At 52.3% G+C, this 115,343-nt stretch carries 105 protein-coding genes, 3 tRNA genes, 3 pseudogenes and 1 riboswitch (2 of these 112 running past the window's edge); of the genes and pseudogenes, 24 read left to right on the top strand and 87 right to left on the bottom strand.

Features of this window, described 5'->3' with window-relative positions; all coding sequences use genetic code 11:
• The 8 genes in view from CIP100161_RS05525 to CIP100161_RS05490 are tightly spaced (at most 54 nt apart) and all read right to left on the bottom strand, a layout consistent with a single transcriptional unit that may run on beyond the window.
• Positions 1 to 211: the start of a sulfite exporter TauE/SafE family protein gene (locus tag CIP100161_RS05525; RefSeq protein ID WP_155872618.1), read on the bottom strand. 533 nt of this gene lie to the left of the window's left edge; the window shows 211 of its 744 coding nt (coding positions 1–211); its start codon is at positions 209 to 211; its stop codon lies off the left edge, out of view.
• 2 nt (positions 212 to 213) lie between these two features.
• Positions 214 to 693: a pantetheine-phosphate adenylyltransferase gene (coaD, locus tag CIP100161_RS05520; protein ID WP_155872616.1), complete on the bottom strand. Its 480-nt coding sequence runs from the start codon at positions 691 to 693 to the stop codon at positions 214 to 216.
• A gap of 7 nt (positions 694 to 700) precedes the next feature.
• The gene (rsmD, locus tag CIP100161_RS05515) at positions 701 to 1,279 is read right to left on the bottom strand and encodes a 16S rRNA (guanine(966)-N(2))-methyltransferase RsmD (RefSeq protein ID WP_155872614.1); all 579 of its coding nucleotides are present in this window, start codon (positions 1,277 to 1,279) and stop codon (positions 701 to 703) included.
• The gene (locus CIP100161_RS05510; protein WP_155872612.1) at positions 1,276 to 1,497 is read right to left on the bottom strand and encodes an acetyl-CoA carboxylase biotin carboxyl carrier protein subunit; all 222 of its coding nucleotides are present in this window, start codon (positions 1,495 to 1,497) and stop codon (positions 1,276 to 1,278) included. The genes rsmD and CIP100161_RS05510 overlap by 4 nt, the downstream gene beginning before the upstream one ends.
• Positions 1,498 to 1,523: 26 nt before the next feature.
• Complete coding sequence (locus CIP100161_RS05505) at positions 1,524 to 3,638, bottom strand: ATP-dependent DNA helicase RecG (protein ID WP_155872610.1); 2,115 nt, start codon at positions 3,636 to 3,638, stop codon at positions 1,524 to 1,526.
• Positions 3,639 to 3,642: 4 nt separating this feature from the next.
• Positions 3,643 to 5,259 carry a DAK2 domain-containing protein gene (locus tag CIP100161_RS05500; protein WP_155872608.1) on the bottom strand — a complete coding sequence of 539 codons (1,617 nt, stop codon included), beginning with the start codon at positions 5,257 to 5,259 and terminating at the stop codon, positions 3,643 to 3,645.
• 54 nt (positions 5,260 to 5,313) lie between these two features.
• The gene (locus CIP100161_RS05495) at positions 5,314 to 5,982 is read right to left on the bottom strand and encodes a uracil-DNA glycosylase (RefSeq protein WP_070794720.1); all 669 of its coding nucleotides are present in this window, start codon (positions 5,980 to 5,982) and stop codon (positions 5,314 to 5,316) included.
• 1 nt (position 5,983) lies between these two features.
• On the bottom strand, positions 5,984 to 6,973 hold the full coding sequence (locus tag CIP100161_RS05490) for a thiamine-phosphate kinase (RefSeq protein ID WP_155872606.1): 990 nt from the start codon (positions 6,971 to 6,973) through the stop codon (positions 5,984 to 5,986).
• 91 nt (positions 6,974 to 7,064) lie between these two features.
• Between CIP100161_RS05490 and CIP100161_RS05485 the strand changes: the two genes are divergently transcribed.
• Complete coding sequence (locus tag CIP100161_RS05485; RefSeq protein ID WP_155872604.1) at positions 7,065 to 8,003, top strand: DUF3515 domain-containing protein; 939 nt, start codon at positions 7,065 to 7,067, stop codon at positions 8,001 to 8,003.
• Positions 8,004 to 8,009: 6 nt separating this feature from the next.
• On the opposite strand, the gene CIP100161_RS05480 is transcribed toward CIP100161_RS05485, so the two are convergent.
• Positions 8,010 to 9,107: a D-alanine--D-alanine ligase family protein gene (locus tag CIP100161_RS05480; protein ID WP_155872602.1), complete on the bottom strand. Its 1,098-nt coding sequence runs from the start codon at positions 9,105 to 9,107 to the stop codon at positions 8,010 to 8,012.
• Between the two features lie 22 nt (positions 9,108 to 9,129).
• On the bottom strand, positions 9,130 to 10,125 hold the full coding sequence (locus CIP100161_RS05475; protein ID WP_155872600.1) for an NAD(P)H-dependent glycerol-3-phosphate dehydrogenase: 996 nt from the start codon (positions 10,123 to 10,125) through the stop codon (positions 9,130 to 9,132).
• Between the two features lie 194 nt (positions 10,126 to 10,319).
• Between CIP100161_RS05475 and CIP100161_RS05470 the strand changes: the two genes are divergently transcribed.
• Positions 10,320 to 11,330, top strand: a complete 1,011-nt coding sequence (locus CIP100161_RS05470; RefSeq protein WP_155872598.1) for an NUDIX hydrolase — start codon at positions 10,320 to 10,322, stop codon at positions 11,328 to 11,330.
• Positions 11,331 to 11,408: 78 nt separating this feature from the next.
• Here CIP100161_RS05470 and leuD read toward each other — a convergent pair whose 3' ends face one another.
• Both leuD and leuC read right to left on the bottom strand, forming a co-directional pair.
• Positions 11,409 to 11,999 (bottom strand): 3-isopropylmalate dehydratase small subunit, encoded by a 591-nt coding sequence (gene leuD, locus CIP100161_RS05465; RefSeq protein WP_155872596.1) that lies wholly within the window; start codon positions 11,997 to 11,999, stop codon positions 11,409 to 11,411.
• 12 nt (positions 12,000 to 12,011) lie between these two features.
• Entirely contained in the window at positions 12,012 to 13,454 is a 1,443-nt protein-coding gene (gene leuC, locus CIP100161_RS05460) for a 3-isopropylmalate dehydratase large subunit (protein WP_155872594.1), read from the bottom strand.
• A gap of 89 nt (positions 13,455 to 13,543) precedes the next feature.
• Between leuC and CIP100161_RS05455 the strand changes: the two genes are divergently transcribed.
• On the top strand, positions 13,544 to 14,269 hold the full coding sequence (locus tag CIP100161_RS05455; RefSeq protein ID WP_155872591.1) for an IclR family transcriptional regulator: 726 nt from the start codon (positions 13,544 to 13,546) through the stop codon (positions 14,267 to 14,269).
• 10 nt (positions 14,270 to 14,279) lie between these two features.
• Here the strand turns inward: CIP100161_RS05455 and CIP100161_RS05450 are convergent, their stop codons facing one another.
• Positions 14,280 to 14,837 (bottom strand): HD domain-containing protein, encoded by a 558-nt coding sequence (locus CIP100161_RS05450; RefSeq protein ID WP_155872589.1) that lies wholly within the window; start codon positions 14,835 to 14,837, stop codon positions 14,280 to 14,282.
• Positions 14,838 to 14,917: 80 nt separating this feature from the next.
• Between CIP100161_RS05450 and bioB the strand changes: the two genes are divergently transcribed.
• Together bioB and CIP100161_RS05440 are read left to right on the top strand one after the other, a co-directional pair.
• Positions 14,918 to 15,946 carry a biotin synthase BioB gene (gene bioB, locus CIP100161_RS05445; RefSeq protein WP_155872587.1) on the top strand — a complete coding sequence of 343 codons (1,029 nt, stop codon included), beginning with the start codon at positions 14,918 to 14,920 and terminating at the stop codon, positions 15,944 to 15,946.
• Positions 15,913 to 16,098: pseudogene (locus CIP100161_RS05440) on the top strand (PhnA domain-containing protein); the annotation flags it as partial. The gene bioB and the pseudogene CIP100161_RS05440, both read left to right, overlap by 34 nt.
• Positions 16,099 to 16,107: 9 nt before the next feature.
• On the opposite strand, the gene ppc reads toward CIP100161_RS05440, so the two are convergent.
• The 11 genes and pseudogenes from ppc to CIP100161_RS05390 form a co-directional block, all read right to left on the bottom strand.
• On the bottom strand, positions 16,108 to 18,861 hold the full coding sequence (gene ppc, locus CIP100161_RS05435; RefSeq protein ID WP_155872585.1) for a phosphoenolpyruvate carboxylase: 2,754 nt from the start codon (positions 18,859 to 18,861) through the stop codon (positions 16,108 to 16,110).
• A 299-nt stretch (positions 18,862 to 19,160) separates the two neighbouring features.
• Positions 19,161 to 19,880 carry an AAA family ATPase gene (locus tag CIP100161_RS05430; RefSeq protein ID WP_269472955.1) on the bottom strand — a complete coding sequence of 240 codons (720 nt, stop codon included), beginning with the start codon at positions 19,878 to 19,880 and terminating at the stop codon, positions 19,161 to 19,163.
• A 193-nt stretch (positions 19,881 to 20,073) separates the two neighbouring features.
• A pseudogene (locus CIP100161_RS05425) lies at positions 20,074 to 23,015 on the bottom strand (restriction endonuclease).
• Between the two features lie 8 nt (positions 23,016 to 23,023).
• A complete protein-coding gene (locus CIP100161_RS05420) occupies positions 23,024 to 24,940 on the bottom strand; it encodes a site-specific DNA-methyltransferase (RefSeq protein ID WP_232053103.1) in 1,917 nt (638 codons plus the stop codon).
• A gap of 23 nt (positions 24,941 to 24,963) precedes the next feature.
• Positions 24,964 to 25,734 (bottom strand): hypothetical protein, encoded by a 771-nt coding sequence (locus CIP100161_RS12450; RefSeq protein WP_332068166.1) that lies wholly within the window; start codon positions 25,732 to 25,734, stop codon positions 24,964 to 24,966.
• Positions 25,735 to 25,911: 177 nt separating this feature from the next.
• On the bottom strand, positions 25,912 to 27,036 hold the full coding sequence (locus tag CIP100161_RS12445; RefSeq protein WP_332068165.1) for a helicase-related protein: 1,125 nt from the start codon (positions 27,034 to 27,036) through the stop codon (positions 25,912 to 25,914).
• Positions 26,954 to 27,682 (bottom strand): annotated as a pseudogene (locus CIP100161_RS12440) (DEAD/DEAH box helicase). Before CIP100161_RS12440 ends, CIP100161_RS12445 begins: the two are co-directional and overlap by 83 nt.
• 187 nt (positions 27,683 to 27,869) lie before the next feature.
• Positions 27,870 to 27,945: transfer RNA gene (locus CIP100161_RS05410), tRNA-Glu, on the bottom strand.
• A gap of 323 nt (positions 27,946 to 28,268) precedes the next feature.
• Positions 28,269 to 28,433, bottom strand: coding sequence for a hypothetical protein (locus CIP100161_RS05400; protein WP_166443123.1), 165 nt, complete (start codon positions 28,431 to 28,433; stop codon positions 28,269 to 28,271).
• Between the two features lie 202 nt (positions 28,434 to 28,635).
• Positions 28,636 to 30,096, bottom strand: a complete 1,461-nt coding sequence (locus tag CIP100161_RS05395) for a cutinase family protein (RefSeq protein ID WP_155872579.1) — start codon at positions 30,094 to 30,096, stop codon at positions 28,636 to 28,638.
• Between the two features lie 118 nt (positions 30,097 to 30,214).
• On the bottom strand, positions 30,215 to 30,406 hold the full coding sequence (locus CIP100161_RS05390; RefSeq protein ID WP_232053102.1) for an MMPL family transporter: 192 nt from the start codon (positions 30,404 to 30,406) through the stop codon (positions 30,215 to 30,217).
• Between the two features lie 202 nt (positions 30,407 to 30,608).
• On the opposite strand from CIP100161_RS05390, the gene CIP100161_RS12360 reads away from it, so the two are divergent.
• The gene (locus CIP100161_RS12360; RefSeq protein ID WP_269472944.1) at positions 30,609 to 30,737 is read left to right on the top strand and encodes a hypothetical protein; all 129 of its coding nucleotides are present in this window, start codon (positions 30,609 to 30,611) and stop codon (positions 30,735 to 30,737) included.
• Positions 30,738 to 30,777: 40 nt separating this feature from the next.
• Here the strand turns inward: CIP100161_RS12360 and CIP100161_RS05380 are convergent.
• The 4 genes from CIP100161_RS05380 to gltX form a co-directional block, all read right to left on the bottom strand.
• Positions 30,778 to 30,850: transfer RNA gene (locus CIP100161_RS05380), tRNA-Glu, on the bottom strand.
• A gap of 33 nt (positions 30,851 to 30,883) precedes the next feature.
• A tRNA-Gln gene (locus tag CIP100161_RS05375) sits at positions 30,884 to 30,955 on the bottom strand.
• 102 nt (positions 30,956 to 31,057) lie between these two features.
• Complete coding sequence (locus tag CIP100161_RS05370; protein WP_155874537.1) at positions 31,058 to 32,095, bottom strand: alpha/beta hydrolase family esterase; 1,038 nt, start codon at positions 32,093 to 32,095, stop codon at positions 31,058 to 31,060.
• Between the two features lie 158 nt (positions 32,096 to 32,253).
• Positions 32,254 to 33,747, bottom strand: coding sequence for a glutamate--tRNA ligase (gene gltX / locus CIP100161_RS05365; RefSeq protein ID WP_155872576.1), 1,494 nt, complete (start codon positions 33,745 to 33,747; stop codon positions 32,254 to 32,256).
• Positions 33,748 to 33,776: 29 nt separating this feature from the next.
• Between gltX and CIP100161_RS05360 the strand changes: the two genes are divergently transcribed.
• Positions 33,777 to 34,910, top strand: coding sequence for an isochorismate synthase (locus CIP100161_RS05360; RefSeq protein ID WP_155872573.1), 1,134 nt, complete (start codon positions 33,777 to 33,779; stop codon positions 34,908 to 34,910).
• Here the strand turns inward: CIP100161_RS05360 and CIP100161_RS05355 are convergent.
• The 14 genes from CIP100161_RS05355 to CIP100161_RS05295 form a co-directional block, all read right to left on the bottom strand.
• Positions 34,891 to 35,535, bottom strand: coding sequence for a class I SAM-dependent methyltransferase (locus CIP100161_RS05355; protein WP_155872570.1), 645 nt, complete (start codon positions 35,533 to 35,535; stop codon positions 34,891 to 34,893). The two genes, CIP100161_RS05360 and CIP100161_RS05355, sit on opposite strands and share 20 nt — an antisense overlap.
• 22 nt (positions 35,536 to 35,557) lie before the next feature.
• The gene (locus CIP100161_RS05350; protein WP_155872567.1) at positions 35,558 to 36,355 is read right to left on the bottom strand and encodes a fumarylacetoacetate hydrolase family protein; all 798 of its coding nucleotides are present in this window, start codon (positions 36,353 to 36,355) and stop codon (positions 35,558 to 35,560) included.
• A 73-nt stretch (positions 36,356 to 36,428) separates the two neighbouring features.
• On the bottom strand, positions 36,429 to 36,761 hold the full coding sequence (locus CIP100161_RS05345; protein ID WP_155872565.1) for a hypothetical protein: 333 nt from the start codon (positions 36,759 to 36,761) through the stop codon (positions 36,429 to 36,431).
• Positions 36,754 to 37,275, bottom strand: a complete 522-nt coding sequence (locus CIP100161_RS05340) for a 3'-5' exonuclease (RefSeq protein WP_232053101.1) — start codon at positions 37,273 to 37,275, stop codon at positions 36,754 to 36,756. The genes CIP100161_RS05345 and CIP100161_RS05340 overlap by 8 nt, the downstream gene beginning before the upstream one ends.
• 77 nt (positions 37,276 to 37,352) lie before the next feature.
• Positions 37,353 to 37,730, bottom strand: coding sequence for a putative nucleotidyltransferase substrate binding domain-containing protein (locus CIP100161_RS12130; protein ID WP_232053100.1), 378 nt, complete (start codon positions 37,728 to 37,730; stop codon positions 37,353 to 37,355).
• On the bottom strand, positions 37,637 to 39,229 hold the full coding sequence (locus CIP100161_RS05335) for a DUF294 nucleotidyltransferase-like domain-containing protein (protein WP_232053099.1): 1,593 nt from the start codon (positions 39,227 to 39,229) through the stop codon (positions 37,637 to 37,639). Before CIP100161_RS05335 ends, CIP100161_RS12130 begins: the two co-directional genes overlap by 94 nt.
• Positions 39,230 to 39,256: 27 nt before the next feature.
• The gene (locus tag CIP100161_RS05330) at positions 39,257 to 40,288 is read right to left on the bottom strand and encodes a 3-isopropylmalate dehydrogenase (RefSeq protein ID WP_155872562.1); all 1,032 of its coding nucleotides are present in this window, start codon (positions 40,286 to 40,288) and stop codon (positions 39,257 to 39,259) included.
• A gap of 138 nt (positions 40,289 to 40,426) precedes the next feature.
• Positions 40,427 to 42,022, bottom strand: a complete 1,596-nt coding sequence (serA, locus tag CIP100161_RS05325; RefSeq protein ID WP_155872560.1) for a phosphoglycerate dehydrogenase — start codon at positions 42,020 to 42,022, stop codon at positions 40,427 to 40,429.
• Between the two features lie 162 nt (positions 42,023 to 42,184).
• Positions 42,185 to 43,615 (bottom strand): hypothetical protein, encoded by a 1,431-nt coding sequence (locus CIP100161_RS05320; protein WP_155874535.1) that lies wholly within the window; start codon positions 43,613 to 43,615, stop codon positions 42,185 to 42,187.
• A 106-nt stretch (positions 43,616 to 43,721) separates the two neighbouring features.
• A complete protein-coding gene (locus tag CIP100161_RS05315) occupies positions 43,722 to 45,530 on the bottom strand; it encodes a GmrSD restriction endonuclease domain-containing protein (RefSeq protein WP_155872557.1) in 1,809 nt (602 codons plus the stop codon).
• A gap of 52 nt (positions 45,531 to 45,582) precedes the next feature.
• Complete coding sequence (locus CIP100161_RS05310) at positions 45,583 to 46,524, bottom strand: cation diffusion facilitator family transporter (protein ID WP_155872555.1); 942 nt, start codon at positions 46,522 to 46,524, stop codon at positions 45,583 to 45,585.
• A gap of 120 nt (positions 46,525 to 46,644) precedes the next feature.
• Positions 46,645 to 47,658, bottom strand: coding sequence for a ketol-acid reductoisomerase (gene ilvC, locus CIP100161_RS05305; protein ID WP_155872552.1), 1,014 nt, complete (start codon positions 47,656 to 47,658; stop codon positions 46,645 to 46,647).
• Between the two features lie 120 nt (positions 47,659 to 47,778).
• Positions 47,779 to 48,303: an acetolactate synthase small subunit gene (gene ilvN / locus CIP100161_RS05300; RefSeq protein WP_003851182.1), complete on the bottom strand. Its 525-nt coding sequence runs from the start codon at positions 48,301 to 48,303 to the stop codon at positions 47,779 to 47,781.
• 15 nt (positions 48,304 to 48,318) lie between these two features.
• The gene (locus tag CIP100161_RS05295) at positions 48,319 to 50,277 is read right to left on the bottom strand and encodes an acetolactate synthase large subunit (RefSeq protein ID WP_155872549.1); all 1,959 of its coding nucleotides are present in this window, start codon (positions 50,275 to 50,277) and stop codon (positions 48,319 to 48,321) included.
• Positions 50,278 to 50,663: 386 nt separating this feature from the next.
• Here CIP100161_RS05295 and CIP100161_RS05290 point away from each other — a divergent pair, with 386 nt between their 5' ends.
• On the top strand, positions 50,664 to 51,149 hold the full coding sequence (locus CIP100161_RS05290) for a PH domain-containing protein (protein ID WP_155872546.1): 486 nt from the start codon (positions 50,664 to 50,666) through the stop codon (positions 51,147 to 51,149).
• A 286-nt stretch (positions 51,150 to 51,435) separates the two neighbouring features.
• Complete coding sequence (gene ilvD / locus CIP100161_RS05285) at positions 51,436 to 53,277, top strand: dihydroxy-acid dehydratase (RefSeq protein ID WP_155872543.1); 1,842 nt, start codon at positions 51,436 to 51,438, stop codon at positions 53,275 to 53,277.
• A 74-nt stretch (positions 53,278 to 53,351) separates the two neighbouring features.
• Here the strand turns inward: ilvD and CIP100161_RS05280 are convergent, their stop codons facing one another.
• Both CIP100161_RS05280 and CIP100161_RS05275 read right to left on the bottom strand, forming a co-directional pair.
• A complete protein-coding gene (locus tag CIP100161_RS05280) occupies positions 53,352 to 54,479 on the bottom strand; it encodes a DoxX family protein (RefSeq protein WP_155872540.1) in 1,128 nt (375 codons plus the stop codon).
• Between the two features lie 79 nt (positions 54,480 to 54,558).
• Positions 54,559 to 55,245: an HNH endonuclease family protein gene (locus CIP100161_RS05275; RefSeq protein ID WP_155872538.1), complete on the bottom strand. Its 687-nt coding sequence runs from the start codon at positions 55,243 to 55,245 to the stop codon at positions 54,559 to 54,561.
• Between the two features lie 138 nt (positions 55,246 to 55,383).
• On the opposite strand from CIP100161_RS05275, the gene CIP100161_RS05270 reads away from it, so the two are divergent.
• Positions 55,384 to 56,466, top strand: coding sequence for a glutathione S-transferase family protein (locus CIP100161_RS05270; RefSeq protein WP_174775787.1), 1,083 nt, complete (start codon positions 55,384 to 55,386; stop codon positions 56,464 to 56,466).
• A gap of 10 nt (positions 56,467 to 56,476) precedes the next feature.
• Here CIP100161_RS05270 and CIP100161_RS05265 read toward each other — a convergent pair whose 3' ends face one another.
• Positions 56,477 to 57,358: a LysR family transcriptional regulator ArgP gene (locus CIP100161_RS05265; RefSeq protein WP_155872534.1), complete on the bottom strand. Its 882-nt coding sequence runs from the start codon at positions 57,356 to 57,358 to the stop codon at positions 56,477 to 56,479.
• Between the two features lie 70 nt (positions 57,359 to 57,428).
• Here CIP100161_RS05265 and CIP100161_RS05260 point away from each other — a divergent pair, with 70 nt between their 5' ends.
• Positions 57,429 to 58,115, top strand: a complete 687-nt coding sequence (locus CIP100161_RS05260; protein WP_155872532.1) for a LysE/ArgO family amino acid transporter — start codon at positions 57,429 to 57,431, stop codon at positions 58,113 to 58,115.
• Positions 58,116 to 58,144: 29 nt separating this feature from the next.
• On the opposite strand, the gene mgrA is transcribed toward CIP100161_RS05260, so the two are convergent.
• The 7 genes from mgrA to CIP100161_RS05225 all read right to left on the bottom strand — a co-directional run bounded on the left by mgrA (position 58,145) and on the right by CIP100161_RS05225 (position 65,938).
• Positions 58,145 to 59,242, bottom strand: a complete 1,098-nt coding sequence (mgrA, locus tag CIP100161_RS05255) for an L-glyceraldehyde 3-phosphate reductase (protein WP_155872530.1) — start codon at positions 59,240 to 59,242, stop codon at positions 58,145 to 58,147.
• Between the two features lie 100 nt (positions 59,243 to 59,342).
• Complete coding sequence (gene gatB / locus CIP100161_RS05250) at positions 59,343 to 60,848, bottom strand: Asp-tRNA(Asn)/Glu-tRNA(Gln) amidotransferase subunit GatB (protein WP_155872528.1); 1,506 nt, start codon at positions 60,846 to 60,848, stop codon at positions 59,343 to 59,345.
• Between the two features lie 107 nt (positions 60,849 to 60,955).
• On the bottom strand, positions 60,956 to 61,984 hold the full coding sequence (locus CIP100161_RS05245) for a 6-phosphofructokinase (RefSeq protein ID WP_014316664.1): 1,029 nt from the start codon (positions 61,982 to 61,984) through the stop codon (positions 60,956 to 60,958).
• Positions 61,985 to 62,183: 199 nt separating this feature from the next.
• Complete coding sequence (locus tag CIP100161_RS05240) at positions 62,184 to 62,915, bottom strand: hypothetical protein (RefSeq protein ID WP_155872526.1); 732 nt, start codon at positions 62,913 to 62,915, stop codon at positions 62,184 to 62,186.
• Between the two features lie 106 nt (positions 62,916 to 63,021).
• On the bottom strand, positions 63,022 to 64,089 hold the full coding sequence (locus CIP100161_RS05235) for an ABC transporter substrate-binding protein (RefSeq protein WP_155872524.1): 1,068 nt from the start codon (positions 64,087 to 64,089) through the stop codon (positions 63,022 to 63,024).
• A gap of 11 nt (positions 64,090 to 64,100) precedes the next feature.
• Complete coding sequence (locus tag CIP100161_RS05230) at positions 64,101 to 64,898, bottom strand: ABC transporter ATP-binding protein (RefSeq protein WP_155874534.1); 798 nt, start codon at positions 64,896 to 64,898, stop codon at positions 64,101 to 64,103.
• Complete coding sequence (locus CIP100161_RS05225; RefSeq protein WP_155872522.1) at positions 64,898 to 65,938, bottom strand: FecCD family ABC transporter permease; 1,041 nt, start codon at positions 65,936 to 65,938, stop codon at positions 64,898 to 64,900. Before CIP100161_RS05225 ends, CIP100161_RS05230 begins: the two co-directional genes overlap by 1 nt.
• Before the next feature lie 53 nt (positions 65,939 to 65,991).
• Positions 65,992 to 66,190, bottom strand: a riboswitch (cobalamin riboswitch).
• A 148-nt stretch (positions 66,191 to 66,338) separates the two neighbouring features.
• Between CIP100161_RS05225 and CIP100161_RS05220 the strand changes: the two genes are divergently transcribed.
• Positions 66,339 to 66,674 (top strand): hypothetical protein, encoded by a 336-nt coding sequence (locus CIP100161_RS05220; protein ID WP_155872519.1) that lies wholly within the window; start codon positions 66,339 to 66,341, stop codon positions 66,672 to 66,674.
• Positions 66,675 to 66,732: 58 nt separating this feature from the next.
• Here CIP100161_RS05220 and CIP100161_RS05215 read toward each other — a convergent pair whose 3' ends face one another.
• On the bottom strand, positions 66,733 to 68,106 hold the full coding sequence (locus tag CIP100161_RS05215) for a DHA2 family efflux MFS transporter permease subunit (protein WP_155874533.1): 1,374 nt from the start codon (positions 68,104 to 68,106) through the stop codon (positions 66,733 to 66,735).
• Positions 68,107 to 68,211: 105 nt separating this feature from the next.
• On the opposite strand from CIP100161_RS05215, the gene CIP100161_RS05210 reads away from it, so the two are divergent.
• On the top strand, positions 68,212 to 68,703 hold the full coding sequence (locus CIP100161_RS05210; RefSeq protein ID WP_155872516.1) for a GNAT family N-acetyltransferase: 492 nt from the start codon (positions 68,212 to 68,214) through the stop codon (positions 68,701 to 68,703).
• Between the two features lie 88 nt (positions 68,704 to 68,791).
• Here the strand turns inward: CIP100161_RS05210 and gatA are convergent, their stop codons facing one another.
• Positions 68,792 to 70,276: an Asp-tRNA(Asn)/Glu-tRNA(Gln) amidotransferase subunit GatA gene (gene gatA / locus CIP100161_RS05205; protein WP_155872513.1), complete on the bottom strand. Its 1,485-nt coding sequence runs from the start codon at positions 70,274 to 70,276 to the stop codon at positions 68,792 to 68,794.
• The gene (gene gatC / locus CIP100161_RS05200) at positions 70,276 to 70,575 is read right to left on the bottom strand and encodes an Asp-tRNA(Asn)/Glu-tRNA(Gln) amidotransferase subunit GatC (RefSeq protein ID WP_003851146.1); all 300 of its coding nucleotides are present in this window, start codon (positions 70,573 to 70,575) and stop codon (positions 70,276 to 70,278) included. Before gatC ends, gatA begins: the two co-directional genes overlap by 1 nt.
• 246 nt (positions 70,576 to 70,821) lie before the next feature.
• On the opposite strand from gatC, the gene CIP100161_RS05195 reads away from it, so the two are divergent.
• Positions 70,822 to 71,484, top strand: a complete 663-nt coding sequence (locus CIP100161_RS05195) for an ACT domain-containing protein (RefSeq protein ID WP_155872510.1) — start codon at positions 70,822 to 70,824, stop codon at positions 71,482 to 71,484.
• A gap of 62 nt (positions 71,485 to 71,546) precedes the next feature.
• Here the strand turns inward: CIP100161_RS05195 and ligA are convergent, their stop codons facing one another.
• Positions 71,547 to 73,613 carry an NAD-dependent DNA ligase LigA gene (gene ligA / locus CIP100161_RS05190; RefSeq protein WP_408609464.1) on the bottom strand — a complete coding sequence of 689 codons (2,067 nt, stop codon included), beginning with the start codon at positions 73,611 to 73,613 and terminating at the stop codon, positions 71,547 to 71,549.
• Between the two features lie 63 nt (positions 73,614 to 73,676).
• Between ligA and CIP100161_RS05185 the strand changes: the two genes are divergently transcribed.
• Positions 73,677 to 74,381 carry a 3'-5' exonuclease gene (locus CIP100161_RS05185; RefSeq protein WP_155872505.1) on the top strand — a complete coding sequence of 235 codons (705 nt, stop codon included), beginning with the start codon at positions 73,677 to 73,679 and terminating at the stop codon, positions 74,379 to 74,381.
• A gap of 43 nt (positions 74,382 to 74,424) precedes the next feature.
• Here CIP100161_RS05185 and CIP100161_RS05180 read toward each other — a convergent pair whose 3' ends face one another.
• Both CIP100161_RS05180 and mnmA read right to left on the bottom strand, forming a co-directional pair.
• Positions 74,425 to 75,492 (bottom strand): uroporphyrinogen decarboxylase/cobalamine-independent methonine synthase family protein, encoded by a 1,068-nt coding sequence (locus CIP100161_RS05180; protein WP_155872502.1) that lies wholly within the window; start codon positions 75,490 to 75,492, stop codon positions 74,425 to 74,427.
• Between the two features lie 50 nt (positions 75,493 to 75,542).
• On the bottom strand, positions 75,543 to 76,643 hold the full coding sequence (gene mnmA, locus CIP100161_RS05175) for a tRNA 2-thiouridine(34) synthase MnmA (RefSeq protein ID WP_155872499.1): 1,101 nt from the start codon (positions 76,641 to 76,643) through the stop codon (positions 75,543 to 75,545).
• Positions 76,644 to 76,798: 155 nt separating this feature from the next.
• On the opposite strand from mnmA, the gene CIP100161_RS05170 reads away from it, so the two are divergent.
• Positions 76,799 to 77,647 (top strand): spermidine synthase, encoded by an 849-nt coding sequence (locus CIP100161_RS05170; RefSeq protein ID WP_155872496.1) that lies wholly within the window; start codon positions 76,799 to 76,801, stop codon positions 77,645 to 77,647.
• Here CIP100161_RS05170 and CIP100161_RS05165 read toward each other — a convergent pair.
• From CIP100161_RS05165 to CIP100161_RS05140, 6 genes are all read right to left on the bottom strand, one after another.
• Positions 77,644 to 78,780: a cysteine desulfurase family protein gene (locus CIP100161_RS05165; protein WP_155872492.1), complete on the bottom strand. Its 1,137-nt coding sequence runs from the start codon at positions 78,778 to 78,780 to the stop codon at positions 77,644 to 77,646. The genes CIP100161_RS05170 and CIP100161_RS05165 overlap by 4 nt on opposite strands.
• A gap of 84 nt (positions 78,781 to 78,864) precedes the next feature.
• Positions 78,865 to 79,818 (bottom strand): electron transfer flavoprotein subunit alpha/FixB family protein, encoded by a 954-nt coding sequence (locus CIP100161_RS05160; protein ID WP_155872489.1) that lies wholly within the window; start codon positions 79,816 to 79,818, stop codon positions 78,865 to 78,867.
• Between the two features lie 17 nt (positions 79,819 to 79,835).
• The gene (locus CIP100161_RS05155; protein WP_166443187.1) at positions 79,836 to 80,630 is read right to left on the bottom strand and encodes an electron transfer flavoprotein subunit beta/FixA family protein; all 795 of its coding nucleotides are present in this window, start codon (positions 80,628 to 80,630) and stop codon (positions 79,836 to 79,838) included.
• Positions 80,631 to 80,805: 175 nt separating this feature from the next.
• Positions 80,806 to 81,990 carry a THUMP-like domain-containing protein gene (locus CIP100161_RS05150; protein WP_155872486.1) on the bottom strand — a complete coding sequence of 395 codons (1,185 nt, stop codon included), beginning with the start codon at positions 81,988 to 81,990 and terminating at the stop codon, positions 80,806 to 80,808.
• 27 nt (positions 81,991 to 82,017) lie between these two features.
• Positions 82,018 to 82,827 (bottom strand): NUDIX hydrolase, encoded by an 810-nt coding sequence (locus CIP100161_RS05145; RefSeq protein WP_155872483.1) that lies wholly within the window; start codon positions 82,825 to 82,827, stop codon positions 82,018 to 82,020.
• A gap of 78 nt (positions 82,828 to 82,905) precedes the next feature.
• On the bottom strand, positions 82,906 to 83,754 hold the full coding sequence (locus CIP100161_RS05140) for an ABC transporter ATP-binding protein (protein ID WP_155872451.1): 849 nt from the start codon (positions 83,752 to 83,754) through the stop codon (positions 82,906 to 82,908).
• 115 nt (positions 83,755 to 83,869) lie between these two features.
• Here CIP100161_RS05140 and CIP100161_RS05135 point away from each other — a divergent pair, with 115 nt between their 5' ends.
• Both CIP100161_RS05135 and glgB read left to right on the top strand, forming a co-directional pair.
• Positions 83,870 to 85,906, top strand: a complete 2,037-nt coding sequence (locus CIP100161_RS05135) for an alpha-1,4-glucan--maltose-1-phosphate maltosyltransferase (protein ID WP_155872449.1) — start codon at positions 83,870 to 83,872, stop codon at positions 85,904 to 85,906.
• A 54-nt stretch (positions 85,907 to 85,960) separates the two neighbouring features.
• Positions 85,961 to 88,159, top strand: coding sequence for a 1,4-alpha-glucan branching protein GlgB (gene glgB, locus CIP100161_RS05130; RefSeq protein WP_155872447.1), 2,199 nt, complete (start codon positions 85,961 to 85,963; stop codon positions 88,157 to 88,159).
• 147 nt (positions 88,160 to 88,306) lie between these two features.
• On the opposite strand, the gene CIP100161_RS05125 is transcribed toward glgB, so the two are convergent.
• Positions 88,307 to 89,203 carry a tetratricopeptide repeat protein gene (locus CIP100161_RS05125; protein WP_155872444.1) on the bottom strand — a complete coding sequence of 299 codons (897 nt, stop codon included), beginning with the start codon at positions 89,201 to 89,203 and terminating at the stop codon, positions 88,307 to 88,309.
• Between the two features lie 151 nt (positions 89,204 to 89,354).
• On the opposite strand from CIP100161_RS05125, the gene CIP100161_RS05120 reads away from it, so the two are divergent.
• Positions 89,355 to 89,738: a TIGR02611 family protein gene (locus CIP100161_RS05120; protein WP_155872442.1), complete on the top strand. Its 384-nt coding sequence runs from the start codon at positions 89,355 to 89,357 to the stop codon at positions 89,736 to 89,738.
• 95 nt (positions 89,739 to 89,833) lie between these two features.
• Here CIP100161_RS05120 and CIP100161_RS05115 read toward each other — a convergent pair whose 3' ends face one another.
• Positions 89,834 to 90,877 carry an ABC transporter substrate-binding protein gene (locus CIP100161_RS05115; RefSeq protein ID WP_155872440.1) on the bottom strand — a complete coding sequence of 348 codons (1,044 nt, stop codon included), beginning with the start codon at positions 90,875 to 90,877 and terminating at the stop codon, positions 89,834 to 89,836.
• Positions 90,878 to 90,924: 47 nt separating this feature from the next.
• Here CIP100161_RS05115 and CIP100161_RS05110 point away from each other — a divergent pair, with 47 nt between their 5' ends.
• The 3 genes from CIP100161_RS05110 to CIP100161_RS05100 are packed head-to-tail and all read left to right on the top strand — an operon-like array spanning position 90,925 to position 93,711.
• Positions 90,925 to 91,932, top strand: a complete 1,008-nt coding sequence (locus CIP100161_RS05110; RefSeq protein WP_155872438.1) for a FecCD family ABC transporter permease — start codon at positions 90,925 to 90,927, stop codon at positions 91,930 to 91,932.
• A gap of 1 nt (position 91,933) precedes the next feature.
• Positions 91,934 to 92,893: a FecCD family ABC transporter permease gene (locus tag CIP100161_RS05105; protein ID WP_155872436.1), complete on the top strand. Its 960-nt coding sequence runs from the start codon at positions 91,934 to 91,936 to the stop codon at positions 92,891 to 92,893.
• A complete protein-coding gene (locus CIP100161_RS05100; RefSeq protein ID WP_155872434.1) occupies positions 92,890 to 93,711 on the top strand; it encodes an ABC transporter ATP-binding protein in 822 nt (273 codons plus the stop codon). Before CIP100161_RS05105 ends, CIP100161_RS05100 begins: the two co-directional genes overlap by 4 nt.
• A gap of 2 nt (positions 93,712 to 93,713) precedes the next feature.
• Here the strand turns inward: CIP100161_RS05100 and CIP100161_RS05095 are convergent, their stop codons facing one another.
• Complete coding sequence (locus tag CIP100161_RS05095) at positions 93,714 to 94,028, bottom strand: thiamine-binding protein (protein WP_179951829.1); 315 nt, start codon at positions 94,026 to 94,028, stop codon at positions 93,714 to 93,716.
• A gap of 88 nt (positions 94,029 to 94,116) precedes the next feature.
• Here CIP100161_RS05095 and mce point away from each other — a divergent pair, with 88 nt between their 5' ends.
• The gene (gene mce, locus CIP100161_RS05090) at positions 94,117 to 94,575 is read left to right on the top strand and encodes a methylmalonyl-CoA epimerase (RefSeq protein WP_155872430.1); all 459 of its coding nucleotides are present in this window, start codon (positions 94,117 to 94,119) and stop codon (positions 94,573 to 94,575) included.
• A gap of 77 nt (positions 94,576 to 94,652) precedes the next feature.
• Here the strand turns inward: mce and CIP100161_RS05085 are convergent, their stop codons facing one another.
• The 17 genes from CIP100161_RS05085 to rho form a co-directional block, all read right to left on the bottom strand.
• Complete coding sequence (locus CIP100161_RS05085) at positions 94,653 to 94,937, bottom strand: hypothetical protein (RefSeq protein WP_014301750.1); 285 nt, start codon at positions 94,935 to 94,937, stop codon at positions 94,653 to 94,655.
• Between the two features lie 28 nt (positions 94,938 to 94,965).
• Positions 94,966 to 95,655 carry an endonuclease NucS gene (gene nucS / locus CIP100161_RS05080; RefSeq protein ID WP_155872428.1) on the bottom strand — a complete coding sequence of 230 codons (690 nt, stop codon included), beginning with the start codon at positions 95,653 to 95,655 and terminating at the stop codon, positions 94,966 to 94,968.
• Between the two features lie 24 nt (positions 95,656 to 95,679).
• Complete coding sequence (locus CIP100161_RS05075) at positions 95,680 to 96,147, bottom strand: DUF2550 domain-containing protein (protein WP_155872426.1); 468 nt, start codon at positions 96,145 to 96,147, stop codon at positions 95,680 to 95,682.
• 228 nt (positions 96,148 to 96,375) lie between these two features.
• A complete protein-coding gene (locus tag CIP100161_RS05070) occupies positions 96,376 to 96,747 on the bottom strand; it encodes a F0F1 ATP synthase subunit epsilon (protein ID WP_003851106.1) in 372 nt (123 codons plus the stop codon).
• Positions 96,748 to 96,761: 14 nt separating this feature from the next.
• Positions 96,762 to 98,207, bottom strand: coding sequence for a F0F1 ATP synthase subunit beta (atpD, locus tag CIP100161_RS05065; RefSeq protein ID WP_003851105.1), 1,446 nt, complete (start codon positions 98,205 to 98,207; stop codon positions 96,762 to 96,764).
• 3 nt (positions 98,208 to 98,210) lie between these two features.
• Positions 98,211 to 99,188 carry a F0F1 ATP synthase subunit gamma gene (locus CIP100161_RS05060; protein WP_155872424.1) on the bottom strand — a complete coding sequence of 326 codons (978 nt, stop codon included), beginning with the start codon at positions 99,186 to 99,188 and terminating at the stop codon, positions 98,211 to 98,213.
• Positions 99,189 to 99,241: 53 nt separating this feature from the next.
• Positions 99,242 to 100,870 carry a F0F1 ATP synthase subunit alpha gene (atpA, locus tag CIP100161_RS05055; protein ID WP_155874531.1) on the bottom strand — a complete coding sequence of 543 codons (1,629 nt, stop codon included), beginning with the start codon at positions 100,868 to 100,870 and terminating at the stop codon, positions 99,242 to 99,244.
• Between the two features lie 60 nt (positions 100,871 to 100,930).
• Complete coding sequence (locus tag CIP100161_RS05050; RefSeq protein ID WP_155872422.1) at positions 100,931 to 101,752, bottom strand: F0F1 ATP synthase subunit delta; 822 nt, start codon at positions 101,750 to 101,752, stop codon at positions 100,931 to 100,933.
• Positions 101,753 to 101,757: 5 nt separating this feature from the next.
• Positions 101,758 to 102,324: a F0F1 ATP synthase subunit B gene (locus CIP100161_RS05045; RefSeq protein ID WP_003851094.1), complete on the bottom strand. Its 567-nt coding sequence runs from the start codon at positions 102,322 to 102,324 to the stop codon at positions 101,758 to 101,760.
• A 27-nt stretch (positions 102,325 to 102,351) separates the two neighbouring features.
• Positions 102,352 to 102,591, bottom strand: a complete 240-nt coding sequence (locus CIP100161_RS05040) for an ATP synthase F0 subunit C (protein WP_003851091.1) — start codon at positions 102,589 to 102,591, stop codon at positions 102,352 to 102,354.
• Between the two features lie 85 nt (positions 102,592 to 102,676).
• Positions 102,677 to 103,462, bottom strand: a complete 786-nt coding sequence (gene atpB / locus CIP100161_RS05035; protein WP_155872420.1) for a F0F1 ATP synthase subunit A — start codon at positions 103,460 to 103,462, stop codon at positions 102,677 to 102,679.
• A gap of 488 nt (positions 103,463 to 103,950) precedes the next feature.
• Positions 103,951 to 104,394: a hypothetical protein gene (locus tag CIP100161_RS05030; protein WP_155872418.1), complete on the bottom strand. Its 444-nt coding sequence runs from the start codon at positions 104,392 to 104,394 to the stop codon at positions 103,951 to 103,953.
• 17 nt (positions 104,395 to 104,411) lie between these two features.
• Positions 104,412 to 105,581: an MraY family glycosyltransferase gene (locus CIP100161_RS05025; protein WP_155872416.1), complete on the bottom strand. Its 1,170-nt coding sequence runs from the start codon at positions 105,579 to 105,581 to the stop codon at positions 104,412 to 104,414.
• Positions 105,582 to 106,232 (bottom strand): L-threonylcarbamoyladenylate synthase, encoded by a 651-nt coding sequence (locus tag CIP100161_RS05020; protein ID WP_155872414.1) that lies wholly within the window; start codon positions 106,230 to 106,232, stop codon positions 105,582 to 105,584.
• Between the two features lie 107 nt (positions 106,233 to 106,339).
• A complete protein-coding gene (gene prmC, locus CIP100161_RS05015; RefSeq protein WP_155872412.1) occupies positions 106,340 to 107,158 on the bottom strand; it encodes a peptide chain release factor N(5)-glutamine methyltransferase in 819 nt (272 codons plus the stop codon).
• A gap of 4 nt (positions 107,159 to 107,162) precedes the next feature.
• On the bottom strand, positions 107,163 to 108,233 hold the full coding sequence (gene prfA, locus CIP100161_RS05010) for a peptide chain release factor 1 (protein WP_155872410.1): 1,071 nt from the start codon (positions 108,231 to 108,233) through the stop codon (positions 107,163 to 107,165).
• Positions 108,233 to 110,275, bottom strand: a complete 2,043-nt coding sequence (rho, locus tag CIP100161_RS05005) for a transcription termination factor Rho (RefSeq protein ID WP_155872408.1) — start codon at positions 110,273 to 110,275, stop codon at positions 108,233 to 108,235. Before rho ends, prfA begins: the two co-directional genes overlap by 1 nt.
• A gap of 361 nt (positions 110,276 to 110,636) precedes the next feature.
• Between rho and CIP100161_RS05000 the strand changes: the two genes are divergently transcribed.
• Entirely contained in the window at positions 110,637 to 112,376 is a 1,740-nt protein-coding gene (locus CIP100161_RS05000; RefSeq protein ID WP_155872406.1) for a long-chain fatty-acid--CoA ligase, read from the top strand.
• A gap of 60 nt (positions 112,377 to 112,436) precedes the next feature.
• Here the strand turns inward: CIP100161_RS05000 and thrB are convergent, their stop codons facing one another.
• The 3 genes from thrB to lysA form a co-directional block, all read right to left on the bottom strand.
• Positions 112,437 to 113,363, bottom strand: coding sequence for a homoserine kinase (thrB, locus tag CIP100161_RS04995; RefSeq protein ID WP_155872404.1), 927 nt, complete (start codon positions 113,361 to 113,363; stop codon positions 112,437 to 112,439).
• Positions 113,364 to 113,367: 4 nt separating this feature from the next.
• Positions 113,368 to 114,714 (bottom strand): homoserine dehydrogenase, encoded by a 1,347-nt coding sequence (locus CIP100161_RS04990; protein WP_155872402.1) that lies wholly within the window; start codon positions 114,712 to 114,714, stop codon positions 113,368 to 113,370.
• A 205-nt stretch (positions 114,715 to 114,919) separates the two neighbouring features.
• Positions 114,920 to 115,343: the 3' end of a diaminopimelate decarboxylase gene (gene lysA, locus CIP100161_RS04985; protein WP_155872400.1), read on the bottom strand. The gene runs 905 nt beyond the window's last position; only the last 424 of its 1,329 coding nucleotides appear in the window; its start codon lies beyond the right edge, outside the window; it ends in the stop codon at positions 114,920 to 114,922.

Here is a 115,343-nt window from a genome sequence, read left to right as displayed (position 1 = left end):
CGCACTTTTTCCATTCGACATGTTTACGAACATTGATGGTGATGAAAACCGCGTTGATGGCCGCCAATATATTGAGTACGAGAATTCCCTCGACGGGGCCAAGGAGTAATGTAAGAATGGGGCCGGCGACAAGCCCAAGCCCCATTCCAGACACTCGTTGAAGTAATGAACCGATAATTACGATTATTAAGACAACAAGTGCAAATCCCATAGTTAACTTTTTACTTTCTCCACAATCGCTGCGGCTACAGCTGATGGCAACATATCAGAGACATCTCCACCATATTTAGTTACTTCCTTACAAAGTGTAGAAGAAATGTAACCATATTGTGGATCTGTCATCAAAAACAGGGTGTCTACACCAGATAGTTTTCGATTCATCTGAGCCATGGGTAGCTCATACTCGTAATCCAGTGCCGATCGAAGCCCTTTGACGATCGCATCGATACCGTGAGCGGTAGTGTAATCCACGAGAAGGCCTGCCCAGTTATCCACTTTGACGTTCACAAAATGTGCAGTGGATTCTTTAATAAGAGCAAGGCGTTCATCGACAGTGAACATACCTGAAGGCTTATTAGGATTAGCAGTCACTAGGACAGTGACTTCGTCGTATTGCTGAGCGGCCCTTCCGATGATATCGAGATGCCCCATAGTCACAGGGTCAAAAGACCCTGGGCACACTGCTTTACGCATGATGTGTTTACTCCTCTACCAGCTCAGCGTGGAAAACGGCCATGTCCATCCGCGCAATACCGAATGTGCGTTTTTTTAGTTTCTGAGTGGTAGGCACGAAGCATGATGGCCATGCCGTTTCGGCAGAATCACGGTGCCGTTCAACCACTACTGCTGCCCCGTCTACCAATGCCGGAATGAGCGCATGGAGCATTTCGACGACTGCCTGATCATCAAGATCATAGGGAGGGTCTGCTAACACCATATCGAAATGATTTTGCGGCGCTGAAGCGACATAGGTAGATGCTTTCATCTCTACGACGTCAATGTGGGGGTGTCCAACAACGGCAATATTATGACGGATGATAGCGACAGCCTTCGGATTGTTTTCTACCAAAACAACCGAGTCGGCACCACGGCTAGCAGCTTCTAACCCCAATGCACCAGATCCAGCGAATAAATCAAGGACACGTGCACCGGCAAAACCAAAACGTACTTGCAGTGAGGAGAATAGGCCTTCGCGCGCTCTATCTGATGTGGGCCTCGTCCCATGCTCTGGAACTTTAATGGTTCGTCCACGGGCTTCCCCTGAAATGATACGGGTCATGGCTTCTCCTGACTCACGACTCGGAGGAGTATGTCTCCCCCAACAACATCGTCAAAATCGTTACTCGTTATCTCAGCGACGATACCTGGCCCTGGCGCGATGATGGGTGCTTCGAGTTTGGTTGCTTCGACGGAGGCGAGTTCTTGTCCGGTGGTGACTGCGTCTCCTTGGGAGACTTTGTAACGGACTATTCCGGCGAATGGGGCGCAGATTTTCATGGTTTTACTCTATCGCATGGGGGCGGTTATGACTTATCGATGTAGGTCTGGGTGGTGTCGTCAATGTCGGCGACGAGGTGGCGTGCTAGTTGGGGGTTGTGTGTGACGATGTGGGTTGCGTCTGTGTTGGCGCGTTCGATGAGGTCTTTGTCGTGGATGAAGCTGATGATTTTGTTGGTGTGGCCGGATTGTTGTGTGCCGAGGATGTTGCCTTCGTGTCGGTATGTGAGGTCGATTTCGGCGAGTTCGAATCCGTCTGTGGTTGCGGCAACGGCTGTGACTCGGTTGTGGGCGGGAGTTGTTGGTTGTGCTGTTGTGTGGAAGAAGCAGATGGATTCGTTGCCTCCTCGTCCGACTCGGCCGCGGAGTTGGTGGAGTTGTGATACGCCGAAGTTTTCGGATTCGCGGATGAGCATGACGGTGGCGTTGGGGACGTCGATTCCGACTTCGATGACGGTGGTGGCTACGAGGACGTCGATAGTTCCAGCGGCAAAGGCTTTCATGGTGGTGTCTTTGTCTTCGGGGTGCATGGCGCCGTGGAGCATGGCGATGCGGTAGTTGGCGAGTATGCCGTTGGTGAGTTGGTGGGTGGTCTCTTCTACTCCGCCGGAGTCTTTGATTTTGGGGCAGACTATGTAGATTTGGTGGCCTTTGTCTATTTCTTCGCGTATGCGTTCCCACATGCGTGTGGTCCATGTGATGTGTTGGTGGTCGATGACGTAGCTGTGTATGGGGCGTCGTCCGCCGGGGAGTTGTTTGAGGGTTGAGACGCTGAGGTCGCCGAAGACTGTCATGGCGATGGATCGTGGGATGGGAGTTGCTGTCATGACGAGGACGTGTGGGGTGTTGGTGTCGCGTCCTTGGTTGCGGAGGTGGTCGCGTTGTTCGACTCCAAATCGGTGTTGTTCGTCGACGACGCAGAGGGCTAGGTCGAAGAATTCGATTCCTTCTTGGATGAGGGCGTGGGTTCCGATAATGAGGTTTGCGTCGCCGGAGATGATGTCGAGGAGGGCTTTTTTGCGTTGTTCGGTGGGCAGTGATCCGGTGAGGAGGGTGACGTTGATGTTGATGCCGGCGTTGGTGAGTTGTTGGGTGATGGATGTCGCGTGTTGTGCTGCGAGTACTTCTGTGGGTGCGAGTAGTACGCATTGTTTTCCGTCGTCAATGACTTGGAGCATGGCGAGGAGTGAGACGATGGTTTTTCCGGAGCCTACTTCGCCTTGTAGGAGGCGGGACATGGGGGTGGGCTGTGCGAGGTCTGCGCTGATTTCGGTGAGGACGTTGTGTTGGCCTTTGGTGAGCTCGAATGGGAGGTGGCTGAGCATGTGTGCACGTAGGCCGTCGTTGGTTGGGGGCATGGGGTATGCGTGTCGACGTTGTGTGTCGGCGCGTCGTAGTGCCATGACGAGGGCGAGTGTGAGTGCTTCGTCGTATTTGATACGGGTGATGTAGGGTTGGGGGCCCTGCTCGTCTGGTTCGTGGATGCCGCGTAGTGCTTGGTCGAAGCTGGGAAGGTCTTGGGGTGCGAATTCGTGGAGTGGGTCTGCGATGTGTGGGGTGTGTGTAAGAATGTTGTGGACTGCACCGAGGATGCGCCAGGTGGGGATTGCTTTTTTGGCTGGGTAGACCGGTAGGTAGCTCATGGAGACGAGGATGTCGGTGATGTCGTCGAGTTCGCCGGTTGTTGATAGTGCTTGCATTCCGCCGGTTCCGGTTGCTTTTTTGCCTTTTTCTGGGAAGAGAAAGAAGTCGGGGTGCTGGAGTTGTGGGGCGTTTCGGAAGAATTTGAGTTTTCCGGTGAAGATTCCTTGTGCTCCGCGGGTGAGGACTTTTTTGATCCATGTGGCACGGAAAAATGTGGCGGTGCTGCGGGTAAAGCCGTCGGAGATTACAACGGAGTAGATGCTGTATCCGTTGCGATCGGGGTGCTCGTGGGTGTCGACAATGGTTCCCACGCAGGTGATGATGTCACCTTCTTCTGCGGCTTCGGCTGCGAGTCCAGTGCCGTGGGCTGCATATCCGCGGGGAAAGTGTTGGAGTAGGTCTTCGACGGTGGTGAAGCTGAAGTGTCGAGCGAACGCTTTTGCTTCTTTGGCTGGCAATAGTTGTGCCAGTGGTCGTTGGTCGTGCCAGCCGAGCATGGTGTTATTCCACTCCGATTTCGATGAGAGCTCCGAGACGATCTACATCGTACTGGTTGATTTCTACATCGGTGTGTGGACTGGTCAGTGAGTGGTTATCGGGGGTAAGGGCTAGTTCTTTGCGTGCGAGGATGAGTATTTGCTCGCCGCCGATGTCGAGGAGGCGGCGGCAGGCAATTCGAAGTGCTTCGTCGGGTTGTTCTGCTACGGCGATGGGTTCGGTGCCAAGGTGGACGAGGAGGTCGCCTTTGGCGCAGGCGCCGGCAGGGGTGAGTGCTGCATGCTCTGCGCGTTCGATGACTGCGGTGCGCATTCCGCTCATGGCTTCGGTCATGGCATAGGTTGCTACGGCAAGGCTTTGTTGTGGGTCGTGGACGGATAGTGCCGCGAGGCCGCGTACGAGGCTTCCAGTGGGCAGCATTGTGATGGATTGTTTGAAGGCTTGGCTGGAGCGTTCGACGGCTGCCATTTCTTGGGTGGTCAGTAATCCGTTGGGTAGGAGTATGACTTCTTGTGCTCCGCTTTGGTGGGATCGTGTGACGAGTTCGTTAACAATCTCGATGCCGTCGGCAAGTGGGGTTTCGGCTTGGCCTAAGTTGGTGCTTCGGGCAATGGCAAAGTGGTGCCCGTCACGAACGACGACAAGGGCTCCTGCGTCGGTATAGAGCCGGGCAAGGTCGCCTGGTGGGGTAAGTGCGAGAACGATGCGTTTGGGGTGAACAACCTTGGGGGTTTCGGGGAGGACTTCGATGTGGAGGTCCGTGATCGTTCCTGTTGCGTATAGCGCTGAAATCACGGTAGCTGCGTCGGCGGAGTGGATATGTACGGTTGCCGAGGTATCATTGATCGGCCCGATAACAAGGCAGTCTCCAAGGGGTGCTAGCAGGTCATGAAGGTGGGATACTTCTACCCCCTCGATGAAACACATAACTTCTAGGTAGCCACTGGTGCCGTGAGATTGCTGTTGTTCTGTTGTTTCGATTATGTGGGGGTCGTAACTTGTTGCGGTACCGGTCACGACGTGTTCGAGACAGTCAAGGAGAATGACAAGGCCTTGGCCACCGGCATCGACGACTTTTGCGTCACGGAGGACTTGTAGTTGTGATGGTGTTTCTGCCAAAGCGATGCGCGCAGCATGGGCAGCTACGCTTACCACTGCTGCGAGACTTCGATCTTCGGAGTTCGTTGCAGCGATAGCAGCTGTGCGTAGCACGGTGATGACAGTTCCTTCAACGGGATCTGAGATCGCTGCGGCTACGAAGTCTAGGGAGGATTGCAGAGCTTCCTGAATCGCGTGGGCGTCGATACGCCCGCTGTCCGCGTGGTGTGCGATGCCGCGAAGGACTTGGCTGAGCACGACGCCAGAATTTCCCCGCGCGCCTTTCACCGCTCCGGTGGCCAATGCCATGGCGACTGCTGCTAGGTCGTCTGGGTTGTCAACGCCTTGGGCTTGTTGCACAGCGGCTGTCATCGTGTGTGCCATGTTGGATCCGGTGTCGGAATCTGGCACGGGAAATACGTTAAGGGCGTTGATCTCGTCCCGGCGCGCAACGAGTTCTGCGGTGGCGGTGGTAGCCCATGTGAGAAGGTCGTGTGCACCGATGAACGTGATGTTTGGCATGGAAAAATAGTGTAGTGGTTGAAGGTGGGTGGGGGTTGGTTTGGCACAGGGTTTTTATAGTTCCCAGTTGATGGGGGTGGTGCCTAGTTGTTCGAGGATGGTGTTGGCTCGGCTAAAGGGGCGGGATCCGAAGAAACCACGGGATGCTGATAGGGGTGAGGGGTGTGGTGAGGTGATGACGGGGGTGTTGCCGAGGAATGCTTGGGTTGTTTGGGCGTCTTTGCCCCACAGGATTGCGACGAGTGGTGTGTTGCGTTGTGCGAGTGCTCGGATGGCGGTTTCTGTGATGGTTTCCCATCCTTTTTTGCGGTGAGAGCCGGCGTTTCCAGGTTGGACGCTAAGGACTCTGTTGAACAGTGCCACTCCTTGGCGCGACCATGCGGTGAGGTCGCCGTCTGTGGGAGCTGGGATGCCGAGGTCGGTGGACAGTTCTTTGAAAATATTGGCGAGGCTGCGTGGCAGTGGGCGTACGCCGGGTTGTGTGGAAAAGGATAGGCCCATGGCGTGTCCTGGTGTTGGGTAGGGATCTTGGCCAACGATGAGCACTTTGATGTCGTCGAATGGGTATTGGAATGCGCGGAGGATGTCTGATCCTGCGGGCAAGTAGCCACGGCCTTGGGCGATTTCATTGCGGAGGAAGTCTCCCATGGCGTGGATGTTGTCAGTCACGGGCGCTAGTGGTTCTATCCATGAGGGATGAACTGGCAGTGGTGTGTTGTTCATGTTAGAAGCTCACCCATCCGTCGTCGTATGCTGGTGCTTCGCCGCCGACGAGGACTTCGCCGGCAGCGTGAGTTGGTTGGTTGCTGCGTTTGATTACTGTGCCGATTTTTCGGAATCCGGTAGGTACTGCGTGCGATGTTGTTCCCATGAGCGTGTGGTCTTCCCCACCGCCTAGGACCCAGTGCCATGGGTCTTCTTCGAGGATTTCGGCTGCTTCATACATCAGTGTGCTGGGTTGGATGGCACTCGGGTCCAAGTCCATGACTACGCCGGATTTTCGAGCCATGGTGCGCAAATCCACGATGAGGCCATCGGAGTTGTCGGTAAGGGAGGATACACCTGCGGCACGTGCGACAAAGCCTCGTCCTTCGGGGACGTAGGTTGCGCAGTGTGCTGATACTAGTGGCATGAATCGTTCGGGGACGCCGTCCCTACCAAATCTGTTGAGCAAGGCTAGTCCTGCGGCTGATTCGCCGATCACTCCACTGGCGATGACAGTGTGACCAGAGCGGGCACGGTCGAGGGCAAGTTCGGGTAGTGATCCGCCGAGTTGGCCTACGGCTGTTACGGATAACACGATGGCGTCGCCGTCGGTGATGTCGCCGCCGACGAGTTCTGCTGAGTAGTCGCTGACGCGTTCTGCGATTCCGCGTGCTAAGTCGGAGACGAACTGCAATCGTGTATATGCGGGTGCGGATATGGCTAGCAGGGCTGCGACGGGGCGCGCTCCCATAGCTTCGATGTCGGCGAAGTTTTGGGTGATGGCTTTGCGGCCGATTTCTGCTGGGGTGGACCAGTCGAGGCGGAAGTGTCGGTTTTCTACGAGCATGTCAGTGGTTACGACTGCTCTGGAGTTGGCGCCTGCGTGACTTAGGACTGCTGCGTCATCACCATTGCGGGAGCTTGGTGCGTGTGCGGTGATGACATTGATGGCGGCTTGTTCGCCGACTTCTTTGAGGGTGGGGTTGTTTCGGATGTGTTCTTCAGTCACGGTGGTGGGTACTCCTCGGTGGTGGGGTCCGGTGTGGTTTCGATAGTAGGCCACTTCTTGGCAGGTTCTCTATCTGATCTACTATGTGCTTATGCACTCTGATGATTCTTTTCGCTGCGGCCCGATTGTTGTCGCTTTGGTGTTATCCATTGTGTTGGTTGTCGGTGTTTTGGTGGGCGCAAAACTTGTGTATGACAAGGCGGCACACCAGCCGGTGGCGATGTCGGATGTGGGTTCTCCGTTGGGTGATTCTGCACAATGCCAGGAATTTTTGGAGGCTCTCCCCGAGCATGTTTTAGGTCATAAGCGTGCCCAGATTGCTGATCCTGCGCCTGCAGGGGCTGCCGCGTGGCAGTCCGATTCTACGAGGCGCGTCACGATCCGTTGTGGGGTAGATGCACCGTTGCAATACACCGCATTATCTGAGCGTATCGACGCCGCCAACGCCGCATGGATGGAGGTAGGCGATGCTACGCCGGGTTCCACATTGCGGACGTGGTATTCGGTTAACCGCTTCCCTATTGTTGCTGTTACAGCGGATGCTGAAGCACTAGGTGATCATGCGAGTCCTCTAGAAGAGTTGGGGGGTGTTGTGTCTACTTTGGAGAGTAAAGAAACTAAGCCTCATCCTATTCCGCTGACGGATCTTCAGGTTCATGCTGGCGAGGATCGCTCTGCGACGTGCCGTGCACTACTAAAGTCGGTTCCAGATAGCTTTGGTAGCGACATCACCTACCGCAAGACCACCGATGTTTCGCTTCCTGATGGCAGCGTTGTGTGGACTGCGGCTGGTTTTGAGCCCGTAGTGCTGCGTTGTGGAGTTGAGTTCCCGAAATCGTATAAAGCTGGTGAACGTCTCAACCAGATCAATTCGGTTCCGTGGTTTGAAGACACCACATTGCGTAATGGTACGACCGCATCGACGCACTACGCGTTAGACCAAAAAGCTACGGTCGCGGTGAACCTGCCACATGAGGCTGGTAACGCCGCGCTCGTAGCAATTACTGAGGCGTTGGAGTCGATCCGCTAACGCGAATTATTTGTGCAAGGCTTGCTTGATCAAGTTATCGAGCAGCTGTGCATAACCGATTCCGGTCGCTTCGAATACCTGGGGGTACATCGAGATCGGGGTAAAACCTGGCATCGTATTGATCTCGTTGAGTACGGGTCCGTGATCAGTGATAAAAAAGTCCACGCGTGCCAAGCCACGGCAGCTTAAAGCTGTGAAAGCCTTCAGTGACAGCTCTTGAATCAACTCAGTAGTTTCCGCATCGAAGGGCGCTGGAATGTGAGCGGTCACCACATCATCAAGGTATTTGGTATCGAAACCATAGAAACCTTCGTCGCCCTCATCAGTATCTTGCAGCTGGGCGGGAACAGACGCCACCAAGGAGCCGTCGATACGCTCAAGCACACCGCATTCGACCTCTACACCCACAATTTCAGCTTCGACGATCACCTTAGAATCGTGCTCGCGTGCGAGGCTTAACGCCGCGTCCCATTCGTTCCAATCAGCTACCCGAGAAATACCAATGGATGATCCACCGCGTGCGGGTTTAACAAACACTGGCAGACCGAGTTCGCGCTTATGTTCTTCAGTCAACGTTTCCGAGCCGCGAAGGATAACTTCCTTGCCAACTGGCAAACCTTCAGCCGCCATGAGTTTCTTAGTAAATTCCTTATCCATTCCGCAGGCGGAGCTCAATACACCAGTTCCAACGTAGGGCACACCAGAGAGCTCAAATAGACCTTGGATCGTGCCGTCTTCACCAAAGCGACCATGCAAGACTGGGAAGACTACATCGACTTTGGCATAAAGCGATCCATCCTCGAAACGTAGCTCGCCAGCGGCGGTTGGATTGACCGACAACGATACTTCCCTTGTGAACTGTACCTCGGGCATCACGCGGTCGACAGTCTTAAGACGACTCGGATCCGATTCCCCCACGGTCCACTCACCGTCGTGCGTGATACCTACTGGGAACACCTCGTAGCGCTGCGGATCCAGGTGCGCCATAATAGCGCCAGCAGATACACACGACACGGAATGTTCTGAGCTGCGGCCACCGTAGATGATGGCAACTTTAATACGAGGAGTTTCTGAAGAGTTCTGTGCTGAAAGATTTTGGCTCACAGACGCAAACTTTACCCTGTAGCTACTCAGATTTCTTGGTACGCCCCATCAATGCAGCCACCATGTCGGCAACATTTTGATCACGATGACATACTCCGAATACCGCACGGGTAATGGGCATATCGACCCCCAAGGAATCTGCTAGCCGCGCAATAGATTGCGAGGATATAACTCCTTCGGCTACTTGCCCGTTTGTCGCTGCACGGGCTTCGTCTAAAGTCTTGCCTTCACCCAAACGGGCACCAAAGGTGCGGTTACGCGACAACGGCGATGAACATGTAGCTACCAAGTCTCCCAACCCAGCTAAGCCTGATAGGGTTCGCGGATCTGCACCTATGGCTACACCCAAACGTGAGATCTCCGCTAGACCACGCGTCATCAACGTTGCCAGAGTGTTCTCTCCTAGCCCCCTACCAGATGCCATACCGCAGGCAAGGGCGATCACATTTTTGCAAGCCCCGCCGATCTCACAACCGATAACATCTGTGTTGGTATACGGACGGAAATAAGGAGCCGCCAAAGCATGCTGGATACGCTGGGCATTTTTCTCATTTGTGCAGGCAATAACGGTGGCCGCTGGTTGTTCCTCTGCAATCTCACGAGCCAGATTCGGACCTGACAAGACAGCCACTTTGTCAGGTTGCACACCCGTAACCTCCGCGATTACTTCACTCATGCGCAAAAATGTCTCTTTTTCGATACCTTTTGCCAAGCTCAGCAACAAAGCATCCTGTGGAATATCTCCACGCCATTCGGCAAGATTTCCGCGCAGAGTTTGGCTGGGAACAGCGAGGACAACAACATCGGCATCGCACAGTGCCTGCGTTGGCTGCGTTGTGGCCGTAAGGGTGTGCGGCAACGCAATACCTCGAAGATAGGCGGAATTTGTGTGCTCGGTGTTGATTTCTCGGGCGACTTCTTCACGACGTGCCCACAAGGTGACATCACAGCCTGCGTCGGAAAAGACTTTAGCCAAGGTAGTTCCCCAAGAACCGGCACCCATCACGCCGATCTTCATAACTTGCCTCCTAGTTCGCACGGATAAACTCCATAACACTTGTTGCATTCGACTATATCTGTTCCCAGCATCTCCCTATACATAAGACTATTGCTATGCGATGGTATTGGGGTGATGGCAATGCCACCGACGGCGTAATCAAGGCTTAAGATTGTTGAAAACCGCATGCACTGCGAGAAAGGTCACGCATTTCCATGACGTCTTCTAACAAGCTCCACGAAGTAGACAAAGACCAACAGTCAGCTTTCGACATCACAGGCCGCTACCAAACAATTTCAGCTCATCCCACAAAAGAATTTTCCAAACCAACTCTGGCAGCGGGTGCTGTTCTATGGCGCCACAACTCTACAATCACTGAAAACCCAGCAGTGGAATTCGCTGTAATCCACCGCCCGCATTACGACGATTGGTCCCTTGCCAAAGGCAAAGTTGATCCAGGCGAATCGCTACCAGTTACCGCTGAACGCGAGATCCGTGAAGAGACTGGCTACCACGTTCACTTGGGAAAGCTTCTCGGGAAAGTGTCCTACCCCGTTGGGGAGCGCACCAAAGTGGTGTACTACTGGACCGCCCAAGTTCACGATGAGGCCTTCGAAGAAAATAACGAAGTAGACGAACTACGCTGGCTCCCCTACACCGAGGCTCGAGAAATTCTCAGCTACGACGTTGACCGCCTGGTGCTAGACAAGGCCTATAAACGTCTTACGTTGCCCACCACTACTCGAGTGATTTTGGTGCGTCATGCTAAAGCACATCAACGTCACAATTGGGCAGGCAATGACAGCATCCGACCACTGGAGAAAAAGGGCCAGCGCCAAGCAGACCTACTTGCTCCCATGCTGGCAGCTTATGGCCCAACAAGTATTCACTCCGCCACCCCGGCGCGGTGCCAGCAAACCGCTGCACCGCTATCTGAGCTTACGGGGTTGGAGGTCATAGTTGATGATCGTTTTGATGATGAGGCGTGGCTATCGCGTATGACCGTTGCCCAGAAGGCTTGTGAGGAGCTGATTGCAACTCCTGGTACTCATGTGGTGGTCAGTCAAGGTCTTTTTATTCCTGATGCTATTGCATGGTTGTCCGCTCAGGGACGGTTGCCGTTAGAGACCATTGAGGCGAAGAAGGCTAGTGCTTGGGTGCTGTCTTTCCACGAGGGTGAACTAACAGGTGCGGATTATTTGGTGAGCCCCTTGGGCGTGAAGTAATCACTTTCCTGACACAGCTATGGGGCCTCCTAGAGTTGTTCGCTCTAGGAGGCCCCACTTTTCTTTGCGGCTGAGGTGTTATTGTGTTACGGGTTTGAAGGATGGCCGGCGTGCTTCAAAGGCTGCAATCTCGGCTTCTTTGCGCAGGGTGAGTCCTACGTCGTCAAGTCCTTCCATGAGACGCCACCGCGTATAGTCGTCGACGAAGAATGGGTACACGTTTCCTTCGCAGGTGACGGTGCGTTCTTCGAGGCTTACGGTGACCTGCGCGCCGGGTGTTTGTTCGAGTTGTTTCCACAGCAGCTCGATGTCGGTTTGTTCCATTTGAGCTGCCAGTAATCCGGCTTTTCCGGCGTTTCCGCGGAAGATGTCGGCGAATCGCGAAGAAAGGACGACGGCGAATCCGTAATCCATAAGTGCCCATACTGCGTGTTCGCGTGATGATCCGGTGCCGAAGTCTGGTCCGGCGACGAGGACGGATCCGTTGCGGTAGGCGTCGTTGTTGAGGACGAAGTTGGGGTCGTTGGTGCGCCAGTTGTTAAAGAGTCCGTCTTCGAATCCGGTGCGGGTGACGCGTTTGAGGTAGACGGCTGGGATGATCTGGTCGGTGTCGACGTTGGAGCGGGTCAGCGGTACACCGATACCGGTGTGGGTGGTGAATTTTTCCATTGTTTTTCTTCCTTAGTCCAGATCGGCGGGGGTTGCCAGGGTTCCTTTGATTGCGGTTGCGGCGGCAACTGCTGGTGATACGAGGTGGGTGCGTCCACCTGGGCCTTGGCGGCCTTCGAAGTTGCGGTTCGAGGTGGATGCGCAGCGCTCGCCTGGGGTGAGTTGGTCAGGGTTCATTCCTAGGCACATGGAGCATCCCGCGGTGCGCCATTGTGCGCCGGCTTCGATGAAGATCTTGTCTAGGCCTTCTGCCTCTGCTTGCTCTTTGATCATGGTTGAGGATGGGACGACCATCATGCGCACGGAGTCGGCGATGGTTCGGCCGCGCAGGATGTCGGCTGCAATGCGGAGGTCATCCATGCGGGCGTTGGTACAGGATCCGAGGAAGACTGTGTCGATTGTGATGTCGCGTAGTGGGGTTCCTGGGGTTAGCCCCATGTAGGCGAGTGCTTTTTCGGCTGCAGCTTTTTCGTTGTCTCCTGGGAAGTCTTCTAGTGAGGGCACCACGCTTGACAGCGGTAGGCCTTGGCCTGGGTTTGTTCCCCATGTGATAAATGGTGTGATCGCGGAGCCGTCGATGGTGATTTCGGTATCGAATTCGGCTCCTTCGTCGGTAGGCAGGGTCTTCCAATAGGCGACAGCGTCGTCCCAGTCTTGGCCGGTGGGTGCCATTTCACGGCCTTTGATGTAGTCGAATGTGGTCTCGTCGGGGGCGATCATGCCGGCGCGAGCGCCTGCTTCGATGGACATGTTGCAAACTGTCATGCGCGCTTCCATCGACAGTTTTTCGATTGCTTCGCCGCGGTATTCGATCACGTGGCCTTGTCCGCCGCCGGTGCCGATGGTTGCGATGATAGCCAAAATGAGGTCTTTGGCGGTGACCCCTGGTTGCAGCTCGCCGGTGACGTTAATGGCCATGGTTTTAAATGGTTTCAGTGACAGTGTTTGGGTTGCCATCACGTGTTCTACTTCGGAGGTTCCGATGCCAAAGGCCATTGCACCGAAGGCTCCGTGTGTAGAAGTGTGTGAGTCGCCGCACACGATGGTCATGCCTGGCTGGGTGGCACCTAATTGTGGGCCTACCTGGTGCACGATGCCTTGTTTTTTATCGCCCATGGCGTGGAGGCGCACTCCAAATTCTTCGCAGTTTTTCCGCAGGGTTTCTACCTGGGTGCGTGAGACAAGATCGTTGATTTCCAAGAGGGAACCGTTGTGGATCCCTTCGGTGGGAACGTTGTGGTCTTCGGTCGCTAGGTGCAGTTCTGGGTGTCGCAGTGTGCGTCCGGCCATGCGTAGGCCGTCGAAAGCCTGAGGTGAGGTGACTTCATGCAGTAATTGGAGGTCAATGAAGATAAGATCTGGTTGGTCGCCTTCTCCTTGAGAAACAACGTGGTCACGCCAGACTTTTTCAGCGAGCGTGAGTTTTGAACCCTTCGATGTCATGGGGCTGGTCATGAATCGAATCACCTCTTCTACATAAATTTTCCACTACATCAAACGACCCACAGGTGAATCCCGCGCAATGGAATGCTAATATTCATCTCATGGGAAAGATTAACACAGATCCTGCTGCAACAAGCGGCATTAAGGTTCTCGACCGCGCTGTCTCCATCATGCTCGCAGTCGCGGAACGTCCACTATCACTGACCGAACTGTGCGACGTGACCAATCTCCCCCGAGCCACAGCACACAGACTGGCCACAGCGCTAGAAACCCATAACATCTTGACACGCACCTCCGATGGCAAATGGACCATCGGCGCAGTCTTGAGCTCGCTCGGGGCCGGCAGCTCCACCAAGCTTATCGACGTAGCCACCCCGATCATGGCTAGCCTCATGAACGAAACTGGCGAATCCGTCCAGCTGTACCAACTAGCAGGCGCAACCCGCGTATGCATTGCAGCCCAAGAGCCCACCATTGGGCTACAAAACACTGTCCCTGTTGGTACGCGCCTACCACTTACCGCTGGATCCGCGGCAAAGGTCTTTCTTGCCTACTCCTCCCCTACATTGCGCGATGCCATGCTGGCATCAGGAGCGCAGTTTACCCCCGAAGACCTTGAAGAAGCCCGCGATCGTGGCTGGTCAGAATCGATTAGCGAACGCGAAGTTGGCCTCGCAAGTATTTCTGCCCCCGTCTTCGACAGCGAAGGTCTTTTCATCGCCGTCCTGTCTGTTTCCGGCCCCACCGAGCGCCTGCGCCCATCACCTTCCGCACTATGGTCACAGCAACTAACCGAAGCTGCGGCACATCTATCACAGTCGCTCTAGGTATTACCCATTATGCCTTAGCAAATGTGCTTAGCAGGCGGGCATAGTCCGCCACCCCTGGAAAATCTTTGCCAAGCCTGCGCTCCAGCACATCCCACACGCTGGAATACCACCATAATTGGCGGTCTTTTCCGGCATTAAACCGCGCCCACAAAGCATCACCCACAGCCTCATAATCCGCCACCATGGACATGAGGTTGTGGGTTTTATCGGCTAAACACACAATTAGCGCCTCATGGCTAGCGGTTTCGAGGTGCGTTAAGTAGGAATCCGCACGCTCTTGCCACATAGGCAAGCTCGAGTCTTTAGTCACCTCCTTCACGATAGACACCACTCGGGGACCAAAATCGTTGAGCATGTCGTGCTCGGAATACTCCTCCGCCGCGTCTTCAAGGACGTCGTGAAGCAACGCTGCGATGAACACGTCCTCATCGCGCGTACAGCTTTGGGCTATCACCATCACCGAGTACGGGTGACAGATATAAGGGATGCTGGTGGCTTTGCGTATCTGATTGCGATGGGCATAGGCAGCAATGGAGATTGCGTGGGCAAGTCGCGGGCTAATCATGAGCCCATCCTAAGCTAACGCGTCGAACACCACAGTCGTTACAGCAGATCTTCACGATTGAAAGGTGTTCAATAGAGACTATGACTGCCACATTGAACATAGTTCAGGATCTCGAAGCGTCGGTACTCGCTGGTACTGCCATCACACGCGAGGAAGCACTCGCGCTTATCGACGCACCCCTTGACGAACTCAGCGCAGCAGCCGACCGCATCCGCGCACAGATGTGTGGTGACGGATTCGACATGTGCAGCATTATCAACGCCAAATCCGGTCGCTGCCCAGAAAACTGCACCTTCTGCGCGCAAAGCATCAGGTACCCCACCATCAGCGTGGACTCTTACCCGCTGATCACCGCAGACGAACTCGTACGACAAGCACAAGAAAACAAAGACAAAGGCGTAATCCGATTTTCCATCGTCACCTCCGGCCGCAAGCTACGCCGAGACGAAGTTCGCCATATTTGCGAGGGCGTACGCCGAATCAAACAAGAAGTCGGCATCGAAGTATGTATCTCCGCAGGTTTACTAAGCGCCGAAGACTTCCAAGCTCTCCACGATGCCGGTATTTCTCGCGTGCACTGCAACCTAGAAACCTCCCGCGCATACTTCCCGAGCATCTGCACCTCACACACCTTTGACGATAAAATCGCAACCCTACAAGCAGCACGCGACGAAGGCATGAGCCTGTGCTCCGGCGGAATTCTAGGGCTTGGCGAGTCCATGGAAGACCGCATCGACATGGCACTCTCCGCCCGTGAGCTCGGGGTCAACTCATTCCCCGTCAATGTACTCGTGGCCATCGAAGGCACCCCGCTGGCTGGAACCGAACAACTCAGCCCCGAAGAGGTACAACGCTGCGTAGCCATCTTCCGTTTTATCCTCCCCCAAGCGGCAATTAGGCTCGCCGGCGGCCGCGAACTACTTGGCGACGACGGCAAGGCCTGCTTCCAATCCGGCGCAAACTCCGCCATCAGCGGCGACATGCTCACCACCACCGGCACCACCATCGCCAGTGACATGGCACTAGTCAAAGATCTCGGATACACCGTCACCTTGGACGAATACACCTACGAGATGCCGCAGCCGACGCAGAAGAAACCTCCACGGTGATTGTCGATTCCGTAGGAAACGTTCTAAGCGACGGCGACGCCGTCTTCAAGCCGGAAGTAGGCACCGGACCTGAGGATCACAACATCGAATGCAAAATCGACGGCTTTGGCCAGATGATCCTCAAACCAGCAGTGGTGAAAAAGATCGTATAGATCCCCCTCCTACCCCGCATTACGCAACGCAGTGGCCAAACCATTCATGGTGACCTGAATAGTCTTAGACACCAAGAATTGATCATCGCCACCACGATAACGCCGCAGCAACTCCAGCTGAATGGCATTAAGCGGCAGCAAATACGGGTACCGCCGCTTAAGTGAACGGGCTTGGCGCTGGTTTTCCGACACCAGCGCCTCATTACCAGTAATAGCCAAGTACGCACGACGCGTAAGCTCAAACTCCTCCGCAATCAACGCATAAATCCGGTCAGCAACCTCGGGATCATCCACCAAATCGGCATACAACCTCGCCAGCGAGATCTCTGCCTTGGCCATAACCTGCGCCATATTCGACATCACCGAGCGGAAAAATGGCCACGTTGCATACAAATCACGCAACTCCTGCCACCGTGACTCCCGCTCCTTCTCCGGCACCGCCGACACAAAACGACTCACCGCACTACCAACACCAAACCAACCAGGAATATTGGTCCGCGACTGCGACCACGACAACACCCACGGAATAGCACGAAGATCTGAAATAGCCGTCGTTTGTTTACGCGCAGCAGGACGCGACCCCAGATTAAGCTCGCCAATCTCATGCAACGGAGTCGACTGCGTGAAGTACTCAATAAACCCAGGATCTGCCACCAACTCCTGATACCTCTGACCGCTAAAGCCAGCAAGCTCACGCATAATCGCATACGCACGATCCGGATCCGCAATCGGCTCAGTATCTAAAAGCGACGCCTCCAACGCCCCCGAAACAAACGCCTCCAAGTGACGACGCGCCGTCTCAGGCGCACCATACTTCGCAGAAATCACCTCGCCCTGCTCCGTGATACGCACAGACCCCGACACCGCCCCCTTCGGCTGCGCCAAAATCGCATCGTAAGTAGGCCCACCACCACGGCCCACAGCGCCACCACGACCATGAGCCAAACGCAACTCAATATTGTGCTCACGACACAACTCCACCAAGTCCAGCTCAGCGTCATACAACGCCCAGTTAGCTTGCAAATACCCGCCGTCCTTGTTGGAATCGGAATACCCCAACATCACCTCTTGGATATCCCCACGGGCACGAAGATGCTCACGATAAAACGGATGCGACCACAGCTCGCGCAAAATAGCAGCACCGCAGCGAAGATCGTCGATAGTCTCAAAAAGCGGAACCACATCAACATCACGCAATCCGACTTCCTTCAACAGCACCATAGGCTCCAAAATGTCGGACACCGTAGCCGTCATCGAAATAATGCAATGCGCAATTGACCGCGATCCAAAATCCCGCACCGCCTGCGCGGCAGCTAAGAAAATCCCCAGTTCCTTAGTGGTATCAGCGCTAAACGCGCCCTCGATCTCAAGCGCGCCGGGGAACAACAGCGGACGCGGAGTTTGCAGCTCCTGGATAAGCAGCTCGACCTTTTCTGCCTCAGCAAGCTCCGAATAACGCTTACCGCCGGGTACACGACGCGCTGCCGCGAATACCTCCTCGATCACAGCCTCAAAAGACTCAGAATTCTGACGGATATCGAGAGTATACAAATGGAACCCAAAAGTGGTTACAGCCGAGCGGATACGCGCTAACCGATCATCAGCGATCACATCATCGTTGTGTGCACGCAATGATCGATCAATTGCATCAAGATCGCGCAGAAACTCCTCAGGGGTTGCATAAGGCGTGCGTTTCGACGCCTTCTTCCCCGCTGTTTTCTCCGGACGCTCCAAAGCGTCCACATTGGACTTCATACGAGCACGCATCCCATAGACTGCACGACGATACGGCTCATCAACACGCGATTCCCAGTTGTTGCCCGAAGCCTCGGCCAACGCAAGCAGCTCCTTGGAACAAGAAGAATAACGATCAGACAGCGACAGCTCACGTTCCAATTCACCCAACTGCTCTACGTAATAACGCGCCACTGTCTTGGCGGCCTGACGCGTCGCATACGTCAACGTACGAGCATTAACATACGGATTACCATCGTGATCGCCACCAATCCACGAGGCAGGCCGCATCACTGCAATATCTGGCAACTGCAAACCAAACGTCTCCCTCATGGAATGACGAATCGAACGATTCAACGCCGGAACCTGCTCCAGCAGCGACTTCTTGTAATAGCGCAACCCCACATCGATCTCATCCTCCAGTGTTGGGCGCGCAATACGAATCAGCGCGGTTTGCCACAAGAGCGTCATCCGCAGATACATTTCCTGCTCAATGGCCTGCATATCCCCACCATGATGGGCGTCTTTGAGCAACTGCTTGATCCGAGTCTGAGTGTCAAACACCGTACGACGACGCGTCTCCGTAGGATGCGCCGTAAGCACCGGTGCAACCTCAGCACTACGAATCACACTCGCAGCATCAGCTGCGGATACCCCCTCTTGCTTAAGCTTGGCAAAAGTTTTACGCAATGAAACATCCGCCTCTACGGATTCATCATCAAGATCCTCAGCCAAATTAGCCAACAGCGCAAAATAACTAAAAGCACGAGCAACAAGGTTGGTTTTAGTGATATCAAGATCCCTAAAGATCACCATTAAATCTTCAGGATCAGCATCACCATGAGAAACATCAAACGCCATGCGCCTAGTAGCTTCTACCAGCTCATAGACCTCTTCACCCTCTTGCTGCGCAATAACTCGTCCTAGTACGCGTCCCAGCAATCGGATATCTTCACGGACACGATCAGAAGTGGCAGCAGTCACGAGCTCAGCCTTCCTACAAAAGTGATGGATACAAAGTGTGCCCATCAATGTAGCGCAGATCACCAAGTATGCTCGGCATATTGATTGATATATCCCCCATGTAGGTTAGGTTCGGGGCAGAAAGAGGATGCCGAGACAAAAAGAAAAGCAGCCAACCTTCGTTGGCTGCTTTGTTTGTTCTCCATGTAGCATTCAACATATGTAGCGACTTGTCAAGCATTACTAAGGCAATCCAATATAGCAGAACAGAATATTAAGTTAGAGGGATAAGCCTCTTAAAATGCTACGAAAATTGGCTCAATTGAGCTTGATAGATATCTAAAAGAATAGATCACGCACCAAAGCTAAGAGGTCAATAGCGTTGCCTTGTCCAGACCAAGAACATCACAGAGGCCGTCCATATGTTCGCTATCAAGTGCATTCATAAACTCAAATACTGCGGCTAGCGCTGCACGCGTTTCATCAGGTTGGATTACCGCACCCGATTCAGGTGTGTCATCATGCGAAAGTGCGTGCAAAAAGCGCGTAGTACGCAGACGAAGCGCGTTAGCGCCCTGATATCCCTGTCGCTCCAGTAGATTTCCCGCCTCGCGCATGGAGCCGTCAAAATTTCCGACCATGCTAGGGATCTTGAAAGCCAAGAACGTTTCCAGAACTCGACGAGCGACATTGGGGAACAATAACTGAGCATCCAATCTAGTCTCCATGTTATCCTTCTGATCCAATGATCGTTTTGCTTCTTCTAGGAGCATAAAACCATGATGATAATTCGACCTCATCTTTTTTCGAACTGCACGGTTCGGAGGCCAATTCTTGATTACAGGTTCACGAATAATCTCACCCTTAACGGGACGATGACGCGATAGAATCTCATATGTACAGCCTTTTACATACTTCTTCGCACCTTGCAATTGAATATCCCACTGACGAAACAGCTCAAAATTGTGGGTCATTAAGAACAGCTGACAGATATGGCCCGCAGTAAGAACTTGATCCCATAGGTATGTCGATACGCCCATGAATACTTCACTATCAAGACTCGAGACGGGATCGTCAACAATGATGATGTGGTCCCTTTGGAATTACCCACCGTTTTCGATGCCGCCAAATGGTGGGTAGCAAAATCACCGTGCTAACCGATGAGGTCTTATTTTGGGCTCATTCTCAGCTTCATCCCCTATTTTATGTGCAGCAACTCCGAGAGGTGGGCACCGGCCCGCAGAGCTGAGTGCCAAGCCGATGTCTGATTTTGCACGTCTAGTCAATATTCCACTTCCCTGGCGCCGCCTTGGCATAGCTCACTCCAATGGTCTTGAAATGCTCTGTAGCAGCGTCAATTTTGGCTTGTTCAGTCGCACGCAGGAGATTCTCGTTCATCGTGCTCTTCGTTTCTCGAATCATGTAGAGCGTGTCCTCGCCATCCTCGTGCTTCACAATCGCCCAGTCTGGGTTGTAGGGGCCAACCGGGGTGCCAATCTTGAACTTCGGCGGCAGTTTCAAAAAGAGCTTGATGTCTTCACGACTATCAAGAAGTTCGGCGAACTGTCGCTCCGTCTCAGAGTCGTAAACAATGAAGTCGTAGTCGGTTTTCTCCTGGTTCTTCACCTTATATAGGTTGTCCAGGAAGTATTGCTTCTCCTCTACCCCGTCTTCCTGGAGTTCTGTCAGAGAATAAATGCTTCCGCCAATTTTCTCGTATTGCACGCCCTCGGTCACGATGGCAGCCAATTCAGCTTCGATAATTCCTCTAACCATTTTTATGTAGTCGTTCGGGTTGGAAATGAACTCCTCAAGACGACCACTTTGGATGAGGATATCGATGATCGTCTTACGCGTCAGCGACGTCGCCTCCTGCAGCTCCGTCACAATATCGGGCAGTTTGTGTCCCCCCCCCGGAGATCGGTAGTCCGGCTACTTGTCTCAGCGCCCTTCGTTCCACCACGCGCAATTGTCAGCTTGGCCTTCTTCACCTCAATACGCAGAGGATCAATCTGCTCGGCCCGCTTGATCTTTTGGACCGCATTCTTGATCAGAACATCGCGATCCACCGTCACGCTGTACGTCGTGCGCCGACTAATCTTCTCCCAGAATTCTTCAAACTCACGCGACGTGAAGTACAACTGCTTATTCAGCTTGCGCGTTTTCCGGGCACGCTTCGACTTAACATAATGGGAGATGTTCGCACGACGGAGAATCTCCACAATCGCCGTTTCAACCGGGCTATATTCATCGTCCAGATCTAGGGCGAAACCGTCCTCCTCTGGGGTGAACTTGTCCGTGACATAGCCATCCTTATCTAGATAACCTCGGGCCTTGAGATCCTCCCAGATTTCCATGGACGCGGTATATCCCAGGTTTTCGTCGCCATTAGACTCCGGCTTCGGCAGCTTGGCAAAGTCTCCTTTACGGATATATCCAATTGCCACGCCAGCCTTCTTATACTCATTCTGCAAATTGTTGGCGAACTGCTGGTAAGACTCATTTGCAATAACCGTCAACTGAGCTATAGATCGGTCGGAAACGCGCTCGCCATCCTGGTTCACTGGCAAACGTAGACCGCGTCCGATAGTCTGGCGACGCTCCGTCTCTGACCCCATTTCTCGCAGCGTACAGATCTGGAAAACATTCGGATTATCCCAACCTTCACGCAAGGCCGAGTGAGAGAAGATAAAACGCACTGGCTCGTCCTCGCTAAGCAGACGAGCCTTGTCTTTCATGATCAGATCATAAGAGTCGTCGTCTTTAGCAGTCGCGCCGGAGGTATCACCAAAGACGCCCTTCTTGATCTGCGAGAAGTACGCTCGACGAAGCTCGACCGGATCCTGCGGCAGCAGTTCCTTGTATTGAGGGAATCTCTCCCGTTCTTCAATGAACAACTCATCAAACCACTGGGCAAACTTGCCGTCGGCGGTGGCATTATCAGTGCCATCACCCAAATAACTGGCAACTTTGTCAACGAAAAACAAACTCAGCACTTTGATCCCGTACTTGCGCATCAACGACTCTTTACGGAAATGCTCCCGGATGGTTTCCCGGATCATCTCCTTGTAAACAGCTTCATCGTTGTTGCCAATCGCCTCACCGACATGAAGGATCCCGTGGTTGGTCAGCTCGATAAAACCAGGACCCTCAAGATTGATTTCATTGATCCTCCAGTTGTTGTCGTAGACCGGATTGTTGGTCACTTTCTCTAGGTCTTGGCCTTGCTTGACCTTCTTGACCTGACGATCAAAAGATCCATCCTTCTTCCGACACACCAACTCTAAGGTAGCCTGCCAAGGATTACTCTTAACCTCTAGCAACTTGATATACGGCTTGGCATCCCCACCGTGCTCTGTCGCTTCAGCCACCACAATCTGCTTAACCAACCCAAGCTCATGCGCATCGACCGGATCCAAGCGGTAGGTCACGTTACGGGTCTTGCGGTGAGTTGCACTGTAACGCAGGACAAAGGCTGGGTCCATCCCCACCAGAGCTGACTTAGACAGATCCGACTCCATATTCTGCGGCTCATCCATAATCAGGACCGGACGGGTCGCTTTGAGGAAGTCGATTGGCCTCAGACCATTGAGTTTGTCTCGGTTCTGGTTCATGATCAGGTGATTGCCCCGGCCACGAACCGAACCAATCGTCATGATCATGATCTGGATGCTGGTCGAGGTCGCAAAAGACTGCACCTCTTCGGCATTCTTACCGCTATAGACCATATGGTCAAACGGCAGATCCGGATAGAGCTGTCGGAAATGATCATGCATCAAATCGATGCTGGTCTTCACGCCCTCCCGGATAGCCACACTCGGAACTAAGATAACGAACTTGGTGAAGTTGTACTTCTGGGCTAGTTCGAAGATAGTACGCAGGTAGACATATGTCTTACCGGTGCCGGTCTCCATCTCAATATCAAACTGCAGTCCATCCTTGAGCGCCTGAGCAGGCTCTAGCCCTCGAGCATTCTGAACCACCTTCAGGTTCTCAAGCACCGTCTCCTCATCGAGAAGGAAGTTATTACCGACCGCACCAACTTCTTGACTCAAATCAAAATCCAGCGCCTGCGTACCATCAACTTCCGGTAGCGCGCGCGTCGACCGGAACGTCGTAAGGAAATCACCAGCATCATTCGGCTGACCATCAAAAAGGTCTACAACCGAATCAATCGCGGCAAGCTGGTACTCCTGTTTCGCATCAAACTTAAACTTCATGGACATCCCTATGCCGTCCAAAGTTCAACGTCGTTAGTTTTACAAATCTGCACCAAGTTAGTCTTCAGCTGATCATCACCCTGGAAGGCATCTTCCAAAAAGATGAACTGCACCGGCTTGGTATTTATAGCGGCTCGAAGCTGCGCCAAAGTTGGCTTGGTGTGCTCATCGAGGTAAGCCAACACCAGTGTGTCCTCGTCTCCGTCTTCATCAACACGGACCACCGCCTTGTATGACAGATCGTCAATCTCAACCTCACGAATCTGTTCGACCAATGAATAGCCCTGCTTGATGAGAATTTCGGTCAAGAGCCCGTCAGCCGAAGCATTATCGTCAGCACTGCCACGGAGGTCCAAGAGATGCTGTTCTAACTTAGTTACATCCGTATTTGATTCCGTACACCACTTAACAAAATTAGTATCTGAAAGCTTGAAAGCTCGAAAGCCAACGTCAAGCGGTTTTTCGCGCTCGCCGATCTCCGCAGCGAAGTCTTGCCGAATTTTTTCTCCCGCTCTTCGGGTACGCTCCATCGAGATCTCAAAGATGGTCGACAGCACTTGTTCTCCGATCGTTTGAGTGGGCTTAAGAGGCTCGGGCAATTGCACTTGAATAAAGCGACGATTGCCACCGTCCTCGACATTTTGCAGCATAACAGCGTGACCGGTGGTCCCCGAGCCAGCAAAGAAGTCCAGAACGATAGAATCCTCTTTTGGTAAAGTTGCTACTTGGAGAATACGACAAATGAGCGACGTTGGTTTTGGTGTATCGAAAACGGCGGTTGTACCGAACAAAGTTCGTATCTCTTTGCGCGCAGCATCCGTGTGGCCTGCAAATTCATGCCCCCACCAAGTTGTCGGCACCGTTCCCTGTTGGACCTCGGAAAGATATCGTTTCAGTTGAGGCGCGCCTTCTCCCGTCTTTCCCCAAAAAATTCGATTTTCACGAAGCAATACTTCCATATTTGCTTTAGAAAAGGCCCAACACCGGCCAGCGGGAGGCCTAAAGTCCTGACCAGTATTCGGATTACTGATACTAAAATCATTTGCCGCAGAATACGTTCGAACCGAGAGGTCGCCGGTACGATACCGACCTCTTCCATCGCCGTCGTCATGGACATATGGCTTATTGTTTTCTTCGGTTCTCGGAAATAAATTCCTTTTGAATTTTCCTGATCTTGAGATGAGAACGACATAGTCATGCATATCAGAAAACTTCTTTGCATCATTTGCTGGGGAATACTTTTTCTGCCAAACAATTTGAGCGTAAAAGTTCCCCTCACCAAAAATCTCTTCCAAAATCATGCGTAATCGCGGAATCTCATCGTCATCAATGCTGACCGCCATTACCCCATCCGCTGTAAGTAGATTACGCGCCAACTTCAACCTGGGATACATCATGTTCAACCAGTTCGAGTGAAAGCGACCTTCAGACTCAGAGTTGGACGAAAGCTTCTTCCCCTCTTCGTTGACCTGCTTTGACCACTCAAGGTAAGTATCAAGACCTTCTTTGTAATTATCTGGGTAAACAAAATCTTTGCCGGTGTTATACGGCGGATCGATGTAGATCATTTTGATCTTGCCGTGGTAGTGCTTCTGCAGAATCTTGAGTACTTCGAGGTTATCGCCCTCAATAAAGACGTTCTTAGTGGTATCCCAATCCTTAGAGTTCTCCTTGTCCGGGACGAGCGTTGCAGTGGTTGGGGTCTGCGCGGCACGCATCGCCCGCTTCTTACCAGGCCAGAACAGACCAAAGCGCTCGCTGGTGTCAGAGGCGTCGCCCTCGAGAAGCTCCTTAAGCTTTTCTACATCGATCTTGCCATCAGCAATTGCTTCTGGCGCAAGCTCAGCCAATTGCTCCGCTAGCTCAGTACGAAAATCTGGACTGCTGCCCGAAACTTCATTGATCTCGTTCAGTTCGTGGTCCACTTTGTTCTCCTTGTACATCATTTTTAAGCTTTGACCTGCCACCTGATAGTAAACAGTTCTTTTTCCTGTCGTTTACCCTGTAGCGACTGCCTAATTAGAATAAGCAATTCGTCGACATTGTCGCGCAATTCTCGCTTTTCTTTTCGGTATTTGGCCTCTACCTCGTCGATTTGGTCAGCGAACGCACGAGCTTTCTTTTTTAGCCTCAGCTGGTCCATTGGATCATCTGCTTGGCTTGCTTGCTTGCGTAAATCTTTACGTTTATATTCCAGTTCTCGAACTTCTTTTCGGCGTTCTGTATCGAGATCGAGAATCTGACTTTCGAGAAGTTCTTCCTGCTGGTTGTAGTAACTTGAGTTTCGGTGTTGTACCTCTTTTTCAAGCGAGGCTTTTTGCTGATCAATAGCTCTAGCAAAGCCTGCTGGGTCAATCTTCGCTACTGCTTCATTTTGCGCAGAAACGCTTAGATCCATCATTTCTGCAACGTCTTCTTGATTAAGAGTCTCACCGTTATCAGAAACACCCGCAGCTAAAAGATAACTTTCTGAAACATCGCTGTCGTTGGCCTTCATCGTGAAAGTCAGACCTTTGACCGTCAAGGTGCCAGACTGCCCAACTAATTGTTTCATGCGAGAACTTACTCGGTGAGATTGACCGATGCTGAACACTAACTCCCGTGTAGGAGTGTCGCAGTCTAATGCGCCATCGATCACATATTGAGCGAGTTTGCTGTGGTATCGATATTGCTTAGAGTTCTCACTCGGCAAGGATTTAAAGTGGTAGTGCCCGGTCACAATGTCTTCTTGTGGGGATTGCCTAAGCGTGAAATTACGCCCGTCACCATCAAAATCTGCATATTTTGAAGACGATTGATCGTTAGCATGAGTAAAAGTTGTTCAAACTTATTCAGAACTTCACCGGATTGCTCATCATAAGACTTCAAACGATCTCGAACTGAAGGATCTAGGTTGTCAAACACCTGCGCGCGCTTCTGCCATGTCTTGGCTCACGGTATCGGCATATTTTTCTTCTAGTTCTTCAAATGCCTTATTGATTTCTTCAGCAGTACGGTAGTTGTCATAAATCGCAGCGATTTCTTGAGCGAAATCAAAGCCGCTTTCGATGCGGCCCAGCACCTCATCACTGACTCCGAAGACACTGTCAAACAAATGGAACTTATTCTGAAGCAGCTCTAAGATACGTGCCTCGGCTGCGTTGCCCTCGTTAAAAAAGTTAACGATAACTACGTCGTATTTCTGCCCAAAACGATGAATACGACCGATACGCTGCTCAACGCGTTGGGGATTCCAGGGCAGATCGTAGTTAATGAGCATCGAACAGAATTGAAGGTTGATGCCTTCGGAAGCCGCTTCGGTTGCAATCATGATTGAGCCTTCATCCCAGAAATAATCTACCAAGGCTTTGCGGCGATCAGCTGAAACGTTACCGGTAATAACATCACTACCATTATTTTTCTCAAGCCACGCGCGGTAAATCTGTGTGGCCTCGGGAGAATTGTTTTGACCGTTAAATAAAACGAGGCCATCACCGTACCCAGTTTTACGAAGCGTTTCTGCTAAAAATTCTTGGGTATCTGTGTATTCAGTGAAAATAATTGCTTTTTCTGGGGCACCAATATCACGCAAGCGCGCAAATCCCTGCTCAATGGCTTCTCCAAGTTTGAGCGACTTTTGGTTTTGATGAATAGACTCCGCTAGCAAAGCGTACTTATTTAACTCATCGATTTCTTGCTGAACTTTCTGTCGAATCTTTGGGGTTGTCCAGTTATCCTCTGGTTCTGAAAAACTACCAAAAGATTCTATAGCGGCTTGGTCCTCATCAAGAAGGTCATCCTCGAGATCAAAGAAGAATTTCTGCCCAGATTTACGTCCACCCATCGCTAGTTCTTCTGCCAAACGCTGAGCTGTCTTGCGAAGAGTAATTCCGACTGCGTAGGTGGATGAACCGAGGCGTTTACGCATCACCTGTGAAGACAACGCTCGTTGCGATTTACTAAAAGCGTAAAGCGAATGTACTTTTCGCTTTAACATATCGGTCTCGGAAAACATCCAGAGAGCGGAAATAGTCTGGCTCAAACAAAGAAATAAGTCCGTAGATTTCTTCGAGTTTGTTCTGTAGTGACGTAGCTGTTAACAGCACAACCTTCTTCGCACCATCCATTATGTCGCCGCCGGAAGATGCAACTTTGGCCTGATTACGCCCCTTATAAAAGTTACGTCATCGATGTGCCTCATCAGCCACGATGAGATCCCACACCCGAAGTAAATCAGCCTTGTTTTGCTGAACAAATTCATATGACGTGATGAGGACTTGGCATCGACCTTGGCCGCTAAGCAGGTCAGACTTTGTCTTTGAGTCTAAAAGCTCGGACGGAATCATGAACTTTTCGTATAGTTCCTGTTTCCACTGTTGCCGAAGGCTCGCTGGTGCAATGATCAGGATATTACGTTTACGCTCAGCCCAATGCTGGGTAATCACGATGCCCGCTTCGATCGTTTTACCCAAACCCACCTCATCAGCTAGGATCACGCCGCGTGTAGCGTTACCTTTAAGCGCAAATAGCGCTGCCTCGATCTGGTGTGGTTTAGGCTCTACTTGGGCATCAAATAACAGTCCCGCTAGTTTGCCTACGTGGTCATTGGCATAGCTACGCTCAAGTTCGTGCGCAAAGTATTTTGCTTGATAGTCAGAGAGTTGAGTTGCAAAATTCCTCTCCGTCATTCCATAGGTTTCAACGGCGGTTTCTCTTTGAAAATAAGTATTCAAAATACGTCCCTGCTACGGCTAACGCCACTTAATAACAATGCAATAAATTGTAATGTAAACAGGTATTTTGACGAATGATTTTCATTCCGTGCTTTTGGAATAAACAAAAAGAAAAGCAGCCAACTTTCGTTGGCTGCTTTGTTGGTACCCCGTACGGGATTTGAACCCGTGTTACCGGCGTGAGAGGCCGACGTCCTAGGCCGCTAGACGAACGGGGCGTGTTCGACGTTTCACATGATGTAAACACATCGTGCGAAGCGGTGTAAGAAGATAGTAGATTGAGTTTCTATAAATCACCAAATCCACAGGTCAGATAAGAATTTGGCCCCACGTTTATCGTGGGGCACATTATTTACCCTGTTATTTCTCCGTGTCCGATAAAGGTCTCCTCTCTATCGCGTACATCAACGTTGTGTGCGGCAAGGAATGCGTCTCTATGACTGAGTATGAGTTCGCGTCTCTGAGCGGAAGTCTCGTAAGCCAGCATCTCGCTGCTTCATCCGCTTCATACCTGTGGGTACGCGGGTGACGGGCTCACTTTTTAGTTCAGCATTCCTGCGCAATTGTGAGAAGTTACCGAGAAGATATTGTTCTTTAGCTTCGGGTTCGCACATCCCTGGCGCTTGGAATCCCGAATCATGGCAGTGCCGGCGGAAGACTCACCTACACGGTAACCGTGATGTTCTGGTTGTTCGATTCCTGCCACACAACCTCCTTTTCGCTTGATCGACAAAACGCTGACAAGCGTCACAGTGCCGGTTAGCTCGGATGAAAATGAGTGTTCCCGTTAGATAGCGGGGATTGTTCGAGCGATCCGATCACCCTGACAAGACCTAATTGTAGGAGGGTTATACCTGTTAAAACAGTATTTTTGTTGAGACATAACTCTCCTTGACATTGCGCGCAAGCTAGAGTCCGAAGAACTCCCATACCCCGCGGGCAGCATGATTGCGTTGCCCCAAAATTGAGCTCACAACCCACCAAATTGGCCAACCCATTTTTTGAACGAACGTATGGCGTTCGCCAAGCGTGACGTAGGGTGCACGCACTGAAGGGGTGTTCAAGTATTCGCTAAGCAACTGTGTCATGTCACTATCGATCCAGTCATCGGCGCGCTGCGCACCCACTGTGCTGACCTCACGGCTATCCCCTGTGTAGCTCAGGTGAACGATCATCAACCCAACAGCGAGCTGAAGTTCCACAAGCCCAGTTTGCTTCTGCACAATTTTTTCCAAGGCCATAAGCCGATCGCGTGGTCCACCGCTGCTGAGCCCAGTATCACTAGATCCAACCGCTAGCTGATCGCGCTCTTGTTTAAGGTGCCCCATAAGTCCAGCGATTTCTGCGCCAACCAGATGCAGTGTGTTGCGTTCAGGTTGTGTGAGGCGCGGGTGCATGGAAGCCTCGTCAAAGTGTTGTTTGAGCGCAACCGGATCCGAATCGTACATTGCCCCCAAGATCTTGCTTATCTGGGGTGCAAGCGACATAAAGAATGAGCCGTTGAGCATCATCGTGCGCACTGATTCCACAGGTACATGCTCAAAATCGTTTTGATCGTTTGCCCACTTGCCCACGGATGCCAGCAGGCCTTTGGGATGGACCGCGCAGGCGGGATCACCGCTACTGCAGATTGAGCGGACTTTTCCAGGAAGATTGCTAAATGCCCCTGCCGCGCGTGGCCCTGCAATGCCCACAGAACCTGCACCGGGAAGACCGAGGTTTGTTTCGATCAGCACGGCACCATTTTCAGTCAATGGACCACCTTTGCCCGTCGTCGTTTGCCCTTGTACTGGGTTCATGGGCAGATCCGAGCGACCGGGGTCTGCCAAAAGATAAACGCCAAGAACACGTTCCGGAGTAAGTGCGGGATTAGTCTTGCCACGGGAAATACGCTCAGCCATATCACCTGCGATGTGTGCCCCTTGGGAAAAACCTGCGATCACAAATTGGGTATCTGGACACTTCACAGCCTGCTCAGAGAGGTGCGCATCAAGCGCATCAACTCCGCGGTTTTTAGAAACTGCATAGGGCGGGAACTCTTCTTGTTCAGCGTCATTGCTCGAGGCTGTGATTCCTGCCGATGCGTAATAAGGCAATTGCCACGCGGTGACGTTATGGAATCGCCGCGTCATATTCACCGCAAAGTTGGTTCCCTTGCCAAAGCTGTACACGTCATGGGGATCGTCGCGAATATTTGCTTGAGTTGTTCCGCCAACTACTGCAACCTCGACTGCGCTGCATCCATCATCCGGCACGTGATGTACTACTTGTGCATGCACAACAGGAGCAATAGTGCTAGCCATTGCGGTGGTCGCTGCCGCGACAAATCCGACCCACGATGAACGAATACCCAACGTCGCACGCGACATCTTCGTTTCCCCTAAAACAGCTGAAATTTTTTGATTAAGACTTTCTCAGTCTAAGGCACATTCCCTCTAGTTTTTAATCATGCCTAACCAATTACCCCCTTCGCATGTTAAGGATCTCCTATGAGACAGATGCAGGCTGCGAGGAAGCCTCGTGGCTCTCCTTCCCCGGCTTCGCTGGCAGCAGCGCGCAATCGCCTAGGAAAGTAACGATTGCCGGTGCCATGAGCGGTCGGATGATGAAGGTGACGATCACAATGCCGGGCATCATGGCCATACCGAATTGGTAGAGCTCGCGGATAGGCTGCGGCATCAGCACGGCAAATGTTGCAGCCAGAAAGCTCAGAACAGCGACGAACCGCCATCCTTGCTACCGCAGAGAACCTCCTACGCAGCGGATCCCCTCTCACCTTGGGAAAGGTAGCCCCAATCTTTCCGAAAATTGTCAAAACACCATCACTAGCGAACACAACAAGATCGACCAACTACTTCGCGTTGAACTCACTGTTGCCACCGTGCACGCGGTCGTAATGACCGCAATCCAAACCCCCAGTAGCCCCGAAGCCGACGATTACTTCACCGCAACCATCGGTGCCATCATTGATGGCTTCCCGCTAATGCCTCAACCGAGGGGCAATATTTAGACATAAAAAAGCCTCCACCCAAAAGAGTGGAGGCTATTTGTACCCCGTACGGGATTTGAACCCGTGTTACCGGCGTGAGAGGCCGACGTCCTAGGCCGCTAGACGAACGGGGCATAGAACTTTTTCAAGCTAGCGATTTCTCGCTGCTGGCCTACCAGGACTCGAACCTAGAATGACGGTACCAGAAACCGTAGTGTTGCCAATTACACCATAGGCCACTTGTTTACCAGCTTGCTCTCTGTGAGCCGTGCTGTTCAACGGGGATTAATATAACCATAAGGCAGAGAATCCCACAAATCTGCTGGTAAACGGCACTTTATTTATTTGTGCTGATGATGCAAGAACTCCCACGCCAACGTGGTGGCATGCGGAACCCCATTCCACACATGTTTTTGCCCCAGAACTCGGATATGCTCCACCGGCGCAGCACAGCCAGCAAACCCATAATGCTCTGCAGGGCCCTCAATCCATCGCGGCGGTAATGCAGGCCCACAGCCATTACGGGCAGCAACTCCCGCCACGGTCTGTTCAGCACCAAGGAATGGTGCACCGTGACGCATGCCACCTTGATATGCAATAACCTCATCATGCGTTCCGTGAATGTCGAGAGTTGCCACTGCACCGGGCACACAATCGGCCACCACAGGCTCATAATAGGCGGCTGACACACCCACAACGCCTGCAACGAGATCAGGGGCATGACACGCAAGAGAAGCCGCCATGCCGCCACCGTTAGACATTCCCACCGCATAAACACGACCGCGATCGATTCGATAATCAGCATCAATCGTATTCAGGATTGTTCGCACAAAGTGAACATCATCCCCCACTCGAGTTGCCGCATACGGAGCACCTTCCCACGCACGTGCAATTCCTTCCGGGTAAATAATGATGGCGTTCGCACCAAAGTCGGTGAGCTCAAATCGCGAGTACTCCGCAAACTTTTCCGGGGTATCTTTCCAACCACCAAAGCCGAAGACCACAGGCGTTAATTCTGGGGCATGTGGCCGATAGTTCGTTCCCACATGAATCAGATAACGGCGAATGTTTCCATTCCCCACATCGACAAAGCCTTCACGCAATTCACCCGGCACAAAAGGTGGCTGTGGATTAAAAGTTGGATCAGGATCAACCGGAGCCGGCAATGGTGGTTGCTGGTCTGCCCCTCCCAGATCCACATCATGGATCGGTTCGATAGAACCAAGAGCGTCGTTAGGCAAAGAGCCTTGCTGCGCTGGAGCCCCGGCTGGCGCCGGCTCCACCGCTCTCCCTTGGGTGGGACTGAAGAAAGATGCAACGAGTAACACGCTAATAAAAACGGCCGCCCCCAAAAACGCCGCCCGCGTCGCATCGAACACCACTGCACCTTTTCTTCGGCCACCAAGGCCCACATACCCAAATATCACTTGTTTAACATTAGTCACATAAGCAACATATTCAATAGTCGCAACAGTTTTTCTTCCCCAAAACAACAAATCCCCTAGGCCAGTGGCCTAGGGGAATGTCTGATGTGAACTTACTCAGCAGCAACCTGATACGGGGTAACCGCACGAGTAGCGCGCAAACGAGTCAACGTCGACTCCTTGCCCAAGAGCTCCATCGACTCGAACAAAGGTGGTGACACAGCCTGACCAGAAATGCCAACACGCAGAGCACCAAAAGCAACGCGAGGCTTGAGCTCAAGATCCTCAATCAGTGCCTTATGCAAAGCAGCTTCAATAGCAGGAGTGGTCCATTCCTCCACCTCTTCAAGGGCAGCGATACCTGCATCCAGCGCAGGAATTGCCGTCTCCTTGAGATTCTTCTTCGCCGACTTCTCATCCAAGGTGAGATCCTCATCAGCGATCGCTAGGAAGCTCAGCAAACCGTAAGCGTCGCCAAGCACCTTGATGCGTGTTTGCACCAACTCGGCGGCGATTGCGAACTTCTCTACCGGATAATCCGCTGGGAAATCCGTGTACTCGGTGAGATATGCGCGCAAACGCTGCTCGAAATCCTTGGGCTCAAGAAGACGGATGTGATCTGCGTTGATCGCCTCAAGCTTCTTCTGGTCGAAACGAGCTGGGTTTGCCAAGACGTTGGTCACATCGAAGTTTTCTACGAGCTCATCAACCGAGAAGATGTCTTTTTCACCGGCAAGCGACCAGCCCAGCAATGCAAGGTAGTTCAGCATGCCCTCTGGGATAATGCCGGCATCACGGTGGTTAAACAGGTTGGACTGAGGATCACGCTTGGAAAGCTTCTTGTTCCCCTCACCCATAACGAACGGCAGGTGGCCAAACTCAGGGGTCTGCTGGGCTACGCCGATTGCCTTGAGAGCCTCGTAAAGAGCCAACTGACGAGGAGTAGAAGGCAGGAGATCCTCACCACGCAGCACGTGGGTAATGCCCATCAATGCGTCATCGACGGGGTTAACCAAGGTGTACAACGGTGCACCGTTGGAACGCGCCACAACATAGTCAGGCTGAGTAGAGCTCTTGAACTCAATCTCGCCACGGACAAGATCGTTCCACTTCCAATCCTGCTCTGGCATGCGCAAACGCCATACCGGCTGACGGCCTTCTGCCTCAAATGCCGCAATTTGCTCATCGGTCAGAGTGCGGTCGAAGTTGTCATAGCCAAGCTTGGGGTCGCGGCCTGCCGCCTTGTGGCGCTCCTCCACTTCCTGAGCAGTCGAGTACGCAGGGTAGACAAAGCCGGCCTCTTTCAGTTTTTCCAAGACATCCTTGTAGACGTCCATACGCTGGCTTTGGCGATAAGGCTCATGAGGGCCGCCAACAATAACGCCCTCGTCCCAATCCATTCCGAGCCACTTCAGAGAGTCAATAATCGCCTGGTAAGACTCTTCGCTATCGCGGGCAGCATCCGTATCCTCAATACGGAAAATCAGCTTGCCCCCCGTGTGGCGAGCATGGGCCCAGTTAAACAAAGCGGTGCGAACCATACCAACATGTGGCGTGCCGGTCGGCGATGGACAAAAACGTACACGAACATCAGACATAACGTTCATCGTAGACTAGTGCACTAGACTGGCAAGACATGTGTGCCCATCGACCCGCTACTGCCCCCGATTTTTTACTCTCTCGTAGCCACGGTTCTATCCGTACCCAAGGTGCCGTAGAGACGTTTTCCGACCCATGGAAAGCGGTAGAAGCCTTACGTAGCGGGCGCGTAGAGCTCGTTGTCGGCGCCCTTGCTTTTCGACGCGACCACGCCTGCGCACTTACGGTTCCTCGCTCGATCATCCGAGAAGAAGGCCCGCTAGAACCACACGCCTATTACCGACAAGGCCCAGGCAGCATCGTTAATGCCCAAGTGGACAAACTCGTCCCATCCCTCGAAGAGCATCACGCTCGCGTAGCAGCGGCAATCAATACAATCAAGTCCACATCCTTGAAAAAGGTCGTCTTGGCGCGCGCAGTGGACATGACGTTCTCCCCCGCCGTCGATCCACGACTTATCGCCGCACGCCTGATTGATCTATCCCGCAACCGCGACGGTTTCATTGCAGACCTCACCCCTGCCGGCGAAGATTTTGCAGGGGCAATGCTCGTTGGCTCGTCACCAGAAGTGCTCATTAAAAAACAAGGGTCAACCGTGACGGCGTATCCCCTTGCCGGTTCCGCACCTCGAAGCACAGATGCCGTCATAGACGCTACCAACGCAGAACTTCTACGACGTTCCCATAAAGATCTACAAGAACACTCTTATGTTGTAGAACATCTTCGCAACGTATTAGAGCCCCTTTGCTCGAAGCTCACCATCCCCACTAATCCCGAACTCACCAAGACCAACGAAATGTGGCACCTTGCCACTCCTGTTGCCGGAACCTTAAAGGACACATCGCTTACTGCACTTGAATTAGCAATGCGTACTCACCCCACCCCTGCCATCTGCGGTACCCCCACAGATGCAGCCGAAGAGCTCATCAGCATTGCGGAAGGAGATCGCAGATTCTACGCAGGAACCGTGGGCTGGGCAGACAGCCACGGCGACGGTGAATTCATGGTGTCTATTCGGTGTGCCGAGGTAAGCGGTGACGGCACCTCCGCACGAGCATGGGCTGGTGGAGGAATTGTCGCAGAATCTGATGCGGCCGCTGAAGTCGAAGAAACAACTGCGAAACTTCGCACCATCATGAAAGCCTTGGGTATTACTTCATTCGACGCTTAAGCACCACAACATCATCAAGATGGTGATGGTGCCCATGCCCACCTGCGATCTCACGATGGCGAGTTTCGCGAACCACAATGTCCCATGCATCACTAGGAGCAAGATCCGCTGCGTCGAAAGGCATAAGAAGATCGTCTCGGCCAAGAAGCGGGTGGCCCTTGGCGCGAAGCTCGTCAAGATTGTGGTGGACGTAGATTAAATATCCACCATCAGCTACCTGACGACTAATATCGCGCCATACTTTCTCACCAGCGACCGGAATATAAAACCCTGTGACAAGGTCGAAGGGCCCGCCGCATCGGTCAAGGTCTTGAGGCGCTTGCCCTTGGATGAACGTCGCATTGGAGGCGAGTTCACGCGATCGCTCAACAGCAATGTCAGATGGTTCCAAACCGACAGCTCGCCAACCAAGGCCGGCAAGCCAAGCGACATCAGCTCCCTCCCCAGAACCAATATCAAGACTGTAACCTAGATTAATCTTCAATTCAGGAATGAGCTGCGTCAGTGTGTAGTTGGGATTACCCGACCATACGTGACCGTGCGAGTCGTAATACAAAGAAGCCTCCCCGCGTTCATCATGATGCTTATCAGAGGATGCAGGGAGGCTATTATGAGTAGTTGACATACCCCAGAGAGTACCGCTACTCCTAGGCTTTAGCTACCGGATTACCTAATCGGCCAATGCCTGGGATTTCGATTTCAATAAAGTCGCCAGGAACCATCGCCGCGGTACCCGCGGGTGAACCAGTACAGATGACGTCGCCCGGCAGCAATGTAAACGATGCAGTAATAAACTCGATGATCTCACCGAGATCCATAATCATCTGATTCGAATTTGAATCCTGCTTGGTTTCCGTAACTCCATCGTGAGTCAGGTGAGCCTTGATCGGAAGATTATCGGTTTCAATAGAATCGATATCCGTCTCAATCCATGGACCAAGTGGCGCGAAAGTATCAATGCCTTTTGCTCGCGCCCACTGACCATCAGCAAACTGCAAGTCACGAGACGACACATCGTTGATGATAGTAAAGCCTAAGACTACAGACTTCCAGTCTTCCTTCTTCACATTCTTACAAGGCTTAGCAATAACCATGGCCAGCTCACCCTCGAATTCCACCTTGGTGGCAAACTCGGGAATCCGAATAGCAGCCCCTGGCCCAACAACAGCCGTTGGAGGCTTTAAAAACAGCGTTGGTGGCAGATGCTCAGCGCTCTTTTGAAAAACCTCTTTAACGTGATCCGCATAATTTCGGCCGATGGCCACGATTTTGGAAGGCAGCATAGGTGCGAGCAAGCGCACCTCGTCCAACTTCCACTGACGTCCCGTAAATTTAGGCTCGGTAAACGGGGTTCCTTCGATTTCTTTGCAGATTGCTTGGGCCTCATCGCCCTCAACAACGCAGAAACACATTCCATCCGGTGTGGCAATTCGTCCAAAACGCATAGAGGCGATCCTACCGAATGCCAGTGGAGGTGATGCAATTTTGCACACAATCACCCACGTTATAAGGGTTTGATTAAAGCTCGTCTACCAGCTTTTTAGCCTCTACCAGCCCCAAACTCGGGTACCAGACGCGGACTTTCCGTACAGCCTCTACGAAGCGACCATCAGCTTTGAGCTCACGAATCGCATCCCGCTGCTGCTCAGATAACTCTCTAAACTCACCAAATTGTGCGACCATCTTTTTCTGATAACGGCGCGTAAACCACGCCCCAACCACCAAAATAACTACCGCCCCGATATACAGCCACGAGATGACAACATTTCGCCCCGACATCAACCACCACACTGCAGTGCATAAGTAATACAAACCTGCACCCACAAGCACTACTCGGAACAGTTTATCCATGCGATCCACTCCTATATCGTTGGGCCAAATAGAGTTCCGCGCAAGCCAATGCATCACTTGCTGCATGGTGTGAGGTGTACGCCGGTAACCCATAGCGTTGACGTACCCGAGCCAAACGCAGATCTTCTCCTCGAGGATACGTGCCCATACGCTCCATGTGTCGGCGTTCAATCTCGAAGGTATCGACAATCCGACCACTAAATGATCGGCCCCAATATTTGCGCATTGCTGCTGACAAAAACCTCTTTTCAATTGCTGCGAAGTGAACGAGCATTGGGGAATCACCTAATACTTCCAAGAGTCTTGCGACGGCCTCTTGCTCCGCAACACCTGTATTTCGCATCGCATCTGTTATGTAGTGAACCGTAGCCGAATCCCCCACTGATTCCCGTACCTGTGCATCATAAACAAGCTGATAACCCGCCTGCCCTACCATGATCACGCCATTTTCAACTGGAATCCAGCCGATAGAAACGATGCTTCCGCGACGTGGATCCAAGGAAGTAGTTTCCATATCAACAGCCAGTAGCCTCGTATCCTCATGGGATTTGCATGCACTTTTCCGTAGTTTTTCCAACCAGCTCATAACACTCACATACTCTGCATCGGGTACTGAGCCCCCAAGCCTTGTTGCATCGACTTAATAATATGGAAAGCGTCTTTGAGATGTTCCCTATCCATTGTGGATAAACCAGCAGGATCGAGATGATAAGACGGTTCATTTCCAGCTAGCACGGCCTCGGAGTTGTGACGTTGAGAAATCATTGTGAGGAAATCAAAAGCGTCGACGAGATCACGAGCACCGCGTTCCGAGACAGCTCCCCCTTGAGCAGCTTCACCGAGTCGCGCACGCGTACTCAACGCTGTGGACCCAACTACAAGTGAATAAAGCCGGGCGAGCTGAACGATCGCGTAAATTCCACCTTTTTTAATATCGAGAGTGTGCGCATATTCCCCACCACGCTGCAATACAAAACCGCGGAAAACCCCAACGGAGGTTCGCGTCGTGACGCTACAGCTGCAAGATGTGCATGCAGCCGTCGTGAGTCGTGCGCCGCAGCAATACTATCGTCGTGCACGCTGCGTACCATTCCGTGATCACCAAACACACTACGCATATCAAAAAAGGTCTGGGCATACATCAATGCATCAGGCTCCGGCGCAGTAATCCAGCCGCGTAACGACTCACGCCACTGCGAATGAGTCAACCGCCAGCGCGGATTGCTCACCATCATCTCCCCTGGGCAGTGCACCTGACCAGTTTGGTTCAGCTCGTCGCACAGCAAAGTTCCAAGCTGAGAAAAATAATCAGAATGCCTATCAGCTCGGAAATCGTCGCTGATAACAAGTGCATTATCTTGATCGGAAACAAATCCTAATTCTTTACGCCCGTGAGATCCCACCACCACGAATGCGTATGGAACTGGCGGAGGACCAAGGCGTTGCTCCGCCAACTGACATAGCCGTTGAGCAATTGAATCTGCCGTCACGCTTAGCAAGGCACTGACTTCTTGAGCCGGCGCACCACGTTGAGCTAGCTGCGCGGCAGTAAGCACAGAACTTGAACGCACGCGCGTCAACTCATCGGCAGTTTGTGCCCGTGCTACATCCCGCCCCAAAAACAATGGATCATTTTTGAGCAAGCGCATAACAGAGCGCGACTCCACCATTCCAACTGCCGCATGCGTCGATTCTTCTACAACCGGCAAATGATGAAATCCATGCTCCGTCATCAACAAAAGAGCATGACTTGCAGGCGTATCGGGATAGACAACTACGGGTTCTTGAGACATTACCTCGCTGACTGGATTCTCAACCGAAAGCGCTTTTCCAACTACCTTGGAACGAAAATCTCGGTCCGTAACTATGCCCACCACAGTGGCGTTGCGAACCACAATGGCCGCCGAGACTGCGCTGGCATCCATTGCATGCGCGACGTCGTAAAGCGAATCAGACGCGGAAACCACAGCCAGCTCACGCGACATAAACTCAGCGCACGGGGTAGCTAGCATTTTCGACGTCGCCCGATGAGCCAATTCTTGAGCAGCCTTACGCATGCGGCGAGATTGATGGGAGAAGAAGTCGCGAAACTGTGGGTTTGCATGGCACACGTCAAGGAATGCATCACGGTGAATCGCTAAAAGCAACGCATCTTCTACTACCTCAATGCGATATCTACTGGCGTTATCCCCAAGGATCGTGGAATAGCCAAAACACCGTCCCGCTTCGCGACGATCCAACAAAACCGTCGCCGAATCCGAATCGTCCTCGCTAGAAATATCTACTGCCCCACTGCGAATCACAAAGCAGTAATCATTGGATTCTTTCGGGGCGACTACAACTGTGCCTCGAGGTGCATAACGCATGGTAGCAGTAGACACAACGTGGCTGATGTGTTGTGGATCGAGTTGGCTAAAGGGTTCCTGACACCTCAGGAAGCCCGAGATCTCCTCGAGTTCGATGGTCATACATCGCCATCATACAAGTGATTTAACTCACGCGTGGCTGCTACCTTGCAACGCGGCAGCGATTCGATCTCCTACTTCGACCGTCTTCACCGGTCCAGCAACCCGCTGTGCAACATCATGAGTTACTGCCGCCTCAATCCGCTGGGCATTGGACTCATCGCCCATATGACGAAGCAACATAGCCGCCGACAAGATAGCCGCCGTAGGATCAGCAATTCCTTGGCCTGCAATATCTGGGGCCGAACCGTGAACAGGTTCAAACATCGAAGGATTCATGCCAGTAGCATCGATATTGCCCGATGCCGCCAAACCGATACCTCCTGTTACCGCACCTGCAAGGTCGGTCAGGATATCTCCAAACAGATTATCCGTCACGATCACGTCATAGCGGCTTGGATCTGTAACCATATAAATAGTGGCTGCATCGATATGGTTATAATCCACCGTAACCTCTGGATACTCGGCAGCAACCTCGTTGACTGTACGCTGCCACAAACCACCAGCATTGACTAGGACGTTAGTCTTATGCACAAGCGTGAGATGCTTCTTACGGTTTTGAGCCCGCTCAAATGCATCACGCACTACTCGCTCCACCCCATAGCGAGTATTCTGCGAAACCTCAGATGCCACCTCATGCGGCGTGCCCTCACGCAAGGTACCGCCATTACCGCAATACAGTCCTTCGGTACCCTCACGAACCACCACAAAATCAATATCCCCAGGATTAGCCAGCGGCGAGGTCGCCGTGGGATATAGCTTGGAAGGGCGCAGATTTACATGGTGATCCAGCGCAAAGCGCATCTTGAGAAGCAATCCACGTTCCAAGACTCCAGGAGGCACCTCACCCGGCGCGCCAATTGCGCCGAGCAAAATCGCATCGTGTTCGCGCAGGGATTTCAGATCGTCATCCGTGAGAAGTTCACCGTTGCGTAGGTAACGGCGTGCGCCGAGGTCATAATCGGTGACTTCAATGTCATCACGTATCACGCGGAGTATTTTAAGCGCTTCAGCGGTAACTTCTGGGCCAATACCATCGCCACCAATAACGGCCAGTTTCATATTATGGAACCTCACTTCCCACTATGTGAACTTTGCACTTGAGTGTAGCAGACCGATCCCAAAAACTAACGCCAAAGCGCAAACGGACCTTTCCCCGCTACTTTCAGAGGGAAAGATCCGTTAAAATCGGATTATAAATTAGGCATCAAAGTCGACAGCAAATGCCTCTGCACCAATTCCGGCAGCGATCTCTTCGACCAATGCATCCGGAACAGGTTTATCAACACGAAGCACCAACGTGGCACCATCGCCTTCAGAATCCTGAGACAAAGCAGCCGCATCAATATTGAACCCCTGAGCGCCTAGTGCCGTGCCAACCTTGCCTAGAGCACCGGGAGTATCGGTGTACTGGAAGTACACGTTGAATCCTTGAGCGCGAAGGTCCAAACCACGCTTGTTAATGCGGACGATCTTTTCCACATGATTTAGACCGGTCAAAGCACCAATGACGGATTCCTTGGAACCGTCGGCTCCAATCACACAGACCTCAAGCACAGAACGGTGCGTAAGGGATTCGGACGCAGTAGTAACATCCAGCTTTACGCCACGCTCTTCTGCAATACGCGGGGCATTGACAAACGTAACTGGTTCTTCAATAAACGAAGAGAATACGCCACGCAGTGCCGACAGACCTAGGACATCGATGCTTTCCGTCGATAGCTCGCCACGAGCCTCAACTTCAACAGCTACTGGAGCCTTATCCAAGAGCTTGCCAGCAACCACACCAAGCTTGCGAGCCAAATCAAGCCACAAAGCGACCTCTTCACCAACGCGTCCACCCGAGACATTCACTGCATCTGGAACAAACTCGCCAGCCAATGCTTTGAGAACAGATGCGGCAACATCCGTACCAGCACGATCTTGGGCCTCAACAGTAGACGCACCCAAATGTGGAGTAACCACGACCTCTGGGCGGTTAAACAGTGGCGAATCTGTGCATGGTTCGGTTGCAAAAACATCGAAACCAGCGCCACGAATGCGGCCAGCGTCAATAGCATCGGCGAGCGCTTGCTCGTCGACAAGCCCGCCACGTGCCGCATTGATAATAATCTGCCCCTGTTTGGATTTGGCCAACAACTCAGCATTGAACATGCCAGCAGTTTCTGCAGTCTTAGGCAAGTGGATGGTGACAAAATCCGCACGCTGCATGAGCGTTTCTAGTTCCACGAGCTCTACGCCCAGCTGCGCAGCACGCGTTGGATTAGCGTAAGGATCGTACGCAATGATCGTGGTTTCAAATGCGGCAAGGCGCTGTGCAAACAGCTGACCAATGTGGCCAAATCCGACAATACCAACGGTCTTGCCAAAAATTTCCACACCCTTGAACGAAGAACGCTTCCATTCACCATCACGAAGCGTTTTATCTGCTGCAGGAATCTGACGTGCAGTAGAAAGCAGCAACGAAATAGCATGCTCACACGCAGAATGAATATTCGAGGTTGGGGCATTTGCCACCATCACACCTTTATCAGTCGCGGTGGCAATATCGACGTTGTCCAAGCCAACACCAGCGCGACCGACAATCTTAAGGTTGGTCGCCGCATTGAGGACTTCTTTATCTACGGTGGTAGCGGAACGAACGAGAAGCGCGTCAGCCTCTGGAACCGCTGCAAGCAGCTCTGTGCGATTTGGGCCATCGACCCAGCGCACCTCCACGGCATCTCCGAGCGCATCAACAGTTGACTGCGCGAGTTTGTCTGCAATTAGGACGACAGGACGGCCATTCTGGCTCACGATATTCTCCTGGAAATTATCCGCATGTCCACCCCTATCTGGCACGACCGCGTCAGATAGCAATGGGTCCGCGCCTGCTCACCGGCGCGCGACTGCAACACAGTGTAAACGAGACTGCGGAAACTCACCTAGTGCATGACAGAATTAGGGCAAATAATGCAGTTAGTCGCGAATTATTAACCCAAGTCGGGGGGACCTTAACGTCCCAGTGGGCTGGAATGATTCACGTTCAGCGACGAACCAATCATCCCGATATAACTGACCGGTCACAGTCGCGTCCTCACCTAAATGTTCTCCACGAGCAGGTAAAATTGCCAATCCCAAACCCATAAGCTCTTGAGGAGAAATTCCACACACACGGCCGCGGATGGCATCTAGGCCTTCAAGAACCACGCCCCGCTGATCGCTATTGCTCTTAATAACTTCGCTATTCCAATACATGAGGCGATCTGCAATTTTTTGACGCGATTGAGGAGATCGGTCACAAACCTGAGCTGCATTCCTCAAAATCACCCCAACTGATGATTGAGAAACGATCTCCTCGACCGAATCAAGAATCTCATCAGCATCACGATGAGCCACATCAATTTCGATAAAGACAAATCCATCTTGTGCGTTGATTGCATCGACCCATGCTTTCCAGTGCTGTTGATCTTGCGAAGACAACGGATGCGCAATGGTACGCACATAATTCGCCCCATAAGGAATGTCCGCACGCTCAGATACATCGGAATCATTAAGATATCGTGCCCTTAACGTACGCAGAGCAAAAACAAGACCGGTCTTATTCGGAAGTGCTAACGGCGCACGTTCACCCAACTCGATTCTTTCACTGAGCTGCTGTGACGTTCCAAACTGTGAGCCCAAAGCAAGGAGCGGCTGATCAGAAAGCCCAGCGACCGCTCGCATTGATTCCACGCTAAGCCGCGGATCCGGAAAACGCATGACGGTCACCGATGCACCATAAGAACGCGCAGTAGCAACTGCGGCCACGCCAGATTCCTGAGTAGCGATCACTTGAGGAGCTGCACCAGCATCGCGCCTCGACTGTACTGGAAAAGCTGATACTTCCGCATCACTTGGACTCGCCTGCACTTTTTCTTGCCGATTAGTCAACAACCACGTGGGATGCGTCCCATCCAACCGAGAGACAGCGGAAAGCGCATTGGAGGCGTCGATACGCTGGGTGCGAAACTGTAAAGACGTGAGCTTTCCCAAAGCTGTCAACGAACCAGAATCTGGAATGACTTTAACGTTCCCAGTGGTCTTAGGTAGGCCCACATCACCAATGGCCAAAATATAGCGAGCACCCAGCCGACCGATTTCTGCTTGAACCGCATCACGATCAGTATCGTCCATAAGAAGCATCGGCGCATGAGCGACCACAGCTATCGACGCCGCCCGCAGCTGGTGATGAATCTCTCGGTCTGAGACCACCACCGTATCCGACTTTTCGAACAACAACTGCGAAACCGCAACACCTGAATCATTGGGTTCACCCACCACCTGCGGCTCCCGTGGAAAATTTTGGGCAACGTGACGCGTGAGATTATCCATCCGTGCTTGCTCAAGCTCGGCGTGAGGCAAAGCCATTCGCACTTTATCCCGGCGCGAGGTATCCACGGTACATCCGCTTGTTCCCATGGCAATAGCCACACCTGTAATAACGGCAACTGTGGCTATCCAAGTCCGTGATACCTTACTTTTCAAAGGCTAGTGGCCCTTCCTCGCCGGCGGTGAGATCGCCTTCGTCGACGTCACGGATTGCGGCGGTGCCCATGGCTTCTTCGATCATGGTAAGGAATTTATTGCGACGGTCGCTGAAAAATTCCTCTGCCTGTCCGGCAAACAGTGCATGCGGATCTGCCAAGTGAGTGGCGAGAACTTGGTCGAACTCTGCATCATCCATGAGTGACTTTGACTGTAGGCGAACCAGGTAGCGTGCTGGCGAAGCACCCTCGACCATGACGTGCGTGCGGCGCCCCATCGGGGTGCGGTTGAGTACCGATGAGCTCAGTACTGGATTGATTCCGTGTTCTTCGCACCAGCTTTCTGGGAATACTGGTCGGAAGTGAACTCCTAGCTGTTCAAAGTTCATGTGATCAAATTCCATACCGGTACGGAAGTCCCGGGCACCACGTCCCATCAGCAGCGCATAAATGCCTTTATACAGTCCGGATTCTGGACCGGCACTAAGAAGTCGGGATTCAACGAATCGAGCGTCTCGGATTGACTTTGGCTTTTCGACGCTCGGGCTCGGGTTGTTGGCATCATCGATCCAACGGGTGACCTCATCTACGTCTACTCCCATTCGGACTGCCAACGCTGGAGATCCATAAAGTTCGCCGAATACGCCGCACCAGAACCACTGGTTCAAACGATCCCAGCTATCTTTATGCGACATATTTTTCGGATCACGCGCTAGTAACGCGATGATTACGGTAAGTGGGATGAGCTGTGCGCTATAAGGCACCTGTTTGATGCTCATGATGCAACGCTCGCGCATGTAGTGGGCCGCTTCATGGAAAGCTGCACGGATTAGGGGTGCTGCTTCGCGATAATCAGCGACGCTCAGCTTAAGAATGTCTTCACGATGACCACTAGCGTGGCCTTGTACTGCGGTTACATACAAAGCCACTGCGGTAAGGAAATCGGTCTGGCCGATCTCATCGAGTGCTGGGAACTGCCTGAGTACCGCTTCGGTCTTGTGCCAGTCTGCACGGAAATCAAAGTCAGGGTCTTGTGCAGCAAAAAGCGATGTGAGTAGTTCGAAGACATCCATCTGCAGCCCACTGGAGTTTGCAGCTGCGAAGATTGAACCAATACCTTCTTGAGCAGTTTCACGATCCAGTCGAACCATTGGCACTGAATATCGCACTACAGGCTTGAGGACGGTGTTATGGAAGTTTTTAATACGTTCGCGTGCGTCTGGTTCAGCATTTTGAGCCAGATCGAACAGCATATCCGTTCCTCGGTTCTGCAAAAGCGATGACACCGGAATGCACTGGTGACGCAACATGTCCTCTTCAGTTGCTAACCGGGGAATGTCATTTTTGGCAAAGTGTGATTTCACCTCACCGTGCTGGTCTACAGAAATAACAGCCTCATCAGGCATTACCTCAGCCGATACAGCCTTTTGAATATCTACGAAGAAACGTCGTTTGATCTTTTTATTTCTAAAATCAACTGACTCCACCAAGCCGTCGCCGGTAAGGCATTGGTACAGCGTTGTCAGGCGCTGTTGGCCGTCGAGAAGCAAAAGTCCAGGTGCCATTCCAGTATCTGGGGCACCAAACAATGGCCGCGGTCTAAACCGCATCTCTTCCCCACGGGTATCCAAGGCCATAATCGAGCCCATAGGGTATCCGCGCAAAACAGTAACGAGCAGCGCACGAATTCTATCGACATCCCAGCGATATTCGCGCTGGAAATCCGGAAGTTGCAAATCGCCTCGATTGATCCGGTTGAACAGATAAATCAGGTCGTAGCTTGGAGTAGAAAAACCCATGCCTTTGATACTAACGCGGAATCTCGCTCACAGGTGTTTGGTTCCCCTCACACTAATGCTGGCATGGTTGCTCATGACTCACATGTTCATCATGCTCTAACTGGATCGTGGCATGGTCAACGCCCGCATGGTGGAATACTTCATGCACTCGATCTAAAACCGAACAATCCTTAATATCTGCGTATTCATCAAGCACAACATGGCTCGTTGCTATGATTTGCTGTCCATCGATCGACCACACATGCACATCATGAACACCGCGCACCCCATCAATATTTGAGATCTCAGTACAGATAGACTCAATGTCTACCGCTTGTGGCACCCGCTCCATCAAGATGCCTAATGTCGAGCGAACTAATGCCAGCGAGCGCGGCAGAATTACCACAGCAAGTACTACCGATACCGCCGTGTCGCACCACATCCAGCCGGTAGCCATGATCAGCAACGACGAAACGATGACAGCGACCGAGCCTCCCAAGTCCACCAAAATATGAAGATAAGCGCCTTTAACATTGACACTTCCATGGCTATGCCCATGAAGTACTACTGCACCGACAATGTTGAATAGCAATCCGATAAACGCAATAACCAACGTCATTCCCGTATCAATCACCGTATGCGATGAAAGACGACGAACCGCCTCGACAACAATCCAGGCCGTAATAAAAGTCACCGACAACGCATTCACTAAGGCAGCCAGTACCTCGGCACGCTTATAGCCGTAGGTAGCTTGCGACGTTGCCTTCCGCCGCCCCATCATCACCGCGAACAAAGCAATGATAAGCCCCGTGGAGTCTGACAGCATATGCAGGGCATCAGACATCAAAGCCAAAGACTTGGCCAGTGCACCACCGACGAGCTCAACAAGGAAGAAGGCGAATGTAAGGCCGGCAACCGACAACAAAGCACGGCTACTCGACAATGCTCCGTGGTGATGATCATGGTGGTCATGGTGATGGTTGCTCATACCGTGCAGCATAGCCCATATTTTCATTTATGGCACATTATTGAAAATAAGTGTACTGATGCCCCCTACCCCGCAAGCCCAACATAAATTAAGGGCCTTACCCCAGCTCACAACTGAGGCGAGGCCCTTAACCACTAAAATCCAAAACTAGGCAGTCTCATCGAGCGGGTTCTTTACCCAGCTCATCAGGTCACGCAGTTTCGATCCCGTAGCCTCGATTGGATGCGCGGCGATCTCTTCACGATAACGCTTGAGCTCGGGCTGACCAGCTTCAACATCAGCAACCATGTCACGGACAAACTTGCCCGACTGAATATCAGCCAACACAGCCCTCATATTCTCCTTGACCTCAGGAGTGATAATGCGAGGACCAGCAACATAACCACCCAACTCGGCAGTCTCCGAAATCGAGTAGTTCATGTTCTCAATGCCACCCTCCCAGATGAGGTCAACAATGAGCTTCATCTCATGAAGAACCTCAAAGTATGCCATCTCGGGCGCATAACCAGCTTCAGTCAAAACCTCAAAGCCCTTCATCATGAGGTGCTCAAGGCCACCACAAAGGACAACTTGCTCACCAAACAAGTCAGTTTCGGTTTCCTCACGGAAGGTAGTAGGAATAACACCCGCACGTGCACCACCAATAGCAGCAGCATACGACAACGCAAGATCCTTGCCCTCACCCTTTGGATCCTGAGCGACGGCAATCAGACATGGCACACCCTTGCCGTCAACGAATTGACGACGAACCAAATGGCCTGGCCCCTTGGGAGCGACCATGCCAACAGTAATATTGGCAGCAGGCTTGATCAGCTCGAAGTGGATGTTCAGACCATGTCCGAACAGCAGTGCATCGCCATCCTTCAAATTTGGTTCAATGTCACGCGCAAAGATCTCTGCCTGCGAGGTATCTGGAGCGAGCAACATGATGACATCTGCCCACGCAGCGGCATCAGCATTTGACTTAACCTCAAAACCTGCCTCCTGTGCCTTTTCCGCAGACTTAGAGCCGTCGCGCAAACCGATAACAACCTCAACACCAGAATCGCGCAGACACTGGGCATGAGCATGCCCTTGGGAACCATAACCGATCACAGCAACTTTGCGCCCCTGGATGATCGACAGATCCGCATCAGCATCATATAGAAGTTCGATAGCCATAAGAATGGATTCCTTTCGTATGTTGTGGGCGTCTGCCCTTTACATCACATATTGAGATATTTTTGCGTTTTTATCTCATTAAATGATGATATTTGTGAATTTTTTAGATTTTTGAGTGCCCTAGGAACGTGAACTTTGCGGCGCCATAGTCTTTGATCCTCGGTTTAGTGCGATCTGACCAGAAGAGATCAATTCCCTGATTCCAAAAGGCTCCAAGACGTCAAGCAATGCGCGCAGCTTACCTTTATTGCCTGTTGCCTCAATAACCACCGAATCTGGGGCGACGTCGACAACATGTGCACGGAAAATTTTGGCAGCATCAACAACCTGGGGACGATTAGACGCATCGGCCGACACTTTCACCAGCATCAATGCACGCGCTACAGTAACGTCCTCATCAAGGCGCACCACTTTTAACACTGGAATCAACTTATTGAGCTGCTTGGTGATCTGCTCAATATCTTGCGTACTTGCATCCACAACAATGGTGATTCTGTTGATTCCATGCATTTCAGTCTTGCCAGACACGAAGGAAACAAGACTAAAACTACGTCGCGTAAACATTGCAGATACACGAGAGATAATGCCATCAACATCCTGAACCAGAACACTGAGGATGTGCCGAAACGTTTCTTGCTGTTGCATCACAGTGCTCCTTTTCTAGATATTTTCTTTAGGTTCTAGGTGACGTTGTTGCGCCTCGAGTGCGAGAAGCGTTGCCTCATCAATAACATCGTCGATATCCTCTGGTGCCTCGGCAGCAGAGCTTTCTCCGTCGAAAAGCGGACGGAGCCCATGAGCATATTCAATATCAGAATTGGAATGCCCAGCAGCAACCATTGGCCACACTTGTGCATCTTCACCCACGATAAAATCAATAACCACGGGACGATCGTTAATCGCTCGTGCTTTTTCAATCGTCGGAACAATGTCAGCCTCTTCCGTCACCCGGAAGGCTGCACAACCCATAGATTCCGCTAACATCACAAAGTCCGGCATATACTGCCCCTGATTGCGGAGCTTGGTATTTGAATAGTTACCGTCATAAAAGAGCGTTTGCCACTGACGCACCATGCCTAGATTGCCGTTATTAATAAGAGCTACTTTAATCGGCATGCCCTCCACAGCTGCCGTCGCAAGCTCTTGATTAGTCATCTGGAAGCAACCATCACCATCGATTGCCCATACCTCTTTATCAGGGCACCCCGCCTTGGCACCCAATGCGGCAGGAACCGAATATCCCATCGTTCCCAAACCACCCGAGTTGAGCCACGTACGCGGCTTTTCAAAGTCGAGGAACTGTGCAGACCACATTTGATGTTGTCCAACACCAGCAGCATAGATCGCATCAGTACCAACGGTTTTAGCGAGCGCCCGAATAACCGCCTGCGGCTCGATCATGCCATCGTTAGATTTTTCCCAGCCACGCGGGTAATTACTCTTCAATCCATTGAGGTATCGCAGCCAACGCTCATGTCGCGGCTGTGGCAAATCCAAGTCTTTGTAGACATCAAGCAACGCGGTCAAAACCTCTTGAGCGTCACCAACGATAGGAACGTCAACTGCTCTGATCTTACCGATTTCCGCAGGATCAATATCGGCGTGAATAACTTTTGCATCAGGGGCAAATGATGCCAGTGCACCCGTGACACGATCGTCGAAACGCGCACCGATAGTGATGAGAAGATCACTCTTTTGCAAAGCTCCCACCGCCGGAACGGTTCCGTGCATTCCAGGCATACCCATATTGAGTTCATGCGAGCCAGGGAATGCACCCAATGCCATTAACGTAGTGACAACTGGAATTCCGGTATGTTCAGCAAATGCTTGAAGTTCTTGAGAAGCATTCGCCTTAATAACGCCACCACCGACATATAGAACAGGCCTACGCGCTTGTGAAATCATCTTGGCTGCTTGTTCAACAGGTCGACTATGCGGAGTAGTCACCGGACGATAACCGGGCAAATCAATGGTTGGAGGCCAATGGAAGTCGATCTCAGCCTGCTGAATGTCCTTGGGAACGTCGACAAGCACCGGCCCTGGCCGACCGGAAGCCGCCAGATAAAATGCCTCCGCGATCGCCTGCGGAATCATGTTGACATCCGTAACCATAAAGTTGTGCTTAGTAACCGGCATCGTGATACCACGGATATCGGCTTCTTGGAAAGCATCTGACCCCAAGAGGGAACGTCCGACCTGTCCAGTGATAGCAACAAGTGGCACCGAATCCAAGTGCGCATCCGCGATAGGCGTTACAAGGTTCGTTGCACCTGGGCCCGACGTTGCGATGCACACGCCTACTTTTCCAGTAGCTTGTGCATATCCAGTTGCGGCATGACCTGCGCCTTGTTCATGACGCACAAGAACATGGCGCAATTTGGTCGATGCATACAACGAGTCATAAAGAGGCAATACAGCGCCGCCCGGAAGACCAAAGACCATATCGATTCCGAGTTCTTCCAACGATCGCACAATTGCGTCTGCACCGGTCATTCGTTCCGGCTTTAATACCTGCGCACGTCGGGCTAACGTCGCTGGTGTGGGCTGATTGGGCTGAGTGGAGGCTGCCACGACATCAAGCTCCTTGTAGTAATTGCGGGGACTGACATGTTGCAACATGTGGCCTCCCGCGACGGGATGTTATCCAATGGTCGAATTAGTACTTCTGCCGAACGAAAGCCAAGGTTTACTTTCTACAGCCAAGTCCTCATGACCTGTGAACACTATTGCTATTTCCGTCAAGTTATCTATCAAGTATGGTGGCCCGATATAAGGAAAGCCCCCGGTCAGCATGTGTGGTGCTGTCGAGGGCGCTTTTCGGAAACGACTTGTAGCCGCTACGGCAAGCGCCGAGTGGTAATCACTACAAGTCGAATAATGTTCATGACACGAGACGATACACCAGCCTTTTTGAGATTTGACAGAGTTTGACCATTTTACCCCCATATGGTGCAGCTCACGTCCACCAATCCCTTCCTAGAACACATGCATTAGGATTACAGATTATGAATTCAGACACGACCGTAGTGTTTCGCCCCGAACGAACCCATCTCTTAGCAGCTGGAGTCATGCTTGCCATCATGTTGCTGGTGATCGGCGCACGCCCAGCGCTTTTATTTTGGCTACCGATCGTCCCACTGGTTTTCATCCTGTGGGTACTTCGATCTTCCACCACCGTGTCTGAATCAGGAATCGAAGCTCGTTACCTTGCCGCCGCAACCAAAGCAGCTCGGTGGGAAGAAATTCAGGGACTGAGCTTTAAAGGGGCAAAGACAATTTTGCACACCAATGATGGCAAATCCTTTCCCCTCCCAGCTGTATCTTTTAATTCTCTCCCACAACTTGAAATTGCGTCCCGTGGCCGAATTCCCGATGCACTGACGCAAGGAAAAATGGCGGCAGATGAAAAAATTGTGATCGTTCACCGCGATGGATATCAGGAAATGCTTACGAAAGAGCAATATGAACAGCGCCAAGCAGAGAATAAATAACTTCACGCTTTAACCACTAGTAGTGCCCGCCGTCTCAGTGGGACGGCGGCCACACCGTTCTCAATCCGGCACCAAAAACCTCACGATTATGGGACATTATTTCCTATCCAGTAAGATTTACTCACTGGATAGGGGTACCCCGTTGCCACTTGGCGGTATCCTCCTAAAGCAGAAGCATGTCACCCTACGCTTCACCATTATCTTCAACGAAAAGTCTCACCACCCCGCCTGCGCTTTCCGTCGAAGTTTGCACTGCTATGAATCTGTTTCACAGGATCGAGAAATCATGTTTCCACTTCGTTCACGAGTAACCACTGTTGGCCGCAACGCCGCTGGAGCCCGCGCCCTATGGCGAGCTACTGGCACCAAAGACAATGAGTTTGGCAAGCCCATTGTGGCTATTGTGAACTCCTATACCCAATTCGTTCCTGGTCACGTGCACCTTAAAAACGTAGGAGACATCGTTGCCGAGGCGGTTCGTGCCGCAGGAGGCGTTCCCAAAGAATTCAACACCATCGCAGTTGACGATGGCATCGCTATGGGACACGGCGGAATGCTCTATTCGCTTCCTTCTCGCGAAATCATCGCAGACTCCGTTGAATACATGGTGAATGCCCACACAGCTGACGCCATGGTCTGTATCTCAAACTGCGACAAAATCACGCCGGGCATGCTCAATGCTGCTTTGCGATTAAACATTCCAGCCGTTTTCGTCTCCGGCGGACCAATGGAAGCCGGCAAAGCAGTTGTAGCAGACGGCATAGCCCATGCCCCCACGGATTTGATCACCGCAATCACCGCATCAGCCAAAGACAGCGTGAATGACGATCAATTGTTATCCATCGAGCAATCTGCATGTCCCACCTGCGGTTCTTGCTCAGGAATGTTTACCGCCAACTCAATGAACTGCTTGACGGAAGCTCTAGGACTGTCATTGCCAGGAAATGGCACTACCCTAGCAACGCACACCGCACGTCGAGAGCTTTTTGAGACAGCCGGAAAACTAATCGTCGACCTATGCCAGCGCTACTACGAAGACGAAAACGAGTCCGTTCTACCGCGAAACATTGCAACAAAAAAGGCCTTTATCAACGCAATGGCACTTGATATGGCGATGGGCGGATCCACAAACACAGTGTTGCATACCCTAGCAGCCGCCCAAGAAGGAGAGATTGACTTTGATCTCTCCGACATCGATGCGCTTTCTCACCGAATCCCATGCCTTTCTAAAGTCGCACCCAACGGCAATTACCACATCGAAGATGTCCATCGCGCAGGAGGAATACCTGCAATTTTGGGAGAATTACGCCGACGCAATCTCCTAGAAAAAGATGTGCACACCGTACTGTACAAGGAAATGGATTCATGGCTTGATGACTGGGATATCCGTGGTGGAAAGGCAACAGACAAGGCCATCGAGCTCTTCCACGCAGCGCCAGGCGGCGTCCGCACGACCGAGCCATTTTCTCAATCAAATCGATGGGATTCGCTCGACACGGATCAAGCCCATGGGTGTATTCACGACGTTGACCACGCATACTCGGCCGATGGTGGCCTAGTTATTCTGCGCGGCAACCTTGCTCCTGACGGAGCCGTTGTAAAAGCTGCCGGCGTTGACGAATCGATTTGGACTTTCTCCGGCCCAGCACGCGTCGTGGAAAGCCAAGAAGAGGCCGTGTCGATCATCCTAGACAAGCAGGTTCAACCAGGTGATGTTGTCGTGATTCGATATGAGGGACCAGCTGGTGGTCCCGGTATGCAAGAGATGCTCCACCCCACGTCCTTCCTAAAGGGTGCAGGTTTAGGAAAAGCTTGTGCGCTGATCACCGATGGCCGATTCTCTGGTGGTACTTCTGGACTTTCCATTGGCCATATCTCTCCAGAAGCTGCACATGGCGGCCTCATTGGACTGGTGGAAAACGGCGATACAATCACCATCGATATCAGGAACCGCAGCCTCAATCTAGATGTTGACGATACCGTGATCGAACAGCGTCGTGCAGCTATGTTGGAACGTGAAAAACCATGGACCCCAACGAACCGCAATCGACCTGTATCCAAGGCATTGCGCGCATACGCATCCATGGCAACATCCGCAGACAAAGGCGCCGTACGTCAATTAGACTAACCCTGAGTTAAAGGCCCTGGTCCGCTCTAATTCCAGAGGGGACCAGGGCCTTTGACTATCTTGTTGCGATAAAACTATGCGAATGGGTTAACTGCTGCCCCAAACCACCACAGCGCGCCTGCAGCTGCGACTGCTACGACTACAAATACCCACGAGGAAGCAAGTGGCCGAATCGCCCACGTGCGAGAAATGTCAAAGGAGTATTTGCCTGGCCCTGTAAATTGCAAAACAACCGCAATAATCAGGAGGAATACGGCAAACCACACTGAGCTTTCATGATCAAAAATATCAAGTCCGCCGGCTTGGGTAATACCGTGAAGTGCCATGAATGAAGTGGCAATGATCGCTAACGCGGACGCTACCGGAGTAAGCAATCCGAAGACTAAGAACACACCTGCTGCAAGCTCAAGCGCTGGAATAGCTACCGCTAAGGTGCTGGCATAAGGATAGGCATCAAATTGTTCTTGGAGTGCGTTGATTCCACCATGGGATCCCATGGCAAAAAATACAGTAACTGACTTAAGAATGAGCCATGCACCAAAAAATAGGCGCAAAACCAAAATGCCAAAGTCGATAGTTCCACGTCGCTGCGGTTCTCCATTGAGCACTGGTTGAGCCGAAGCAGTTACCGTTGGTGCTACGGCTGAGGCAACTGCTGGAGCGACTACTGGCGCCGGCACAGGTTCAGCAATAGCAGTTGCAGGCGCTACTGGTGTTGCGGGCGTCGGAGCAAAATCTTCGTCATGATAGTCCGTCACAGACGCTGGTTCCGGCTCAGCTGGTTGTGGCTGAGCAACGGGATAAACCGTAGTCGGCGCATCCGAAGCTAATGGTTTGCTATGAGGATCGTCGTTGAGCACTGGTTGAGGTGCTACATCTGGGCGCTCGATGATAGTCGTTTTGTGACTATCATCTGGCTGCGTATTTGGAGCTACTACTTCAGTGTCTTTTTTATTGACGCTTTCATTGTTGGCTACCGCTTTGGCCGCTGGCCGTTGCGGGCTAATAGATTGCGGTGCAGCACGACCGGCACGAGCATAAATTTCGGCCGCCGAAAGCCCACTGCCTAGCTTTTTAGGTGCGCCCTGATGTGCTGAATTAGGTGCAGATGAAGCCTCTGCACCTTTGTTTCCCCCACCGTTATAGGTGGGGATGTCATCGTCAAAATCGCTCGCGCGATCGGGGATATTGTTGTCGGCCATGTAGACCAGCGTAGGGGTTTTGCCGAGTCGACGTAGTATTTCCTCGGCGCGCCACCTATTACAAACTGATAACCGTATTTTAGGAGCAGGTTGCCAATGCCTTCATAAGGGCATCTTTTTCACGGCTGGTAACAGTTAATCCGTAGGTAGATTTGATGGTTATTTGCCGTTGTGCGTACGTGCAGTGGTATTGCGGATCACTAGGCATCCAGCGATCGGCAGTTTTTGCCTTTTTCGCTTGGTTTTCCGCGTGTGTGGTTGCTTGAAGATTGATGGGATCATTGGCAAAGTTTCGGCGAGTTTCGTCATCCCACTGCCATGCACCGGCATACCAAGCATTGCCAAGCGCTACCACGTGGTCAATTTCCACCATGGTCGACGTCTTAGGCCCGCGGGTAAATGCCACGTCAACGCCCGAGTAGAGGTCGTGTAGATTTCCGGCTGATACGACACAGTTATGTGTCCCCGGCCGGAATACAATGCTGGTGAGGTCACGCTGAAGAATGTCATTTCGGGTATCACAACCATTGTGGCCGCCAGCTACCGAGACATTATCGGCCCAAGCGCTACCAAAATGAGTCCTGCTGTATGCAGGCTTATCACCAAAGGAATCGTCGATAGTGAGAGCATTAAGCGCGGCGACGTCCGCACGTGATGGATCCACTTCGGCGGTTGCCGCAGGACTTAAAACGTCGCGAATGCTGTCTTCCCATCGCTGTGGTTCGAGCCCAGACCATGACCCCTGGATCACGACTGCAGAGGCCATGACCACTGCAAATCCTACCAGTAGGCGACTTGTCTTCCTCATAAAAGGTCGGCGGCGTGAACGCGCCCGCCTATTTTTCTTTGCCATAGTGATTCATATGCTAGCAATCGCATTCATTTTTCAACATACTTTACTTACATATCAACAATCACTATAGTTGTTGATATGTCCACACAATATGAGAAGTACACATCACAAGAAAATGGCGGCGAATTCATCCGCGATACCCAATACATCGACGACCGAATCGTCGATAGTGTCTCTGCCCCTACCCCACTAGAAGACGGACGCACCCTCTGGCCTGCAGAACCTGGGCGTTATCGCCTAGTAGCTGCACGAGCATGCCCATGGGCACACCGTACCGTTATCACTCGACGACTCAAAGGTCTTGAAGATGTCATCTCGCTAGGCCTCGTCGGACCAACCCATGATTGGCGCTCATGGACCTTCGACCTTGACCCAAACGAAGTCGATCCAGTTTTAGAAATTCCTAGGCTTCGCGACGCCTACCTAAAACGTTTTCCTGACTATCCGCGCGGAATTACTGTTCCAGCCATTGTGGAAGTATCCACTGGAAAAGTTGTCACTAACGACTACCCGAGCATCGTCCCTGATCTCAATGATCAATGGAGCAAATACGAACGCCCCGGCGCACCTGATCTTTATCCAGAGGCCCTACGTGAAGAAATTGATGCCGTGACCAAGCGGGTATTCACCGAGGTAAACAATGGTGTATACCGATGCGGTTTCGCCGGCTCCCAAGAAGCCTATGACAAGGCCTACGATCGACTGTTTACTGCTCTTGATTGGCTAGAAGAACGTTTATCTCACCAACGTTACCTAGTCGGTGAACACATCACGATCGCAGATATTTATCTCTACACCACCTTGGTGCGATTCGACGCCGTCTATCATGGCCATTTTAAGTGCAACCGAAACAAGATTACTGAAATGCCCAACCTCTGGGCTTACCTACGCGATCTGTTCCAGACACCCGGTTTTGGAGACACCACCGATTTCACAGAAATCAAACAGCACTACTACATCACACATCAAGACGTAAACCCAACCCAGATCGTACCCAAGGGACCAAGTTTAGAAAGCTTCTTCAGCCCTCATGGTCGTGAAAAACTAGGCGGTAGCCCCTTCGCGGAAGGCGTGACCCTACCTGGAGACATCTCCTACGAAGAGCGTCTTAAGAATAAGATCGACGGCCAATAATGAGTACCGACTAGGCAGACAGTGGGTGTAGCCCCTCGTGGGCTGCATCCACTACCGCTTGAGTTAACCGCTCTAGGGCTGGAGATTCCAACCGCCATCGCTGCCAATACAGCGGAACTTCGTGCACCTCGCTATCCAACATCACTACCTCACCAGAATCCAAAAGAGGTAGCGCTTGAATATCAGGGAGCATCGCCCACCCTAATCCCACACGGGCAGCTTCCATGAATGCCTCCGATGAAGGGATTTCATTAACACGTCGCCCTGCAGGAACTTCACCCAAACGACGCTTAATATCACGGTCTTGAAGCCCATCTCGAGGGCCAAATCGCAATACTGGCATCCGCTCCCAATCAACAGCACCGTCTATGGTGTAGCGATCCAACAACTTCGGACTTGCCACCGCAAAATATCGGAATGCACCTAACGCTATCGAGTCGCAACCAGATACAGGTGTCTTTTCCCCCGTTACAGCACCAAGGACATCTCCGCGACGCAACAACGACAACGAATGCGACTCGTCCTCGATACGCATATGCAATGTGGCGTTATCCATCTCCGCCACACTTGCCATCACCCGGCGAAACCATGTGGCCAAAGAATCTGCGTTGACAGCTACAGACAATGGAATCCGCTCAATTCTTCCCCGCAACTGAGCGTTTGTTTCGGCCTGCAGAAGTGCCATACGTCGTGCCGCTTGCACCAGTACCTCGCCGGCATCAGTTGCAGTGACTGGTGACGTACGACGTACCACTACTCGACCGGTCTCCCGCTCCAACGCCTTAATCCTCTGACTTACTGCTGAAGGAGAAATTCCTAATGCAAAAGCCGCATCTTCGAAGCTGCCTTCGTCGATAATTGCGAGCAAGGTTTCTAAATGAAGCGGATTCATGAAGCAATTCTAACCCAGCCTGAAAGTCCGTTATTTTACTTCAGCATTTCAGAGGAGCATATTGCTTAGTATGAGTATTGCTTTCGCTGGATTCCTCATGGGTTTGTCCTTGATCGTGGCCATTGGGCCACAAAATGCCTTGATTATTCGTCAAGGCATTAAAAGCGAAGGCCTAATCCCCATTCTGGTTGTATGCATACTCTCTGACGTGATCCTCATTTTCGGTGGCACTGCTGGGGTCGGAGCCCTAGTCGATCGTGCCCCCATTGCGCTAGTAGTACTGAAATGGCTCGGTGTAGCGTACTTACTCTATTTTGGATTCACTTGTTTCAAAGAAGCTTTTAAACGTCACGGCCAAGCACTCACAGTCGAGCAAAGCGAACCAGTAGCCTACGAACCAGCGGCTGACGCATCATCCGGAGTGATCACTAAAACACGCACAAAAGCTCAGCCCAAGTCGGCGCAGCGCACGTGGGTTAAACCAGTGCTTGCAGCGTTGGCTTTCACGTGGCTTAACCCAGCCGCCTACATAGACGTTCTTGTCATGTTGGGAGGAATCGCCAATCAACACGGCCCCGATGGGCGCTGGATCTTCGCCCTCGGTGCACTGTGTGCGAGCCTGACGTGGTTTCCGTTTATTGGATACACCTCCACACGCTTTTCTACCGTGCTATCTCGGCCAGCGGTGTGGCGATATATCAACATAGCAATCGGAATCATCATGATGATCATGTGCGTACGTCTCATCATGCACTAGACTCATTGCCCTTTTAAGACACCGCGCCTTTAATCGTGAATCTTCGAGGCAGTAGCACCCGCCCAAATATTAATTCCAGCGTCCTTGGCAACAGTGTCAATATAATTGCGTTCTTCAACACTGAACTCAAGATTATTAAGAGCTCCCAGATTTTGATCCAACTGCGCTACCGACGATGCTCCGATCAACGCACTGGTTACCGTTGTGGCCCCATAATCACCTTGTTCTCGTAGTACCCACGCGATAGCCAGCTGGGCCAACGTTTGGCCACGTCGAAGCGCTAAATCGTTCAGCGCGCGCACCATGTCAAGATTTTTAGCATTGAGCATCTCTTTACCTAAGGACTTCTCTGCTGCTGCCCGTGAATCCGCTGGCACGCCCTCGAGATACCGGTCAGTTAAAAGCCCCTGCGCAAGTGGTGAAAATGCGATCACCCCCAGACCATTGTTAGCGGCGGACTCCAATAGGTTCTCGCCGTCTTCGCCTGGTTCCTCAACCCAGCGATTCAAGATAGAATAGCTCGGTTGATGGATCAGCAATGGGCAGCCCTCACCAGCTAGAATTTCCGAGATCTCTGCGGTTAGTTCAGGTCCATAGGAGGAGATTCCCACATATCGAGCCTTGCCGGATGCCACGATGTCCCGTAAAGCATATGCAGTTTCTTCCAAAGGCGTATCTGGATCTGGACGATGATGATAGAAAATATCCACGTGATCGAGCCCCATGCGATCAAGCGAAGAATCCAACGAATCCATCAAATACTTTCGGCTACCGCCAAAACTGTACGGCCCCGCTCCCATGTTCCAACCCGCTTTGGTCGAAATGACGATTTCATCCCGGTGGCGAGCCAGATCTTCACGGAAGATACGCCCGAAATTAATCTCTGCAGATCCTGCTGGCGGGCCGTAGTTATTTGCCAGATCAAAATGTGTGACGCCTCGGTCAAAAGCGCGACGAACAATGGCGCGCTGATTAGCTAGCGGCTTATCGTCACCAAAGTTGTGCCAAAATCCAAGGCTGATAGCCGGCAGCCGTAGTCCTGAATGACCGCACTGACGGTATTCCATGTCTTCATAACGATCAACGGCGGGAGTGTACACCTGCTCTGCGTGTCGTGAGTAAGTCATACTCTCCTATTGTGCGCCCAACTTGCTACCGTGGCAAGGGATACAGAAAAGCCTTACTCATCACCAAGACCAGCGATGAGTAAGGCTACCTTCTTTGCGATTAAGCCAGTTTTTCTGCGATCAACTTATTCACCTGGGCAGGGTCAGCCTTGCCACGTGTCGCTTTCATGACAGCGCCAACGATCGCGCCAGTAACTTTGGTGTTACCCGCTTTGTATTTCTCAACGATATCTGGGTTGGCAGCCAGTGCTTCATCCACAGCCTTTTCAATTGCTCCGTCATCACGAACAACTTCCAAGCCACGAGCAGCAACGACCTCGTCAACGTCGCCTTCTCCTGCAAGGACACCGTCTACAGCTTGGCGCGCCAACTTGTTGGTCAGTTTTCCTTCCTTGACCAACGCAGCAACACGAGCCACTTGCTGAGGGGTGATCGACAGCGCGTCAAGTTCTACACCAGACTCGTTAGCCTTTTGGGACAAGTAAGCAACCCACCACGAGCGTGCCTCAGATGCAGATGCGCCTGCTTCGACAGTCTCAACGATAAGATCCAATGCGCCGGCGTTGACCAAGTCACGCATTTCCTCATCTTTAAGCCCCCACTCTTTTTGAATACGAGCGCGACGAATCCAAGGAAGCTCAGGAAGGGTTGCGCGAATTTCTTCTACCCATTCCTTAGGAGCGATCACTGGAGGAAGATCAGGGTCGTTAAAGTAACGGTAATCTTCTGCGGTTTCCTTTGGGCGACCTTTGGAGGTAGAACCATCAGTTTCTTGGTAGTGACGGGTTTCTTGGACGATCTCGCCGCCATCTTCAAGGACCTGGGCCTGACGCTGCATCTCGTAGCGCACCGCTTGTTCCACTGATTTCAAAGAGTTGATGTTCTTGGTTTCGGTACGGGTACCAAACTCAACAGTTCCAACAGGGCGCAGAGAAACGTTTGCGTCGCAACGCATGGAACCTTGGTCCATACGCGCATCAGACACTCCGAGAGCCTTAACCAAATCACGAAGCGCACCAACATAGGCTCGCGCAACCTCAGGCGCACGCTCACCGGCACCTTCGATTGGCTTGGTCACGATCTCGATAAGCGGAATGCCTGCACGGTTGCAGTCCACGAGCGATGCAGTTGCACCATGGATACGGCCATCAGCACCACCCAAATGGGTAAGTTTGCCCGTGTCTTCTTCCATGTGAGCACGTTCGATCTCAACGCGCCACGGGGTTCCGTCGTCAAGAACCACATCAAGGTAGCCGTCGTAAGCAATTGGCTCATCGTACTGCGAAATCTGATAGTTCTTTGGCTGATCTGGGTAGAAATAATTCTTGCGGGCGAATCGAGAAGACTCCGCAATCTTGCAGTTGAGGGCCAGACCGATCTTAATAGCCCATTCAACGCCCTTAGCATTGACGACGGGCAATGCACCCGGCAAGCCCAACGATACTGGGTCAACGTTAGAGTTCGGCTCGGCACCAAAGTGTGCAGAAGGGGCCGAGAACATCTTGGTTTCGGTTGCTAGCTCAACGTGAACCTCAAGGCCCATTACCGGATCAAACTTCTCTAGGACCTCGTCATAATCCATCAGGTCATACATCGCAGCAGTCATGGTGAAATAGTTTAATGCCTTATCGTAAAAATCGTAGAGTCGGGGGTCTATAACGAAGAAAGCCACTTCCGAAGAAAACTCATCGAAAGTGGACTTCCTCTATACATTTAGCCAAACAGAGCACGGGCCGTGCGGTAGCGACCTTCAGGAACAGTCTTCAGCGTATCCACTGCATCCTCAAGCGGAATCAAATCAATGTGCTCACCGTGCAACGCAACCATCTTGCCGTAATCACCGTTGTGGCAAGCACGTGCAGCATGAACACCGTAACGGGTAGCCAAAACACGGTCATAAGAAGTTGGGGTACCACCACGCTGAATGTGTCCCAGAACCGTAGTACGGACATCATGGCCGAGGCGCTTCTTGATTTCCTCACCAATTACTTGGCCAATTCCGTTGAAGGTCTGGTGACCAAACTGGTCAACGCCACCCTCAGCGAAGTCCATGGTGCCTTCCTTAGGCAGTGCACCTTCGGCAACGACAATAATGCCGTACTTCTCACCCATCTGGAAACGGCGTTCCATTGCCTTGCAGATCTCTGCAATATCAAATGGCTGCTCAGGAATCACCGTGTAGTGTGCACCACCAGCCATACCAGCATGCAAGGCGATCCAACCGACGTGGCGCCCCATAACCTCGACGATCATCACACGATTGTGAGATTCTGCAGTGGTATGCAGACGGTCGATAGCATCGGTAGCCACAGAAACGGCGGTATCAAAACCGAAGGTGTAGTCGGTACCATTTACATCGTTGTCAATGGTCTTTGGCACGCCGACCACAGGAATACCATTATCGGACAGCCACTTTGCCCCCTTCAGAGTGCCTTCGCCACCGATTGGGATAAGGGCATCGATGCCAGCATCCTCAAGGTTAGCCTTGATCTGGTCGAGACCAGACTTAAACTTGTCAGGGTGAAGGCGGCCGGTACCCAAAATGGTTCCGCCGCGCAACAGAATACGGTCGATATTTTCATCGTCGTATAGTTGAATGCGCTTGTCTTCCATGAGCCCCACCCAGCCGTCTTGGTATCCAACGACGGTCGAGCCGTACTCAGAACATGTGCGGACAATGCCGCGGATCACAGCGTTGAGGCCGGGGCAATCGCCACCGGATGTAAGAGTCGCAATTCGCATGATTCTCAGTGTAGCGCTTCTCAAGAATCATTGTTGAAGAATGTGTGGGATTACGCCCGATCGGAATGATTTTTGTCGGGAATCACAGTAAATATCCCACATATGAGGGCATCCAGCTAAACAACATGGATGCACATGCCTGCAACATACAGCAAATGCGATAACTCCAACAAAGCACAGTAGAAAGAAGAGAGAACTTCTAAGAATGAGAAGAAACGCTTTCCAAATTCTTCACCAGACCACAACCACGCAATGTAAGTTGCACCCATTCGACGTCTTTTTGACCAGAAGATCCATATTCTTCAAAGACAGAAACAACACCGCGAGCAATGAAAAACTGAGTAATTTCTTGAATAGCTTCACGCGATAGCTGAGTCTCTTTAGCTAAACGCGACAGTTTCATTTCCTGAAAACCTACCGCACAGCGAGCAGACCACAATACTGCTAGATAGTTGAGCTGATCGTCTGAGAGTTCAACAATCTCATCGGAACCAAAGTGTCCCAATTCAGTCGTATCTTTAAACCCCTGATACCACGACTGTGTCACTATATAAAACAGTACTGTCGCAATAACAGCTAAAACGACAGCCCCTGACCGACTCAAATCTCGAACGATGTTAATCGCAGTCGGTATCGAAATCGCGATCACCATTACAATTCGGTCATATTTGCGCCACCTAGCAGATTCACCGCTATTCCACGCTTTAGAGGTAGCATCAGCTGGTTGCCGCCCAAGGCGTATCCCCCGCGATGTGTGAAATAAAATCGGAATACAAACCGCAATCAGTATAAGAACACCCACAAGGGAACGCCCTAGCGCTGCTGTGATAAAACCGCAGCCATAAAGCAATGCAAAAAGAAAAACGAGTCGACTATTAGCTCGTTGAATAGCGCTTTCAAACTCGAGAAACTTATGATGCTGGCTGTTCATCTGCCCCTCACTAGGAATAATGAAATTAGTTCACACTAAGCGACCTTCATTATAGCCATAGCAAAAGTGCGCCTACGGTCCCCCACTCGTAGACGCACCCTAGTTCCTACTTATAGTAGTTTTGGCCTGGTACAGACGCTGGAAGTTCCAAGGAAGACTTGATTTCAGAGCTAGGAACGAGGCCGAACTTTTCAAAACCCTTGCGCATCTGCTCTGCAGCATCAATGTTGAGTGGACCGGAGGTCCACATGGCGTATGGCAAGTTGACAAAGCGGTTTTCCTTGACAGCTGGCAGATCCTTCGTGGCTGGATTATTACGCAACACTTCGATCTTTTCTTCAAATTCTTGACCTGGGTAATCAACAAAAACGAAGACATCAGGCTTCGAAGCAGCGAGATTTTCCCAGCCCACAGTGGTCCAAGTATCTTCCACGTCTTCAGCACCATTGCGGCCACCAGCAGCCTCGATGATGGCCTGTGGGGCGCCAAATTTGCCCGATGTGAAAATTGCAGAGTCCCGAGCCGAATCGAATACAAACGCAGTCGGTTTTTTATCCGCCTGTGGCGCATTCTTTAGGGCATCCAAACGGGAATCGATATCCTTGACAACAGATTTTGCGGTATCGTCGTGGCTGGTGATCTTGCCGATGTTGGAGATATCCATTTTTACGGCCTCCCATGGATCGTACAATCCACGCTTTTCGGAGCCTTCTTGACGGCATGATTCGCTCAAGATGTAGGTATCAATGCCCTGATCTTTCAGAGTGTCAGGTGTCAAGTTCTTTTCTTCAGAGAAGCCGTAGTTCCAACCAGCAACGAAAATATCAGGGTGCTTGGCAACAATAGCTTCAAGCGATGGATATTCCTTTGCAACATCCTCCGCATTGTCGATATCCTTGCCGTATTTAGCATGCAATAGATCTTTATCGCGTTGAACAGAGCTGACGTATTTCACATTGTCGGCAGCGCCAGCAGCAAGAGCAATAGAAATAATGTTGCCATCGTTAACAAACAGGTTATCGGCCTTGGCGTAGGTGACTTCCTTGCCGCAGTTGGTGATAGTCACGCCGTCTTTGGACTCAGCTTGCTTAGAAGTATCGGAATTGCTGCAACCAGCTAGGACAATGGAAACGCCAAGCATTGGGACGAGAAGAGGGAAAAGTTTAGCCTTCATGAGAACGAGAACTACTCCTTTGGAGATTGATGAGGTTGATTGGACAGGGCGTCGATAAGCAAATGCACACGACGGGCTTGTTCGAGTTGGACAAGTAATGATTCCACGCCGAATACTTGGGATACGATCTCAGGGGTGAGAACTTCCTGCGGAGATCCAGCGGCGACCACACCACCATTGCCCACCACCACGACCTGATCAAAGTGCGATACCGCCAGATCAAGGTCATGGATGGTGGCAACGATGGTGCGTCCGGAATCACGAAGCACATGGAGCAAGTGCAGTTGGTGCTGAACATCGAGATGATTGGTCGGCTCGTCGAGAAAAACGAGGTCTGTTTGTTGAGCAAATCCACGAGCTAACAGCACACGGCGTCGTTGCCCGCCCGAAAGCTCAGAACACAACGCTTTACGACGCCCTGCCAAACCAACCAGCTCGAGAGAATGTTCCACGATGTCGCGTTCATTCTTAGATCCCAACTGCCATGACTTGATATACGGCAATCTGCCAAGGGCTACCACTTCTTCCACCGATAAATCCGCAGGTGGTTGTTCCTCTTGGCCTACAAAGGTCAACATCATGGCACGCTTTTTGGCACGAATTTTGTGAATATCGTGGCCGTTAACCGTTACAATGCCATCATGTGGTTGCGTGATACCGGCTAGAGCACGCAACAGGGTAGATTTTCCAACGCCATTGACGCCCACGATCGCAGTCATCGTGCCGTGCTCAACAGAAAAAGAAATGTCTTTCAAAATCGTAGTCTTGGTATCAAAACCACAAGCAATATCCTGTACTTGGCAATGCATCATGACTCCTGTCCCCCAAAGCGATAGCTCTTACGTCCCATCAAAATAAGGAATAACGGCGCACCGATAACACCCGTAACAACACCGAGCGGAATCTCTTGAGGAGGCGCCGCAACACGAGCTAGCACATCAACCCACACCATAAATACAGCACCAAAAGCCGCAGCAATCGGCAACAACCGACGATGCAAGGAACCCACCATCATACGAGCCAAGTGCGGAATCACAAGCCCAACAAATCCGATACCACCGGCCACTGCAACCATCGCACCCACAAGCATCGCCTGAAGAAAAAACAAGCCCTGGCGCAATGCTGGAACGTTAACTCCAAGCGCCGTCGCCGTATCAGGGCCTGCAGCCAAAGCATCCATCTGACGATTAATAAACAACAAACCGACAAACGCCAAGGCGACAACAATTGCAGGAATTGCCAGCTTTCCCCACTGGGCACCAGCAACAGAACCCAGCATCCAGAACAGCACGCCTTGGGCGGCACGTGCATCTGGTCCTTTAAAAACCAAGAAGCTAGCAAGTGCAGAAAATGCCGAAGATAACACAACGCCCGACAAAATTAATCGCAATGGTGTCAACCCACCCTGAGCCAACGTGACGGCATAGACCGCAAACGTAGCGATTATCGCACCAACCAACGCTCCGCTCGACAACGCATAAAGACCAAAATTGCCTAGCAGACCAAAGACGAGCACTGCGGTCGCACCCACACTCGCACCGGAGCTTATGCCTAACAGGTATGGATCAGCCAAGGGATTACGCACCAATGTTTGCATAGCAACGCCTGCAAGTGCTAAACCTGCGCCAACAATCAGCGCTAACACTCCGCGTGGCGCACGTAGCTCCCACACCACCGCATCAATGGACTGATCTGGGTACACATCCCCGGCGAGATGAGCTTTAACAACTGCCCATACCTGTTCTTGCGGATAGTCAACTGAACCAAAAGATAATGAAATGACAAAACTAACGGCCGCCACAATAAGAAGTGCAACAAATAGCATGGGCGTGGTAAGTCGTCTGATCACATGACCAACTTCAACTACGTATCGGGCTGCGCACCTAGAACGCGAGGACTGCAGCGCATACTTCTAACTAGGCCGGTCTTCGGACTTTAGTGCTCTACGCGAGAGAAATTGCCTCACCTTCCCAAGAGTTTTTTACTCTCAGTGGCTACATTGAAGCACTCACTTGCACTATTACCGCTGCGCGTCAGTCCTGGATTTTCACCAGATTCCCATGCAGCAGTTCAGTGCTGCACCTAGTCAATATTTGACGGACTTAAGTATAGCCAACAGAGTATCTAATTATCGAAACCTAACTTCAAAAACTTCTCAACGCCCATTCCACATTAAAAATGACATAGCAACTATCCAAACCGCTTAGTTTGATAGCGCCGCTGCCGATGGCTCGCTAAGCTATTGCGCTATGACAACATTTATGGGATTTGATGTAAAACCTGCAAACAAAGTAAGCACCGCCCCCGTGATTGCCACTGGCCTTATCGGCGGCTGGCTTACCGCTCGCGAGACCGGAATTCGCCCCCTAGGTGGAGTAGTCCTCGCAGCTGCTGGAATCTGGGCCGGAAGGTCTTGGTGGGCACGCGGCGGTGTTACCCGAACGGCCGCGTTAAGCGCTGCATACATCGCAGCATTCGGCGCCTCCCACCCGCTGGCTAAAAAGATCGGCGCATGGCCAGCAGTTCTCAGCGTTACAGCAGCATCAGCGGCCGCCGCTTACCTCGTGAACGACACTGCAGAATAAAAACTGCCTCACTACCCTTGTTCCAAACAAACAGGCAGTGAGGCATATTCATCAGCTATTAACGGCGGACTCTATCTTTCGCCATCATGGCGGACACAAAGCCTACTGCCAACATAACAGCACCAAGGATGATCGACTGGCCATACGCAGCTCCCATATCCCCTGCAAGGATGCGCCACTGTAGCACAGCGCCAATAGCTGCAGAACCGATTACGGAACCAATTTGACGGGTCGTGTTGTACACACCGGACCCCACCCCCATGTGATGAAGCGGCAGATCTCGCATCGTCAACGTAGAGTTTGGCGACCATACAAATGCGTTACCCAAGCCATACACAATGAATGCTGGCACTAACCACCACAGACTTGCATCTACGATCATCACCACCGCGATAAATACCAATCCCACGGCCATTGTCGAGAAACCGAATCCAGCTAATTTACTCGTCGAATAGTGATCTGACCGCCGTCCGATCAACGGCGAGAAAAACGCCGAAATCAATGCCTGAGGCATCATGAATAAACCAGCTTGAAGCGGTGTAAGCGAATGAACCTGCTGCAGATACAACATGATTGGGAGCGGAGTACCAGCAATGGTAAAGCCCATAGCGGCAATACCAATATTGCCGAGGGAAAAATTCCGAACATGGAAAAGCGATAGTGGCATCAACGCATCTTTCCCCTTGGTCTCTGCACGATTTTGCTGGTAGGCAAACGCAACACCTACCACAATGCCGAGAAGCATAACTACCCAGATCCACCAAGCCCAAGAAGCAGATTCACCCTGTTGCAAAGCAAAAACCAACGCAAAGACAGATACAACAGACAACACCATGCTCAAGCCGTCGATACTTCGTTCAGTCGGTTTAAAGCGTGGGACAAAACGTGCCACTGCAAAAACAGCAAGGACACCAAAGGGTACGTTAATAAAGAAAATCCATTGCCACCCAACCCACGCGGTAATAAACCCGCCCAGAATTGGGCCTGCAAGACTTGCTATTCCCGCTACACTGCCCCACGCACCGAGAGCTGCGCCACGACGTTCACGCGCAAATACACGGTTGATCACGCTCATAGTCTGTGGCGTCAGCATAGATGCACCGATGCCTTGAACAGCACGGGCTATAATCAGTGTCATCATATTTGGTGCGAAACCGCAGGCAAGAGAACTAAGCGTAAAGATCACCATACCGATGATGTAAATATTCTTAGGGCCGAATCGATCCCCTAGTCGCCCTGTGATAAGCAAAGGTACAGCGAAAGTCAGCAAGTAGGCCGACGTCACCCAAATAACCTCGTTATAGGAGGCATGAAGATCCTCTTGCAACGCAGGAGTAGCAACGGCAACAATGGTTTGATCCAAAAGGATCATAAAAAACCCAATGCACAATGCAATTAGTGCAGGCCACGCCTCTTTTTCTGGTAACGGCATGGTGGGATACTGAGTGTCAGATTTGGTTGCTGTACTCAACGTCTACCTCCTAGTTTCACAATCGACTGGAAACACAATACACCTAAAAATAGTAGACTTGTCATCATGTCAGCTTCAGAATTCACATTAGTGCGCACAACTGAATCCGATAGAACTTATATTGCTCGGCTCAATTTCCTTACCGATGTTTTCGGTGATGAGCATGCCGACATTGGGGCTGATTTCTTAGAGGACTACCGTTTTTACGTCAAACAATGGGATCCCACTGACGGTGGACTCATTGCCTGGTCACCTAAAATGATCCCAGCCGGAGGCGCATGGCTTGTTTGGGGGAATGATAACGACCACGGTTATGGGTACGTATCCGAAGACATTCCCGAGGTAGCTATCGCTGTCGAACCACGTTATCGAGGAAACGGCGTAGGCAGTATTTTGCTCAATAAATCGCTTGAACTTGCACGGACACTTGGTGCGCCTGGACTCTCACTATCTGTTGACGACGGAAATCCTAGGGCGAAAAAGCTCTACGAACGGCTCGGATTCCAAGATATCCGCCACTCTGATGCTGGTTTTAGCATCATGTGTTACCACTTCTAGCAACCATTGTTAAAGATCTCAAAAGGCAGCACACAAGCGTGCTGCCTTTTGAACCATTTAGAGCTCTAAGCTACAAAATACTAAGAAATTACTTCTGACCAGCCTCGAAAGCTGCACCTACCTTGTAGAGACGATCGTCTTGGAAAGCAGGAGCCATAATTTGCAGGCCTGTAGGAAGCTGAGAATCCGGTGCCAAACCAGAAGGCAAGGACATACCGCACAGACCAGCAAGGTTTAGCGGAAGGGTGCACAAGTCGAAGTTGTACATCGCCATTGGGTCCGAAACCTTCTCACCAAGCTTGAAGGCAGTGGTTGGAGTCGTCGGGGAAACCAAAACGTCGCACTTTTCGTATGCTGCTGCGAAGTCCTGAGCAATGAGGGTACGCACACGCTGAGCCTGCAAATAATACGCATCGTAGTAACCAACAGACAAAGCATAGGTGCCCAAGATGATACGACGCTTTACCTCTGGGCCGAAACCTGCCGCGCGAGACAAGGACATAACTTCTTCTGCAGAGTGTGATCCGTCGTCCCCCTCGCGCAGTCCGTAACGCATACCGTCGAAACGCGCGAGGTTGGAGGAGACTTCACAAGGAAGAATCAAGTAATACGCTGCCAGAGCATCATCGAAGTGAGGACAATCAACTTCCACAATTTCTGCGCCTTGTGCCGTTAACTGCTCCACAGACTTATGGAACTGCTCGAGCACGCCAGACTGATAGCCTTCACGGTCGAATTGCTTGACAACACCAATCTTGGTGCCCTTAAGGTCACCACGTGCGCCTTCACGTGCCGCTGCTACTACAGGAGCTACCGCACGATTCACGCTGGTGGCATCATACTTATCGTGACCAGCGATAACCTCGTGCAGCAATGCCGTATCCAAAACGGTACGCGCAGTGGGGCCACCTTGATCGAGCGAGGAGGCACAGGCCACCAAGCCGTAGCGAGAAACCGTGCCATAGGTTGGTTTAACACCGACAGTATTTGTTAGTGCCGCTGGCTGACGAATCGATCCACCAGTATCGGTACCAATGCCCAAAGGCGCTTCGCCGGAAGCAAGTGCCGCAGAGGTACCGCCACCAGAACCACCTGGGGTGCGCTCAATATCCCATGGGTTAAGAGTCGGGCCATAGGCAGAGTTTTCCGTGGAAGATCCCATAGCAAACTCATCCATATTGGTCTTACCCAGAATAGGAATACCAGCTTCGCGGATCTTCTTGGTTACGGTTGCGTCGTAAGGGGCAACGTATCCTTCAAGCATCTTCGATGCACATGTAGTAGGCGCATCGGTGGTAACAAATACGTCTTTCAGTGCCAGTGGGACACCTGCAAGTGCGGATGCTGGGGCTTCACCCTTGTCCAGGGATGCGTCCACAGCGTCTGCTGCAGCAAGAGCTTCTTCAGTACCAACGTGTAGGAACGCATGGAGAGTCCCGTCGACATCGTTGATACGATCCAAGTGCGCTTGGGTAACTTCACGAGAGGTTACTTCGCGGCTATGGATTTTTTCTGCCAGCTCAGCAGCGGACAAAGAGGTCAGTCCGGAATCTGGTACGAGATATTTATTCATTAATCTTGCTCCCCCAAAATCTGTGGCACGACGAAGCGCTGCTGATCGACCGCTGGTGCTTGATCAAGAGCCTGTTCTGGAGTGAGGATCTGTTCAACGACGTCCTCACGCATCGTGGTTTTAATAGAGTGCGGGTGGCTCATAGGCTCCACGCCTTCTGCTGCTACCTGCTGCACTGCGCTCACGTTTCCGATGATTCCATCGATTTGCTCAGCAAATCGATCCAGTTCTTCATCAGTCAACGCCAAACGAGACAGCTTGGCCAAGTGGGCGACTTCATCGCGCGAAATCTCAGGCACTACGTCGATCCTTAACTCACGTTGGGGTGTTGTTCTACATTCTCAAAGGCGCCTTCATCAAAAGGCGCTTCCGACTTACAACATACTACTGCACCCCCGATATATTCCGACCTTGTACCCCTTGTGATTGCTAAACTGCCCACATACTCTTGTTTAGTACAGATTTTATTAACACATCTCCAATAATGTGCAGGCGCCATCCTAATTTTATGAATGATCGCCTGCGTTTAAAGGCGCTGATTAACAATGTCATATCTCATCCGTATGCAAATTCCTGACGAACCAGGCAGTCTCGGCCGCGTGGCTGAAGCGGTAGGTCTTATCGGTGGCAACATCTCTTCAGTTGATGTTGTTGAAGCATTTAGCGACGGCACAGTCACCGACGACATGGTCGTTGAACTTCCTGCTGGCACCATGGCCGATGAGCTAATCACAGCAGCGCATGAAGTCGAAGGTGTTGAAGTTGACTCTATCCGCCCATTTTCCGGCCGCGTAGATAGGCGCGGTCAGATCGCCATGTTGGCCTCCGTTGCAGGAGCTTCGTCAAATTCAGCACTGCTAGCCGACATGGTGAACAAGATGCCTCAGGCTCTTACCTCGTCGTGGGCAATTTTGTTGCGCGCAGAAAATCCCGTCACCCGAGTTACCGCCTCTGATGGCGCTCCTGCTGACGACGGTTCTACCCCTTCTAGCCTTCCCATCAACCAAGCTCGAATCCTGCAACCAGAAAAAGAATCGTGGATCCCAGAAAGCTGGGCTATTTTAGATTCTTCACTGATTGCTGCCCCGCTGACGGGAACCGATCTTGTATTGGTCATCGGCCGCGTAGGCGGACCAGATTATTTATCCAGCGAGGTTGAGCACATTGGAAACCTAGGAAAGATCCTCGGTAGCCTGCTCAAACACTAAAACAACTCAGTACGCCCTCCGAAGCATTTTTCATCACTTCGGAGAGCGTACTTTTTACTAGCCTAGACGGTGCCGTTTTCTAAAAGCTGTTTAAACTCGTCTTCATTGAGGATACGCAATCCCAGATCACGGGCTTTCGTTTCCTTGCTACCTGCGTTTTCCCCCACTACCACGTAGCTGGTCTTCTTGGATACCGAGCCGCTTGCTTTACCACCACGAGAAACAATCGCTTCTTTAGCGGAATCCCTAGAAAAATCGACCAAAGAACCGGTCACTACAATGGTCAATCCCTCTAGAACTTGGTCAGGAATATCTGAATCTGCATCCGCCATCGTTACACCAGCGTGAGCCCATACTTCTACGATGTTCCTATGCCATGGCACGTCAAACCATTGAGCAAAGCTCTGCGCGATAATCGCGCCGACGCCCTCGGTATTAGCAATGTCGTCTACGTCTGCAGCTCGTAATGCTTCGAGGCTTCGATAGCGTGCCGCAAGTGCTCTGGCGGCGGTGGGCCCAACGTGTCGGATCGACAAGGCAACCAGAACACGCCAAAGATCCGTATGCTTTGCCGTCTCAAGATTTGCCAGCAACTTTTCACCAGTTGCGTTAAGTGCACCGGCCTTTGTGGTGTAGACCTTGGTGCGTTTGAGATCGTCTTCCGTTAGATTAAACAGCTGGGCTTCGTCGATAAGCACGCCGGAGGCGATAAGATCCTCAGCTCCTTTTTCTCCAAGGGCTTCGATATCAAATGCGCCACGTCCAGCTAGATAAGTGAGCCGTGAGGATAACTGCGCTGGGCACGATTGGGAGTTCGGGCATCGCCAGTCGGCGTCGTCTTCTTTTTGTGGTGCTAGGCGTGTTCCGCATGCTGGGCACAGTGTCGGAAAAATAAATTCGCGTTCGCTGCCGTCACGTTTCTCAGCAACAGGACCGAGAACCTCTGGGATCACTTCGCCGGCTTTGCGGATAACCACGGTATCGCCGATAAGAACGCCTTTGCGTTTTACTTCGGTCTGGTTATGCAACGTAGCCATCTCTACGGTGGATCCAGCAACAAACACTGGGTCCATGACGGCAAATGGCGTAACCCTGCCAGTACGCCCAACGCCGACCTGGATATCAAGAAGCTTGGTGGTCACCTCTTCTGGAGGATACTTGTAGGCGATTGCCCAACGAGGTGCCCGTGCAGTCGAGCCGAGTGTACGCTGCTGCGAAAAAGAGTCGATCTTGATCACGAGCCCGTCCATCTCATGAGTCGCATCATGGCGATGCTGCGCCCAGTAAGCCACGCACTCCTGAACTTCTTGAGCCGAGTGGACACGTTTTGTATATGGGGATACCGGCAGACCCCATGCTTCTAAAGCTTTATACGCATCAAACTGGGTATCTGCTTCAAATCCTTCTGAAGCACCGATTCCATGACAAATCATCTTCAACCGGCGTTTACGAACAGCCTCAGTATCTTTTTGTCGCAGCGAGCCAGCAGCAGCATTACGTGGGTTAGCAAACGGCTTTCCGCCTTCTGCTTGGCGTTGTTCATTGACTAGCGCAAAGTCTTCGACGGCGATAAATACCTCACCGCGGATTTCTACAAGATCGGGCACAGGATATGCGTCGGAGGTGCTGAGACGGTGCGGGATATCCTCAATTACTTTGGCGTTGGCGGTGACGTCTTCACCAACGCGCCCATCGCCACGCGTAGCTGCTCGCTCTAGACGACCAGAACGATACACCAAATCAATAGAAAGACCATCGATTTTCAGCTCGGTGAGATAGGTATCGCTGGGGGTTCGTTGAAGCCAGCCATCGAGTTCGGAGGCGTCAAAAACATTGTCCAGACTGAGCATTCGCTCAAGATGCTCAACGTTATCGAAAGAACTCTGCGCTATAGGTGCGCCAACTTCCAACGTAGGGCTTTCAGGAACAGCTAATTCTGGATGTTCCTGTTCTAGTTGCTGTAGCTGGCGAAAGAGCTGATCAAACTCCGCGTCTGAGATTTCAGGCGTGTGGTTGTAATAGGCATCTCTATGGTGGCGGACTTGATCGGCAAGGTCGTCCCACTGGCGGCGTAGATCAGCAAAGGTATCAGTCACCCCGCCTAGTGTAGCGGGGTAGGCAATTACCATGCTAACAACGCTTTTCGACGGCCGGTTACCTCCATGTCATAGTTATTCTCTAGGGTAAGCGGTATGGATAACAACGCAACCACTGAGCACACTTTCAACCCCGCACATGTTTTGAGTTTCGATTTAGAAACAACCTCTGCCAATCCTTTCGAAGCACGCATTGTCACGTCTGCGCTTGTGCGCATTGATAGTTCTGGTGCGCACCCTGTAGAACTACTCGCCGACCCAGGGGTAGAGATCCCCGAAGCCGCCAGCAAGGTCCACGGAATTAGCACCGAATATGCCCGTGAACACGGCGAACCACATGATGTTGTACTTAAGCGCACTGTCGATGAAATCTATGCTGCTTGGGATGAAGGCTTTACACTTGTTGTATATAATGCGCCCTATGATTTGACGGTATTACGCCAGCTCACCGGCGATTTTGTCGTTAAAGGCCCCGTATTTGATCCTTATCTTATCGACCGTAGCATGGATCGTTTCCGCAAAGGTAAGCGCACTCTGACTGATTTGTGCGCTGTATACGGTGTGCGCATGGATAATGCCCACGAAGCGACTTCTGATGCTCTAGCAGCTGCCCGTATTGCATGGATGCAGGCAAAGAAGCGCTTTAAAGGTGAGCTAGCGGCCTATTCCAATGATGAGTTGATGGAATATCAGGCGGTTCAATACTACGAGCTTCAAAAAGACATGAAGAAATATCTCGATGGGCTTGGCCGCGATACTTCAACGGTGAATTTTGGATGGCCAATGCAGAATTCCCGCTAATACACGACCATACGTAGCCGCCTCTTGTGAGGTGCTGAGAAGTTTAAAGGTCACCTGCATCTTCATGCAGCATCGTACGTACCCGCACGATGTGCTGAAGGTGTCGGGCACCATCAAGGACCGTGGCTGGCAGCGTGAAGAGCTGTTGTGTTACAGAGCTTGTCTCCAAAACAGTACGGTCAAGCCCCATTTCGTCAATAAGCCTAGCGAGTTGAATAGCAGCGTGGCGGTCTGGGTCTTCCGCGAGCTCTCCTGTCGGTGATGATGTAGGAACAGCCGGAGCAGGTAATGCCCACATAGCGCCTACGCCGTTCGAAATCGCATAGCCGCAGGCGTCGAGAGCCTTCGTTCCACAAAGATCACGAGGATTTATCACCATCGATGTGGCTCCTGACTGCCGCATCAGCTCGATAGCGGCGGCCGTAGATTCAGGTCGCGGCACCGCTGCCGCCGAGATTGCGCTAAGCACAACCGCGCTGTGTTCATGCGACTGCACCGAGCTCACAAGCAGAGCTAGTACTTCAACTAGGTCGTTTACATGGACGGCGCGAATAACATCAAAATCCGTAGTGCCTGGCACAGTACCATGCATCAAGGCAACCGCATCGGGCTCATGAAGCTGCACTACCACCTGCGCCCCGAAACGACGCCTCAGGTCCCCGCAGTGCTCATGGATAGCCTCAGCCATGATCCCAGCAATGTCACGCACTGCGCCTCGATCTGTGACTGCACGGTGCCCATTCGCTAGCTCAATCCGAGTAGCCAGCGACCACGGCCCCATAAGTCTAGTTTTTATTGTTGGAGCATTACCCCACTGCTGCTCAAGATCATCAAGATCGCGTTCAATCCCATCCCACAATCTACGAGTAGCAATTTGGGGACGAACACTAAGCCGCCACGACCGCGGACCTTTTTCCACAGGAAGTTCTGGCAACAGCGCACAGGATCGCCCGACTAGTTGATCCGTCACTCCACGCTGCACCAGCTCAGGTAGAGCCATGCAGTCACCGGTCTCCCCCACGATCACATCAGCAGCTTGGTAAAGATCAAGTCCTGGCATGGGGCCTAACGCGCACGCGACCGATTCCAAGAAACCTACAGACTCTGCCATGGCGAGACCCAACCTCTTTCCCACGCTGATGTGTGTTAGTGAAAATACCGCTACTGGTGTTCGGTAGCACAAATTGTTCCTGATCCTAGGACAATGTCGCCATCGTTATCAGGAAGATAGATCACGGCTGCTTGGCCTCGGGCAACACCAGACAACGGTGTATGCAACTCCACTCGCATGGTGTCGTCATCCTCGGTTACCGTCACGCTACAAGCAACCACACTGCCGTGGGCACGAACTTGGACTTTAGCCTCAAAGCTACCGGTCATAGCTGGGTGCAAATATTTCAGACGATCAGCAGTCAACGCAACCACCTTCAGGTTGTTACGAGATCCCACGGTAACTGTTCCCGTTGCAGCGTCAATGTCTGTAACGTAACGAGGCTTACCATCAGCCGCAGGCTGCTTAATGTCAAGCCCTTTACGTTGACCAATGGTGTAATTCCATACCCCATCGTGCTCTTTAAGCTCATTGCCCTCAGCATCTACGATCATACCGGGCCGCAACCCGATATGCCGTCCCAAAAACGCTTGGGTATTACCGTCGGGGATAAAACAAATGTCATAGGAATCTGGCTTCTTAGCCACAGAAAATCCCATAGCAGCTGCTTCTTCTCGGATCTTAGGTTTAACTGTATCCCCCACCGGGAACATGCAATGCGCGATCTCATGAGCTCCCAGCACTCCCAGCACATAGGACTGATCCTTATCCGGATCGATAGAACGACGCAGATAACCATCGCCGCCATCAACCGGCTGAGTCAAACGCGCATAATGACCGGTTACCACTGCATCAAAGCCCAAGGCAATGCCTCGCTCTAGGAGGGCAGCAAATTTGATCTTCTCATTGCATCGCAAACACGGATTCGGGGTTTCACCCGCCTCATATGAAGAGATGAAATTATCAATCACATCTTCTTTGAATCGGTCAGAAAAATCCCACACATAAAATGGGATACCCAGCTTGTCGCATACACGACGCGCATCGGCGGAGTCCTCCAACGAACAACATCCTCGCGAGGACTCCCGAACTGTCTGCGGATCCTGCGATAACGCAAGGTGCACCCCCACCACATCATGTCCGGCGGCGACTGCACGGGCGGCTGCCACTGCAGAATCAACACCACCGCTCATTGCTGCTAAAACTCGCATGGGTACCTCTTACTCCTACTTCGTCGGTGCTGGCTGTCCAACTAAAACCACCACGGTAGCCTAGTCTTTTTCACGCCATGCTGACAATTTGCTGTCATGTGCACAGTCCTCCAAACTCACTCGTGATGGCACCAACCGCGTAGCATCTCAGGATTATGGGTAGAAAACGCACGAATAATTCTCAGGCACAAGGTCACGGTCCAGTTCCTGGAGTGTATCCAACATCTACAGGTGAGGTAGAGCTGCGCGCTGACTCATTTTTGCCCCATGCTTTTGAGGTCTATGTCAATGGAGTTCCATCAAGCCATATTGCGCAAGATCCCGAGCAATTGGAATACGAGTACATGCGTTGGATCGCAGCTATCGTCGATTGGTTTGTCGCAGCGCATAGCAATCCACAAAAATTACGCGTCACCCATCTCGGTGGCGGCGCGTGCACACTCGCGCGTTATTTCTGCCACCGCTTCCCCGACGCTCGCAACACTGTAGTAGAACTCGATGCGACTCTTGCGACATTAGTGCGCGAATGGTTTGATCTTCCCCGATCCCCACAGCTTAAAATCCGCGTTGGCGATGCATGGGACGTCACCCAAACATTTGTCCCATCATCTCGCGACGTAATCATCCGTGATGTTTTCGCTGGCAGTACAACACCTGAGCGTCTCACCACAGTCAATTTTTTCGAACGATGCCACCAAGCACTATCCCCAGGCGGACTTTATGTAGCTAACTGTGGTGACCACCGCGACCTGCACATAGCTAAGGCAGAGATTCAAGGTCTTCGTGAAGTCTTTCGCCATGTCGCATGTATTGCCGACCCAGCTATGTTGAAAGGGCGCCGATACGGCAACATCATTTTGATTGCCACCGACTCCGAGCTTCCCACCAACCAAGAGCAACAAGCCTTAACCCGTCTCCTCCTAGGCGGTGGTGTTCCAGCTCAGTTCAAAGACAATCAGTGGACCAAAAACTTCAGTTCTTCGTCCACCGCACGTCGGATCTAGGCCATCCCTGCAAGTCGAGCACGCGCAACCACATCAGGAAGCTGAGCAATAAGCGTATCGACGTCCTCCTCGGTCGTGGTGGCACCAAGTGTAAAACGTACCGCGCTTCGAGCAGTAGATTCTGAAACGCCCATCGCAAGAAGCACATGGCTTGCCCTATTTACTCCGTTGGAGCATGCAGACCCCGTTGAAGCCTCAAGCCCCAAAGAATCCAACAACATGATGAGGCTGTCGCCTTCCGCGCCGGGGAATGACAGGTGAAGGTGGCCTGGCAGGCTATGGCGCGGCGTGTGGACAACAGTGTTGTCGATTGTAGCGACGACATGATCTCGCAGCTTATTAACGAGATAACGCAACCGCGTATTTTCTTCGTCGATCTCGTTTACCGCTTCTGCCAGTGCGGCCGCGGTTGCCGCCGCCCCAGCTACGTCGACAGTTCCCGAACGAATACTGCGTTCTTGCCCGCCGCCAAACATGACAGGTTGTGGCGCGGGCGAACGCCGTGCGAGTAGTAGGCCGACTCCACGTGGCCCTCCGAACTTGTGAGCACTGGCCGCAAGAGTCGTAGCCCCCAATCCATCGAAATTAATGTGCTGGTGTCCTACCACTTGCACTGCATCAACGTGGACAGGAGTGTCTACTTCCTGAGCAGCTGCGATGACCTTTTCAATAGGTTGAATCGCACCAGTTTCATTATTTGCCCACATGACCGCTGCAACAGCGGCTGCCGTACTTAACGCATCAACATTTGCAATCGCTCCATAAGAGTCGACGGGAAGGAAATCTAAGTCGGCACCATGTGATTCCAATGCTTTGACTGTTTCTAACACGCCTGGATGCTCAATTGCTGTGGTAACGATCCGGTTGGGAGCTTGTCCCTGACGGGCCTTCCACAAGCCATGGACCCCAATATTGTCAGATTCGGTGCCCGAGGCTGTGAAAATTACTTCGATAGGCTCACAGCCCAACAACTGGGCGATCTGTTCACGTGCCGTATCGAGCACGCTGCGAGCAGCACGGCCAGAAGCATATTGGCTGGCAGGATTAGCCATGCCTGCGTACTCGAGCCATGCAGCACGAGCTGCCTCACGGATCGGAGTTGTTGCGGCATGATCAAAGTAGCGAGTCTGCATGGTGAGGTAGTTTACTACCGTCTCGTACCCAGCCTGCGTCCACGCCGCGATAATGGCTGTTCAACCGGATATACCGCTACTTTTCTAGGAACGTTGAGCGATTTCTTTGACTAGCAACGGTGCGATCTCATGGATATCACCGACGACTCCAAGATCTGCAATCTGGAAGAATGGCGCATCTGCATCATTGTTGATCACGACGATTTTCTTCGACGTCTGCATGCCTGAAGTGTGCTGGATAGCTCCGGAAATACCCAAACCGATGTACAGATCCGGAGAAACGGTCACTCCTGTTTGTCCCACCTGATATTGCGCTGAGTAGTAACCCAGATCTACTGCATCGCGGGTGGCTCCAACTGCACCGTTGAGGGCATCAGCTAGTGGCTCGACAATAGTGGTGAAGTTTTCTGCGGATTCCACGCCTCGGCCACCAGCGATCACGACCTTAGCGGTACTTAGATCAGGTCGATCCCCCTGAGCCGCGGGGTTAAAGGAAGTAACCTTGACATCTTTGGCACCGGCTGCAGGAATATCCATCACAGACACTGCTGGCTGCGATGGCGCTGGAACAGCTTCCACAGCACCTGGACGCAAAGTATAGATCGGGCTCGCACCACCCACAGCTGCGGAAACATCGACGGTATCACCGAAAATCGACATCACAGACGTGCGATCTGCGTTCACGCCTACAACGTTGCACAGCACTCCGGAAGCTAAACGAGCTGCGAGACGGCCCGCAATTTCATTGCCATGAACTCCGGAATTCAGCAGAATTGGACCTGGTTGAGCAGCTGCTAGCATAGACAACGCATCAGCCTGTGGAATAACAACTCGACTGTCAGCATCTGCGACCTGTGCGGCCACAATGGCTGTTGCACCGTATTCAGCAATTTGGCTGACTAGTGCTTCATGGCTGCCTGGCGTGCCAACTACAACTGCAGTTACATCACCCAGCGGACGGGCGGCGGTAATAAGCTCCCCGGTTGCGGGAAGAACCTGACCATGTGCGTGTTCTACGAGGACATAAACAGTAGACATATCTGTTCTCCTAAACCTTAAATAAGCTTTTCCGCAGCCAAGAAGTCTGCAATCTTTGCCGCTGCTTCAGCAGAGGATGTGTTAATAACTTCACCGGCGACACGGGCTGGTCGTTCTGTTGCAGCCGTGACTACGGTTGCTGCGTGCGCCAAACCAACTTGTTCAGGTGCTACGCCAATGGATGACAGCGCCATGCGGGTAATCTCGGCCTTTTTCGCTGCCATAATGCCTTTGAAATTAGGGAACCGTGGTTTATCTGCTTTTTCGGTTACAGAAATAATCGCGGGTAGTGGTGCCTCAACCGCAAAATCACCATCATGAGTTTCGCGGATGCCTTTGACTACACCATCGACTATAGCCACGGAACGTAGGTGTGTTAATGCAGGCTGTTGACGATATTCGCTCAGAATTCCTGGAACAGCGCCCATTGAGCCATCAGAAGATGCAGAGCCTGTAACAACCATTGCAATGTCAGGGATTTGATTAATCGCGTTATGCAATGCCCACGCAGTACCCAGAACATCGGAACCTGCGAGGCTATCGTCGGAAAGCAACACCGCACGATCTGCGCCCATCGCCAATGCCTTGCGTAAAGCTTCTTCAGCATTTGTTGGACCTAAAGACAACGCCACGACTTCGTATCCAGCATCTGGGTTGTCGTCGCGAAGCCGCAATGCCTGCTCCACTGCGTACTCATTAATCTCATCGATGACTGAATCCACGTTCGTGCGATCCAACGTGTAATCAGCCTCGAGCTTTTTCACCGACCACGTGTCGGGAACATTTTTGACCAGAGCCACAATAGCGGGCATCGGTGCCATTCCTTCCTCATTGTGCGCACAAGAACCAACGAAGTGCTCGTCCGCATAGATGAACATCTATTTGTTTTTTATAGCGCGCTTGACCCCTTGTGGGCCACGCGCCCGACTAGTCTAATGCAGCGCACAAACTTGTGCTTATCGTGAGCATGCATCTGGCATTTTCTTCCTATTTCTGCGAATGTTCGCGCGCATGGCAGATCAAAGCTACACCTTTTCGACCAATGCGGGTACATATCACTGCCATAGGAGTGTTGCCCTTGAGCTTGAGTTTCTTTCGCAGCTGATCAGGATCCACATCCACGCCTCGCACTAGGATTTCGAGGCTTCCAGCACCGTGGGCAACCAAAGCCGATTTGAGCTGTTTAAGCCCCACCATCTCAATGAATCTAAAGCCACTTCTCCCCTGCGGAATGCGATCACCGGTGAGATAAGCAATGTGCTCATCAAGCATCCATAATTGTTCGCGCGCGGCATAGTGTTGGACCAGGCCCGCACGCACGACCGCACCATCAGGGTCGATGATAAAAGTCCCAGGATCCCCAGCTGGCACTTCGCCATCGTGATGGTCGTTAAGGATGTCGACACTATGATCGACCCCAATCATGATGGCTTCACGAGTCAATCCTTCAGATAACTCTGGCGTGTAGAGGCACGCTTCTTTTACACCACCGGCAACGCTTACAACACTGACCAACCCGTCCCATTCTTGAAAGTCCAAGCCCGGCGCGCATTTGATTGCCATCGGTGCGGCTGTGGTTGTAGCTATGCGCCAATGATCAACCAATTGCGGTAGCGGTGGAATAAGTTGGTCGGGTTTCGTGATTCTGCGTCCTCCCGAGCGCCGAGCGGGGTCTGCGATGATGACATCGTTACTTGTCGACGCTCGTTTCAGTGCGTCTGCTTGAGAAAATAGACCAGTAGGCACATTGTGTCGTGCCATGAGAAGGCGCGACATATCAAGGTCGCTGCCGTGGTAGGCCATGCCGAAGTCAGTGATGGCAGCTCCCTCTGTGCCTATGGAGCATGTAACGTCGTGGACTATTGCTTCGGTTCCACAGACACGGTGAATCCGGTCTGCTCGTTGCTGAGCCACAGCTAGTGGCGTTGCTTGTTGTGCGGAATCGTGGCACATCAGCCAGTAGTGCGGTAGTTTTCCCTGCGCTGATGTCCGAGAGGCGCATAGTTCCATTACTGCTCGACCATTGGCGCCAAAATGTTTGTGAAAGGTTGCGGCGTCTTTTACTGCTGTCGCTTTAGTCATCGCATGGTCGCGAGTGATCGCGCCTGCTACAGCTGTTATTTCTGCATCATGGTCGAGGAGGAAATGCACCTCGTCGGTGGTGTAACTCACTGGATGGTATTCTCGTTTTCAGTGTTTTTAGAAGCGTTCGGGAGGGGTAAAATTATAGAATTCTTCAAAGCGCGGATCGTCTACGGGGTCGCCAATGATGGGTGTCATGTCTGCGCGCCGAAGAAACTCTTGCACGTCGCGTACGCAATCGAATCGGCTCAAGCTGAGAAGTTGTGCCCACGTGGGGATGACGAGTCGAATGAGCCCTGCGCGCCAGCCGTCAAGAATCAGAGATGGAGAAAACCATCCGGTTGATGCTGCTTCGCGGGTGTTTCCGTCTGGTTCTTGGCCTGGGGGTTGTACTGCGACGAAGGCAAACATATCGAATCTTTTTTCGTCCGTTTCGGGGCTTACCCACCGAGTTGAGGGGCGCAGCCATTCGGAGCGCAGGGTGAGATCATTTCGTGCCAAGACTTGAGAAAGCGATAGTCGGTGGCTTTCCAGCGCTAAGCGTTGGGGGTGGTAGCGAGTTGCATCAGGGATGGGTGTCCCGTCTGAATGCGTAGCTAGCAGCGCGCCGGTTTCTTCAAAAAGTTCGCGTACTGCTGCGAATAACAGTGCGCGCGCTCGATTGCGGTTTGTGCCGAGCAAGCGAGCCCAGTGCATGAGGCTTGGACCACCAAAGGTTTCGTGTTCAGATTCGACACCATCTAGTTCGAAGTCACGGGGGTCTACTCCACCTCCTGGAAATACGGTGGCATTGGGAAACGTAGGCATCGAGGAGACGCGTTCTTGCACGTAGACTTCGAGTCCAGTGGGGGAATCTCGGATCATGAGCACCGTGACGGCAAGTTTTGCACCGTCAAGCCCTTCAGTGAGGTCCACTGGTGTACTCATGGGTGTAGCTCACCTCGATTTCCAAGTCCAGCATAGTTGCAAGATATTCTACAGCGTGATTGCGTTAGCTATCACCCGCTACCGACGATGGCTTCGGGCGGTTCGCTGACGGCGGGCGAAATAACGGCCATCAATCTTGTCTACCTTGATGGGCTGATGGAATGCCTTGGTCAGGTTGGCACTGGTAAGAACGTCGTCGATAAGCCCTTGGGAGACTACTTCGCCTTCGTCTAGGAGCAGTGCGTGAGTAAAACCTGCGGGAATCTCCTCTACATGGTGCGTAATCATGACCATGGCCGGCGCGTCAGGATCCATTGCTAGTTGAGCAAGGTATCCCACGAGATCTTCTCTGCCGCCTAAGTCCATGCCTGCGGTGGGCTCGTCGAGAAGCAAGAGTTCTGGGTTGGTCATGAGAGCGCGGGCAACTAAGACTCGTTTTCGCTCACCTTCGCTCAAGGTTCCCCACGTTTGATCTGCGAGGTGGTAGGCACCCACTTGTTCAAGGATTTCGATGGCCCGATCGTGGTCCCATTTGTCGTATTCTTCGCGCCAACGCCCCAAGATGGCGTACCCTGCCGAGATTACGAGATCAAGAACTTTTTCGTTGGTAGGTATTCGGTTTCCCAACGCAGACGAAGAAACGCCGATCATTGCTCGCAAATCGCGCATATCAGTTTTACCAATGCGTTCCCCCATGATCCACAATGCACCTTTTGAGGGGAATTCTTCGGCAGCCGCCATCCGAATGAGTGTGGTCTTGCCCGCACCGTTCGGCCCGAGGATCACCCACCGTTCATCCAATTCAACCTGCCACGTGATAGGCCCTACCAGTGTTTTTCCACCCCGCGTGAACTCAACCTCATCAAAATCGAGGAGTAGATCGGGGTTACGCGGATCATTCGTCGGGTTCGTCATAGGTTCCATCATGACGGATTTCTCACTGTGCGTGTGGAATAGACACAGCTTGACTACTCTAAGAGGCAAGGCTCGGGAAGGATTTTCCCGACAGTGAACAGTCCCCTACGCATAGAGGAATCGGCTTATGAGTTCGAAGTCCACACGACTTGCTATTGAAGATGTTCGCCCCCAGGCTTCGTGCGGGCGACGGCCGTCGAAAGCCGTGGTCGGGGAAATGATTCCCGTCAGCGCCTTAGTGTGGCGCGAAGGCCACGATGCTATTGCCGCCACTCTCGTGGTAACTGATCCGAACGGTCACACCTCCTCTATTGCGATGGCAACCAAGAAGTTCGATCCCGACCGCATGTGGGCAAGTTTCGTTCCTGATCGCCCCGGTACGTGGACTTTTAGAGTCGAGGCTTGGTCCGATGCCGTGGCCACGTGGCGCCATGCAGTGACCACAAAAATTGAGGCAGGTCAAAGTCCCGAAGAACTTTATAACGACATTGAGCACGGCGCCGCCTTATTCGAATCAGCCATCACCAGTGCACCAAAAGCTGAAAGAAAGACACTAGCGCCAGCGTTTACTCGGGTCATCAACGCATTGCGTAGCGACGCTCCCCTGCGCGCCCGAGTAGCTCCTGCACTCAGCGCAGAAATCACTTATCTGTTGGCTGAGCATCCTATTCGCGAACTGCTCACTCGCGGGCACACCTACTCGATTTCCGTCGAACGCACCAAAGCCCTGTATAGCTCATGGTACGAACTATTCCCACGCTCAACTGGTGGCTGGGACAAGGACGGCCAGCCTGTTCACGGCACGTTTGCCACGACAGCTCAGGCTTTGGATCGAGTAGCTGCCATGGGCTTTGATACCGTTTATTTCCCACCAATCCACCCCATCGGTAAGATCAACCGCAAAGGCAAAAACAACGCACTCATTGCGCTACCGGGCGACGTAGGGTCACCATGGGCAATCGGCTCTGCTGAAGGCGGTCACGATTCAGTGCACCCACGTCTTGGAACTATCGACGACTTTCGCGCACTTGTCGCCCGCGCACGCGAGCTGAACCTTGAAGTCGCACTTGATTTAGCGTTGCAAGCTGCGCCTGACCATCCATGGGCGAAATCTCACCCAGAGTTCTTCACCGTACTTGCTGACGGTTCTATTGCCTTCGCAGAAAACCCTCCCAAGAAGTACCAAGACATCTACCCGTTGAATTTTGATAACGCTCAGAAGAAGATCTACGCAGAAATTCTGCGCGTCGTTCTATTCTGGGTTCAGCAAGGTGTGACCACCTTCCGCGTGGATAACCCTCATACCAAGCCGGCAAACTTCTGGGAATGGCTTATTGCCAAAGTCCATGCCAAGCATCCCGAGGTCATCTTCTTGGCCGAGGCTTTTACCCGCCCAGCGCGACTCTACGGCTTGGGCAAAGTGGGCTTTAGCCAGTCCTACACCTACTTCACGTGGAAGACTTCGAAGACTCAGCTGCAACAATTCGCCGAAGAAATCGCCGAGATGGCTGATGTGAGCCGCCCCAATTTGTTTGTTAACACCCCCGATATTTTGCACGAGTCTCTACAGTATGGCGGTCGCGCCATGTTCGCTATACGCGCAACACTTGCAGCAACGATGTCACCAGTATGGGGTGTGTATTCCGGATTTGAGCTCTTTGAGCATGAAGCAGTAGCCCATGGCAGCGAAGAGTACGCAAACTCCGAAAAATACGAACTACGCCCCCGCAACTATGACGCCGCCCGCGCAGCCGGCAATTCTCTCGAACCGTACATCACACTGCTCAATTCGATTCGTACACAGCATCCGGCACTCCAACAGCTACGAGTGATCGATTTCCACTCAACCGATAACGACTCCATTCTTGCCTACAGCAAGGTCGACCCAGTTACTGGCGACACCATCGTGGTAGTAGTCAACCTAGATCCTGATCATGCCCAACAAGCAACACTTGAACTTGATATGGAAGCTCTTGGGTGTGATACCACGGATTCCTTCGATGTCACCGATCTGGTGTCCGGACAACAATTCCACTGGGGTCAACGCAACTTTATCCGTCTCGATCCGTGTGCCAACGTAGCTCACATCGTTACTATTCCGCCTGTATCAAACAGCCACAGAACACAACTATCTTGGCGCGGGGAATCCGATTACCGGAACTAATAACTGTCAACATCCGCCACATATCAACTTAATGTAAAGAAAGTACTTACTCTCATGGTTTCTCCTACTCAAGTCGCACCAGTCCATCCTGATGTCCTCCACGCCCTCAAAATCTGCCAATACCACGATCCGCACGGAGTATATGGCTGGCACGAAGTAGATGCTGACCGCGCAGTTATTCGCACCCGCCACATCGGAGCAGAACGCGTGGAAGCATTACTTAGCGATTCGACTGTGGTAGAGCTCGCTGCCGTAGGTGACGACATCTTTGAGGCAATCGTTGACCACGATGTTTCCTGCGATTATCGTCTCCGTATCCACTGGCAAGGTGGACACGTGACCGAGCAGGCCGACGCATACCATTTCCTGCCAACGCTCGGCGATCTTGACCTACACCTCATTAACGAAGGTCGTCACGAGCGACTGTGGGAAGTACTCGGCGCGAACCCGACCACCATCACCACTGCCATGGGGGATGTGGAAGGTACTGCCTTTGCAGTCTGGGCACCTAACGCACGCGGAGTTGCTGTCATCGGTGACTTCTGTGGATGGAACCCCAGCCAATACCCTATGCGTAGCCTCGGATCGACCGGAATCTGGGAGCTGTTCATCCCTAACATTGGCGTGGGAACAGTCTACAAATTTGCGATCCACACCCACGAAGGTCACCGCCTCGACAAGGCAGACCCCATGGCAAAGCGTGCCGAGGTAGCACCGGCAACCGGCTCTATCATCGCTTCCTCCTCCTACACATGGAATGACGATGCGTGGATGACTAATCGCGCGCACACCGACCACGACAACGCTGCAATGAGTGTTTACGAAGTCCACCTGGGTTCATGGAACCAAGGTCAAAACTACGAGGAACTAGCCACCAACCTTGTCGACTATGTCAAAGACATGGGCTATACCCACGTGGAATTTCTCCCCGTCGCAGAGCACCCCTTCGGCGGTTCATGGGGCTACCAAGTCTCTGGCTACTACGCTCCCACCTCGCGCTGGGGCACCCCAGATCAGCTGCGCTTGCTTATCGACGCCTTCCACCAAGCAGGCATCGGTGTAATTGTCGACTGGGTGCCAGCGCACTTCCCCAAGGACGCCTTTGCCCTCGGTCGCTTCGACGGTCAAGCTCTCTACGAGCACCCCGACTGGCGTCGCGGTGAACAAAAAGACTGGGGCACCTACGTTTTCGATTTCGGCCGAAATGAAGTCCGTAACTTCCTCGTCGCCAATGCTTTGTACTGGCTCGAAGAGTTCCATGTCGATGGCCTTCGCGTCGATGCCGTAGCCTCCATGCTGTACTTGGATTATTCACGCGAACCCGGGGAATGGCTTCCTAACATCTACGGTGGCCGTGAAAATCTCGAAGCTGTTCAGTTCCTCCAAGAAATGAACGCCACCGTGCACAAGAGCCACCCAGGTGTGATGACCATTGCTGAAGAATCCACTTCATGGCCAGGAGTTACCTCTCCAACATGGGAAGGCGGCCTCGGTTTCAGCATGAAATGGAACATGGGCTGGATGAATGACACACTCGAATACTTCTCACACGAGCCTATTCATCGCATGTACCACCACAACGACATCACGTTCTCCATGGTGTACGCATACTCTGAGAAATTCGTCCTCCCCTTCAGCCACGACGAAGTAGTTCACGGCAAAGGCTCACTGTGGACCCGCATGCCAGGCGACGCATGGAACAAAGCAGCCGGTCTGCGCACTCTGTACGCCTACATGTACGCTCACCCAGGAAAGAATCTGCTGTTCCAAGGACAAGAATTCGGCCAAGTGAAAGAATGGTCCGAAGAACGAAGCCTTGACTGGGGTGATATGGACGGTTGGGAAGGCGAATACCACCGCGGTATCCGCACCTTGGTACAAGACCTCAACGCGCTGTACAAAGACTCCCCTGCGCTCTACAGCCAAGACAACAACCCAGCAGGATTTAGCTGGACAAAGTCTGACGACTCAGCAAACAACATCTTGTCTTTCGTGCGCTACGGTGCTGATGGATCCAAGATCCTAGCTGTATTCAACTTTGGTGGAGCAGATCACCCAAGCTACAAACTAGGTGTGCCTGAAGGTGGAAACTGGAAGTGCATCCTCAACACTGATGCAGGCATCTACGAAGGAGCAGACAACTACCTCGACAACGACGTCATGGCGTGGGACACCGACTGGGATGGCTATCAGCATTCCCTCACAGTGCATATACCTGCAATGAGCGGCCAGCTCTACCGCTGGGACGCGTAATCACGCTGATGTAAGAAGGCACGTTGCCTGCCAGCTTTATGCTGGTTGGGACAACGTGCCTTTCTCATTTTCGATCTTCTATTTAAGCTTAAGTAGCTTTTACGACTAAATTTAATCTACTTCGAAAATAACAAATGACAATCATTATTAAAATAATTTGCTTGCCATTTTCGATCGGGCAGCCTGCACACGAGGATCACTAGTTTCAAACACCGAGTACAATTCCAGCAACCGCGTCCTAACTTTCTCGTTCGGCAACAGTTCGATGAGACGATCAAACGCTTCCTCTACTTTTCCAGTCGTGATCTCTGCATCAGCAGCAGCGAATGCTTTATCCACGTTCTGTAGATCAGCATCTGCAACAGCAACAGGATCGACGCTCCGATCAGCATCCTTCAGACGCGACAGCAATCGGGCGTTGTCCCGCGCTTGCAAAGCCATCTGATTTTTTGGTTCATGGCGCAAAATTTCTTCATAGACCGCAATAGCTGCATCAAAATCGCCAGCATTCAATGCCTCAGTAGCTGGTTCAAAGCGCGGATCCTCTGCTGGCTCCGCCTCTGCATCATCACCAGTAATGCCTGGTAGTTTCCCTTCAACTGCCTTAACAACTGCAGCAGTCCATTGCTGCAACGCTTCTAGTGGCTGACCACCCTCAAAATTAGCCAGAGGCTGGCCTTGAGCCAACGCCACAACCGTCGGCAAGCCCTGAATACCAAACATTTGGGCAACCTGCGGAGTAGCGTCGGCGTCAATATAGGCGAAAATGAAGCTCAAGCTCGCACCGCTGGCGATCTGGCTAAGATCCGCACGCAGCTGTTCCGAATCGGGGCTTCGTGGAGTACCAATCAACACCACAACGGGAACCTGCATGGAACGCTTAATAAGCTGTTCTTCCACGTTGTCCATAGTGATGGTTACTGTGGGCTCCACCCCAGCCACGGTCGACTGACCCGCTCGCTGAGCCTGAGAACGCGCCTCCGCACGAGCTTTTACCTCTCCTAGATCAATCGCACCAGCGACAAAACGATTAGGGGTTGTCATGATTTTTTCACTCCTCAGCAAAGTATTTACCTGTGCCAGCCTACGTTCTTCCACCAATTTTTGCGTGGTCGATGGATTTATATGAAGTAAATCGAAGCATCACTTAAAATAACACTCAGTTTTATCATTTCTGAGCATGCAATGAGGGGCGATGGAAGAAAAGGTCCACAACCTAATGAACAAGATGCAGGATCGACACCTGCACATGAAGGCTGCTTGGTACGGACCTGTCCTTTCTCCCCTTCTCCTAGTGGCAGGTATGTGCCTACTAGTCTTCGGCATCATCATCTTGCCTACCCCAGCCCCTGGCTGGCTCTGCATTTTTATTGCGCTAGGGATACTTTCTCTGGTGCATCCACCGACCCGCAGGCTTACTATCTGGCTGGCAGCCAAACTAGATATCTTCTTTGCTTGGTACGGTCAGCGACATCGAGCAGTTCGGGCCAGCCTCGTTGGATTTTTGATCCTCTTTATGGTGTTGATGATGGGCGGAACCTACGTTTTCATTGCGCCCGCCCACTGGCCAAGTATTTAGCCTCAATAGGGCAAAGAAAATGACCCGCTCCTAGTGAACTTGCATCGCAATGATTGTTAGCTCACTAGAAGCGGATCAGAATTTTTCCGAAGGACTTATTTCTTCAGTAAATAGTCGTGAAGGTCCGAGACAATCTCCATAGCGCCTGTTGGCCCTAGACCAAGGAACCACACATCGTCATTAACGCGGTGAGCCTTACCCGCAGCCACTGCTTCAAGGTTCTTCCATGCCGGCCCTTCAACAACAGCAGCTTCCCCAGTCGCATCTGGTTTTCCGTAGGAAGTATAGAAGATGACCGATCCTGCAGCTTGATCGATGTTTTCTGGAGAAATTTCAACAGCAAGATCATCAACATTTTGCTTTTCTGGGCGAGCAAGCCCAGCATCGGCAAGAACAACACCAATCAACGACTTGTTTCCATACAGCCTCAGCTTGTTAGGCATAAACCTAACTAGAGAAACCTCAGTATTTTGGGGAACGTTATTCTTTAGCTCAGCAACACGGTCAGCATACTCATTCAGTTTTTCTTCTGCTTCTTTTTCCATACCAAGTGCCTCACCAACAAGGAGGAAGTTTTCCTTCCATGGAAAACCTGGTCGGATGGAAAAAACCGTAGGTGCAATGTCAGAAAGCTGCGGATATAGTTTGTCTGCACGCAATTGCGAACCAATAATCAGATCGGGCTTCAAAGCCGCAATTGCCTCGATGTTAAGCTCATTGATAGTGCCAACCCGCTCAACATCTTTTACCTTGTCGGCAAGATAGCTCGGCACTGGGTTAGCACCCTTGGTAGTGGTCATTCCTACTGGGGTTATCCCAAGAGACAAGACGCTATCTAATTCACCAGTATCAAGGACAACAACACGCTCAGGTTTGGTCGCGATCTCCGTTGTTCCAGCAGCATGAACGACGGTACGTGGGAATTGGCCTGGCTGCGCATCACTACCAAGCTTGGCAGTCTCTTCATCAGCGGTATTAAAACGCTGACCACCCACGGCAACATCAGCGTTACCCTGAGCGTTAGTCGAGGAATTGTCAGAAGAAGAACATGCTGCAAGGGACAGCATTATTCCAGTGGCAGTGGCGAAGGCAAGGAAAGAACGCATTGCCCGCACACGAGGACGAGGAATTATGAACATGATGGATAGGATAGCCTAGTTTTATAAAAATTAGTTAGTATTATCTCATGCTTCGACAACCTCGTGTACGGCTGCCATTGCCTGTAGTGATCATTTTCCTTGGAATCATCCTCCTCTGCATGATCATCATGAGTTTAGGAATCGGTGCTCGAAGCATTACCCCACCCGACGTCCTCGCCGCTCTTCGTCACTACGGCGACCCAACAAATAGTCACATCATCTGGGGACGCCGCATCCCCCGCACTCTCATCGCCATTGCAGCAGGTGCGTCGCTGAGTCTCGCAGGTGTGTTAATTCAAGCGTTAACCCGTAATCCCCTAGCGGACACCGGCGTATTCGGCATCAACGCCGGCGCAGCTTTTACCATTGTCGTCGGCATGGCTCTGGGAGGATCACTAAGCCACATCAGCATATTCGCACTGGCACTATTGGGCGCGATCCTAGCCGGTGCATGCGTATACGCACTCAGCATGAACTCATGCAAAGGCTCTGATCCCTTACGCCTCGTACTTGCCGGTGTAGCACTAAGCGCAATACTCACCGGCATCGGCGACGGCTTATCGCTAGTAAATCCCCAAGCATTTGATCGGCTCAAAAGCTGGATGGTCGGCAACATCGACGCCGGCTCGTATCACCCCGCAGCTCTAGCAGGAGCTGGCCTACTCCTAGGGATTCTCGTCACCGCAGCATGCATGAGACAACTCAACGCATTATCCCTAGGAGACGAGTTGGCCATCACCATGGGGGCGTCGATAGCAAAAACTCGCTTGTTCACATTCATCGCAATCGTCGTACTCGCTGCTAGCGCCACTGCCGCAGCCGGGGTCATTACATTCCTAGGACTTATGGTTCCACATATCGCACGATGGATCGTAGGCCCCAACCTCCTACGCTTAGTGGCCACCGCTTCTCTCATCGGCCCCATCATCGTGCTATCAGCCGATATCCTCGGCCGAATCATCGTTCCAGGTGAATTTCCCGCCGGCGTGGTCGTCGCCTTCATCGGCGCACCATTCCTCATCGCTTACGCGCAGACGAAACGCAAGGAGATTTAGCATGCGTGTACTCGTCATACTCTCCTCCCTCCTCCTAGTCACCGCGGCATACAGCTTGGTAATTCCAGGAGCCGGACTAAGCACTTGGCAGCTTCTCACCAGCGAAACCCCATTAGCACACACAGTTGTCATGCAGTGGCGCTTGCCTCGAGTGGTCACCGGAATCTTAGTAGGCGCAGCACTAGCCATTGCTGGTTCACTTTTCCAATCTCTCACACGCAACCCGCTCGGATCACCTGACATCATCGGATTTTCGACCGGCGCCTACACCGGCGTAATCGCAGCCTTCCTCCTAGGATGGTCTGGCTTTGGTGCAACCGTTACCGGTGCGCTCATCGGCGGTCTAGCAGTTTCAGCCGTGGTGATCGCACTGTCAGTTCGAACACGTATCGACGGCCTTCGCATCATCTTGGTAGGCCTAGGAATCTCAGCAATGCTCTCGGCTCTCAATAGGTGGTTAATTACCCGCGGAGAACTCGACACAGCACTATCTGCGGCAAGTTGGGGTGCAGGCTCACTTAATGGACTCCGCTGGACCATAGCGATACCAGCCTGCTGTGTCCTAGCAATTCTTATCACCGCAACTATTCCATTGCGGCGATTCCTCGAAGTTCTTAGCCTAGGAGACGATCTCGCTGTAGGCCTTGGGCTTCGATTACAGCTAACCAAGCTCCTCCTCTTACTCAGTGGAGTATTCCTCGTGGCAGCAACCACCGCTGTCGCTGGCCCCATCGCATTTGTGGCTTTGGCATCTCCACACATTGCCCGTGCACTAACGTCGTCTGCACGAACCCCACTTGTAGAGACGTCGGTAATCGGTGCTTTGCTTATTATCGTTGCAGACCTCATCGGCCAGCGGCTTTTCTACCCCACCCAGCTTCCTGTTGGCCTCGTCACCGTCACCATCGGTGGCATGTACTTGCTGTGGCTCATAGCCCGCGGCTCGAAGGAGAATTCATGACCAGCACTTCCCACATTCTTCGTACCGATTCCGTCACATTGGCGTGGGATAAACACACAGTAAGTACTAACCTCACTATCGAGGTGCCACAAGGACAATTCACAGCCATCATTGGGCCAAATGGTTGCGGTAAATCCACACTATTAAAAAGCTTTGCGCGAATACTTCAACCACACACTGGGCAAGTGTATCTAGGTGACAACCCACTGGATTCTTTGCACACAAAATACATAGCCCAACGTATCGCTTTGCTGCCGCAAACAGCACTTGCACCAGCTGATATTACTGTCGAAGAACTCGTAGGCAGAGGTCGTTTCCCCTACCAAACCCTTCTGCGACAGTGGTCAACTAAGGATGCTCAAGCAGTTGATTCCGCTCTCCTAGCAACTGGCACGGCACAACTACGCCACCGCCGCGTTGCTGAGCTTTCTGGCGGCCAACGTCAACGAGTCTGGCTCGCAATGGTGCTGGCCCAAAACACACCCGTAGTTCTCCTAGACGAGCCCACAACGTATCTCGATGTAGCCCACCAATACCAGCTTTTGGAGCTCGCCCGAGCACTGCGGCAACAGCTCGGACGAACTATTGTGACCGTCTTGCACGATCTACAACAGGCTGTTAGATATGCCGACCATCTTATTGTGATGAAAGATGGCGCAGTCTATGCCGAAGGCGCTCCAAGCAACATCATGACACCACAATTGATTTCCGAGGTATTTGAAATCAATGTTGATGTTCATACCATCGACGATCATGTGGTGATCGTGCCTAAAACCATGCCACAACCTGATGTATCAGTCCTAGAAAATCTGCAATAGGTTTAGCTCTCCGAACCCCCTGCAAGCACACGCTCCACCGACGCTACCTTCTGCTGCAATTGCCCTGTGTAACCTGGTCGGATATCTGCCTTAATAACAAGGCTTGCCCGTGGAGACACAGCAAGAACAGCGTCGGCGGCTTTCTTCACCACAGCCATGACTTCATCCCACTCCCCTTCGATCAAAGTAAACATGGCATTTGTCTCATTTGGCAGACCAGATTCACGAACAACTCGAATAGCCTCTGCTACTACATCAGCCATTTCTGCCTTGTTATTAGGGGTTTCGGTAGGTGCTACAGAAAATGCAAGAATCATGTCAATGAGCATAGTCTCACACTCCAAATCTGGTTTGAACGCGCAAAATCCGCACACATGGCAGTGGATGTAGCTAAAGTTGGAAACCATGAGTACCGATATTTCAGCCATTGATATTCCACACGAGCTCGTTATCTGCCTCGACCACGTAGGCATTGCAGTTCCAGACTTCGACGCAGCCGTCGAATTCTACCGTTCTGCATTCGGCTGGGTTAACCACCACGATGAGGTTAACGAGGAACAAGGCGTTCATGAGGCCATGATCGGCCCTAAGAACCTCAAGGAAACCGATGGAATGATCCAGATTCTCGCTCCATTGAACGAGGACTCCACCATTGCTAAGTTCATCGACAAAAAGGGCCCAGGCCTGCAGCAAATGTGCCTGCGTACCTCAGACATCGACGCGCTGTCTGAGCACCTCAAGGCTCAAGGCGTTCGCCTGCTCTACCCAGAACCAAAGAACGGCACCGCTGGCGCTCGTATTAACTTTGTTCACCCGAAGGATGCCGGCGGCGTCCTCCTAGAGCTCACCGAGCCACAAAAGTAAAGCGTTTCTAGCCAAGAGCGGCTGGGTACCCTTGTAGTCACGGGATACCCAGCCGCTCTTTTGCATTAGCTGTTTTCTTAACGACGTTCCCAACAGGAGCGATGCCAGTGGCGTCGATCGTCAGCGCCTCGAACCGAATCCTTGGGCCATGCCACAATATGCGCAATTCCTGGAGGAATATTTTGATTGCAACCTGGGCACACGTAGAACTTCACCGCTGCATGCGAGCCCATGTGTCGCATCAAATACAGTTCCCCATTGGTCCACTGCGGGCCTTCTACAACCTGAGTTCCGTAGTATGTTGCGCCATCACGCGGTAAAGCGCGTAACTCCGGCACCGCTCTTCTATTTCTTCGTCCCACGTTAGATCAATCCCTCACACGAAACTAACTAGAACAGACGTAGCTCTGTTGATTCGATTCCACGCAGTGAATCATAGTCCAGCGTGACGCATCGGATTCCACGGTCTTCGGCCAGCGTACGAGCTTGTGGCTTGATATGCTGCGCCGCGAACACGCCCTCCACGGGTGCGAGTAAGTCATCGCGGTTGAGCAGCTCAAGATAACGGCTAAGTTGCTCAACACCATCAATGCCACCATGACGTTTGATTTCGACTGCGACAGCGCCACCTTTATCATCACGGCACAGAATATCGACGGGACCAATTGGTGTTGGATACTCCCTACGCACTAACGAGTAGCCGTCGCCAAGCGTTTCAATGTGCTCAGCCAGAAGTTCTTGGAGATGCGCCTCAACGCCATCTTTTTGTAGCCCTGGGTCTTCGCCCAAGTCGTAATACATGTCGGAATGCAGCGCCTCAATGGTGATACGTAGCTGCTCACCTTTTTTATTTTCAACGATCCATAGCGGAATCGATTCACCATTTTCCGGTTCCTCATGCGTCGTTTCCGTTAACGTGCACGGAGGTGTCATCCAGTTCAAAGGCTTGTACGCGCGGTCATCAGCATGGATAGATACAGATCCATCGGCTTTAACCATGAGTAGACGATCAGCCATCGGAAGGTGAGCTTCGAGGCGACCAATATAATCGACAGAACAACGAGCAATGACAAGACGCATGCTCAATACCCTATCGTGTTAAGACTATTTACGCTTACTCCGATCAACTTTGCGGTATAACGCGTTGTAATCGATTCGTTCTTGACGTCGGCTAGGAGCGGATTCAATCCACGAAACAAAAGCCATCGATGCAGATTTGTCGAGTGCTACTTCATAATCCCGAGCTAAATATTTAATCTTATGAACCTTCGCATCGGAATTAAGTAGCAATATTTCAGAATCCTCAAGTGGGCGTGCCCCCAAATAATCCACTTGTTGACGATCCACGACCAAATCTGGCCCAGGTTTGAGTGAACGAAGCTTGAAATACTGCAATCCTTCACCGTGATATCGCATGGATCCATGACGCCAATGGCGGCCACTTGGAGACGGTAACTCACGAATAACTACAGCGGAGCCGCTACTTCGCACATATAAAAAACGCCATGTGGCAACAGCAAACAGCACGGCGAGGACCAATAAGAGAAGGGTAATACCAATGGCAAACTTCATCACATTGCTCCTTGCGGCGAGGCTAAGAATGTCAGAACAGCTAAAACAACTGCACGAAAAACTAGTTAATCCGACATTTTACTACGGTTACCAGCGGGAACAAACTTAATCAATTTTAAAAGTGAAGCTCAATAATATTGATACACCGAAAAACCCCTGCGAGTCTCCCAGACTTGAGCTGAGAATCCCACAGGGGCTTACGAATGGAGAGGGGCTTGTGCCCTTTTCCTAGGCCTCTGCCTTACGACGTACGGCCTTGAGCTCTGCTTCTGCACGAGCCTTGGAAATTTCGTCATCGGCCTGGAGGTGCGACTCGGACTCAGCGGTATTAACCTCATCAGCCCAAATAGCGTACTCCGCAAGAATGGTGACCTTTTCCTTAGAAATGGAGAGGAAACCACCCTGGACGGCGGCGACGAGCTTGTCGCCGTCGACCGGACGGATAGTCACAACACCGTTGTCGACCAGTTGGGCGAGCAATGGTTCGTGGCCGGGCAGCACACCGATCTCACCTTCAACGGTCTGCGCAGTAACGATGCTGGCCTTTCCGGACCACAGCATACGCTCTACTGAAACCAGTTCCACGGTGATGTCAGCCATGTGCGTGCCCCCCTCTACTTCTCGGTCATCTTCTTGTATGCAGCCTCGACATCGTCCAAGCCACCCAAGCCGTTGAAGGCCTGCTCTGGGTAGTGGTCGAAGTCGCCGTTGCAGATGCGCTCGAATGCGTCGATGGTGTGAGCCAGCGGCACGTAGGAGCCTGGGATGCCAGTGAACTTTTCAGCAACGAAGAAGTTCTGGCCCAAGAAGCGCTCAAGGCGACGTGCGCGCTGAACGGTGATTTTGTCCTCTTCAGACAGCTCGTCCATACCGAGGATGGCGATGATGTCCTGGAGTTCCTTGTTCTTCTGCAAAATGTTGATCACGCGCTGTGCAACTGCGTAGTGGCGCTCGCCAACGATACCTGGCTCGAGGATACGAGAGGTAGAAGTCAGCGGGTTCACTGCTGGGTAAATACCCTTGGAAGCGATTGCACGGTCGAGCTCGGTGGTTGCATCCAAGTGAGCGAACGTGGTCGCAGGAGCTGGGTCGGTGTAGTCGTCGGCAGGAACGTAAACGGCCTGCAGAGACGTAATCGACTTACCCTTAGTAGAGGTAATACGCTCCTGGAGAACACCCATCTCGTCAGCCAGGGTTGGCTGGTAACCCACGGCGGAAGGCATACGACCAAGAAGGGTCGAAACCTCGGAACCTGCCTGAGTGAAACGGAAGATGTTGTCGATGAACAGAAGCACGTCCTGGTGCTGAACGTCGCGGAAGTACTCCGCCATGGTCAGACCGGACAGAGCGACGCGCATACGGACTCCTGGTGGCTCGTCCATCTGGCCGAACACGAGAGCGGTGTCCTGAAGAACGCCCATCTCTTCCATTTCAAGGAAGAGATCGGTGCCCTCACGGGTACGCTCACCAACACCGGCGAAGACGGAGGTGCCGGAGAACTCGCGGGCAATACGGGTGATCATCTCCTGGATGAGCACGGTCTTACCCACACCTGCACCACCGAATAGACCAATCTTGCCGCCCTTAACGTAAGGGGTGAGCAAGTCGATGACCTTAATACCGGTCTCGAGAATCTCGGTCTTACCTTCGAGCTGGTCGAATGGTGGTGGATCGCGGTGGATGCCCCACTGTTCGCCATCACGTCCGAGGCCCGGCTCATCCAAGCAATCGCCGAGTGCGTTGAAGACGTGGCCTTTAACAACGTCGCCAACTGGCACGGAGATTGGCTTGCCCGAGTCGGTCACAACAGCACCACGGACGAGGCCGTCAGTAGGTGCCATGGACACGGCGCGAACGAGGTTGTCACCCAAGTGCTGGGCTACCTCAAGGGTAATTGTCTTAGCGACTGCCTCGAGGGTGACCTCGACAGTCAGCGCGTTGTACAGTGCCGGCAACTCGCCACGCGGGAACTCCACGTCGACGACCGGACCGATGACGCGCACGACGCGGCCGGCGACAGACGCCTGCTGCGTGTTCTGCTCTTCAAGAGCTGTGGTCATAATCTAGTCACTTTCTCCGCTATCGCCGAGTGCGCTAGCGCCACCGACGATCTCTGTGATTTCCTGGGTGATCTGTGCCTGACGGGCCTGGTTGGCAACACGCGAAAGGTCCTTGACCAGGGCCGTAGCGTTGTCAGTTGCAGACTTCATAGCGTTACGACGCGATGCGGACTCTGCAGCAGCAGCTTCGAGGAACATTGCGAACAAGCTACGGGATACGTACTGAGGAAGCAGTGCTTCCAGCAGGGTATCTGCATCTGGCTCGAATTCAACGTCCGGAGTCGGCTCGCCGGATTGATCCAAGATTCCGTCTGCTTCTGGGATCTCTACAGTCTCAATGACTGGTTCGATCGGCAGGAGCTGATGTGCACGAGCGGTCTGGGTCAACATGGACTCAAACTCGGTGTACACAACATGGACTTGGTCAAATCCTTGGATTTTCTGGCCCTCATCAACGTTCAAACCATCACGGTACCGAGCGGTGCCGTTAGAGCTGGCATTGAAGCCGTCAATGAGGTGGCGACGAACGTCGTGTGTTTCTTCCCAAGAAGGATCTTGGGAGAAACCGGTCCAAGCACCCGCAACCTCTTGGCCACGGAACTTGTAATAACCAACACCCTTGTTACCGGTGACGTAACGAACAACTTCATATCCGTTATCTTCCAGCAGCTTTTCAAGTTCAGCTGCCTTCTTAAATACGTTGTAGTTGTAGCCACCAGCCATACCGCGGTCACTCGAAACAACGAGGACAGCGGCACGCTTTCCACCCTCACGCTCACGGAGCATAGGGTGCTCAAGGGAGCTAGCTGCAGCGAGACGCTCCATCACTTTGTGGATCTCAGTAGCATAAGGCTGAGAAGCCTCTACCCTAGCCTGAGCCTTGGTGATGCGCGACGTCGCGATCAGCTCTTGAGCCTTGGTGATCTTCTTTGTAGAGTTCACGGACCGAATACGGTCGCGTAGCTCACGAAGATTTGCCATGGTTCATTCGCCTCCCTTCTTTTCCTTGATGGTCGTTTTCAGACTGTAACGTCTTACTTCTTCACCGAAATCGTGTTCTTCTTCACCTGGTCTGCAGGCAGTGCCGCGACCTCTGGCTCGTTGAGCACGGGGGTGCCATCAGTGGTCTGGAAGGTGCGCTTGAAATCCTCAGTTGCAGCTACGAGCGCAGCCTGGGATTCCTCGGACAGCTGAGCGCCGCCGGCAATCTGCTCGAATACCTGTGGTGCAGCAGCGTGCAGGTGATCGATCAAATCAAACTCGAAGCGACGGATGTCTTCGACGGGAACGGTATCGAAGTGGCCGTTGCCTGCAAGCCAGATGGAAACGATCTGGTGCTCAACAGACTGAGGTGCGTTCTCTGCCTGCTTGAGCAACTCGACCAAGCGTGCACCGCGGTCAAGCTGAGCCTTGGAAGCAGCATCGAGGTCAGATGCGAAGGTAGCGAATGCCTCGAGGTCACGGTAAGCAGCGAGATCCAGACGCAAGGAACCGGAAACCTTCTTCATACCCTTGGTCTGAGCTGCGCCACCAACACGGGAAACGGACACACCGACGTTAATAGCCGGGCGAACACCCTGGTTGAACAGATCGGACTCGAGGAATACCTGACCGTCAGTGATGGAAATCACGTTGGTAGGAATGAAGGCGGAAACGTCGTTTGCCTTGGTCTCGATGATAGGCAACGCCGTCATAGAGCCTGCACCCATATCGTCGGAGAGCTTTGCAGCACGCTCCAGCAGACGGGAGTGGAGGTAGAAGACGTCACCTGGGTATGCTTCGCGTCCTGGTGGGCGGCGAAGCAGCAAGGAGATGGCACGGTATGCCTCTGCCTGCTTGGTCAGATCATCGTAGATAACCAGGACGTGGTTACCCTGGTACATCCAGTGCTGGCCCAATGCAGCACCTGCGAAAGGTGCCAGCCACTTAAAGCCTGCGGAATCAGAAGCTGGTGCAGCAACGATGGTGGTGTATTCCAATGCACCGTGCTCTTCTAGGGTCTGGCGCACAGCAGCGATGGTCGAGCCCTTCTGGCCGACTGCAACATAGATGCAGCGAACCTGCTTGCTCTTATCGCCGGACTCCCAGTTAGCCTTCTGGTTCAAGATGGTGTCGATGCAGACTGCGGTCTTACCGGTCTTACGGTCACCAATGATCAGCTGACGCTGACCGCGACCGATTGGGGTCATTGCATCGATAGCCTTGATGCCGGTCTGCATTGGCTCTTCGACTGGTTGACGCTGCAGCACGGAAGGTGCCTGCAGCTCGAGGACGCGCTGTTCTTCAGCCTCGATAGCGCCAAGGCCGTCGATCGGCTGGCCTAGTGGGTTGATCACGCGACCAAGGAATTTCTCGCCAACCGGAATCGAGAGGACCTCGCCGGTTCGCTTGACTTCGTCGCCTTCTTTAAGGATTTCGTAGTTACCCAAAACCACAACGCCGATACGGTCGGTGTCAAGGTTCTGTGCGACGCCGATGACGCCGCTTGGGAACTCGAGGAGCTCATTTGCCATAACTGAAGGCAAGCCCGAAACCTGGGCAATACCATCAGCTGCGGAAATGACCACGCCGACCTCCTCACGGGAGGCCTCCGCGGAGTAGCTCGAGGTGTAGTTCGCAATCGCGCTACGGATCTCATCGGAGGAGATCGTAAGCTCCGCCATGTTCTTCCTGCTCTCGGTAGTTTCTTCCAGCATTATTACTAATTGTGTTGTCGCGTTGGCTTACGCGAGGTTCGCGCGGAGACGCTCGAGCTTGCCCGAGGTCGATCCATCGATAACTTCGTCGCCAACTCGGATGACCAAACCACCGAGGAGGCTGGGATCAACCTCAGAGTGGATGCTCATCGCACGACCATAAATGCGCTCTAGCTTCTGTGCCAGTGCCTGGTTTTGTTCGTCGTTGAGACGTCCTGCGCTCACGACGTGCGCTACGGAATGGCCCTGCAATGCAGCAGCCTCCTTAGATAGCGCATCAATATCGTCAATCGCATTGGACTCACGACGCCCAATAACCTGGAGTGCAAGGGCTTCAGTCACAGCAGTGACTTTGCCGTACAGCACCTTCGCCAGGAGCTCACGCTTCTTCGCACCGTCTGTGCTGCGGTCATCGAGCAAGAGAGTCAACTCTGGCTCCTTGTCCAAGATGCGGGAGAGGCGGAAGAGTTCGTCTTCAACCTGACCCAATTGTCCTTGACCTTCAGCGGAACGGAGAAGTGCGCGGCGGCCCAACGTGACCAGACCATCGCGGAATTCGCGAGGGTTAGACCACAGTTCGCGTGCAGAGGTAACGAGAACCTCTAGCGTTGCAGGGCTGACTTTTCCGGCGAACACAGCAGAAACCAATCCAGCACGGTCTTCGGCAGTCTTCGCGGAATCTGCGACAGCAACGCGCAGTGCGCGGTCGTCATCCAGAACCTCGACGACGTCGAAAAGCTCTGCGCCAGTGTGCGCTGCAGTAGCGATAGCGTTTTCCTTGGCCTCCCACAATGCTTTGTCAAGGTCAGAGGTAACGCGTGCTAGTGCTTCGCGGCTCGCTGCGTGCATGGTGCTCACTTTCCTGCGGGAGACACGGTGTCGAGCTCAGCCAAGAACTTATCGATCGTGCCAGAACGCTTGACGTCATCGGAGAGCTGGTCTCCGAGCAGACGCTCAGCAAGGCTGATCGAGTTCTGGCCCATCTCGCGACGAAGCTCAGTGACAACCTGCTCACGCTGTGCTGCCAATTGCTTCTCACCGGACTCGATGATGCGGTTGCTCTCCTCGGTGGCCTTTGCCTTCATTTCAGCTTCGATCTGCTTGCCCTTTGCGCGAGCTTCTTCGCGGATCTCTGCTGCTTCGGCACGTGCCTCGGCGAGCTGAGCATTGTACTTCTCAAGAGCAGCTTTAGCTTCAGCCTGTGCAGCTTCTGCACGCTGAATACCACCCTTAATCCGGTCCTCACGTTCGGTCAGGACTTCCTGATACTTCGGACGAACGAACTTCCAGAAGAGGATCAGGACGATAATGAACACGACGAGCGACCAGACGATGTCGTAGCTCGCAGGGAGCAACACGCTAGGGTGATCCTCCAGCGGTAGTGCCTCGCCTTCAGCGAGGTAATTAATGACGTTCGTCATAATCTCGGCTTTCGTGTCGGACGGTTATTAAAGGATGAAGCCTGCAACCAGACCAATGAGGGCGAGAGCCTCAACGAATGCAATACCAAGGAACATGGTGGTACGCAGCTGGCCAGCCATCTCAGGCTGACGTGCCATGCCCTCGAGAGCCTTACCAACGAGGATGCCGATACCAAGGCCAGGGCCGATGGTAGCAATGCCGTAACCAACAGTTGCGATGGAGCCGGAGACTGCGGTGTCAGAAGCAGCAAGGATGACTTCGTTCATGAGAGTGTCGTTCCCTTTCTAGGTGCCCAGTTATTTACCAGGCAATATGAATAATGTAGAGATTGTGATCCGCGGGTCCGCGGGGTCAGTGTTCGTCGGCGTGCAACGCCAGTTCGATGTACACGGCAGAAAGCAGAGCGAAAATGTACGCCTGCAAGAAAATCACCAGCATCTCGAACAGCGTGAACGCAATCCCCGCAACCAAAGTTACGGCGGACAGCGCAGTCCAACCATTCAGCTGCCAGAAGAAGAAGTTCGTGGCAGAGAACAGGAGTACCAGAATGATGTGTCCTGCGAGCATGTTGGCCATAAGACGAAGAGTCAGTGTGGCCGGACGCAGAACGAATGTCGAGAAGAACTCGAGTGGCACAACGAGCAAGTGAAGAACTGGCGGAAGGTTAGGAATAACCACCGAGGACTTTACGTACTTGAAGAAGCCGTAGCGCTTAGCACCTGCATAGATGAAGGCAATGTAACCGAACAGAGCCAAAACGAGTGGCATACCAATGCGTGCGTTTGGCGAAATGTTCAGGAATGGAATGACCGAAGGCAGGTTGCAGAACAAAACCACAAAGAAAATGGTGGACAGAATTGGCAAGAAACGGTTGCCCTCTTTCTTGCCCAAAATGTCTTCTGCAATGTGAATTCGGACGAAGTCCAAAAGGTATTCAGCAACGTTTTGCAAGCCGGAAGGAACAAGCTTCGGGCTACGCATAGCGATTGCAAAGAAGATTACAAGGACCAACGCCATAAGCAGGCGGACGAACATCAGACGGTCGATTGTGAACCAACCGTTCGCCACATCGGCGAACCAGATGGGATCCGGGAAAAATTCGTGATCCAAGGAGGGCGCGTGAAACTCGCCCTTCATGGCCAAAGTTGTAACGCTCAGCGTTCTCTCCCAGTTTCGGGCCGCATAAACCTGAAATCAAGCATGCGGTGCGATGGACGTCTGAAAACTCTCTGCAATCATCACGGACTCCGTCGCACATCAGCATGATGATCACAGGGGACATGGCCTGAGGAAACCGAAAATGATCTACTCAAACAACCCGCGGAATACCCTATCAGGCATCAATGTGAAATTCCCACCTGCGTCGGGGGGATAGTTTTCCCTTGTGGATCGATCATTCAAACACCGCCCCTTAGCGGGCAAAATGCAATTTTGTTACCTCGATCACAGAACACATGTAGGGGGTACCCACCCTCCCCCACCTGACTCCCCTAAACAGGTATAAACGCGCAGCAAGGAACACACTAGCGGCAATTTTTCTTACGCTGATTAAGTATGACAAAAAACAAAAAATGAGGTCTATGTCTCCTAGACCTCATTTCTAAGGATTTTTACCCCCTATGACACTATATGTTTTCCGGAGAAACATACGTCACGCGAGACGTGATAACCCCCCATACCTCCGTTCCCAGTACAACCACTAGTGCAATAATCGTGGTAACTACGAATGCCACTGGATCATAGAAGTTCATTCCGCGCAGGATAATGAGCACGATGAGCAATGCGACGAGCTTCAGAAGCCATCCACCAAGCACCACTGCCCCTGTCGTTGCCGCAGACGTATTGGACGTTACCAAGACGCTCACAACTGTGAGAAGGACAAATCCACCGCCAACAGCAGCGCCTAGCACTACTCCCCAAATTCCCGGCAAATCACGGAACCGCCCCCATAAAACCAGTGAAATTACGGTGATTGCCACCAATGCTATGGTTCCAAATTTAAGCGCTCGTAATAACGGCCTGCGGTGGTCGTCGAACTGCGAAGCGTTCGATTGGTCTGATGTAATCACGAATTTTTCCTTTAAGTCTATGAGAGCGGACGTTCACGACGATGCGTTTCCTTCTGAGCACGTATGACCGGCCCCCTACTGGCAAGCACTGCGAACACGATAGCCGTAACCACGCCTACGGTGGCAAAAACGGGGGGAACAATCGAAAATGCAACTGCACCAAATGCGACCACCGACACCCAAAGGTAAAGCACCAACACGACTCGCCTATGCGTATGCCCTAAAGACAATAACCGGTGATGCAGATGCATCTTATCGGCTGAAAATGGTGATTTTCCTTTTCGAACGCGCCGCACAATAGCCATCACCAAATCGAGCATCGGAATAAAGATTGCCGCTATCACCACAATGATCGGAGACATCAAGGCAATCACGTCAACTGTGCCATACAGGCTCATATCGATCTTACCGCTGGCCGATGTTGATGCTGCCGCAAGCAATAATCCAATGAGCATGGAGCCAGAATCACCCATAAAAATACGAGCTGGCTCAAAGTTATGAGGTAAAAATCCCGCACACATACCCACGAGCGCAGCCGCAATAATCGCAGGCGGATATGCCGATACCATGCCACCTTGATCGTGGAGAACCGTCATAGAAAATAGCAAGATCGATAAACCAGCGATCATGCCCAAACCGGCGGCTAAACCATCGAGGCCATCCACAAAGTTAATTGCATTAATCAATGTGACTGTAAACAGCACCGTGACCAAGGTCGAAACCACCTGATCAAGAACAAGCGTCTGGCCACCACCAAAGGGTAGATAGACCAAAGTCCACGTAAGACCCAGGATACTCATGACAGCTGCACCTAGAACTTGACCTGCAAGTTTGGTAATCGCATCTAGCTCAAATAGGTCATCCAGAATACCTACAATGACAATAATCGTACCGGCCCAGAAAACGGCACTCATCTCCGGAGTGACCGGCTTAAATCCTCTAGTCAAGGCTGGGAGCTGGTCAGCCAAAAATACTGCGCCGATAAAACCAGAAAACATCGCCACTCCGCCAAGACGAGGCTTGGGTTGGGTGTGGACATCTCGTTCACGAATTTCCCCCATTCGCCCGCTTTTGACCACAGCGTAGCGAACAATCCCCGTGGTCAAAAACGTAAGCGAAGCTGCAACGAGAATGATCAGTGCAAGCTCACGCATGGGCACACCGGCGACACCGGCACCAGCACCCATCTATCGAATCGTCTCCACGTCGACTTCCAAAACTTCTGCGACTCGTTCCGCTGAGATTGCGCCTTCACGAAGAATTCGCGGATGATCACCGGACAGGTCAACGATTGTCGACGCAGTTCCTACAGGAGTCTCACCAGCGTCAAGGTAAACGCTCACGTTATCGCCCAGCTGACGCTGCGCTTCTTGAGCGGTAGTCGGTGGGGTCTGACCAGAAATATTCGCCGAAGATACCGCCATCGGGCCTGTTTCACGCAAAAGTTCAATGGAGACTGGATGCAACGGCATACGCAACATAACGGTGCCACGAGTATCGCCGAGGTTCCATTGCAAACTTGGAGCTTGCTCCACCACAATGCTCAACCCACCTGGCCAAAACGCCTCAATGAGTGTTCGCATTTGATCGGAATAGCTGTGTACCAATCCACGAGCTGTATCCCAGCTACCAACCAATACTGGCACTGGCATATCAGGGCCGCGGTGCTTCGTTTCTAGAAGTTTTGCTACTGCGGTGTTATCAAAAGCATCACAACCGATTCCATAAAGCGTATCGGTGGGAATGACCACTAGTCGGCCATCTTTTACAGTACTGATGGCTTGCTGGAGGCCAGCTTCACGAGTGTCCGCGTCACTGCAGTCAAAGATTCTGCCCACGTTCGAAAGTCTTTCTCTTCTTGATAGTTTTCGGTCCCTCGATGCTACGGGGGATGCTAATTGTTCTGCATCGCTTCAAAACACAAAGATGCATTTGAAGCCACTTCTTAGGGAATCTTACTCGCAATCACAAACCTACTGCGGCCAGTGAGGTCCTTCAGTGGTTCAATGTTGCTAAATCCACCATGATCCTTGAGCGCCTGTTGCGTTTGCTCAGACGTAGAATCATCATGCTCAATGCCTACCAGTCCACCAGGCGCCAACAGCCGGTGAATCACTGGGATCATGGCATCAGTAGTGTCCATACCCGAATCACCAGAAAACACCGCCATACTGGGGTCTTGGTACACTTCGGGCTCTAAATCATTACTTAATGGTACATAGGGCGGATTACTCACGAGGAGATCTACCGATCCACTAAGATGGTCTAAAATCTCTGGATCCGTGACGTCACCTTGAACAAGATGAACTCGGTCCGGAAGATTTCTACGCGCATACGTCATAGCGGCATCGGAAAGCTCGACCGCCCACACCGAACTGTTCGGGCGTTCGTGTGCGATATAAGCTGCTAGAGCCCCAGATCCAGTGCATAAATCAACAACGGTGTCGTCTGATTTTATGTGTCGCACTGCCCAATCCGCAAGTACCTCGGTTTCTGGACGAGGGATAAATACTCCCTGCCCCACTGTCAGTTCCAGCGGGCCGAACCAAGCAACCCCAAGAATATGTTGGAGAGGCTCGCGGTTTTTCCTACGCTCAATCCAGCCCCAGAAGTTTTCTGGAACCTCGCTATCTCCTTTTAGGAATAGATCCATGGGCTGGCAGTTCATCAAATGTGCCGCAATGAGGTGGGCGTCGTTACGCGGCGAGGCCACCCCTACCTCAGCAAGGATGGCCTCCGCCTTGTGCAGTGCCTGAGCTAGCACGCGACTACTCCGCCTCGAGCCTCTCGGCGCGCTCAGCTGCCTGCAATGCAGAGAAGAGATCATCAAGGTCACCGTTGAGTACGGAGTCAAGGTTGTTTGCCTTGTATCCAATGCGGTGATCCGAAATGCGGTTCTCTGGCCAGTTGTAGGTACGGATTCGTTCCGATCGGTCCATCGTCCGAATCTGAGCCGCACGGCCTTCAGCTGCCTCTGCTTCCGCCTGTTCTTCTGCCATAGCTTGGAGACGAGCAGCCAGAACCTGCATAGCACGAGCCTTGTTCTGGATCTGTGAACGTTCCTTTTGGCAGGTCACAACCAGACCCGTTGGAAGGTGTGTAATACGCACAGCGGAGTCTGTGGTATTCACGCCCTGCCCACCTTTACCCGAGGAGCGGTAGACGTCGACACGCAAATCCTTGTCGTCGATTTCTACCTCTGCAACCTCGTCGGGTTCAGGGTATACAAGCACACCGGCTGCCGAAGTTTGGATACGTCCTTGTGATTCTGTGACAGGCACACGCTGAACGCGGTGGACACCACCTTCGAACTTGAACACGCTCCATGCGCCGTCACGAGACGGTGTCTTCGAACGAATCGACAACGTCATGTCCTTGACACCGCCGAGATCAGATTCAGACAAACCAAGAACCTCGACAGTGAAGCCGTGCTTTTCGGCATAACGCTGGTACATACGCACGAGCTCACCTGCGAAAAGTGCAGCTTCTTCGCCACCGGCACCGGCTTTGACTTCCATCACGATGTCGTCGCCATCGTGGGGGTCACGAGGCGCTAGCAAATCAGCAAGCTGTTCTTCCAAGGAGACAATCTCCTCAGCAAGACGCTCGGCCTCAGCGGCGAACTCTTTATCCTCGTAGGCCATTTCTTCAGCTGCCTCGTGGTCATCACGAGCTTGCACCAACTTGTTGTTTACGTTGATGATGGGCTGCAACTCCGAATAACGCTTGGATAGCTTACGGAATAGTGTTTGGTCACCCATCGTCTCCGGATCGGCCATTTGGGCTTCAATGCCCTGGTATTCAGAGACGATGTCGTCAACTGCAGAAACCTGAGCCATTAGTCCTCCTCAGCATCCGCAGCCATAGGCGCAGAACTTGCAACCTGCATCAAGAATTCACCATTGGACTTGGTCTTCTTGAGCTGCTTGATCAGCAGATCAATAGCCTGCTGGTTATCAAGAGCAGACAGCATACGACGCAGTTTGTGCATGATGCGAGCCTCTTCCGGAGCCAGCAGCAATTCGTCCTTACGGGTACCCGATGGATTGACGTCTACAGCTGGGAATACGCGACGCTCCGAGATCTTACGATCCAGCTTCAGCTCAGCGTTGCCGGTTCCCTTGAACTCCTCGAAGATCACGGTGTCGCCGGCGGATCCGGTTTCTACCATGGCAGTTGCGATGATCGTCAGCGATCCACCGTTTTCGATGTTGCGGGCAGCACCGAGGAAACGCTTCGGTGGGTACAACGCGTTGGAGTCCACACCACCGGAAAGAATGCGGCCAGATGCAGGCGAGCTGTTGTTGTAGGCACGACCCAAACGAGTAATGGAATCCAAAAGGACCACCACGTCTTGTCCCTGCTCAACGAGGCGCTTAGCACGCTCGATAGCAAGCTCAGCCACAGCGGTGTGCTCGCTTGGCGGACGGTCGAAGGTCGACGCGATAACTTCGCCCTTCACAGAGCGCTGCATGTCGGTCACTTCTTCCGGACGCTCATCAACCAGTACGACCATGAGGTAGCACTCTGGGTTGTTGGTGGCAATAGCGTTAGCAATGTTCTGCAAGATCGTGGTCTTACCAGCTTTAGGAGGCGACACGATCAAAGCACGCTGGCCCTTACCAATTGGCATGATCAAATCGATCACGCGGGTGGTCAGAACCTTAGGCTCAGTTTCCAGACGCAAGCGCTGGTTCGGGTACAGCGGCGTGAGCTTAGCAAACTCGGGGCGTGCCTTCGCTTCTTCTACCGTCATGCCGTTAACGGAATCAACGCGAACCAATGGGTTGTACTTCTGGCGGTTACGACCACGGTTATGACCACCATGGTTGTTCTCGCCATTCATGCGGACCTGGCCCACGATAGCGTCACCGGAACGCAGTCCCAGACGACGAATCATTTGGTTGTTCACATAGACATCGGCTGCACCGGCGTGGTAGCCGGAGGTACGCACGAACGCAACGTTGTTGTCCACGATGTCCAAGATGCCTGCAACGTTTTGCAAGACTTCATCTTCACGTGGCTCGTTGTTGTTTTCCCGATTGTCACGGTTATCGTCACGATCACGGCCACGACGGTTACGACGATTGCGGCGGTTACGGTCACCACGCTCATTGCGGTCACCACGGTCCCCACGATCGTTGCGGTTACCGCGACGATTATCTTCACGACCATTGTCGTTGGACTCCGACTTGGCGGATTGATCAGCTTGATCAGAACGATTCTGCTCGTTGTTGTTGTCTGCTGTCTCAGAGGTTTCAGATGTGACGTCGTTGCGAGAGTTCTCATTTTCTGGCTGAGATGCTTCGCTCTCATCTTTAGCACCAGAACGGTTATTGTCACGCTGCTCTCGACGCGCACGGTTACGACGTGCACGACGCGCTGCGGAACGAGACTCATAGTGGTTATTATCTTTGTCCTCAGAAGCCGACTCGGTGGACTGTTCCTCAGAAGACGTGTCAGCCACCTCTGCTACCCGAATCTCAGCGGGTTCCTCCTGCGTGGTTTTCACTGACGTCTTTACTGCACGACGACGGCGTGGCTGACGATCAGTGGAATCAGCTACTGGAGCTTCTTGCTCTTGTGTCGGTGCGACTGCTTCTGCAACTACTGCAGCTGACTCAGAGGCAGCTTCTTGGGCAACGTGCTTAGTTGCACGTCGACGCGCGGGGCGTTCTTTCTTCGGTGCATCTGCTTTGTTCTCGTCTGAGGGGGCCACAGATGTTGCATGTGCGGCAGAAGTACCGTTAATAGCCGCAATTAGATCCCCCTTACGCAGGGCGGAGGTACCTTTAAGGCCCATTTCTGCAGCGATTTTGCGTAGTTCGGGCAAACGCAGAGCAGCGAGATTACGCTGTGCGCCGTTATCTGTATTAGTCACAGATGTCCTTTCATTGCGTGATCAGCAGTCAAGGAGTCACTGGGAATAGTTCAACCAAGACACAACCGCTGACAGCATTCTGTGGAATTGACTGGATTCAAACGGGTTAAACCACCGAAATTTCGGCGAGAATCCGTGGCATACCACGACCAATCACCATGAATATTAGCAATAGCGATGGTGAGGTGTGCCGAGTAGTGAACTTCTGCTGCGAAGAGGCTATACACACTGGCGGCTCGGTAAGAAGTAAACATCGAACCGTGGGCAAGCACAGAAAGTTTCCGTGAAGTTCGTAGCGATTCTAACCCATAAAGTAGGTTTAAGTGAACTTTGGGCCGAAAAGACAACTATGGTGATTATCATGCTCAGCACAATGCAGGACATTCCGCTCAATCTCGCGCGCATTCTCACCTACGGTGCCACCGCACACGCGGATACAAAGATCACCACCTTTGATGGCGAGGTAGCATCAGAGACGACATATGCGGAAATTGCGGCACGAGCTGCGGCTTTCGCCCACGCACTTCACGACGAACTGGGTATCGACAACGACCAGCGAATCGGATCGATAATGTACAACTGCGCGGAACACCTTGAAGTTCTGTTTGCTGTTTCCTGCATGGGCGCAGTTTTTAACCCATTAAATAAACAATTAATGAATGACCAAATTCGGCACATCATTAATCATGCTGAAGATGAAGTCATTGTCGCCGATCAGCGCTTAGCAAAACAGCTTGGCACGATTCTGCATCAAGGCTGCCCAAGCGTGCGTGCTGTCATCTTCATCGGCACCAGCCCCATTACAGACGCAGCCACAGAAATTCCAGACCACATCACGTGTTACTCCTACGAATCGCTTCTCGACGGTCGCAGCACCGTCTACGAATGGCCGCAAGTCGACGAAACCACAGCAGCGGCAATCTGCTACTCCACCGGCACCACAGGAGCCCCCAAAGGCGTGGCATATTCCCATCGTGCGTTGTATCTCCAAGCGCTCAATCTTCGCACGACAGATTCATTGGCAGTCACCCACGGACAGTCCTTCCTATGCTGCGTGCCTATCTATCACATCTTGAGCTGGTGCGTTCCCATCGCAGCGTTTATGTCGGGTACACCGCTTGTTTTCCCCGGTTCCAGCGTTTCTGCCCCATCGCTGGCGCATATCATCGCGACTGCGCACCCTCGCGTTGCTCACGGCGTTCCTACTCTGTGGATTCAGCTCATGGTTCACTACATGCGGCACTCCCCTGAGCGCATGAGCCTGCAAGAAATCTATGTGGGAGGTTCCGCTGTACCAGCAATCTTGATCAAGCTTTGGGAGGAACGCTACGGCGTTGATGTTGTCCACGTGTGGGGCATGACAGAAACGGTTGCTATTGGCACAGTTGCGCGACCACCATCGGGAGTTTCTGGTGAAACCCGACTGAACTATCGCATTAGCCAAGGACGATTCCCCGCCACTTTGGAATATCGAGTAGTCAATGACGGCGAAATCATGAGCTCGACAGACCGTAACCAAGGTGAAATTCAAGTCCGAGGAAATTGGGTCACCGAACGCTATTATCATTCATCGACCGAGGACAATGGCGGTGCCGCGTCAATGTTCCGCAACCACGAAGTCGAAGATGCACCCGAACAGTTCACCGATGATGGTTGGCTTCGCACAGGCGACGTTGGTTCAGTAACTCGCGATGGCTACCTCACAATCCATGACCGCGCACGCGATGTCATCCGCTCAGGCGGCGAATGGATCTACTCCACGATGTTGGAAAATGAGATCATGGCAGCAACAGTGGTCGTGGAGGCGGCAGTCATTGGATACCCAGATCCTAAATGGGGCGAACGGCCGCTGTCCGTGACAGTCTTAGCTGCAGGTGTCGAACCAAACAAAGAAACCGCTGAACGCCTACGTGAGCGGCTTCGCGATACGTTCCCCAACTGGATGCTTCCGGAATACTGGACATTTGTGAAATCAATTGACAAGACGTCCGTTGGCAAGTTCGACAAGATCGATCTACGCCAGCATCTAGCCGATGGCGACTTCGAGATCATTGCACTCAAGGGTCCCGGCAGATCATCACACAACGATTCCGCGGAATAACGACTACCGCCCTCCTAGAGACATGAATAGGAGGGCGGTAGTTAAAATGGCATGGTTTGTCTAAGCATCGACCTTCACAGACACAGCATCTGCTACATCCAAGGACAACACACGCAACCCAGCTTCACGGGCATCATCGAGGACGGACTCATCTACAGGCTCTATGTGCAGCACCATGATGGTTGGTCCTGCACCTGAAAGATAAGCCGCATAGCCACGGTTACGCAGCCGGTTGACCCATTCGGCGGTCACTGGCAATACGTCGGCACGATAAGGCTGATGCAGCCTGTCACGAGTGCCTTCCCACAACAGCTCGGGGTGGTGCTGCAAAGCCACTGTCATGACAGCGCAACGAGAAACGTTAAAGCGTGCATCTAAGTGAGTAACGTCGCTAGGCAATACTCGACGTACTGCCTCAGTTGACGCATGGAAATCAGGAACCAACGCTGTTGCTTTAATTCGGCTGTCCACATTGATCGTTACTGCTTTGAATTGAGCCTCGGTTCGGCCGTCAACAGGAACCTCAGTCCAAGACACAACAGCGTTTCCTAGCACCGAAGCCGCAGCATTGTCTGGATGCCCTTCGAAAGCAGAGGAAATCTGGACTAACTGGGCATTATCAAGCGGGAACCCAGCTAAACCGTTTGCGGCTGCAACACCTGCCACTGCCGCGGCTGCCGACGATCCCAAACCACGCGACTGTGGAATGTTGTTGTGGCAGGACACTTTTAATCCAGGTACCTGCACATCAGCGGCTTTCAACCCTGCGCGGATAGCTTTAACCACAAGGTGTGATCCATCAAGCGGAAGCTCCCCTTGGCCTTCGCCAAAAATTTCAACTTCGAGGCCTTGATCGATAACTTCAACTTTCACAGTGTCATACAGCGACAACGCCAAGCCTAAGGTGTCAAAACCTGGACCTAGGTTTGCGGAAGAAGCCGGAACAGTCACCGTAACTTTTTTACCTACCGGTAATTCGATGGGCATAGGTTTACTCCCCTGCTAGACGAATAACGCTGTTGATCTTTTTCACCGAATCGGAATTCTTAATCTGTTCCACGGTTACCTCAAGCTCGGCTTCCTTCGCAGTATGGGTCACCACGATCAGGCGGGCATGCCCATCTTTTTCAGCCTGACGCACCGTGCGCAACGAAATTCCATGGTTAGAGAAAGTCCTGGCGAGGTCGGCCAAAACACCAACGCGGTCCTCGACCTCCATATCAATATGGAAACGAGTAGGAACCTCACCAAACGGCGCGATTGGAAGATCTGCATAGGTGGATTCTCCTGGGGCACGCCCACCGAAAACCTTATTGCGAGCAGCACCAACGATATCGCCGAGTACCGCAGATGCTGTGGGATTACCACCTGCACCATTACCGTAGAACATAAGGCGTCCGGCAGCTTCTGCCTCAACAAAAATTGCGTTGAAAGACTTGTCTACGCTTGCCAATGGGTGGTTACGGGGCACCAACGTAGGATGTACACGCGCGGATACCTTCTCTACACCATCAACATTGAGTCGCTCGCAGATGGCCAACAACTTGATGGTGTAGCCGGCTTCCTTGGCTGCATTGATGTCGTCTGCGGTGATCTTAGAAATTCCCTCACAGTACACATCGGCGTAAGTTACGCGAGTATGGAACGCCAAAGATGCAAGAATCGCAGCCTTTGACGCTGCGTCGTGGCCTTCAACGTCAGCGGTAGGGTCTGCTTCTGCATAACCGAGACGTGTAGCTTCTGCCAGCATGTCATCGTAGCTTGCACCTGTAGAATCCATCGCGTCCAAGATGAAGTTCGTGGTGCCGTTAACGATGCCGGCCACAGACTGAATCTGGTCACCAGCCAAGGAACGGCGCAGTGGGCCGAGCACTGGGATAGCTGCAGCAACTGCAGCCTCAAAGTAGAGATCTACCCCAGCCTCATCCGCCGCTGCCGCAAGCTCCTCTGAGTGAGCCGCAACCAGTGCCTTATTTGCAGTCACCACAGACTTTCCGCTGTGCAGAGCCTCAAGAATTAACTCACGCGGATAATCGATTCCACCGATGACTTCCACAACTATGTCTACGTCATCACGAGCAATTAGCGAGCGCGCATCGTCTGTCAGTAGTCCAAGTTGGTCGGCAAGAGATCCACGGTGCTTTTCTACGCTCGAGGCAGCAACACCCTTGACCTCAAGTGGTCCTCCGGCGCGATGCTGGAAATCATTATGGTTTTCGGTGAGGAGGCGAAGAACTTGGCTACCAACAGTTCCATAGCCCAAAATTGCAATTCCCACTGGTGATCCTTCACCTTTGCCGGGGTTAAACGTTGCATGATGCTGCGAGTCAAGGTTCATAGCACTCCTCGTAGAGGTTCCTATAGCGGAACAGGTGGGCATTAGGTTTCCCAAATTGTAGCAGCGTTCCGCTTTCCACTTCGGGGTCATGGGCGCGATACTTCTCTTTACCCCCGCTTCACCTGCAATTACAGGAAAAACAGGAACCCCCATTTCACACACAATATATGCATAAAATGGGGGTATTTGGACATTTTATCTCACGTTATGGAACGTCTAACTGCAATAAATCGTCAATAGTTTCCCGTTTCACCATCACGTTTGCTTGCCCGTCAAGCACACTCACAACCGCAGGACGCCCCATCATGTTGTAGCGACTGCTCATAGCAAAGCAATAGGCACCGGTGGCGGCTAATGCCAACAAGTCACCCTTGCGAATATCATCAGGCAACATCGCATCATTGATCAAAATATCTCCGGATTCACAATGCGAGCCCACTACTCGACTCGAAATTGGTGTTCCCGTGATATTTCGGTTAATCACCCGCGCATCGTATTCGGCCTCATAAAGTGCAGGACGGATGTTGTCGCTCATCCCGCCATCTACAGCAAGATAACGACGCGTCTGTCGATCAGTCACATGGACATCTTTGACCGTTCCTACCTCATAAACCGTAACGGTTGAGGGA

The organism is Corynebacterium rouxii (genome assembly GCF_902702935.1).
In the GTDB taxonomy this organism is placed as follows: Bacteria; Actinomycetota; Actinomycetes; order Mycobacteriales; family Mycobacteriaceae; genus Corynebacterium; species Corynebacterium rouxii.
Note: the sequence above shows the minus strand (reverse complement) of the source record. Positions and strands in the feature narration are given on the sequence as shown.

Bases quoted from the DNA above. Each gene is read 5' to 3' on its own strand.
- bioB (WP_155872587.1), top strand. From the start codon at position 14,918: ATGACTGCCACATTGAACATAGTTCAGGATCTCGAAGCGTCGGTACTC.
- leuD (WP_155872596.1), bottom strand. From the start codon at position 11,999: ATGGAAAAATTCACCACCCACACCGGTATCGGTGTACCGCTGACCCGC.
- CIP100161_RS05210 (WP_155872516.1), top strand. From the start codon at position 68,212: ATGTCAGCTTCAGAATTCACATTAGTGCGCACAACTGAATCCGATAGA.
- CIP100161_RS05500 (WP_155872608.1), bottom strand. From the start codon at position 5,259: ATGCCAAACATCACGTTCATCGGTGCACACGACCTTCTCACATGGGCT.
- CIP100161_RS05145 (WP_155872483.1), bottom strand. From the start codon at position 82,827: ATGAGTACACCAGTGGACCTCACTGAAGGGCTTGACGGTGCAAAACTT.
- CIP100161_RS05115 (WP_155872440.1), bottom strand. From the start codon at position 90,877: ATGTTCATAATTCCTCGTCCTCGTGTGCGGGCAATGCGTTCTTTCCTT.
- CIP100161_RS05040 (WP_003851091.1), bottom strand. From the start codon at position 102,591: ATGAACGAAGTCATCCTTGCTGCTTCTGACACCGCAGTCTCCGGCTCC.
- CIP100161_RS05495 (WP_070794720.1), bottom strand. From the start codon at position 5,982: ATGAACAACACACCACTGCCAGTTCATCCCTCATGGATAGAACCACTA.
- CIP100161_RS05170 (WP_155872496.1), top strand. From the start codon at position 76,799: ATGGGTAGAAAACGCACGAATAATTCTCAGGCACAAGGTCACGGTCCA.
- CIP100161_RS05350 (WP_155872567.1), bottom strand. From the start codon at position 36,355: ATGCGTTTTGGACGAATTGCCACACCGGATGGAATGTGTTTCTGCGTT.
- CIP100161_RS05310 (WP_155872555.1), bottom strand. From the start codon at position 46,524: ATGAAAATATGGGCTATGCTGCACGGTATGAGCAACCATCACCATGAC.
- CIP100161_RS05510 (WP_155872612.1), bottom strand. From the start codon at position 1,497: ATGAAAATCTGCGCCCCATTCGCCGGAATAGTCCGTTACAAAGTCTCC.
- ilvN (WP_003851182.1), bottom strand. From the start codon at position 48,303: ATGCAACAGCAAGAAACGTTTCGGCACATCCTCAGTGTTCTGGTTCAG.
- CIP100161_RS05245 (WP_014316664.1), bottom strand. From the start codon at position 61,984: ATGCGAATTGCGACTCTTACATCCGGTGGCGATTGCCCCGGCCTCAAC.
- thrB (WP_155872404.1), bottom strand. From the start codon at position 113,363: ATGCCCATCGAATTACCGGTAGGTAAAAAAGTTACGGTGACTGTTCCG.
- CIP100161_RS05390 (WP_232053102.1), bottom strand. From the start codon at position 30,406: ATGCCGCAGCCTATCCGCGAGCTCTACCAATTCGGTATGGCCATGATG.
- CIP100161_RS05135 (WP_155872449.1), top strand. From the start codon at position 83,870: ATGAGTTCGAAGTCCACACGACTTGCTATTGAAGATGTTCGCCCCCAG.
- atpB (WP_155872420.1), bottom strand. From the start codon at position 103,462: ATGAAGGGCGAGTTTCACGCGCCCTCCTTGGATCACGAATTTTTCCCG.
- CIP100161_RS05050 (WP_155872422.1), bottom strand. From the start codon at position 101,752: ATGCACGCAGCGAGCCGCGAAGCACTAGCACGCGTTACCTCTGACCTT.
- CIP100161_RS05470 (WP_155872598.1), top strand. From the start codon at position 10,320: ATGACGTCTTCTAACAAGCTCCACGAAGTAGACAAAGACCAACAGTCA.
- CIP100161_RS05330 (WP_155872562.1), bottom strand. From the start codon at position 40,288: ATGAAACTGGCCGTTATTGGTGGCGATGGTATTGGCCCAGAAGTTACC.
- CIP100161_RS05155 (WP_166443187.1), bottom strand. From the start codon at position 80,630: ATGCCCGCTATTGTGGCTCTGGTCAAAAATGTTCCCGACACGTGGTCG.
- CIP100161_RS05180 (WP_155872502.1), bottom strand. From the start codon at position 75,492: ATGGCAGAGTCTGTAGGTTTCTTGGAATCGGTCGCGTGCGCGTTAGGC.
- ppc (WP_155872585.1), bottom strand. From the start codon at position 18,861: ATGGGCACACTTTGTATCCATCACTTTTGTAGGAAGGCTGAGCTCGTG.
- CIP100161_RS05320 (WP_155874535.1), bottom strand. From the start codon at position 43,615: ATGGCTTTGCCTCACGCCGAGCTTGAGCAAGCACGGATGGATAATCTC.
- CIP100161_RS05290 (WP_155872546.1), top strand. From the start codon at position 50,664: ATGAATTCAGACACGACCGTAGTGTTTCGCCCCGAACGAACCCATCTC.
- CIP100161_RS04990 (WP_155872402.1), bottom strand. From the start codon at position 114,714: ATGAACCTTGACTCGCAGCATCATGCAACGTTTAACCCCGGCAAAGGT.
- CIP100161_RS05070 (WP_003851106.1), bottom strand. From the start codon at position 96,747: ATGGCTGACATCACCGTGGAACTGGTTTCAGTAGAGCGTATGCTGTGG.
- CIP100161_RS05215 (WP_155874533.1), bottom strand. From the start codon at position 68,106: ATGCCGTTACCAGAAAAAGAGGCGTGGCCTGCACTAATTGCATTGTGC.
- gatA (WP_155872513.1), bottom strand. From the start codon at position 70,276: ATGAATAAATATCTCGTACCAGATTCCGGACTGACCTCTTTGTCCGCT.
- atpA (WP_155874531.1), bottom strand. From the start codon at position 100,870: ATGGCGGAGCTTACGATCTCCTCCGATGAGATCCGTAGCGCGATTGCG.
- CIP100161_RS05000 (WP_155872406.1), top strand. From the start codon at position 110,637: ATGCTCAGCACAATGCAGGACATTCCGCTCAATCTCGCGCGCATTCTC.
- CIP100161_RS05125 (WP_155872444.1), bottom strand. From the start codon at position 89,203: ATGACAACCCCTAATCGTTTTGTCGCTGGTGCGATTGATCTAGGAGAG.
- CIP100161_RS05360 (WP_155872573.1), top strand. From the start codon at position 33,777: ATGTGTGCCCATCGACCCGCTACTGCCCCCGATTTTTTACTCTCTCGT.
- CIP100161_RS05105 (WP_155872436.1), top strand. From the start codon at position 91,934: ATGCGTGTACTCGTCATACTCTCCTCCCTCCTCCTAGTCACCGCGGCA.
- CIP100161_RS05340 (WP_232053101.1), bottom strand. From the start codon at position 37,275: ATGGAAACTACTTCCTTGGATCCACGTCGCGGAAGCATCGTTTCTATC.
- leuC (WP_155872594.1), bottom strand. From the start codon at position 13,454: ATGACCAGCCCCATGACATCGAAGGGTTCAAAACTCACGCTCGCTGAA.
- atpD (WP_003851105.1), bottom strand. From the start codon at position 98,207: ATGACCACAGCTCTTGAAGAGCAGAACACGCAGCAGGCGTCTGTCGCC.
- CIP100161_RS05195 (WP_155872510.1), top strand. From the start codon at position 70,822: ATGTCATATCTCATCCGTATGCAAATTCCTGACGAACCAGGCAGTCTC.
- nucS (WP_155872428.1), bottom strand. From the start codon at position 95,655: ATGCGTCTTGTCATTGCTCGTTGTTCTGTCGATTATATTGGTCGCCTC.
- CIP100161_RS05060 (WP_155872424.1), bottom strand. From the start codon at position 99,188: ATGGCAAATCTTCGTGAGCTACGCGACCGTATTCGGTCCGTGAACTCT.
- CIP100161_RS05100 (WP_155872434.1), top strand. From the start codon at position 92,890: ATGACCAGCACTTCCCACATTCTTCGTACCGATTCCGTCACATTGGCG.
- CIP100161_RS05235 (WP_155872524.1), bottom strand. From the start codon at position 64,089: ATGAAGGCTAAACTTTTCCCTCTTCTCGTCCCAATGCTTGGCGTTTCC.
- CIP100161_RS05120 (WP_155872442.1), top strand. From the start codon at position 89,355: ATGGAAGAAAAGGTCCACAACCTAATGAACAAGATGCAGGATCGACAC.
- ligA (WP_408609464.1), bottom strand. From the start codon at position 73,613: ATGGTAATTGCCTACCCCGCTACACTAGGCGGGGTGACTGATACCTTT.
- coaD (WP_155872616.1), bottom strand. From the start codon at position 693: ATGCGTAAAGCAGTGTGCCCAGGGTCTTTTGACCCTGTGACTATGGGG.
- CIP100161_RS05280 (WP_155872540.1), bottom strand. From the start codon at position 54,479: ATGGCCGACAACAATATCCCCGATCGCGCGAGCGATTTTGACGATGAC.
- CIP100161_RS05165 (WP_155872492.1), bottom strand. From the start codon at position 78,780: ATGCAGACTCGCTACTTTGATCATGCCGCAACAACTCCGATCCGTGAG.
- CIP100161_RS05260 (WP_155872532.1), top strand. From the start codon at position 57,429: ATGAGTATTGCTTTCGCTGGATTCCTCATGGGTTTGTCCTTGATCGTG.
- CIP100161_RS05220 (WP_155872519.1), top strand. From the start codon at position 66,339: ATGACAACATTTATGGGATTTGATGTAAAACCTGCAAACAAAGTAAGC.
- prfA (WP_155872410.1), bottom strand. From the start codon at position 108,233: ATGGCTCAGGTTTCTGCAGTTGACGACATCGTCTCTGAATACCAGGGC.
- CIP100161_RS05315 (WP_155872557.1), bottom strand. From the start codon at position 45,530: ATGGGTTTTTCTACTCCAAGCTACGACCTGATTTATCTGTTCAACCGG.
- CIP100161_RS05450 (WP_155872589.1), bottom strand. From the start codon at position 14,837: ATGATTAGCCCGCGACTTGCCCACGCAATCTCCATTGCTGCCTATGCC.
- mnmA (WP_155872499.1), bottom strand. From the start codon at position 76,643: ATGCGAGTTTTAGCAGCAATGAGCGGTGGTGTTGATTCTGCAGTGGCA.
- CIP100161_RS05345 (WP_155872565.1), bottom strand. From the start codon at position 36,761: ATGGATAAACTGTTCCGAGTAGTGCTTGTGGGTGCAGGTTTGTATTAC.
- gltX (WP_155872576.1), bottom strand. From the start codon at position 33,747: ATGAACGTTATGTCTGATGTTCGTGTACGTTTTTGTCCATCGCCGACC.
- gatB (WP_155872528.1), bottom strand. From the start codon at position 60,848: ATGACTGCTGCGATGTATGACCTGATGGATTATGACGAGGTCCTAGAG.
- CIP100161_RS05185 (WP_155872505.1), top strand. From the start codon at position 73,677: ATGGATAACAACGCAACCACTGAGCACACTTTCAACCCCGCACATGTT.
- CIP100161_RS05395 (WP_155872579.1), bottom strand. From the start codon at position 30,096: ATGTCGCGTGCGACGTTGGGTATTCGTTCATCGTGGGTCGGATTTGTC.
- mgrA (WP_155872530.1), bottom strand. From the start codon at position 59,242: ATGACTTACTCACGACACGCAGAGCAGGTGTACACTCCCGCCGTTGAT.
- CIP100161_RS05075 (WP_155872426.1), bottom strand. From the start codon at position 96,147: ATGAAGTTTGCCATTGGTATTACCCTTCTCTTATTGGTCCTCGCCGTG.
- ilvD (WP_155872543.1), top strand. From the start codon at position 51,436: ATGTTTCCACTTCGTTCACGAGTAACCACTGTTGGCCGCAACGCCGCT.
- CIP100161_RS05455 (WP_155872591.1), top strand. From the start codon at position 13,544: ATGGGAAAGATTAACACAGATCCTGCTGCAACAAGCGGCATTAAGGTT.
- CIP100161_RS05295 (WP_155872549.1), bottom strand. From the start codon at position 50,277: ATGTTGCAACATGTCAGTCCCCGCAATTACTACAAGGAGCTTGATGTC.
- CIP100161_RS05475 (WP_155872600.1), bottom strand. From the start codon at position 10,125: ATGAAGATCGGCGTGATGGGTGCCGGTTCTTGGGGAACTACCTTGGCT.
- CIP100161_RS05355 (WP_155872570.1), bottom strand. From the start codon at position 35,535: ATGTCAACTACTCATAATAGCCTCCCTGCATCCTCTGATAAGCATCAT.
- mce (WP_155872430.1), top strand. From the start codon at position 94,117: ATGAGTACCGATATTTCAGCCATTGATATTCCACACGAGCTCGTTATC.
- CIP100161_RS05240 (WP_155872526.1), bottom strand. From the start codon at position 62,915: ATGAACAGCCAGCATCATAAGTTTCTCGAGTTTGAAAGCGCTATTCAA.
- CIP100161_RS05110 (WP_155872438.1), top strand. From the start codon at position 90,925: ATGCTTCGACAACCTCGTGTACGGCTGCCATTGCCTGTAGTGATCATT.
- CIP100161_RS05265 (WP_155872534.1), bottom strand. From the start codon at position 57,358: ATGAATCCGCTTCATTTAGAAACCTTGCTCGCAATTATCGACGAAGGC.
- CIP100161_RS05160 (WP_155872489.1), bottom strand. From the start codon at position 79,818: ATGTCTACTGTTTATGTCCTCGTAGAACACGCACATGGTCAGGTTCTT.
- CIP100161_RS05230 (WP_155874534.1), bottom strand. From the start codon at position 64,898: ATGCATTGCCAAGTACAGGATATTGCTTGTGGTTTTGATACCAAGACT.
- CIP100161_RS05045 (WP_003851094.1), bottom strand. From the start codon at position 102,324: ATGACGAACGTCATTAATTACCTCGCTGAAGGCGAGGCACTACCGCTG.
- CIP100161_RS05275 (WP_155872538.1), bottom strand. From the start codon at position 55,245: ATGGCCTCTGCAGTCGTGATCCAGGGGTCATGGTCTGGGCTCGAACCA.
- ilvC (WP_155872552.1), bottom strand. From the start codon at position 47,658: ATGGCTATCGAACTTCTATATGATGCTGATGCGGATCTGTCGATCATC.
- rsmD (WP_155872614.1), bottom strand. From the start codon at position 1,279: ATGACCCGTATCATTTCAGGGGAAGCCCGTGGACGAACCATTAAAGTT.
- CIP100161_RS05025 (WP_155872416.1), bottom strand. From the start codon at position 105,581: ATGGGTGCTGGTGCCGGTGTCGCCGGTGTGCCCATGCGTGAGCTTGCA.
- CIP100161_RS05485 (WP_155872604.1), top strand. From the start codon at position 7,065: ATGCACTCTGATGATTCTTTTCGCTGCGGCCCGATTGTTGTCGCTTTG.
- CIP100161_RS05095 (WP_179951829.1), bottom strand. From the start codon at position 94,028: ATGATTCTTGCATTTTCTGTAGCACCTACCGAAACCCCTAATAACAAG.
- CIP100161_RS05505 (WP_155872610.1), bottom strand. From the start codon at position 3,638: ATGCTCGGCTGGCACGACCAACGACCACTGGCACAACTATTGCCAGCC.
- CIP100161_RS05140 (WP_155872451.1), bottom strand. From the start codon at position 83,754: ATGATGGAACCTATGACGAACCCGACGAATGATCCGCGTAACCCCGAT.
- CIP100161_RS05335 (WP_232053099.1), bottom strand. From the start codon at position 39,229: ATGACCATCGAACTCGAGGAGATCTCGGGCTTCCTGAGGTGTCAGGAA.
- glgB (WP_155872447.1), top strand. From the start codon at position 85,961: ATGGTTTCTCCTACTCAAGTCGCACCAGTCCATCCTGATGTCCTCCAC.